97 protein-coding genes are annotated in these 102,266 nt (G+C 67.3%); 34 read left to right on the top strand and 63 right to left on the bottom strand.

The genetic code is table 11. From position 1 onward, the window contains the following. Positions 1-57: 57 nt before the first annotated feature. The 8 genes from gshB to ACSQ9E_RS30955 form a co-directional block, all read right to left on the bottom strand. Positions 58-1,017, bottom strand: a complete 960-nt coding sequence (gene gshB / locus ACSQ9E_RS30990) for a glutathione synthase (protein WP_436220023.1) — start codon at positions 1,015-1,017, stop codon at positions 58-60. A 74-nt stretch (positions 1,018-1,091) separates the two neighbouring features. Further along, complete coding sequence (locus tag ACSQ9E_RS30985) at positions 1,092-2,279, bottom strand: benzoate/H(+) symporter BenE family transporter (protein WP_436220022.1); 1,188 nt, start codon at positions 2,277-2,279, stop codon at positions 1,092-1,094. 201 nt (positions 2,280-2,480) lie between these two features. Beyond that, complete coding sequence (locus tag ACSQ9E_RS30980) at positions 2,481-4,349, bottom strand: potassium transporter Kup (protein ID WP_057267254.1); 1,869 nt, start codon at positions 4,347-4,349, stop codon at positions 2,481-2,483. Between the two features lie 297 nt (positions 4,350-4,646). Then, positions 4,647-5,942 carry a glutamate--cysteine ligase gene (gene gshA, locus ACSQ9E_RS30975; RefSeq protein ID WP_057205271.1) on the bottom strand — a complete coding sequence of 432 codons (1,296 nt, stop codon included), beginning with the start codon at positions 5,940-5,942 and terminating at the stop codon, positions 4,647-4,649. Positions 5,943-6,031: 89 nt separating this feature from the next. After that, positions 6,032-7,498, bottom strand: coding sequence for a TrkH family potassium uptake protein (locus ACSQ9E_RS30970; RefSeq protein ID WP_057267253.1), 1,467 nt, complete (start codon positions 7,496-7,498; stop codon positions 6,032-6,034). 6 nt (positions 7,499-7,504) lie between these two features. Beyond that, positions 7,505-8,959 carry a Trk system potassium transporter TrkA gene (trkA, locus tag ACSQ9E_RS30965; RefSeq protein ID WP_057205277.1) on the bottom strand — a complete coding sequence of 485 codons (1,455 nt, stop codon included), beginning with the start codon at positions 8,957-8,959 and terminating at the stop codon, positions 7,505-7,507. Between the two features lie 69 nt (positions 8,960-9,028). Further along, a complete protein-coding gene (locus tag ACSQ9E_RS30960) occupies positions 9,029-10,309 on the bottom strand; it encodes a glutamate-5-semialdehyde dehydrogenase (RefSeq protein WP_436220021.1) in 1,281 nt (426 codons plus the stop codon). A 115-nt stretch (positions 10,310-10,424) separates the two neighbouring features. Beyond that, positions 10,425-11,984 (bottom strand): RCC1 domain-containing protein, encoded by a 1,560-nt coding sequence (locus ACSQ9E_RS30955; protein ID WP_436220020.1) that lies wholly within the window; start codon positions 11,982-11,984, stop codon positions 10,425-10,427. Between the two features lie 282 nt (positions 11,985-12,266). On the opposite strand from ACSQ9E_RS30955, the gene ACSQ9E_RS30950 reads away from it, so the two are divergent. After that, positions 12,267-12,548, top strand: coding sequence for a hypothetical protein (locus ACSQ9E_RS30950; protein WP_057267251.1), 282 nt, complete (start codon positions 12,267-12,269; stop codon positions 12,546-12,548). Positions 12,549-12,566: 18 nt separating this feature from the next. Here the strand turns inward: ACSQ9E_RS30950 and holA are convergent, their stop codons facing one another. Further along, positions 12,567-13,622: a DNA polymerase III subunit delta gene (gene holA / locus ACSQ9E_RS30945; protein WP_057267250.1), complete on the bottom strand. Its 1,056-nt coding sequence runs from the start codon at positions 13,620-13,622 to the stop codon at positions 12,567-12,569. 237 nt (positions 13,623-13,859) lie between these two features. Between holA and rocF the strand changes: the two genes are divergently transcribed. Continuing rightward, on the top strand, positions 13,860-14,813 hold the full coding sequence (rocF, locus tag ACSQ9E_RS30940; RefSeq protein ID WP_436220019.1) for an arginase: 954 nt from the start codon (positions 13,860-13,862) through the stop codon (positions 14,811-14,813). 2 nt (positions 14,814-14,815) lie between these two features. On the opposite strand, the gene ACSQ9E_RS30935 is transcribed toward rocF, so the two are convergent. The 6 genes from ACSQ9E_RS30935 to ACSQ9E_RS30910 all read right to left on the bottom strand — a co-directional run bounded on the left by ACSQ9E_RS30935 (position 14,816) and on the right by ACSQ9E_RS30910 (position 20,775). Further along, positions 14,816-15,313, bottom strand: a complete 498-nt coding sequence (locus tag ACSQ9E_RS30935; RefSeq protein WP_057200846.1) for an LPS-assembly lipoprotein LptE — start codon at positions 15,311-15,313, stop codon at positions 14,816-14,818. A 5-nt stretch (positions 15,314-15,318) separates the two neighbouring features. Then, the gene (gene leuS / locus ACSQ9E_RS30930) at positions 15,319-18,030 is read right to left on the bottom strand and encodes a leucine--tRNA ligase (protein WP_436180050.1); all 2,712 of its coding nucleotides are present in this window, start codon (positions 18,028-18,030) and stop codon (positions 15,319-15,321) included. 100 nt (positions 18,031-18,130) lie between these two features. Next, positions 18,131-18,571, bottom strand: a complete 441-nt coding sequence (locus ACSQ9E_RS30925) for an ExbD/TolR family protein (protein ID WP_057200776.1) — start codon at positions 18,569-18,571, stop codon at positions 18,131-18,133. Next, positions 18,568-19,269: a MotA/TolQ/ExbB proton channel family protein gene (locus ACSQ9E_RS30920; RefSeq protein WP_057200775.1), complete on the bottom strand. Its 702-nt coding sequence runs from the start codon at positions 19,267-19,269 to the stop codon at positions 18,568-18,570. The genes ACSQ9E_RS30925 and ACSQ9E_RS30920 overlap by 4 nt, the downstream gene beginning before the upstream one ends. Before the next feature lie 21 nt (positions 19,270-19,290). Then, positions 19,291-20,121 (bottom strand): 4-hydroxy-tetrahydrodipicolinate reductase, encoded by an 831-nt coding sequence (gene dapB, locus ACSQ9E_RS30915; protein ID WP_082608066.1) that lies wholly within the window; start codon positions 20,119-20,121, stop codon positions 19,291-19,293. Between the two features lie 81 nt (positions 20,122-20,202). Beyond that, entirely contained in the window at positions 20,203-20,775 is a 573-nt protein-coding gene (locus tag ACSQ9E_RS30910; protein ID WP_057267248.1) for an outer membrane protein assembly factor BamE, read from the bottom strand. 85 nt (positions 20,776-20,860) lie between these two features. Between ACSQ9E_RS30910 and fur the strand changes: the two genes are divergently transcribed. Then, complete coding sequence (gene fur, locus ACSQ9E_RS30905; RefSeq protein WP_057200773.1) at positions 20,861-21,283, top strand: ferric iron uptake transcriptional regulator; 423 nt, start codon at positions 20,861-20,863, stop codon at positions 21,281-21,283. A 30-nt stretch (positions 21,284-21,313) separates the two neighbouring features. On the opposite strand, the gene hprK is transcribed toward fur, so the two are convergent. The 4 genes from hprK to ACSQ9E_RS30885 all read right to left on the bottom strand — a co-directional run bounded on the left by hprK (position 21,314) and on the right by ACSQ9E_RS30885 (position 24,681). Continuing rightward, positions 21,314-22,270, bottom strand: coding sequence for an HPr(Ser) kinase/phosphatase (gene hprK / locus ACSQ9E_RS30900; RefSeq protein WP_057200772.1), 957 nt, complete (start codon positions 22,268-22,270; stop codon positions 21,314-21,316). A 32-nt stretch (positions 22,271-22,302) separates the two neighbouring features. After that, entirely contained in the window at positions 22,303-22,770 is a 468-nt protein-coding gene (locus ACSQ9E_RS30895) for a PTS sugar transporter subunit IIA (RefSeq protein ID WP_007857534.1), read from the bottom strand. A 108-nt stretch (positions 22,771-22,878) separates the two neighbouring features. Next, complete coding sequence (hpf, locus tag ACSQ9E_RS30890; RefSeq protein WP_007857535.1) at positions 22,879-23,214, bottom strand: ribosome hibernation-promoting factor, HPF/YfiA family; 336 nt, start codon at positions 23,212-23,214, stop codon at positions 22,879-22,881. Between the two features lie 231 nt (positions 23,215-23,445). Continuing rightward, on the bottom strand, positions 23,446-24,681 hold the full coding sequence (locus tag ACSQ9E_RS30885; RefSeq protein ID WP_057200770.1) for an MFS transporter: 1,236 nt from the start codon (positions 24,679-24,681) through the stop codon (positions 23,446-23,448). A gap of 204 nt (positions 24,682-24,885) precedes the next feature. Between ACSQ9E_RS30885 and ACSQ9E_RS30880 the strand changes: the two genes are divergently transcribed. Then, complete coding sequence (locus ACSQ9E_RS30880) at positions 24,886-25,806, top strand: phosphoribosylaminoimidazolesuccinocarboxamide synthase (RefSeq protein ID WP_007857537.1); 921 nt, start codon at positions 24,886-24,888, stop codon at positions 25,804-25,806. 62 nt (positions 25,807-25,868) lie between these two features. Here ACSQ9E_RS30880 and trxA read toward each other — a convergent pair whose 3' ends face one another. Then, positions 25,869-26,774: a thioredoxin gene (gene trxA, locus ACSQ9E_RS30875; protein ID WP_057200769.1), complete on the bottom strand. Its 906-nt coding sequence runs from the start codon at positions 26,772-26,774 to the stop codon at positions 25,869-25,871. Between the two features lie 154 nt (positions 26,775-26,928). On the opposite strand from trxA, the gene purE reads away from it, so the two are divergent. From purE to ACSQ9E_RS30855, 4 genes are all read left to right on the top strand, one after another. Further along, positions 26,929-27,426 carry a 5-(carboxyamino)imidazole ribonucleotide mutase gene (gene purE, locus ACSQ9E_RS30870; protein ID WP_057200768.1) on the top strand — a complete coding sequence of 166 codons (498 nt, stop codon included), beginning with the start codon at positions 26,929-26,931 and terminating at the stop codon, positions 27,424-27,426. Next, positions 27,423-28,592: a 5-(carboxyamino)imidazole ribonucleotide synthase gene (locus ACSQ9E_RS30865; protein ID WP_436180051.1), complete on the top strand. Its 1,170-nt coding sequence runs from the start codon at positions 27,423-27,425 to the stop codon at positions 28,590-28,592. The genes purE and ACSQ9E_RS30865 overlap by 4 nt, the downstream gene beginning before the upstream one ends. Positions 28,593-28,611: 19 nt before the next feature. Next, a complete protein-coding gene (locus ACSQ9E_RS30860) occupies positions 28,612-29,628 on the top strand; it encodes an L-threonylcarbamoyladenylate synthase (protein ID WP_436180052.1) in 1,017 nt (338 codons plus the stop codon). Between the two features lie 85 nt (positions 29,629-29,713). Further along, entirely contained in the window at positions 29,714-30,670 is a 957-nt protein-coding gene (locus tag ACSQ9E_RS30855; RefSeq protein WP_436180053.1) for an SGNH/GDSL hydrolase family protein, read from the top strand. Between the two features lie 71 nt (positions 30,671-30,741). Here ACSQ9E_RS30855 and ACSQ9E_RS30850 read toward each other — a convergent pair whose 3' ends face one another. The 4 genes from ACSQ9E_RS30850 to dacB form a co-directional block, all read right to left on the bottom strand. Further along, on the bottom strand, positions 30,742-31,413 hold the full coding sequence (locus ACSQ9E_RS30850; RefSeq protein WP_436180054.1) for an OmpW/AlkL family protein: 672 nt from the start codon (positions 31,411-31,413) through the stop codon (positions 30,742-30,744). 35 nt (positions 31,414-31,448) lie between these two features. After that, positions 31,449-32,594, bottom strand: coding sequence for an SGNH/GDSL hydrolase family protein (locus tag ACSQ9E_RS30845; RefSeq protein ID WP_436180055.1), 1,146 nt, complete (start codon positions 32,592-32,594; stop codon positions 31,449-31,451). A gap of 166 nt (positions 32,595-32,760) precedes the next feature. Next, positions 32,761-34,065: a lipase family protein gene (locus tag ACSQ9E_RS30840; protein ID WP_057200762.1), complete on the bottom strand. Its 1,305-nt coding sequence runs from the start codon at positions 34,063-34,065 to the stop codon at positions 32,761-32,763. A 142-nt stretch (positions 34,066-34,207) separates the two neighbouring features. Further along, a complete protein-coding gene (dacB, locus tag ACSQ9E_RS30835) occupies positions 34,208-35,686 on the bottom strand; it encodes a D-alanyl-D-alanine carboxypeptidase/D-alanyl-D-alanine endopeptidase (RefSeq protein ID WP_436220018.1) in 1,479 nt (492 codons plus the stop codon). Positions 35,687-35,746: 60 nt separating this feature from the next. Here dacB and ACSQ9E_RS30830 point away from each other — a divergent pair, with 60 nt between their 5' ends. From ACSQ9E_RS30830 to corA, 5 genes are all read left to right on the top strand, one after another. Further along, complete coding sequence (locus ACSQ9E_RS30830) at positions 35,747-36,739, top strand: DMT family transporter (RefSeq protein ID WP_057200760.1); 993 nt, start codon at positions 35,747-35,749, stop codon at positions 36,737-36,739. 20 nt (positions 36,740-36,759) lie between these two features. Then, a complete protein-coding gene (gene tsaB, locus ACSQ9E_RS30825; RefSeq protein ID WP_057200844.1) occupies positions 36,760-37,479 on the top strand; it encodes a tRNA (adenosine(37)-N6)-threonylcarbamoyltransferase complex dimerization subunit type 1 TsaB in 720 nt (239 codons plus the stop codon). Between the two features lie 16 nt (positions 37,480-37,495). Then, a complete protein-coding gene (gene rimI / locus ACSQ9E_RS30820) occupies positions 37,496-37,975 on the top strand; it encodes a ribosomal protein S18-alanine N-acetyltransferase (protein WP_436220017.1) in 480 nt (159 codons plus the stop codon). Between the two features lie 10 nt (positions 37,976-37,985). Continuing rightward, positions 37,986-38,786 carry a uracil-DNA glycosylase family protein gene (locus ACSQ9E_RS30815; RefSeq protein ID WP_436220016.1) on the top strand — a complete coding sequence of 267 codons (801 nt, stop codon included), beginning with the start codon at positions 37,986-37,988 and terminating at the stop codon, positions 38,784-38,786. Between the two features lie 204 nt (positions 38,787-38,990). Continuing rightward, the gene (corA, locus tag ACSQ9E_RS30810; RefSeq protein ID WP_057200757.1) at positions 38,991-39,977 is read left to right on the top strand and encodes a magnesium/cobalt transporter CorA; all 987 of its coding nucleotides are present in this window, start codon (positions 38,991-38,993) and stop codon (positions 39,975-39,977) included. Positions 39,978-40,141: 164 nt separating this feature from the next. Here corA and ACSQ9E_RS30805 read toward each other — a convergent pair whose 3' ends face one another. The 10 genes from ACSQ9E_RS30805 to ACSQ9E_RS30760 all read right to left on the bottom strand — a co-directional run bounded on the left by ACSQ9E_RS30805 (position 40,142) and on the right by ACSQ9E_RS30760 (position 50,463). Beyond that, positions 40,142-40,885 (bottom strand): 5'-methylthioadenosine/adenosylhomocysteine nucleosidase, encoded by a 744-nt coding sequence (locus tag ACSQ9E_RS30805; protein ID WP_436220015.1) that lies wholly within the window; start codon positions 40,883-40,885, stop codon positions 40,142-40,144. A 116-nt stretch (positions 40,886-41,001) separates the two neighbouring features. After that, a complete protein-coding gene (locus ACSQ9E_RS30800; RefSeq protein ID WP_436180062.1) occupies positions 41,002-42,681 on the bottom strand; it encodes a long-chain-fatty-acid--CoA ligase in 1,680 nt (559 codons plus the stop codon). A gap of 153 nt (positions 42,682-42,834) precedes the next feature. Continuing rightward, a complete protein-coding gene (locus ACSQ9E_RS30795; RefSeq protein WP_436220014.1) occupies positions 42,835-44,259 on the bottom strand; it encodes an NAD(P)(+) transhydrogenase (Re/Si-specific) subunit beta in 1,425 nt (474 codons plus the stop codon). Beyond that, positions 44,256-44,582 carry an NAD(P) transhydrogenase subunit alpha gene (locus ACSQ9E_RS30790; protein ID WP_057200753.1) on the bottom strand — a complete coding sequence of 109 codons (327 nt, stop codon included), beginning with the start codon at positions 44,580-44,582 and terminating at the stop codon, positions 44,256-44,258. The genes ACSQ9E_RS30795 and ACSQ9E_RS30790 overlap by 4 nt, the downstream gene beginning before the upstream one ends. A gap of 23 nt (positions 44,583-44,605) precedes the next feature. Then, positions 44,606-45,151: a phenylacetic acid degradation protein gene (locus ACSQ9E_RS30785; protein WP_436220013.1), complete on the bottom strand. Its 546-nt coding sequence runs from the start codon at positions 45,149-45,151 to the stop codon at positions 44,606-44,608. A 23-nt stretch (positions 45,152-45,174) separates the two neighbouring features. Then, on the bottom strand, positions 45,175-45,888 hold the full coding sequence (locus ACSQ9E_RS30780) for a hypothetical protein (protein WP_436220012.1): 714 nt from the start codon (positions 45,886-45,888) through the stop codon (positions 45,175-45,177). Next, complete coding sequence (locus ACSQ9E_RS30775) at positions 45,885-47,000, bottom strand: Re/Si-specific NAD(P)(+) transhydrogenase subunit alpha (protein ID WP_436220011.1); 1,116 nt, start codon at positions 46,998-47,000, stop codon at positions 45,885-45,887. Before ACSQ9E_RS30775 ends, ACSQ9E_RS30780 begins: the two co-directional genes overlap by 4 nt. 189 nt (positions 47,001-47,189) lie before the next feature. Then, positions 47,190-48,254, bottom strand: coding sequence for a class II fructose-bisphosphate aldolase (gene fba / locus ACSQ9E_RS30770; RefSeq protein ID WP_057200749.1), 1,065 nt, complete (start codon positions 48,252-48,254; stop codon positions 47,190-47,192). Between the two features lie 80 nt (positions 48,255-48,334). After that, positions 48,335-49,696: a histidine kinase dimerization/phospho-acceptor domain-containing protein gene (locus ACSQ9E_RS30765; RefSeq protein ID WP_057200843.1), complete on the bottom strand. Its 1,362-nt coding sequence runs from the start codon at positions 49,694-49,696 to the stop codon at positions 48,335-48,337. A 65-nt stretch (positions 49,697-49,761) separates the two neighbouring features. After that, on the bottom strand, positions 49,762-50,463 hold the full coding sequence (locus tag ACSQ9E_RS30760) for a response regulator transcription factor (protein WP_057200842.1): 702 nt from the start codon (positions 50,461-50,463) through the stop codon (positions 49,762-49,764). A 139-nt stretch (positions 50,464-50,602) separates the two neighbouring features. Here ACSQ9E_RS30760 and ACSQ9E_RS30755 point away from each other — a divergent pair, with 139 nt between their 5' ends. Then, a complete protein-coding gene (locus ACSQ9E_RS30755; protein ID WP_436220010.1) occupies positions 50,603-51,292 on the top strand; it encodes a phosphatase PAP2 family protein in 690 nt (229 codons plus the stop codon). Then, entirely contained in the window at positions 51,279-51,890 is a 612-nt protein-coding gene (locus ACSQ9E_RS30750; RefSeq protein WP_436220009.1) for a phosphatase PAP2 family protein, read from the top strand. Before ACSQ9E_RS30755 ends, ACSQ9E_RS30750 begins: the two co-directional genes overlap by 14 nt. Before the next feature lie 40 nt (positions 51,891-51,930). On the opposite strand, the gene pyk is transcribed toward ACSQ9E_RS30750, so the two are convergent. Continuing rightward, positions 51,931-53,367: a pyruvate kinase gene (gene pyk / locus ACSQ9E_RS30745; protein ID WP_057200747.1), complete on the bottom strand. Its 1,437-nt coding sequence runs from the start codon at positions 53,365-53,367 to the stop codon at positions 51,931-51,933. Between the two features lie 312 nt (positions 53,368-53,679). On the opposite strand from pyk, the gene ACSQ9E_RS30740 reads away from it, so the two are divergent. Together ACSQ9E_RS30740 and ACSQ9E_RS30735 are read left to right on the top strand one after the other, a co-directional pair. Beyond that, positions 53,680-53,973 (top strand): DUF4148 domain-containing protein, encoded by a 294-nt coding sequence (locus tag ACSQ9E_RS30740; RefSeq protein ID WP_436220281.1) that lies wholly within the window; start codon positions 53,680-53,682, stop codon positions 53,971-53,973. A 57-nt stretch (positions 53,974-54,030) separates the two neighbouring features. Then, positions 54,031-54,324 (top strand): DUF4148 domain-containing protein, encoded by a 294-nt coding sequence (locus ACSQ9E_RS30735; protein ID WP_428003190.1) that lies wholly within the window; start codon positions 54,031-54,033, stop codon positions 54,322-54,324. A gap of 103 nt (positions 54,325-54,427) precedes the next feature. Here ACSQ9E_RS30735 and ACSQ9E_RS30730 read toward each other — a convergent pair whose 3' ends face one another. Next, positions 54,428-55,825, bottom strand: coding sequence for an aminopeptidase P N-terminal domain-containing protein (locus ACSQ9E_RS30730; protein WP_436220008.1), 1,398 nt, complete (start codon positions 55,823-55,825; stop codon positions 54,428-54,430). A 148-nt stretch (positions 55,826-55,973) separates the two neighbouring features. On the opposite strand from ACSQ9E_RS30730, the gene ACSQ9E_RS30725 reads away from it, so the two are divergent. From ACSQ9E_RS30725 to ACSQ9E_RS30705, 5 genes are all read left to right on the top strand, one after another. Next, positions 55,974-56,483: a hypothetical protein gene (locus ACSQ9E_RS30725; protein WP_057200840.1), complete on the top strand. Its 510-nt coding sequence runs from the start codon at positions 55,974-55,976 to the stop codon at positions 56,481-56,483. Position 56,484: 1 nt separating this feature from the next. Next, positions 56,485-57,159 carry a PspA/IM30 family protein gene (locus ACSQ9E_RS30720; RefSeq protein ID WP_436220007.1) on the top strand — a complete coding sequence of 225 codons (675 nt, stop codon included), beginning with the start codon at positions 56,485-56,487 and terminating at the stop codon, positions 57,157-57,159. Then, the gene (locus ACSQ9E_RS30715) at positions 57,156-57,788 is read left to right on the top strand and encodes a YqiJ family protein (protein ID WP_057267231.1); all 633 of its coding nucleotides are present in this window, start codon (positions 57,156-57,158) and stop codon (positions 57,786-57,788) included. The genes ACSQ9E_RS30720 and ACSQ9E_RS30715 overlap by 4 nt, the downstream gene beginning before the upstream one ends. A 50-nt stretch (positions 57,789-57,838) precedes the next feature. Then, a complete protein-coding gene (locus ACSQ9E_RS30710; protein ID WP_057200743.1) occupies positions 57,839-59,551 on the top strand; it encodes a flotillin family protein in 1,713 nt (570 codons plus the stop codon). Positions 59,552-59,662: 111 nt separating this feature from the next. Continuing rightward, positions 59,663-60,421, top strand: coding sequence for a hypothetical protein (locus tag ACSQ9E_RS30705; protein WP_057200839.1), 759 nt, complete (start codon positions 59,663-59,665; stop codon positions 60,419-60,421). A gap of 9 nt (positions 60,422-60,430) precedes the next feature. Here the strand turns inward: ACSQ9E_RS30705 and ACSQ9E_RS30700 are convergent, their stop codons facing one another. Then, positions 60,431-61,189, bottom strand: coding sequence for a nucleotidyltransferase family protein (locus ACSQ9E_RS30700; protein WP_057200742.1), 759 nt, complete (start codon positions 61,187-61,189; stop codon positions 60,431-60,433). After that, complete coding sequence (locus tag ACSQ9E_RS30695) at positions 61,186-61,587, bottom strand: S-adenosylmethionine decarboxylase family protein (protein WP_057200741.1); 402 nt, start codon at positions 61,585-61,587, stop codon at positions 61,186-61,188. Before ACSQ9E_RS30695 ends, ACSQ9E_RS30700 begins: the two co-directional genes overlap by 4 nt. 136 nt (positions 61,588-61,723) lie before the next feature. On the opposite strand from ACSQ9E_RS30695, the gene tkt reads away from it, so the two are divergent. From tkt to gap, 3 genes are all read left to right on the top strand, one after another. Continuing rightward, complete coding sequence (gene tkt, locus ACSQ9E_RS30690; protein WP_057200740.1) at positions 61,724-63,781, top strand: transketolase; 2,058 nt, start codon at positions 61,724-61,726, stop codon at positions 63,779-63,781. Positions 63,782-63,938: 157 nt separating this feature from the next. Continuing rightward, positions 63,939-64,643 (top strand): hypothetical protein, encoded by a 705-nt coding sequence (locus ACSQ9E_RS30685; RefSeq protein WP_057200739.1) that lies wholly within the window; start codon positions 63,939-63,941, stop codon positions 64,641-64,643. Positions 64,644-64,670: 27 nt separating this feature from the next. Next, the gene (gene gap, locus ACSQ9E_RS30680; protein ID WP_057200738.1) at positions 64,671-65,669 is read left to right on the top strand and encodes a type I glyceraldehyde-3-phosphate dehydrogenase; all 999 of its coding nucleotides are present in this window, start codon (positions 64,671-64,673) and stop codon (positions 65,667-65,669) included. A 69-nt stretch (positions 65,670-65,738) separates the two neighbouring features. Here gap and ACSQ9E_RS30675 read toward each other — a convergent pair whose 3' ends face one another. From ACSQ9E_RS30675 to ACSQ9E_RS30650, 6 genes are all read right to left on the bottom strand, one after another. After that, positions 65,739-67,043, bottom strand: coding sequence for a four-carbon acid sugar kinase family protein (locus tag ACSQ9E_RS30675; RefSeq protein ID WP_436220006.1), 1,305 nt, complete (start codon positions 67,041-67,043; stop codon positions 65,739-65,741). Between the two features lie 16 nt (positions 67,044-67,059). Beyond that, positions 67,060-68,346: a ribulose-bisphosphate carboxylase large subunit family protein gene (locus tag ACSQ9E_RS30670; RefSeq protein WP_057200736.1), complete on the bottom strand. Its 1,287-nt coding sequence runs from the start codon at positions 68,344-68,346 to the stop codon at positions 67,060-67,062. A 4-nt stretch (positions 68,347-68,350) separates the two neighbouring features. Further along, positions 68,351-68,902, bottom strand: coding sequence for a VOC family protein (locus ACSQ9E_RS30665; protein ID WP_436220005.1), 552 nt, complete (start codon positions 68,900-68,902; stop codon positions 68,351-68,353). A 75-nt stretch (positions 68,903-68,977) separates the two neighbouring features. Continuing rightward, positions 68,978-70,849, bottom strand: coding sequence for a TRAP transporter large permease (locus ACSQ9E_RS30660; protein ID WP_436220004.1), 1,872 nt, complete (start codon positions 70,847-70,849; stop codon positions 68,978-68,980). Continuing rightward, on the bottom strand, positions 70,849-71,886 hold the full coding sequence (locus ACSQ9E_RS30655; protein ID WP_057200733.1) for a TRAP transporter substrate-binding protein: 1,038 nt from the start codon (positions 71,884-71,886) through the stop codon (positions 70,849-70,851). The genes ACSQ9E_RS30660 and ACSQ9E_RS30655 overlap by 1 nt, the downstream gene beginning before the upstream one ends. A gap of 132 nt (positions 71,887-72,018) precedes the next feature. Further along, a complete protein-coding gene (locus ACSQ9E_RS30650; RefSeq protein ID WP_057200732.1) occupies positions 72,019-72,822 on the bottom strand; it encodes an SDR family NAD(P)-dependent oxidoreductase in 804 nt (267 codons plus the stop codon). Between the two features lie 130 nt (positions 72,823-72,952). On the opposite strand from ACSQ9E_RS30650, the gene ACSQ9E_RS30645 reads away from it, so the two are divergent. The 4 genes from ACSQ9E_RS30645 (at position 72,953) to ACSQ9E_RS30630 (ending at position 76,338) form a co-directional block, all read left to right on the top strand. After that, positions 72,953-73,972 (top strand): LacI family DNA-binding transcriptional regulator, encoded by a 1,020-nt coding sequence (locus ACSQ9E_RS30645; RefSeq protein WP_057200838.1) that lies wholly within the window; start codon positions 72,953-72,955, stop codon positions 73,970-73,972. Positions 73,973-74,200: 228 nt separating this feature from the next. Beyond that, on the top strand, positions 74,201-74,584 hold the full coding sequence (locus ACSQ9E_RS30640; RefSeq protein ID WP_057200731.1) for a DUF4398 domain-containing protein: 384 nt from the start codon (positions 74,201-74,203) through the stop codon (positions 74,582-74,584). 65 nt (positions 74,585-74,649) lie between these two features. Further along, positions 74,650-75,591, top strand: a complete 942-nt coding sequence (locus tag ACSQ9E_RS30635; protein ID WP_436220003.1) for an OmpA family protein — start codon at positions 74,650-74,652, stop codon at positions 75,589-75,591. 366 nt (positions 75,592-75,957) lie between these two features. Beyond that, positions 75,958-76,338 (top strand): DUF4398 domain-containing protein, encoded by a 381-nt coding sequence (locus tag ACSQ9E_RS30630; RefSeq protein WP_436220002.1) that lies wholly within the window; start codon positions 75,958-75,960, stop codon positions 76,336-76,338. 38 nt (positions 76,339-76,376) lie between these two features. Here the strand turns inward: ACSQ9E_RS30630 and ACSQ9E_RS30625 are convergent, their stop codons facing one another. The 9 genes from ACSQ9E_RS30625 to ACSQ9E_RS30585 form a co-directional block, all read right to left on the bottom strand. Next, complete coding sequence (locus ACSQ9E_RS30625) at positions 76,377-77,384, bottom strand: aldo/keto reductase (RefSeq protein ID WP_436220001.1); 1,008 nt, start codon at positions 77,382-77,384, stop codon at positions 76,377-76,379. Positions 77,385-77,458: 74 nt separating this feature from the next. Beyond that, positions 77,459-78,418, bottom strand: coding sequence for a Gfo/Idh/MocA family oxidoreductase (locus ACSQ9E_RS30620; RefSeq protein WP_057200728.1), 960 nt, complete (start codon positions 78,416-78,418; stop codon positions 77,459-77,461). 1 nt (position 78,419) lies between these two features. Continuing rightward, a complete protein-coding gene (locus ACSQ9E_RS30615; RefSeq protein WP_057267213.1) occupies positions 78,420-79,286 on the bottom strand; it encodes a class III extradiol dioxygenase subunit beta in 867 nt (288 codons plus the stop codon). A gap of 2 nt (positions 79,287-79,288) precedes the next feature. Further along, the gene (gene ligA, locus ACSQ9E_RS30610) at positions 79,289-79,729 is read right to left on the bottom strand and encodes a protocatechuate 4,5-dioxygenase subunit alpha (protein ID WP_057200726.1); all 441 of its coding nucleotides are present in this window, start codon (positions 79,727-79,729) and stop codon (positions 79,289-79,291) included. A 4-nt stretch (positions 79,730-79,733) separates the two neighbouring features. After that, a complete protein-coding gene (locus tag ACSQ9E_RS30605; protein ID WP_057200725.1) occupies positions 79,734-80,657 on the bottom strand; it encodes an amidohydrolase family protein in 924 nt (307 codons plus the stop codon). Positions 80,658-80,676: 19 nt separating this feature from the next. After that, entirely contained in the window at positions 80,677-81,675 is a 999-nt protein-coding gene (locus ACSQ9E_RS30600) for a Bug family tripartite tricarboxylate transporter substrate binding protein (protein ID WP_057267211.1), read from the bottom strand. A gap of 101 nt (positions 81,676-81,776) precedes the next feature. After that, the gene (gene ligK, locus ACSQ9E_RS30595; RefSeq protein ID WP_428003174.1) at positions 81,777-82,460 is read right to left on the bottom strand and encodes a 4-carboxy-4-hydroxy-2-oxoadipate aldolase/oxaloacetate decarboxylase; all 684 of its coding nucleotides are present in this window, start codon (positions 82,458-82,460) and stop codon (positions 81,777-81,779) included. 1 nt (position 82,461) lies between these two features. Continuing rightward, entirely contained in the window at positions 82,462-83,496 is a 1,035-nt protein-coding gene (locus ACSQ9E_RS30590) for an amidohydrolase family protein (protein ID WP_436220000.1), read from the bottom strand. A gap of 33 nt (positions 83,497-83,529) precedes the next feature. Then, positions 83,530-84,189, bottom strand: coding sequence for a substrate-binding domain-containing protein (locus ACSQ9E_RS30585; RefSeq protein WP_436219999.1), 660 nt, complete (start codon positions 84,187-84,189; stop codon positions 83,530-83,532). 173 nt (positions 84,190-84,362) lie between these two features. Here ACSQ9E_RS30585 and ACSQ9E_RS30580 point away from each other — a divergent pair, with 173 nt between their 5' ends. Next, positions 84,363-85,295, top strand: a complete 933-nt coding sequence (locus tag ACSQ9E_RS30580) for a LysR substrate-binding domain-containing protein (protein ID WP_436176043.1) — start codon at positions 84,363-84,365, stop codon at positions 85,293-85,295. Here ACSQ9E_RS30580 and ACSQ9E_RS30575 read toward each other — a convergent pair. The 7 genes from ACSQ9E_RS30575 to ACSQ9E_RS30545 all read right to left on the bottom strand — a co-directional run bounded on the left by ACSQ9E_RS30575 (position 85,280) and on the right by ACSQ9E_RS30545 (position 91,852). Next, positions 85,280-86,206: a DUF1932 domain-containing protein gene (locus ACSQ9E_RS30575; protein ID WP_436219998.1), complete on the bottom strand. Its 927-nt coding sequence runs from the start codon at positions 86,204-86,206 to the stop codon at positions 85,280-85,282. The genes ACSQ9E_RS30580 and ACSQ9E_RS30575 overlap by 16 nt on opposite strands. A 28-nt stretch (positions 86,207-86,234) precedes the next feature. Next, complete coding sequence (locus tag ACSQ9E_RS30570; protein WP_436219997.1) at positions 86,235-86,960, bottom strand: ABC transporter ATP-binding protein; 726 nt, start codon at positions 86,958-86,960, stop codon at positions 86,235-86,237. Beyond that, a complete protein-coding gene (locus ACSQ9E_RS30565) occupies positions 86,953-87,735 on the bottom strand; it encodes an ABC transporter ATP-binding protein (protein ID WP_436219996.1) in 783 nt (260 codons plus the stop codon). The genes ACSQ9E_RS30570 and ACSQ9E_RS30565 overlap by 8 nt, the downstream gene beginning before the upstream one ends. Next, positions 87,732-88,700, bottom strand: a complete 969-nt coding sequence (locus ACSQ9E_RS30560; RefSeq protein WP_436219995.1) for a branched-chain amino acid ABC transporter permease — start codon at positions 88,698-88,700, stop codon at positions 87,732-87,734. Before ACSQ9E_RS30560 ends, ACSQ9E_RS30565 begins: the two co-directional genes overlap by 4 nt. Further along, positions 88,700-89,572 carry a branched-chain amino acid ABC transporter permease gene (locus ACSQ9E_RS30555; protein ID WP_305744455.1) on the bottom strand — a complete coding sequence of 291 codons (873 nt, stop codon included), beginning with the start codon at positions 89,570-89,572 and terminating at the stop codon, positions 88,700-88,702. Before ACSQ9E_RS30555 ends, ACSQ9E_RS30560 begins: the two co-directional genes overlap by 1 nt. A gap of 171 nt (positions 89,573-89,743) precedes the next feature. Beyond that, entirely contained in the window at positions 89,744-90,928 is a 1,185-nt protein-coding gene (locus tag ACSQ9E_RS30550; protein WP_436219994.1) for an ABC transporter substrate-binding protein, read from the bottom strand. A 147-nt stretch (positions 90,929-91,075) separates the two neighbouring features. After that, entirely contained in the window at positions 91,076-91,852 is a 777-nt protein-coding gene (locus tag ACSQ9E_RS30545) for a GntR family transcriptional regulator (RefSeq protein ID WP_428003167.1), read from the bottom strand. A 263-nt stretch (positions 91,853-92,115) separates the two neighbouring features. On the opposite strand from ACSQ9E_RS30545, the gene ACSQ9E_RS30540 reads away from it, so the two are divergent. Both ACSQ9E_RS30540 and ACSQ9E_RS30535 read left to right on the top strand, forming a co-directional pair. Further along, complete coding sequence (locus ACSQ9E_RS30540; RefSeq protein WP_436219993.1) at positions 92,116-93,147, top strand: Rieske 2Fe-2S domain-containing protein; 1,032 nt, start codon at positions 92,116-92,118, stop codon at positions 93,145-93,147. After that, positions 93,144-94,112 carry a PDR/VanB family oxidoreductase gene (locus ACSQ9E_RS30535; RefSeq protein ID WP_428003165.1) on the top strand — a complete coding sequence of 323 codons (969 nt, stop codon included), beginning with the start codon at positions 93,144-93,146 and terminating at the stop codon, positions 94,110-94,112. Before ACSQ9E_RS30540 ends, ACSQ9E_RS30535 begins: the two co-directional genes overlap by 4 nt. Positions 94,113-94,115: 3 nt before the next feature. Here the strand turns inward: ACSQ9E_RS30535 and ACSQ9E_RS30530 are convergent, their stop codons facing one another. The 3 genes from ACSQ9E_RS30530 to ACSQ9E_RS30520 all read right to left on the bottom strand — a co-directional run bounded on the left by ACSQ9E_RS30530 (position 94,116) and on the right by ACSQ9E_RS30520 (position 100,169). Continuing rightward, positions 94,116-94,466: an HPF/RaiA family ribosome-associated protein gene (locus tag ACSQ9E_RS30530; RefSeq protein ID WP_057200711.1), complete on the bottom strand. Its 351-nt coding sequence runs from the start codon at positions 94,464-94,466 to the stop codon at positions 94,116-94,118. A gap of 125 nt (positions 94,467-94,591) precedes the next feature. Continuing rightward, positions 94,592-96,571, bottom strand: coding sequence for a CHASE2 domain-containing protein (locus ACSQ9E_RS30525; protein WP_436219992.1), 1,980 nt, complete (start codon positions 96,569-96,571; stop codon positions 94,592-94,594). Further along, a complete protein-coding gene (locus tag ACSQ9E_RS30520; protein ID WP_436219991.1) occupies positions 96,552-100,169 on the bottom strand; it encodes a TonB-dependent receptor domain-containing protein in 3,618 nt (1,205 codons plus the stop codon). Before ACSQ9E_RS30520 ends, ACSQ9E_RS30525 begins: the two co-directional genes overlap by 20 nt. A gap of 306 nt (positions 100,170-100,475) precedes the next feature. Between ACSQ9E_RS30520 and ACSQ9E_RS30515 the strand changes: the two genes are divergently transcribed. Both ACSQ9E_RS30515 and ACSQ9E_RS30510 read left to right on the top strand, forming a co-directional pair. Continuing rightward, the gene (locus tag ACSQ9E_RS30515; RefSeq protein WP_157412373.1) at positions 100,476-101,363 is read left to right on the top strand and encodes a gamma-glutamyl-gamma-aminobutyrate hydrolase family protein; all 888 of its coding nucleotides are present in this window, start codon (positions 100,476-100,478) and stop codon (positions 101,361-101,363) included. Positions 101,364-101,654: 291 nt separating this feature from the next. Next, a complete protein-coding gene (locus ACSQ9E_RS30510) occupies positions 101,655-102,080 on the top strand; it encodes a response regulator (protein WP_235514307.1) in 426 nt (141 codons plus the stop codon). Positions 102,081-102,266: the final 186 nt, after the last annotated feature.

Raw genomic sequence — 102,266 nt, 5'->3', positions numbered from 1 at the left:
GGTAGCGAAGCCCTCGACTATAGCATGAGTTTTCGGGCTGCCGCCAAAGTTGGCCACTTATCGCGCGTTCAAGGCAGCCAGCGCCGCCTCCAGCGCATCGACGAACAGCGCCGCCACGTCGCAGCCGGTCTGGTCGAAGATCTCCTGGAAGCACGTAGGGCTGGTGACGTTGATCTCGGTGACGCAGTCACCGATCACGTCCACGCCGGCCAGCAGCAGGCCGCGCTCCTGCAGGATGGGGCCCAGGGCGTTGCCGATCTCCCAGTCGCGCTCGGACAGGGGGCGTGCCACGCCCTTGCCGCCGGCCGCCAGGTTGCCACGCACTTCGGTGCCTTGGGGAATGCGCGCCAGGCAGAACGGCACGGGCTTGCCGCCGATGACCAGCACGCGCTTGTCGCCTTCGGAGATCTGGGGCAGGAATTTCTGCACCATCACGCTCTCGCTGCCGTCCTTGTTCAGCGTCTCGATGATGCTGCCCAGGTTCATGCCGTCCGGCCCCACGCGGAAGATGCCCATGCCGCCCATGCCGTCCAGGGGCTTCAGAATGATGTCCTTGTGCTCGGCATGGAAGCTGCGGATGTCCGCCGGGTCGCGCGTGACCAGGGTGGGGCCGATGAACTGCGGAAACTCCATGATCGCCAGCTTCTCGGGGTGGTCGCGCAGCGCCCGGGGCTTGTTGAACACGCGGGCGCCGTCGCGCTCGGCCTGCTCCAGCATGTGGGTGGCATAGAAGTATTCGCTGTCGAACGGCGGGTCCTTGCGCATCAGCACCGCGCCGAAGTCGGCCAGCACCGCGCTGCGCACGGGCTGCTCGGTGTACCAGTCTTGCGGGTGGCCGGTGAGCACGATGTCGCGCACGCGCGCCGTCACCTTGCCACCACGCACCCAGCTCACGTCCTGCGGGCCGCACACCGTGATGGTGTGGCCCCGGCGTTGGGCCTCGCGCATCATGGCGAAGGTGGTGTCCTTGTAGATCTTGAAACTGGCCAGCGGGTCGGCGATGAAGAGGATTTGCATGGGCGGGTGGTGGATGGGTGTGAAGAAGGCGTGCGTCCCCAGGGCGGGGACGGACTCCATATAAGAGGGAGCCGTTAGCCGCCTTGGATGCGCGAACGCCCGTACTGTTGCACAAATAGCGCAAGGCTGCCTGCGACCACCCCCCAGAAGGCCGACCCCACACCCGCCACCACCACGCCGCTGAGCGTGACCAGGAAGGTGATGAGCGCCGCTTCGCGGTGCCCCTCTTCGCGCAACGCCGTCGCCAGCCCATTGCCGATGGTGCCCAGCAAGGCCAGCCCGGCGATGGCCACCACCAGTTCTGGGGGAAAGGCGGTGAGCAGCCCGGTGATGACCGCGCCGAACAGCCCGATCACCACATAGAGGGCGCCGCAGGACACGGCGGCCGTATAGCGGCGCGCGCGGTCTTCATGCGCTTCGGGGCCCATGCACATGGCCGCGGTGATGGCGCTGAAATTCAGGGCAAAAGCACCAAACGGCGCGAGCACCAATGTGCCCAGCCCTGTGAGCGTGAGCAGGCGCGAGATCGGCAGCGGGTAGCCCGATGCACGGATGACCGCCACGCCCGGCAGGTTCTGCGAGGCCATGGTCACCACGAACAGCGGAATGGCCAGGCTCACGGTGGCCGCCAGGCTGAACTCTGGCGTGGTCCACACCGGCGCGGCCAGCGAAAGGTGCACGGCGGACCAGGCCATCTGCCCGCGCAAGGCCACCCAGGAAATGCCCACAGCCAGCGTGAGGACCACGGCATAGCGCGGCAGCAGGCGCCGGCCCAGCAGGTAGGTGGCCAGCATCAGCAGCACCAGGGGCAGCGCCGTCTGCGCCGCAGTGAAGGCCTGGATGCCGAAACGCGCCAGCACGCCGGCCAGCAGCCCGGCCGCGATCTCCATAGGGATGCGGTTCATGATGCGCTCGAACCAGCCGGTGACGCCGCACAGCGTGATCAGCGCGGCGCTGACCATGAAGGCGCCGATGGCCTCGCCCATGCTGAAGCCACCGGCCAGCCCTGCCGTAGCCAGCACGGCAGCGCCAGGCGTGGACCACGCGATCATGACCGGCATGCGCAGCACCAGTGAGGGCACCAGGGAGCACAGCCCCATGCCCAGGCCCAGTGCCCACATCCAGGAGGTGATCTGCCCCGGCGTGGCATGAAAGGCCTGCGCGGCCTGGAAGACGATGGCCACCGAACTCGTGAAGCCCACCAGCACGGCCACGAAGCCTGCCGTGAACGACGACAGGCTCAGGTCTTTGAAAAATTGCATGGGCTGGATTCTGCCCGTTGCACCGATGCGGTGCACAACTGCACTGATCGTTGCCCCCTGCCCTGCGCTATACAAAGGCGATTCCATCGCCCACGATCCCTGCAACTGGCGCGTCCCAGGCCAGGGCCACCGTGCAAGGGTCGCCCCGCCGCACCGGTGGCGTCCCCCTCAGGGGGAAGCCGCGAAGCGGCTCAGGGGGAGTCAAATTTCGATCTTCGACCCGAGCTCCACGACAGCGTTGTTGGGCAGGTGCAGGAAGTCCGCCGCACCGCTGGCGTTGTGGTGCATCTGGGCAAAGAGCTTCTCGCGCCAGGGGGCCATGCCGCTGCCGATGGTGGGGACGACGGTGTCGCGCGAGAGGAAATAGCTCGTGGTCATGGGCTCCATGCCGCAGCCGCGGCCACGCAGTTGCTCCAGGGCACGGGGCAGGTCGGGGTCGTTCTTGAAGCCGTAGTGCACCACCACCTGCCAGCAATCGTGGCCCAGGGCATCCACCTGCAGGCGCTTGTCCATGCCAATCCAGGGCACCTCATGGCTCTTGACCGTCACGAACAGGTTCTGCTCGTGCAGTACCTTGTTGTGCTTGAGGTTGTGCAGCAGCGCATTGGGCACGACGCCCGTCTCGGCGGTGAGAAACACGGCCGTGCCTTCCACGCGCGTGGGCGGACTGATGAACACCGACTCCAGGAAATCCTTGAGGTCGATGGCATCGGCGCGCAGCTTGTCGTTGACCAGATGGCGCCCTTCCTTCCAGGTCATCATCAGCGTGAAGACGATGCCGCCGATCATCAGCGGGAACCAGCCGCCCGCGAACAGCTTGAGCAGGTTGGAGGCGAAGAAGGCCAGGTCCACCACGAAGAAGCAGCCCGTGGCAGCAACGCACAGCGCCAACGGGTAACCCCAGCCATAGCGGATCACGAAGAAGGTCAGCGTGGTGGTGATCAGCATGTCCAGCGTCACGGCGATGCCGTAGGCCGCAGCCAGGTTGCTCGACGAGCGGAACATCACCACGGCCAGCACGATGGCCACGAACAGGCCCCAGTTCACCAGCGGGATGTAGATCTGCCCCGTGTCACGCACGCTGGTGTGCTGGATATTCAGGCGCGGCAGGTAGCCGAGCTGGATGGCCTGCTTGGTCACGCTGAAGGCGCCGGTGATCAGCGCCTGCGAGGCGATCACGGTGGCCAGGGTCGCCAGCACCACCAGGGGCAACAGCGCCCAGTCGGGCGCCATCATGAAGAATGGGTTCTTCACCGCCTCGGGCTGGGCCAGCAGCAGCGCGCCCTGACCGAAGTAGTTGAGCGTGAGCGCCGGCATGGCCACGCCGAACCAGGCCAGGCGGATGGGGCGCTTGCCGAAGTGCCCCAGGTCGGCGTACAGGGCCTCGGCCCCGGTCACGCACAGCACCACGGCGCCCAGGATGATGAAGCTGGTGCCCGGGTTCGCGAACATGAAGCCCAAGGCATAGTGCGGGCTCATGGCCCACAGGATCTCGGGGTGGGTGACGATGTGGGACACGCCCAGGACCGCCAGGGTGGCAAACCAGACCAGCGTGATCGGCCCGAAGAACTTGCCGATGCCGCTCGTGCCCCGCTTTTGCACCATGAACAGGCAGAACAGCACCACCAGGGTCAGCGGAATCACGTACTGCTTGAAGTGCGGCGAGACCACTTCCAGGCCCTCGACCGCCGACAGCACCGAGATGGCGGGGGTGATGACCCCGTCGCCATAGAACAGCGAGGTGCCGAAGATACCCACGCCGAGCAGCACCCTGCGCAGGCGGGGTTTGTCCTTCACGGCTTGGGAGGCCAGGGCCAGCATGGCGATCAGCCCGCCTTCGCCATTGTTGTCGGCGCGCAGCACCAGCACCACGTACTTCAGGGAGACGATGACCGTCAGGGTCCAGAAGAGGATGGACAGGATGCCGTAAATGTTGTCCTGGGTAAAGGGCACATGGCCGGACCCGAACACCTCCTTGAGCGCATACAGCACGCTGGTGCCGATATCACCGTAGACAACACCGATGGCGCCCAGCGTGAGCGCTGCGAGCGAGGATTTGGAGCTTTGCACTGACCGCGCCCGGCACACGTGGCTGCCGGGGTTCCGTTACTTTTGGGAACGCTATTGTGCTCCTGCGCTGGTGCAGCGGCGCACCAGCCCGGGGCATGTTGCAGCGCAGCAACTTCCCTCTGGCGCGCCTGTGGCAGACGTGGCAGGCGGCCCTCAAGCCTCTTTCCAGTTCTTTCTTTAGAGAGCTGACCCCATACGGTTTTGCATTCAGCCGGATAGCCAGGCGGGGAGACGCAGACAGTGCTGTAGCACGGCAAGGCTCCTCAACGACGCTAGCCGGTTGAAGGCAAAGCCGTATCAGTCGTAGACCTCGGCATCGGGGTTGGTGGCTTCCAGCTCGTAACTGGCCGCCAGCATCGCCAAACGCGCGACCACGCCGTACATGTAAAAGCGGTTCGGCGCGCTCACCCCGGGGCGCATGCCCGGCTGGGGCATGTGCGTGCTGTGCTCGAAGGCCAGGGGCACGAAGCTCGCGCCCGGCGCGTTCAGGTTCTCGTCGATGCCGCGCTCGGCATGCATGCGGTAGAAACCGCCGACCACGTAGCGGTCCATCATGTAGACCACGGGCTCGGCCACGGCATCGTTCACCCGCTCCTGGGTGAGCACGCCTTCCTGGATGATCACGTCGTTGACCACCTGGCCGTCCTTGATGACCGCCATCTTGTTGCGCGTCTTGCGGTTGATCGCGTCCAGCTCCTTGGCGTCGCGCACGGTCATGATGCCCATGCCGTAGGTGCCGTTGTTGGCCTTGACGATCACGAAGGGCTTTTCGTTGATGCCGTATTCCTTGTACTTGCGGCGCACCTTGGTCAGCAGCGCATCCACATGGGTCTGCAGGTTCTCCATGCCGGCACCCTCGGAGAAGTCCACGTCCCCGCACTGGCTGAACATGGGGTTCACCAGCCAGGGGTCGATGCCCAGCATCTTGCCAAAGCGCTTGGCCACCTCTTCGTAGTTCTTGAAGTGGGTGCTCTTCTTGCGCACGCTCCAGCCGGCATGCAAAGGCGGCAGCAGGTACTGCTCGTGGATGTCTTCCAGGATGCCTGGCGCACCAGCCGTGAGGTCATTGTTCAGCAGGATGGTGCAGGGGTCGAAGTCCTTGAGCCCCAGGCGGCGCTTGGTGCGCACCACCGGCTCCAGGGTCACCGTGTCGCCATTGGGCAGCTCGATCAAGGTGGGCTTCTTGATCTCGGGGCTGATGGAACCCACGCGCACGTTGAGGCCGGCCATGTTGAAGATGCGCTGCAGCTGCACCACGTTCGACAGATAGAAGGTGTTGCGCGTGTGGTTCTCGGGAATGATCAGCAGGTTGCGCGCCTCGGGGCAGATCTTCTCGATGGCGGCCATGGCCGCCTGCACGGCCAGTGGCAGCATCTCCTTGGTCAGGTTGTTCCAGCCGCCGGGAAACAGGTTGGTATCGACCGGGGCCAGCTTGAAGCCGGCATTGCGGATGTCCACCGAGGTGTAGAACGGCGGGGTGTGCTCCATCCACTCCAGCCGGAACCAGCGCTCGATGGCGGGCATGGAGTCGAGCACACGCTGCTCGAGTTCGTTGATCGGCCCGGTGAGGGCCGTGATGAGATGCGGAACCATGGGGAGCCCTCAGAGGAGACGGTAACGATTGCAATCCATTGTAGGGTTGGGGCGTGACCGGTTCTTCGCAAGCCCGGGGCCGCTTTCTTTCAGCGCCGCCAGAACGAGGGAGTGAGCAGCGCCAGAAAGCTCAGGATCTCCAGCCGCCCGAGCAGCATGGCAAAAGTGCAGACCCAGATCTGGAAGTCGGTGAGCACCGCAAAATTCCCTGCCGGCCCCACGCCGCCCAGACCCGGCCCCGCGCAGTTGACACTGGCCAGCACCGCCGAAAACGCGGTCACCGGGTCCAGGTCGGTCAGCAGCAGCAGCATGCTCAGCCCGAAGACCGTGCCACCGTACACCAGCATGAAGGCCAGCACGGAGAAGATCACGCGGTTGTCCACCACGCCGCCGCCCAGGCACACCGGCTGCACGGCACGCGGGTGCACCAAACGGTTCATCTCGCGGCGCGCCTGCTTGACCAGGATCAGCATGCGCACCATCTTGATCCCGCCGCCGGTCGAGCCGGCGCTGGTGGCCACACCCGACAGCAGCAGCATGGACACGGGCGCGAACACCGGCCAGGCCAGGTAGTCCACCGTGGCGTAGCCGGTGGTGGTGGCCAGCGAGATGGTGTTGAACATGCCATGGCGCAGGGCATCGAGCGGCGCGTACACCCCCTTGGCCCAGAGCAGCAGTGACACCACCAGCCCGCCGCCGATCAGCGCGAACAGCGTGGCACGCAGCTCCGGATCTGCCCAGAAGCCGCGCCAGTGCCCCTTGCGAAAGGCCACGAAGTACAGCGCAAAGTTGCAGCTGGCAACCAGCATGAAAAAGATGCAGATGGCTTCGAGCAGCGGCGACTGGAAGTGCCCGAAGCTGGCATCGTAAGAAGACAGGCCGCCCAGGCTCACCGTGGTGAACATGTGCATCAGCGCGTCCAGCGGCGCCATGCCGGCGAGCCAGTAGGCCAGACCGCAGGACACGGAGAACAGCGCATACACCCCCCACAGGCCCTTGGCCGTGCCGGTCATGCGCGGCGTGAGCTTGGCATCCTTGAGCGGGCCGGCGGCCTCGGCCTTGAAAAGCTGGCTGCCGCCTACGCCCAGCAGGGGCAGCACGGCCACCGCCAGGATCAGGATGCCCATGCCCCCCACCCACTGCAGGAAGGTGCGCCACACGTTGACCGACACCGGCAGCGTGTCGAGCCCGCTGAGCACCGTGGAGCCGCTCGTGGTCAGGCCCGACACGGCCTCGAAATAGGCGTGCGTGAACGACATGGGGCGCCCGATATAGTGCCCCGCCAGCATCAGCGGCAGGGCTGCGGCCAGTGGCAGCAGCATCCAGACCAGCGACACCAGCATGACCCCGTGGCGCGGCTGCAGCTCATGGCGAAAGTGGCGCAGGCGCCACCAGAGCCAGGCACCGGCCATGAAGGTGGCGCCCATGGCCTGTGGGTACACCTGCCAGATGCCATCGCGCATCCACAGCGAGACCGCCAGCGGCAGCCCCATGGTCAGCGAGAAGATCATGGCCAGGATGCCCAGCACGCGCAGGACGGGAAACAGGTCCACCATGGCGCGTCAGAAAAAGGTGGCGCTCACACGGAACAGCTTTTCCACCTCGCGCACCAATCGCTTGTGTGGCAGGAAGAACACCACGTGGTCGTTGCTCTCGATCACCGTGGAGCTGCGCGGGATGATGACCTGGGGCTCGCGCAGGTCCTCGGGCGAGACACCGGGCGAATCGGGCAGGCCGCGCACGATGAGGCCCATGTGCACCTCGCCGGGCAACTGCAGTTCGCCGACCATGCGGCCCACCACGCGCGAGCTCTTGCGGTCGCCACGCGCGACGATCTCCAGCGCCTCGGCCACACCCCGGCGCAGGCTGTGCACGGCCTGCACATCGCCTTGGCGCACATAGGCCAGCAACTCGCCGAGCATGGCCTGCGCGGGCGACAGCGCAATGTCGATCTGCGTGCCATGCATCAGGTCGGCGTAGCTGCGCCGGTTGATCAGCGCCAGTACCCGGCGCGCACCCATGCGCTTGGCCAGCAGGCAGGACATGATGTTGTTTTCGTCATCGTCGGTGAGCGCCAGGAAGAGGTCAATCTCTTCGATGTTCTCGTCGCCCAGCAGGTCCTCATCGGTGGCGTCGCCCTGCAGCACCAGCGTGTCCGAAGGCAGCAGGGACGCCAGCTCGGTGCAGCGCGGCATGTCGCCTTCGACAATTTTCACGCGAAAGCGCCCGGCCTGTTTCGCCAGCTGGCGCGCCAGGCGCAGGCCCACGCGCCCGCCGCCGGCGATCATGATGCGGCGCACAGGCTGCACGGCCGTCGCCCCACGCCGGTGCAATGCGGCGAGCACGTACGCGATGTGCTCGCTGGCTGCGAGCACGAACACCTCGTCGCCCGGCTCGATGCGCGTGTTGCCGTCGCAGGCCACGAAGCGGTCGGGCTCGTCGGGAAAGCGCCGGTAGATGGCCACAATGCGCACCGCCACGTCGGGTGCGCCGGCACGCAGTTCGGCAATGGTGTGGCCCACCATGGGAGCCCCGGTCCGCGCGCGCACCGAGGCCAGGCAGGCCCGACCGCCCGCGAACTCGCGCACCTGCATGGCCTCGGGGTACTCGATGAGCTTGCCGATGTAGCGGGTGAGCGATTCTTCGGGGCAGATGATGCGGTCCACCGCAAAGCCTTCGGGGCCCACCAGCCGCTCGTCGTTGTCGAACCCCGAGGAGCGCACGCGCGCGATGCGCGTGGGGATGTTGAACACGATCTGCGCGATCTTGCAGCACACCAGGTTGGTCTCGTCCTGCGCGGCACAGGCGATCAGCAGGTCGGTGTCGTGCGCGCCGGCCTCGGCCAGCACGGCCGGGTCGATGCCGTTGCCCACCACGCCGCGCAGGTCAAAGCGCGACTCCAGGTCACGCAGGCGCTCGGCGTCGGTGTCGATGACGGTGATGTCGTTGCGTTCCGACACCAGGCTCTCGGCCACGCTGTGGCCGACACGGCCGGCACCCAGGATGATGATTTTCACGGGAGGATGATGGGTACAGGCGACAGGCGCGTCAAGCCAGCTGCCGCAAGCGGCAGTCAAAGCCGAGCATCAACTGCGCACCTCGCCCTCGCCCAGTACAACGTACTTGAGCGAAGTCAGGCCTTCGATGCCCACGGGACCACGGGCATGGAACTTGTCGGTGCTGATGCCGATCTCGGCACCCAGCCCGAACTCGAACCCATCGGCAAAGCGGGTGCTGGTGTTGACCATCACACTGGCCGAGTCCACCTCGCGCAGGAAGCGCTGGGCGTGGACGTGATTAGTGGTCAGGATGGCGTCGGTATGGTGCGACGAATAGTGGTTGATGTGCGCGATCGCTTCGTCCACACCCTCCACCACCTTGATGCTGATGATCGGCGCCAGGTACTCCTCGGACCAGTCCTGCTCGGTGGCATCGACCAGCTTGGCGCCGGCCACCGAGGCCAGCAGGGTGCGGCTCTCGGGGCAGACGCGCATCTCCACACCCTTGGCGGCGTACACAGCGCCAATCAACGGCAGGAACTCGGGCGCCACGCCGCGCGCGACCAGCAGGCCTTCGCTGGCATTGCAGGGGCTGTATTTCTGCGTCTTGGCGTTGTCGGCCACCTTGACGGCCATGGCCACGTCGCAGGGGTCGTCCACGTAGGTGTGGCAATTGCCGTCCAGGTGCTTGATGACGGGCACCTTGGCATCGCGGCTGATGCGCTCGATCAGGCCCTTGCCACCGCGCGGGATGATCACGTCCACGAACTGCGGCATGGTGATGAGCTGGCCCACGGCCTCGCGGTCGGTGGTCTGCACCAGCTGCACCGCGTCCTGCGGCAGGCCGGCCTCGGCCAGCGCCAGCTGCACCAGGCGCGCCAGCGCCTTGTTGGAATCGATGGCTTCCGAGCCGCCGCGCAGGATGCAGGCGTTGCCGCTCTTGATGGAGAGGCTGGCGGCCTCGATGGTCACGTTGGGACGGCTCTCGTAGATCATGCCGAACACGCCGATGGGCACGCGCATCTGGCCCACGCGGATGCCGCTGGGCTGCTGCTTCATGCCGATGATCTCGCCGATCACGTCGGCCATGGCGGCCAGCTGTTCGCAGCCTTCGGCGCAGGTGTCGAGCACCTTGGGCGTGAGTGTGAGGCGGTCGACCAGGGGTTCGGCCAGGCCCGCGGCGCGGGCGCGCTCCAGGTCGCGGGCGTTGTCCACCTGCAGTGCGGCGGTGTGCTCGCGCAGCAGGCGTGCCAGGGACCGCAGGGCCTTGTTCTTGACGGCCGCAGGCGCGCGCGCCATGAGGGCGGAGGCGGCCTTGGCCTGGGATCCGAGGGTGTGCGTGTATTCAGCCACGTTGAGCGCGTTCATGGCCCCGATTCTCGCAGAAGCGCCCTGCCCCTGCGCACCCAGGGGCAGGGCATGCGGGCCATGCTCCCGGGCGGTTGCCGCGCCCCGCGCCGACACCCGCACCGGCTCAAGGGGGTCAGTTCAGCGTATGGACGACCTGGTAGCGGCCCGCACGGACCATCTCCGCTGCGGCCGTGGCATCGTCACCCACACCGTAACCCACCACCAGCTGCACACCCTCCAGCCCGCTGAAGTTCAGGCCCGAGGCAATGCGCACAGGGACCGTGCGCGGCAGCGCACCCGACAAGTAGGCAGGAAAGGCTCCGCCGGTGTAGGGCGCCCAGCCATTGGGGCCCAGGAACAGCACGGTCGATCCCGCCAGCGCTGCCACGTAGACGCGGCCCGTCTTGCCGCGGTGCAGTGTCGAGACCGTGGCGCCCACATCCACCGTCACATTGCTCAGGGGGCCGGTCTGCCCGCCGGAGAAGGTGCCGGTGGCGTCCCCCACCCGGCCCGCATCGAACGCCGCCCCGTTGGCCTGCATCACCCGCACGGGGGCGGTAGTTTTGTCGGTGCCGCCCAGGTTGGTGCCTTTGCCCCAGATCCAGACGCTGCCGTCCGTTCCAATCACGCCAGAGATCGCAGACCCCGCCGCTGCTGCAACCACGGGCGGCAGGCCCGCAATGTGCGCGATCTTGGGTACTTCGGTCGAGGGGTTCACCAGGGTGCCATCGCCAAGCTGGCCGGCGCTGTTGACGCCGCAGGCATGCACGGCGCCATCGGCATCGACGAACAGGGTGTGGCCGTCGCCGGGCTCGATCTGCTGGATGCGCGCCAGACCCTGGATGGGCGAGATGTCGATCAGCGCATAGCCTCCATTTTGGATGCCCTTCTGGCCGCAGTAGGGGGCGTTGGTCGATGCCTGGCCCCAGACGGCGACGGTGCCGTCGCTCTTGAGGGCGTAGTACTGACCGGCGATGTTGATGGAGGTCGAGGCCACGGCCTGCACGGAGCCCAGGGCGTCGATCACGACCGGGGCCGTGGCGGTCCCGGCAACAGGGGCCAGTGCCTTGTTGCCGTTGGATCCCCAGGCGACCACCTTGCCGTCCTGGCGCAGCGCGAGCACGGCTGCGTCCGATGCGCTCACCGCCACAGCGCCGTGCGCGCCGGCCACCAGGCGGGGCACGGGGTTGCCGCCGCCACTGGTCTGGCCCGTTCCCAGTTGCGCCGTGCTGTTGCTCCCCCACGCAAAGACCTGGCCAGACACGTCGGTTGCAAAGGCCGCCGCCGTGTTGGTCCCGGCATTGATGCTGACGATGTTCGACAGGCCGTTGATCTGCACCGGCACACTGGTGCCACTGCCGCCGGTGCGGCCACCGGAGTTGTCGCCCCAGGCCCAGACGGTGCCATCGGCCTTGAGCGCCATCGAGAACGAGCCCCGAGCCACCACCTGGACCACGTTCTGCAGCGTGGGGATCTGCGTGGGCACCGTGCGGGTGCTGGAATTGCCAAGGCCCAGTTGCCCGCCGCCGTTGTAGCCCCAGGCCCAGACCGTGCCATCCGCACGCAGGACCAGGGCATGGTCATAGCCCATGGAAATGGCAGGCTGCACGGCCTGGGCGGAGGTCATCACGAAAGCGGAGCACAGCGCGGCAGCACCCAGGGCAGCGGCAGTGCGCAAAGACTTCTTCGTCATCAGATACTTCATCGGTTCCCTCGATAAGAATAAAAAAGAAAATGGAATCACCGTTCAGAGCCTGCAAGGGCTCCATGAACCAGCGGTGTTGCAGCCATTCCATCCCCGAGATGCCGGGCTGCGACCCGCCTGGCTGCGAGTCTGCCGACGGCCGGCTTTGCAAACAATGGTGTACGGAACAGGCCGGCGGGGCAGGCGTGAACTTGTGCACGAACCCTGTACGGAAAAACGCACGGTCGTGCCGGCGCCGGGTCGCCAGGTCCTTTCGCCGATACTTGGGGCATGGCTGCAGAACACGATCAACTCACCACATTGCAAGGCGCCCTGGCGCGTTTCAGCGAGGGCGCGGCCAGTGCAGCGTCCTTGAGCGACCTGGCGCGCGGACAGGCGCAATTGCTGGCGGCGCTGCCGCCGCGCTACAGCGAGGTGCTGCTGAACCTGCTGGACCGGCTCGAATCGAGCGCGCTGTTCTCCGAAGAGAGCTGCTCATTCAGCCAGAAGGACCTGGTGGCCAATCTGCAGATGTGGGTGGACAAGGCGCGAGTCACGCTGGACGCGCGCTGAGCCCCGCTGATCAACCTGTCAGCGGGCCGCGCTGGTGAGCTTGCACAGCTGCAGCGCCAGGCGCTGCAGGGCCTGCCAGCCATCGGTGGGCCAGTCGGGCGACTTCAGGCCCTTGACGATGCCGTCCACGGTGTGGGCCGATTGCAGCAGGCGTGCCAGCGCCGCATCGCTGGCCTTGGGCAGGATGCGCTCGAACAGGCGCTCCTTGGGGCCCCAGATGCGGTTCTCGCGCAGGGCCATGGGCAGGGGGCGGCCGGCGTTCATCGCATCTTTCACACGCTTGAGGGCGCGGATGTCTTCGGCCAGGGCCCAGTGCACCAGCACCTCGGCCTCGCCTTCGGCCTGCAGGCCGTCGAGCATGCGCTGCACGCGCCCGGTGTGCCCGGCCAGCACCGATTCGGACAGCTTGAACACGTCGTAGCGCGCCACGTTGAGCACGGCGGCCTCCACCTGCGCCTGCGTGAGCTCGCCAGGCGGGTGCAGCAGCGCCAGCTTCTGGATCTCCTGGTGCGCGGCGAGCAGGTTGCCCTCGACCCGGTCGGCAAAGAACTGCAGCGTGCGCTGGCCTTCTTCGCCCGCCACCACGCGCTGGCCCTGGGTGGCCAGGCGCTGGGCGATCCACTGCGGCAGCACGCCGCGCTCGATGGGGTCGATCTGGATCGAGGTGCCGTTGCCCTCCAGCGCGGCGAACCAGGCGCCGGTGCGGGTGGCCTTGTCCAGGCGCGGCAGCATCACCAGCGTGAGCGTGCTGTCGTTGCCCTTGGCGGCCTCGGCAATCTGCTGCAGCGCCACGCTGCCATCCTTGCCAGGCTTGCCCGAGGGCACGCGGATCTCCACGATCTGCTTGTCGGCAAACAGGCTCAGCGAGCCGCCCGCAGCCAGCACGGCGCTCCAGTCAAAGTGGGCACCCGCTACCGTGTAGGAGCTGCGCTCGGTGTAGCCCTGGGTGCGCGCCGTGGCGCGGATGGCGTCAGCCGCCTCCTGTTGCAGCAGGGCCTCGTCGCCATGCAGGACATACAGTGGCGACAAGGCCCGTTGGAGGTGGGTGGAGAGTTGGGCCAGGGCGACTTGCATGGGGCAAAGTCTATCGCTCCCGGAGTGCGCGCCGCACCTTCCCATGAAGGGATGCACCCATCACACTACGCAAACTGCCAGTAGGCACCTGCAAATTGAGCGGTTTACTGCAAGAATTGCGCAGGCCTCTGGCTTTCCATTGCGCGTACTCAGACCCACAATAACGGTCCGCAATGCTGCGGCGCTATCCGTGCCGCAATGGCTTGCCTGATCACCACCCCACAAAGGCCTTTTCGCATGACCATCTCCCCTGCCCCGCACCTTGCAGCCAGCCTGATCGGCGCCCCCACCGACATCGGTGCCGGCGCACGAGGTGCCTCCATGGGCCCCGAAGCCTTGCGCGTGGCAGGCCTGCAGGCTGCCCTGGAACGGCACGATCTGCAGGTGGTGGACCGCGGCAACCTGAACGGCCCGGCCAACCCCTGGCAGCCGCCAGTGGATGGCTACCGCCACCTGCCCGAGGTGGTGCAGTGGAACCGGTTGGTGTTCGACGCGGTGTATGCCGAGTTGCAGCAGGGACGCCTGCCGATTCTGCTGGGTGGCGACCATTGCCTGGGCCTGGGCAGCATCAGTGCGGTGGCACGCCACTGCGCCGACACAGGCAAGACGCTGCGCGTGCTCTGGCTCGACGCCCATGCCGACTTCAACACCAGCGCCCTGACCCCGAGCGGCAATGTGCACGGCATGCCCGTGGCCTGCCTGTGCGGTCTGGGCCCGCCCGAGCTCACCGGCCTGGCCGACATGCCCGGCGGCGGCCCGGCCCTGCGGCCGCAGCAGGTGCGCCAGATCGGCATCCGCAGTGTCGACGCCGGTGAAAAGCGCCTGGTGCACGAACAGGGGCTGGAGGTGTTCGACATGCGCGCCATCGACGAGATCGGCATGCGCCAGGCCATGCAGCAGGCCCTGGCCGGCATGGACGACCAGTCCCACCTGCACGTGAGCTTCGACGTGGACTTCCTGGACCCGGCCATCGCCCCCGGCGTGGGCACCACCGTGCCCGGCGGCCCGACCTACCGCGAGGCCCAGCTGTGCATGGAGATGATCGCCGACAGCGGCCGCCTGGCCTCGCTGGACATCATGGAACTGAACCCGGCCCTGGATGTGCGCAACCAGACGGCGGAGGCGGCCGTGGACCTGGTCGAATCACTGTTCGGCAAGAGCACGCTGATGCGCGTGCCCCCGCTGAAATAACTTCAGCGCTTGACGACTGCGAGCCGGCGCAGCAACTGCTGCACGATGTCGGTCTGCATGTTGCGATACAGCAGCGCCTCTTCGGCCTCCTTGGCCAGGGCGATGGTTTCGTTGTAGCTGATGTCGCGCTGTTGCAGCAGCTCGGTCTCGGGCAGGAGTTCGGCGCCGGTGGAGCTGCGCACGCGAAACTTCACGCGCAGCCGCAGCTGCAGCTCGCGCACCTGGCCCGAGGCGTTCTGCCCCACGACCACGCGCTCGCGCTGCTCGGACAACAACTCCAGCCCGACCTGGGCCTTGGGCAGGTCGGCCATGTCGCGCAGCACCGTGAGCTTGGAGCCGGACCCATCCAGCGTACGCTGCAGTTCGCGCGCCAGCGTCGAGCTGGGAGGCGCGGCGATGAACAGCGTATCGAATGTGAACTCGGGCACACCGCGCAGGCGGAAGCCGCAGGCCGTGAGCAAGGCGGCAGGTGCCAGCAGGAGCAGGGTGCGCTTGTTCATCATGGTCATACCACCACGTTCACCAGGCGCCCCGGCACCACGATCACGCGCTTGGGCGCGGCACCGGCGGCCTGGGCGATGAAGGCCTCGCTGGCCAGCGCCAGGCGTTCGATCTCGGCCTTGTCGGCCTGGGCCGGCACGAGGATGGAGCCACGCAGCTTGCCGTTGACCTGGAGCATGAGCTCGATCTCGTCCTGCACCAGCGCACTGGCATCCACCTGGGGCCAGGGCGCATCGAGCAGCTCGCCGAGCGCACCGGCATAGCCCAGCGTGGTCCACAGCGTGTGAGCGATGTGGGGCGTGGCGGGGTACAGGCTGCGCAGCAGGATGCCGAAGCCCTCAATCAATGCCACCTGGGCGCCGGCCGAGTCGGTGGCCTTGAAGTCCTCCAGCGCGTTGATCATCTTCATCGCGCCCGAGACCACCGTGTTGTACTGCATGCGCTGGTAGTCGTAGTCCACCTGCTTGAGCACGCTGTGGATCTCCAGGCGCAGGGCCTTGGCCTCCTTGCCGAACTGCACGTCGGCCAGGCTGCTGGCACCGGCCACGCTGGCCAGTGCCGCATCGCGGTCGATGGCGGCGAGCTTGAAGCCAAAGTTCCACACCCGGCGCAGGAAGCGGTAGCTGCCTTCCACGGCGGCATCGTTCCACTCCAGCGTGGCTTCGGGCGGGGCCGTGAACATGGTGTACAGGCGGGCCGTGTCGGCGCCGTACTTCTCGATCAGGTCCTGCGGATCGACACCGTTGTTCTTGGACTTGGACATGGTGCCCACGCCCTCGTAGTCGATGGCCGTGCCCACGGGCAGGTCGCCCACGGCATTCACCAGCTTCGCGCCGATGATCTTGCCTGCCTCGTCGTGCAGGTGCTCGACGTCGTGCGGCCAGAAATACTCCTTGCCGCCCTTGTCGGTGCGGCGCGAGTAGATGTGGTTGAGCACCATGCCTTGCGTGAGCAGCTTGGTGAAGGGCTCGTCGACCGTCACCAGCCCCAGGTCGCGCATGACCTTGGTCCAGAAGCGCGCGTAGAGCAAGTGCAGGATGGCGTGCTCGATGCCGCCGATGTACTGGTCCATGCCGCTGCCACCGGTGGCAACCTGCTGGTCGCGCATCCAGTAGGCCGTGCCGTCGGCCACCATGGCGTCGGCATTCTTCGGGTCGCAGTAGCGCATGAAGTACCACGAGCTGTCCACGAAGGTGTCCATGGTGTCGGTCTCGCGCCGCGCGGCCTTGCCGCAGACGGGGCAGACCACGCCGGCATGAAAGCCCTCGTGCTTGTGCAGCGGGTTGCCCGAGCCGTCGGGCACGCAGTCGGTGGGCAGCACCACCGGCAGGTCCTTCTCGGGCACGGGCACGGCGCCATGCTCTTCGCAATGGATGATGGGGATGGGCGTGCCCCAGTAGCGCTGGCGCGAAACGCCCCAGTCGCGCAGGCGCCAGGTGGTCTTGGTCTCGCCCAGGCCCTTGGCATGCAGGGCGTGGGCCACGGCGGCCACAGCCTCCTTGTAGCCCATGCCGCTGAAGCTGTCGGAGTTGATGGTCACGCCGCGCTGCTTGTCGCCGTACCAGTCGTTCCACTGGTGGTAGTCGAAGTGCTCGCCGTCCACCAGCACCACCTGCTTGATTTCCAGGTCGTACTTGAGGGCGAAGGCGAAGTCGCGCTCGTCGTGCGCGGGCACGCCCATCACGGCACCGTCGCCATAGCCCATGAGCACGTAGTTGCCCACCCACACCGGAATCTGCTCGTCGGTGATGGGGTGGGTCACGAACAGGCCGGTGGGCTGGCCCTTCTTTTCCTGCGTGGCCAGCTCGGCCTCGGTGGTGCCGCCGCTCTTGCATTCCTCGATGAAGGCTGCGAGCGTGGGGTTGTTGCGCGCCGCATGGGCCGCCAGCGGGTGCTCGGGCGCCACGGCGCAGAAGCTCACGCCCATGATGGTGTCGGCACGCGTGGTGAAGACGTACATGCGGCCATCGCCGATCAGCGCGCCGTCGTCACCGCGGATGTCGTGCGGGAAGGCGAAGCGCACGCCTTCGCTCTTGCCGATCCAGTTCTCCTGCATGAGCTTGACGCGCTCGGGCCAGCCAGGCAGCTTGTCGCCGGTCACGAAGTCCAGCAGTTCTTCGGCGTAGTCGGTGATCTTGAGGTAGTAGCCGGGGATCTCGCGCTTTTCCACCGTGGCGCCGGTGCGCCAGCCCTTGCCGTCGATGACCTGCTCGTTGGCCAGCACGGTCTGGTCCACCGGGTCCCAGTTCACGACCTGGGTCTTGCGGTAGGCAATGCCCTTGTCCAGCATCTTCAGGAACAGCCACTGGTTCCAGCGGTAGTACTCGGGGTCGCAGGTGGCGACCTCGCGCGACCAGTCGATGGCCAGGCCCATGGCCTGCATCTGCTTTTTCATGTACGCGATGTTCTCGTACGTCCACTTGGCGGGCGGCACGCCGTTCTTGAGCGCCGCGTTCTCGGCCGGCAGGCCGAAGGCGTCCCAGCCCATGGGCATGAGCACGTTGTGGCCGTTCATGCGCAGGTAGCGCGTGAGCATGTCGTTGATGGTGTAGTTGCGCACATGGCCCATGTGCAGCTTGCCGCTGGGGTAGGGCAGCATCGAGCAGGCGTAGAACTTCTTCTTGTTCGCGTCTTCCGTCACGCGGTAGGCATCGCGGGCGGTCCAGTGGTCTTGCGCGGCGCGCTCAACCTCTTGGGGAGAGTATTTGTCTTGCATGGAGGCTCGGGTCAGAATGGGGTGCAGCCACAGGACTGCGCTGCGCGGATTTTAGGCTGTCGGGCGCACCACCCTGCGCGCATGCCCTGCCAGCCGGCTTTCAGGGGTTTTTCGGGGCCGTGGCAGCCGCCTGTGGATCGGCCACGAAGCCGATGCGCTGCAGGCCGGCCGCATGGGCCGCCCCCATGATCTCGACGATGCGGCCATAGGGCACGGCGGTGTCGGCGCGCAGCTGTACTTCGGTGTCGGGCTCTGCAGCGCCGATGCGCTGCAGGCGCTCGGCCAGCGCGGCCTGCGCCAGCGGCTGGTCATCGAGGTAGGCCTGGCCGGTGCGGTCCACCACCAGCGTGAGGGCCCTGGCGGGGGCGCCCGGCGCGGCGCCATCGGCGCGCGGCAGGTCCAGGCGGATGGCGCTGGCCATGAGCGGCGCGGTGAGGATGAAGATCACCACCAGCACCAGCATCACATCGACCAGCGGGGTCATGTTGATGTCACTCATGGGCGCCGAGCCCTGGCTGCGCTCCAACCGGCCGAAGCTCATTCCCCGCCTCCCGGACGGAAAAGCCCGCCCTGCGGGGTGCCACCGGCTGCGGTATCGATGCGCAGCTCGCGCAGGTCGCGCGCTAAGCCTTCGAGGTCGGCTTCGATGCGCCCGATCAGGCGCCCACAGACGTTGTAGGCCAACACGGCCGGAATGGCCACGGCCAGGCCGGCGGCGGTCATGACCAGGGCTTCACCCACCGGACCGGCCACGCGGTCGATGGTGATCTGCCCGGCGCCGGCCATGGCCGAGAGTGCATGGTAGATGCCCCACACCGTACCCAGCAAGCCCACGAACGGCGCGGTGGAGCCCACGGTGGCCAGCAGCACCTGGCCGAACTGCAGGCGGCCCAACACCGCGTGCAGTGCGTCGCGCAGCACGCGCGTCAGGCGCTGGGACAGGCTGCCCATGGAAGCCAGCGCTGCCGGGGATGCCTGGTCGGCCACGGTGTTCACGGCCTGCACCATGGGCAGCACCAGGGCCAGCCGGTCGAAAGTCTGCAGGCGCAGCGCGGCGTCCTGCAGCGAGGGGGCCTGCCAGACCGCAGCCACGCAGCGCGCCACGTCGGCACTGGCGCGGCGCAGCAGGCGCAGCTTCCAGACGATCACCACCCAGCTGGCGACGGACATGCACAGCAGCACCAGGGCGGTGGCCTGCGTGACCGCATCGCCCTGGCGCCACCAATGGAGTGCATCCATGCGCTTGAACAGCCTGTTTGTTTACTTCAGGTTGAGCACGTCGAACATGTCGTGCAACCCGGTCTTGTGCGCGGCCAGGTAGCGCACGGCGCGCAGGCTGCCCTGGGCATAGGTGGTGCGGCTGGACGATTTGTGCGTGATCTCGATGCGCTCGCCGATGCCGGCGAACAGCACGGTGTGGTCGCCCACGATGTCGCCGCCACGGATGGCGGCAAAGCCGATGGAGGAAGGATCGCGCTCGCCGGTGATGCCTTCGCGGGCGTAGACGGCGCATTCCTTGAGGTCCCGGCCCATGGCTTCGGCGATGACCTCGCCCATCTTGAGCGCGGTGCCCGAGGGCGCATCCACCTTGTGGCGGTGGTGGGCTTCGATGATCTCGATGTCGTAGCCGATGGCCATGGCCTTGGCGGCCATCTCCAGCAGCTTGAGCGTGACGTTGACGCCGACGCTCATGTTGGGCGCCATGACCACGGCCGTGCGCTGCGCCAGGGCCGCGATCTCGACCTTCTGCTCGTCGGAGAAACCGGTGGTCCCGATGACCATCTTCACGCCCAGTTCGGCGCACGCGGCCAGATGGGCCAAGGTGCCTTCGGGGCGGGTGAAGTCGATCAGGACGTCGGCGTTCTGCAGGCCCACCCGCAGGTCGGAGGTGATGGCCACGCCGCTGGCATGGCCGAGGAAGGCGGTGGCGTCCGAGCCGATGCCGGGACTGGCGGCCACGTCCAGTGCGCCGGCGAGCACGCAGTCATCGGTGGCACGCAGGGCCTCGATGAGCATGCGGCCCATGCGGCCCGAAGCGCCGGCCACGGCCACGCGCACGGGGGTGGAGGCAGTCGATGTGTTCCCTGGCATGTGTTTCCTGGTATCGCAAAAAAGGGGGTCCGCAGACCCATGTCAATCCATCAAAAAGCCCGCAGGGGGCTGGCTGGACGCTCAGCGCCCAGGCGCCTCAAGGGGCGGGTAGCGCGCCGGCGCGAGTTCCTGCGGTGCTGCGTCGGCAGCCTTTTCGGCAGGGGTTTCGGCTTTGCGCGCGGGATAGCGCGACAGCTGGTCCGGCGTGGCTTCCAGCACCGGCACCTTGCCCTTGCCGGTGCGGCCGCCGTCCAGCGAAGCGACGAATTCAGCCTCCGACGGCATCTCGTCGCCTTCCGAGCGGGCCAGCACGTCGCCCTCGAAGAACACCGTGAGCTTGCGGGTCTGCAGCTCGGCCGATGGTTTCTTCAGGGTGAAGACATACTCCCAGCGGTTGGAATGGAACAGGCTGGTCACCAGGGGCGTGCCCAGGATTTCACGCACCTGCTGGCGGCTCATGCCGGGCTTCAAGGCCTCGACCTGTTCGCGCGAGACGAAATTGCCCTGCACGACGTCGATCTTGTACGGCGTGACCACGGTGGCCAGGCGGCGGCTGGCGCCGTCCAGGCTGCCGCACCCTGCCAGGGTACCGACAGCGGCACCCACCAACAGGATCCAGCCCAGGCGGGCATTGATACGGGCTTTGACTGGCATGAGGGAAAGAGCAGAGGATATGATCAAACCATTGTAGCGGCAGCCTCTCTCCCCTTCCCGGGCCACCGGCAACCAGGACCAATCCATGACCAACATCGACGAACTCAAAAGCACCGGCCTCAAGGCAACCCTGCCCCGCCTGAAGATCATGGAGATCTTCCAGAAAGGCGCACAGCGCCACATGACGGCGGAAGACGTGTTCCGCGTGCTGCTGGAAGAGCGCTCGGACATCGGCCTGGCCACCGTGTACCGCGTGCTCACGCAGTTCGAGCAGGCGGGCATCCTGATCCGCAGCAACTTCGAGAGCGGCAAGGCGGTGTATGAGCTCAACGAGGGACAGCACCACGACCATTTCGTGTGCACGTCCTGCGGCAAGGTGGAAGAGTTCTACGACCCCGAGATCGAAAAGCGCCAGCAGATCGTGGCCAAGGCCAAGGGCTGGCTGGTGCAGGACCACACCATGGCGCTGTACGGCCAGTGCGCCGCCTGCGCCAGCAAGAACGCCTGAAGTCCGCAGCCCTGCGGGCCGCGCCTGGCTTCAGCCTCCGGTATCGCGCTCCATGGCGCGGCGATGGCGCTCCACGAATTCCTGGTAGGTATCGATCCCGCGCAACTGCAGGATGGTGTTGCGCACGGCGGCTTCCACCAGCACGGCGATGTTGCGGCCGGCCACCACCTGGATCACCACCTTGAGCACAGGCACGCCAAGCACGTCCTGGGTGAGTGGCTCGTAGGGCAGACGCTCGTAGTCGCGCTCCAGCGTCTCCTTGCGCACCAGGTGCACGATGAGTTTGAGGCGCATCTTGCGGCGCACGGCCGTCTCGCCAAAGATGGCGCGGATGTCCAGGAGGCCGATGCCGCGCACTTCGAGCAGGTTCTGCAGCAGCTCGGGGCACTTGCCCTCGATGGTGGTCTGGTTGATGCGAAACAGGTCCACCGCATCGTCGGCCACCAGGCCGTTGCCGCGCGAGATCAGCTCCAGGCCGAGTTCGCTCTTGCCCAGGCCCGACTCACCCGTGATCATCACGCCCAGGCCCAGGATGTCCATGAACACGCCGTGCATCGTGGTGCGGTCGGCAAAGTGCTTGGACAGGTAGGCCCGCAGCACGTCGATCACGAAGGCCGAGGACTCGTGCGTGGAGAACATCGGGATCTGCGCACGTTCGCACATCGATACCAGCGCATCGGGCGCGGTCTGGCTATCGGCCAGCACCAGCACCGGCGGCTCCAGCGTCACGATGCGGGCGATGCGGCGCTTGCAGTCGTCGGGCGAGGCGCTGCTCAGGTACGCGATTTCGCGCTCACCGAGGATCTGTACCCGGTAGGGGTGGATGTAATTGAGGTAGCCGACCAGGTCGGCGCCCGAGCGCGCAGAGCGCACGGCGACTTCGTCAAAGCGGCGTTCTGAAGCGCCGAGGCCCGCGACCCATTCCCATTTCAGGGGGCCGCGGAATTCCTCGAACAGGACATCGGCGCTGACAACATTGGGCTTCACGGCAGAAGGCGGGTGCGCGATGCCGGCTCGGCTCAGGCGGCCTGGGTGGACTGCCAGCCGGCAATCATGCCGTGCAGTTCGGCCGCATCGGTGCTGGCCTTGAGCTTTTCGCGCAGGACCGAGTCGCTGAGCAGTTCGGCGATCTCCGAGAGGATTTCCAGGTGCTTCTGGGTCGCCGCCTCGGGTACCAGCAGAAAGATCAGCAGCGCCACCGGCATTTCGTCGGGGGCGTCGAAGCCGATGGGATGGGCCAGCTGGAACACGGCGGCCATCGGGGCCTTGAGGCCCTTGATGCGGCCGTGCGGGATGGCCACACCGTGGCCCAGGCCCGTGGAGCCCAGGCGCTCGCGCGCAAACAGGCTGTCGGTGATCAGGGCACGCGAGAGCCCGTGCTGGCTCTCGAACAGCAGACCCGCCTCTTCAAAAGCACGCTTCTTGCTGGTGGAGTCCACGCTCACGAGCACTTGGGCGGGAGGCAGGATGGAGGCGAGTCGGTTCATGGTCAGAGGTAACAATTATGCACATATTGGCAAAAACCCTGAGCAATTTACAAGGGGCCACAAAAAAACCGCCTCCAAGGGCGGTTGCTGTGGCCCGCAATGCAACGCTCAGGCGTGCATTTCGCGCTTGGCAGCTTCGTGGTGGTGGTCCTGCAAGCGGTCCTTGTGGCGCACCACCTGGCGGTCCATCTTGTCGACCAGCTCATCGACCGCAGCATACAGGTCGGAGTGGGAGCTTTCGGCAAACAGGTCGTTGCCCTTCACATGGATATTGCATTCCGCTCGCTGGCGCTTTTCCTTTTCCTTTTGCTTCTCTACTGTCAGCAGCACCTTGACATCTACTACCTGGTCGAAATGGCGATTGATCCGGTCCAGCTTAGTGGTCACATAACTGCGCAGGGCTGGGGTAACTTCGAGGTGGTGACCGCTGATCGTCAAGTTCATAAATAAGTCTCCTGTGGCTCTCGGTGGAACAAATGCCGCCCTGGATCAGAGGTGCGGCCCGGCGAACTTGGATGCATCCATTGACGGGTTCACTATGCCCCTGCTGTCATCGAAATGCAATCCCATACCGCCCCTGCCCGCTGGGTTATGCCGGCCAAGGTGCCAGCGGCCCGAAAAGGGCGCACAATGGCTGAGTTGGCGGGGGAGCACCTCCCCCTTTCGCCTCGCGACTCAAGCCTTGGCTGCAGTCACCGGCGCTGCGCCATGCAGCACCAGCCGCCCCACCACCATGATCGACAGCACGCTGGCAACGGTGCCCACCACAGCGGCCATCCAGTAGCCCTGCACCAGCCCCTGGGCATCGCGGCTGATCAGCACACCCCCCACCAGTGACGCCACCCCCATGGCAGCAGACTGCACCGAGGCATTGAGCGTCATGAATGTGCCGCGCAGTTGCGGATTGGCGGCCGAGGTGATGATGGCCATGCCCGGAATCATGCGCCCGCTCATGAAGGCAAACATCAGCGTGGACACGATCAGCACGGTCCACAGCGGCACCCCGTGCACCAGCGTGATGCCCAGCAGGCAGGGCCCGACCGCCAGGGCCAGCCAGCGGAAGGTGGCCACCTTGCCGCGCGCATCCGTCAGGCGCCCGAACAGGCGTGCCGTGAACAGCGTCACCACCCCGCCGCACAGGTAGATCAATGGCACCTGGTCGGTGCGCACGCCGGCATTGGCCTGCATGTAGATAGTGATGTAGGGGATCACCGTGAAGCCCGTGAACATCAGCAGGCCCGAGAACACGAAGGCCCGCCGGTGGTTGGCGTCCCGCAGCACCTCGGCGATGCCGCCCAGCGCCGTGCGCTGCTGGCCTGCGGCCAGATGGGCGTTCATGGTGGGCAGCGTACGCGCGGCAAACACCAGCAGCAGCAGGCACATGGCGGCGATGGCGAAGAAGGGCATGTGCCAGCCTCCGTACTCGGCGAACACCAGCCCCAGCGGCACCCCGGCCACCGTGGACACCGAGAACGAGGTCATCACGATGCCCATCGCCCGCCCGCGCCGTTCGAAGGGAACGACATCGGCCACGACAGTCTGGCACAGGGCCGAGAGCACGCCGCCGAACATGCCGGCCAGCACGCGCGCCACCATCAGCGTGGCGTAGGTGGGCGCCAGGCCGCAGGCCAGCGTGGCCAGGCCGAACAGCGCGTACAGCGCCAGCAGCAGCCGCTTGCGGCCAAAGCGGTCGATGTAGGTGGAGGCCAACAGCCCCGAGACACCGGCCGACAGCGTGTACGCCGATACCAGCAGGCCGAACTGCGCGTCGCTGATGGAAAAAATGCGCGTGAGCTGCGGGCCCAGCGGCATCATGATCATGAAATCCAGGATGTGGGTGAACTGCACGCCCGCCAGGGTCAGCAGCAGCCACAGTTCGCGGCGGGGAGTGAGGGGATGGGAAGTGGGCACAGGGGGTGGCCGGCAAGGGCATGGTGAAAGCAAGCCCGGCAGTGTGCCGCCCCTCGGGGACCCCCACAAGCCCCTGCCCGGCCGCAGCACCCGCCCCGGCGCGTAAAATCGGCTTGTTGTACAGAGAACGTGGCCGCGCGGGTGCGCGCCCTCCCCTTCCCCAGGCCTGACTGCAGCGGACACCGACTGCCCCATACCGACACCATGACCCAGCCCAGCTCCAACGCCCTGCACACCTCTGCCCTGACCTCGCTGCCCCTGCTCGCACGCGGCAAGGTGCGCGACAACTACGCCGTGGGCGACGACCGCATCCTGATGGTGGCCAGCGACCGCCTCTCGGCCTTCGACGTGATCATGGGCGAACCCATCCCCGGCAAGGGCGAGCTGCTCACGCAGATGGCGCTGTTCTGGTTCGACAAGCTCGGCCACATCTGCCCCAACCACCTGACCGGCGACGCCCCCGAGAGCGTGGTCACCCCGGCCGAGGCGCCGCAGATCCGCGGCCGCTCGATGCTGGTGCAGCGCCTGCAACCCATTCCGGTCGAGGCGGTGGTGCGCGGCTACCTGGCCGGCAGTGGCTGGAAGGAATACCAGGAGTCGCGCTCGGTCTGTGGCGTGCCTCTGCCAGAAGGCCTGACCAACGCGGCCAAGCTGCCCGCGCCCATCTACACCCCGGCCGCCAAGGCCGCAGCGGGCGAGCACGATGAGAACATCACCTTCGAGCGCACCGTGGAGATGATCGGCCTGCCCCTGGCCACGCAGATCCGCGACCTGAGCATCGCCATCTACCAGGCCGCCGCCGAGATCGCGCTCACCAAGGGCATGATCATTGCCGACACGAAATTCGAATTCGGCCTCGCGCCCGACGGCACCTTGGTGCTGATGGACGAGGTGCTCACGCCCGACAGCTCGCGTTACTGGCCCGTGGAAGGCTATGAAGCGGCGCTCGCAGCTGGCCAGAACCCGCCGAGCTACGACAAGCAGTTCGTGCGCGACTGGCTGGAACAGGCCCAGGTCAACGGCAAGCCCTGGGACAAGACCCCACCCTCGCCGCGCCTGCCGCGCGAAGTGATTGAAAAGACCGCGGCCAAGTACCGCGAGGCGCTGGAACGCCTGGTCGGCTGATTCCCTGGTCACGGCAACGAAAAAGGCTCCCGAGGGAGCCTTTTTGCATGGGGGGGCGCTGGTCAGCTGAGCACGACGCTCGACAGGCGGCGGCGGTAGGTGGCCACCACCGGATCGTCCGGCGGGATCTGGCCATCGGCCACCTTGGCCTTGGGCTGCTCGATGATCTCCAGGATGGCGACGTAGGTCTTGCGCGCCACCTCCTCGCCCCAGGCCTTGTCGCGCATGAGGATCTCCAGCAGTTCGTCCATGGCGTCGGTCCAGCGCTGCTCGGTGATGAGCCAGCGCGCCTGTGCCAGGCGGGCATCGAAGTCGCGCTTGTTGGCGGCAATCTTCGCGTCGAACGCGGCAGTGTCGCCCGCGCCTTCGCTGGTCAGCACCGCATCGATGGCATCCATCCAGACCTTGAGCGCGGCGATCTTGCGCGAATTGGGGGCCTTGGCGATCACCGGAGCAAAGGCCACCTTGGCGTCGTCGTCACGGCCCAGTTGCAGCAGCAGCTTGACGTAGTCGAAGCGGGCGTCGTCGTTGCCCGGGTCGGTGGCCACCGCGTGCTGCAGCTTCTCCAGCGCCGTGTCGGTGTCGCCTTCGGCCAGGGCGTCCAGGGCTTCTTCCTCCTGCTCCTCGGCTTCCAGGACTTCGGCGGTGGGCAGGTGCTTGTCGAGGAACTCGCGCACCTGGCCCTCGGGCAGGGCCCCCATGAAGCCGTCCACGGGCTGGCCGTTCATGAGCAGCACGCAGGTGGGAATGCTGCGAATGCCGAACATGCCAGCCAGTTGCTGCTCCTGGTCGGAGTCGATCTTGGCCAGCTTGAAGCGGCCGTCGTACTCGGTCTCCAGCTTCTCCAGCACCGGACCCAGCGACTTGCAGGGGCCACACCAGGGCGCCCAGAAATCCACCAGCACAGGCACTTCCATCGAGGCGGCAATCACCTCGGCTTCAAAATTTTCTACGGTGACATCAATCATGGTCGGGGGCCCAGGGCCGGTGAAGCAAGTTGGCGCTATTTTGGCGCATTGAAACAACCCCATGGCAGGGGGGCCATCGCAAATCGTAAAATCGGGGGTTCCACCTACAGCGCCGAAGCAGACCCGAGTCCGCCGCAGCGCCCCCACACACACCATGAAACCCATCCAGATCGGCGTGGTCATGGGCTCCAGCAGCGACTGGGAGACCATGCAGCATGCAGTGCAGATTCTTGAGCAATTCGGCATTTCCCACGAGGCACGCGTGGTGTCGGCGCACCGCATGCCCGACGACATGTTCGCCTATGCCGAAGCCGCCGTCGGCCGGGGCCTCAAGGCCATCATCGCCGGTGCCGGGGGTGCCGCCCACCTGCCCGGCATGATCGCCGCCAAGACCACCGTGCCCGTGCTGGGCGTGCCGGTGGCCAGCCGCCACCTGCAGGGCGTGGACTCGTTGCACAGTATCGTGCAGATGCCCAAGGGCATCCCCGTGGCGACCTTCGCCATCGGCACGGCCGGCGCCGCCAACGCGGCCCTGTTCGCGGTGGCCCTGCTGGCCAGCGAGAGCCCCGAACTGCGCCAGCGCCTGGAAGCCTTCCGTGCCGAGCAGACCGAAGTGGCGCGCAACATGACCCTGCCCCCCGCTACTGCATGACCACGCTGTCTGCCCCCCTCCTTCCAGGATCGACCCTGGGCGTCCTTGGCGGCGGCCAACTCGGCCGCATGTTCGTGCACACGGCCCAGGCCATGGGCTACTTCACCGCCGTGCTCGATGCCGACCCCACCAGCCCCGCCGGGCTGGTGAGCCACCACCACATTGAAACGGGTTACGAAGACGCGGCTGGCCTGGCCGAGCTGGCCCGCGTGGCCGATGCGGTGACCACCGAATTCGAGAACGTGCCCGCCACCGCCCTTGCGGCCCTGGGCGCGCTGCGCCCCGTGTCGCCCGCTGCGGGTGCCGTGGCCGTGGCGCAGGACCGCGCACAGGAAAAGGCCCATTTCGTGCGCTGCGGCGTGCCGTGCGCGCCCTATGCGGTGATCGAGACGGCCGCGCAACTGGCGGCCGTCCAAGCCGACCTGTTGCCCGGAATCCTCAAGACCGCGCGCATGGGCTACGACGGCAAGGGCCAGGTGCGGGTGAAGACTGCGGCCGAACTCGCGGCCGCCTGGGATTCCGTGGGCCAGGTGGCCTGCGTGCTCGAAAAGATGCTGCCGCTGGCGCTCGAATGCTCGGTCATCGTCGCGCGCGGGGCCGACGGCGCCTGCGTGCACCTGCCGGTGCAGCGCAACCTGCACCGCGACGGCATCCTGGCCGTGACCGAGGTGCATGCCGGCAACCTGCCCGACGACCTGGCACGCCAGGCCATCGCGGGCGCCATCTCGATTGCCACCGGCCTGTCGTACGTGGGCGTGCTGTGCGTGGAGTTCTTCGTGCTGCAGGACGGCGCTCTGGTGGTCAACGAGATCGCCCCGCGCCCGCACAACAGCGGCCACTACAGCCAGAACGCCTGCGATGTCTCGCAGTTCGAATTGCAGGTGCGCACGATGGCCGGCCTGCCGCTCACGCAGCCGCGCCAGCACAGCCCGGCGGTCATGCTCAACCTGCTGGGCGACCTGTGGTTTGCCGCCGACGGCAGCGGGCAGACCCCGCCCTGGGCCGAGGTGCTGGCCCTGCCCGGCACCCACCTGCACCTGTACGGCAAGCGCGAAGCCAAGCCCGGGCGCAAGATGGGGCACCTGAACATCACGGCAGACAGTGCCGATGCGGCACGCGCCACCGCCCTCAAGGCTGCGGCCCTGCTGGGCATTGCGCCCTTCTGACCCGGTCGGACCGCATTCCATGATCCTCGACGGCACTCAGCCCGAATCCATTGCCGCCGCCGCCCGTACGGTGCGCAGCGGCGCCCTGCTGGGCCTGCCCACCGAGACGGTGTACGGCCTGGCAGCCGATGCCAGCAGCGATGCGGCCGTGGCGCAGATCTTCGCGGCCAAGGGCCGGCCCAGCGACCACCCGCTGATCGTGCATGTGGCCGATGCCTCGGGCATCGACCATTTCGCGAGCGAAGTGCCGGCCTTTGCACAGGCCCTGGTACAGGCATTCTGGCCCGGGCCCCTGACCCTGATCCTGCCGCGCCGCGACGGCGTGGCCACAGCCGCCACCGGCGGCCAGGACAGCGTGGGCCTGCGCTGCCCGGCCCACCCTGTCGCCCACGCCCTGCTGGCCGCCTGCGCCGCATCGGGCGACGACAGTGACCTGGGTGGTCCGCCGGTGTGGGGGGTGGCCGCCCCCAGCGCCAACCGCTTTGGCCGCGTGAGCCCTACCACCGCCCAGCATGTCGCCGACGAGTTGGGCGAGGACCTGCTGGTGCTCGATGGCGGCCCTTGCCCCGTGGGCATCGAATCGACCATTGTCGACTGCACGCGCGGCACGCCGGTGCTGCTGCGCCCGGGGGCCATCACGCGCGCGCAGATCACCCGCGCCTGCGGCATCGCTCCGCTGTCCAAGGAAGACCTGCCTGAGCACACCCCGCGCGCCTCGGGCACGCTGGAGGCCCACTACGCCCCGAACGCCAAGGTGCGCCTGATGGACGCCAAGGCCCTGCAGACGGGCCTGGACCTGCTGGGTGCCGATGCGGCCCACATGGCCATCTATGCCCGCGCGGCGCTGCGCACCCGCTCGTCCAAACTGGTCATGCGCCGCATGCCCGATGACGCGACGGCCACAGCCCAGCAGCTTTTTGCGGTTCTGCGCGGCTTCGACGACGAGGGTGTCAAACTGATCTGGATCGAGACCCCGCCCGCCACCCCGGAGTGGGAAGGCGTGCGGGACCGCTTGCAGCGTGCAGCAGCCGCCTGAATACCAATATGCCCGCAGTGTGACAATGCTTTACATGCCTTGACATGGCGTCGTTAAACTAACCCCCCATTTTCTGGAGAAATACATGGCAGCAAATTGGATGCGCCGCACCGTACTGGTGGCCGCATGCGCGTCGGCCGCATTGCTTGCGGCCTGCGGTTCGAGCACGACGGAGTCGGCTTTCAACCCCGAGCGCCTGGTGGCCTTCGGCGACGCCTACAGCGATGTGGGCCAAAAGGGCACGCGCTACACGGTCAACGATGGCAGCGTGAACAACTGGACGCTGCAGATCGCCTCGCGCTACGGCAAGACGCTGGCCGCATCGTCCGCGGCGGGCGGCCGCAGCTATGCCGTGGGCAATGCGCGCGTGGCGATCAAGCCCGACGCCGCAGGCGTCGCGACCACCGCCACCGTGACCGAGCAGATCGACGCCTTTCTGGCCGCCGGCGGCGTTGCCGCGAACGACCTGATCGTCATGAACGGCGGCCCGAGCGATGTGATCGCCGGCATGGCCGCCGTGACGGCCGGCACCCAGAGCACCACCGACATGGTGGCCGCTGCGCGCAAGGCTGGACAGGACTTGGCCACCCAGGTACGCCGCCTGGTCGCTGCGGGCGCCAAGAACGTGGTCGTCACCGGTACCTATGACCTGGGCAAGACGCCCTGGGCCAAGGCCATCAACCGCGAAGCCCTGCTGAGCGATGCCAGCAGCCGTTTCAACGAAGGCCTGCTGGTGAGCATCGTCGACCTGGGCGCCAACGTGCTGTATGTGGACTCAGCCTACTACGTGAACCTGTACGTCGGCACCCCCGCCAACTACGGCTTCAACAACGCCACCACGCCGGTGTGCACCTCGCTGGACACCACCAACGGCATCGGCATCGGTGCCGGCCAGGTCAACTCGGCCCTGTGCACTACCTCGACCCTGGTGGCCAGTGCCAACCAGGATTCCTACGTGTTCGCCGACAGCGTCTACCTGACGCCCAACGCCCACCGCCAGTTCGGCAACTACGCCTACGACCGCCTGCGCGCTCGCTGGTAAGCAAGCCCTGCGGCACCGGCCCATGAAAAAGCCGACCCTTTTGGGGTCGGCTTTTTTTTGGCGGGCCTGGGTCAGAACCTGTACGCGACGCCGATGGCGATCACGTCGGGGTTCAACCGCTTGCTGATCGACTGGCCCGAAGACAGGTGCGTCGTGGTCTTGAGGAAGCTCTTGTAGTAGGCAGCATCCAGCGACCAGCGCTCATTGAAGTTCCACACAAAGCCGACCTGGGGAGTCAGCCCCCACTTGTTGTCCACCGACGCCGTCGTGGGGCGTGAAGGCGTGCCACCGGTCAGGCCGCTCAAGGTGGCCGTGGTGCGGGTCTTGAAGAAGCGGCTGTAGGTCAGGCCCAGGCCCACATAGGGGCGAAAGCGCGCCTCGGGCTCGGCAAAACGGTACTGGGCGAACACGGTGACCGGCAGGACCTTGGTCTCGCCGAGCTTGCCCACGCCCGCGATGGCGCCATCGCCCTCGATCTCGTGCTTGAACGGCAGCGCCAGGGGGACATCCACGGCCCAGTGGTTGGTCAGCATGTAGTTCACGCCGCCTGACAGCGAGGTGGCATTGCCCACGTCGACCTTGGTGCCCGGAAAGCTCGGAGCGCTCAGGTCGCCGCTCCTGACCTGCGGGGCAATGTGCGTGAATCCGGCGCGCACGCTGAACGTGCCCGCCACCTGGGCCGAGGCGCTGGCACCCAGCAAGAGTGCCGCGACAGCCAGACCGGCCTTGGAAAATTGGTGCATGAAAGACTCCTTCGAAGGGATGGAGCAAAGCCGGCTCACAGCCAGCCCGCCCGGGACAGCGAACGCGACACCAGCTGCCCGACCAGTTGGTGGCCATAGGGCGTGGGGTGGAAGCTGTCGGAGAAGCCATAGCTCTTCCACCAGTCCGCACCGCCGGGGGCACCCGCAGGTGGCGCCATGGCCGAGAGGGCTGCGGCCGTGCAGGTGGGGAAGCTGTAGGTCGGCAGGCCATCGCTGCCCACGCCCGTGGCCGGGCAGGCTGGCGTGGTGGCGTTGGTGAGCTGGTACTGGGCCGGGTTGGTCGACTGGTCCTTGAAAGAAGTGTAGAAGTCCACCACCACGATGCGCTCGTCACCGGCCAGGCTGGTGGCCAGTTGCGCGTTGAAGGCCTGGACCCAGCCGTCGAACAGGGCCTCGGCCTGCTTGGCGGCCTCGGCACCGCGCTGGGCGGAGATCGAGGCCAGCACCATCAGGAAGCGGGGAGTGCGGGTGATACCGGGGGCATTCAACACGGCCACGCGGGGAGCGCCCTTGGCGACCGTGTTGGCCTTGATGGTGGCCGCGAACTGCTGTGCCAGCGCCTGCATGTAGGCGCCACCCACCTGGGCCTGGCCTGCGGCACCACCCGCCAGGGCGGCGTTGACCGTGGCCGCAGGCAGCACCGAGCCCAGCACGGCTGCATAGGCCTGGCCATTGTCGGTAGCCGCCCGGAGGTAGGCGCCTACCAGGTCCGCCGCATCGTTGCCGCCCCCGTCGACCAGCACCAGGTCCGAGGCGGTGTAGCCGCCGTTGCCCAGGTCCTTGAGCTGCTGGGTGATGGACACGGGCGAGGTGGGCGCCGTGAAGTTGTTGATCCGCCCGCCGCCCACGGCATAGTTCGAGCAGGCGGCATTGGCGGAAAACGCCGTGCCGTTGAAGACGTAGTGTGCGCACAGCGACTGGCCATAGCTGGTGGCCACGCGCTCGGGCCAGATCGGCGTTGATCCGGCGCCGGTGGCGGCCGTGCCCTGCACGGTGAATTTGTAGCCGAAGGTGCCGCTGTCGGCCAGGCTGTCGCCAGCCACTTTCACCGAGGTCACGGGCGCCGCAGGGGCGGTGTCCGAGCCTCCACCACCGCATGCTGCGAGCAGGCAGGCCGTTGCCAGCACCGAAAGGGCGGTCTTGCATTGTCTTGTGTTCAAGGGAGTTCTCCAGGAAAGAAGATTACAAAAAGCACGACCGTGCTTTTTTGCAACAACCATCCTAACTCCGCATGCGCTTCTTGCCCGCCCGGGAAACTACCAAGCCATGCACCATGAAAAAAGCCGACCCGGAGGTCGGCTTTGGCCCTTGGCGAGACTGCGTCGCTTACTTCACGATGATGTCGAAGGCGGCGCGTGCCTGGGCATGGCAGAACGGTGGCTCATAGGTGCCATGGTAGGCGCCGTAGTAGGTGGCAAAGGCTGCAGAAGTCGGGTCGGTAGGCGCTGCGCCGCCGGGGCCGAAGGTGGCCTGGATGGGCCCGTCCACATCCACCGAGATCACGTTGGTCACGCCGCGGGCCGCGAAATCGGCGGCCATCACGCGCTGGTGCACGGCAGGCGGCACCGTGGGGTCGCCCGAGCCACCGCACAGCAGCACGCGCGACTTGGGCGTCCAGCCCAGGAGGTCGTTCTTCTGGGCGGCCAGGTAGAGCGGGTCGTTCACGTTCGTCTGGCTGCTGGCGAGGAAGGCCGGCTGGAACAGCGCATCGCGTGCCTGGTTGGGCGTGCCGCCCGGCAGCGTGCCCGAGGTCACCAGCGTGGTGTAGTTCATCGTCGGGTTGGGCAGCAGCGTCTCGATATAGTTGGAGTACGGTGCCTTGAAGGCCTGCTTCACATCGGAATAGATGTTGCCGTAGACCTTCTGCCAGGCCGTCACGAGGTAGGGCACGAAGAACTGCACGCCCGCGATCGCGTCTGGAATGCGCAGCGAGCCCGACAGGTTGTAGGGCCCTGCCAAGTGGGCGCCGGCCGCCACATCGAATTCGTTGCCGTAGTCGCGCTCGGCGGCACGGTGCGCGGCCATCGAGGCATGTCCGCCCTGCGAATAGCCGGTGAACAGAATGCGGCCCGACAGGTTGGCCCCCACCGAGCCGGCGACCTTGCGTGCGGCACGCACCGAATCGATCACCGAGGTGGCTTCCGAATCGGCGTGCAGGTAGGGGTGGTAGCTGTAGCCCGACTTGGCAAACCCGAGGTAGTCGGTGGCGACCACGGCATAGCCCTGCGAGGCGTACATGGCGGCCAGCAGGAAGGTCTCGCTGTCCTGCGGGTTGGCCAGGGTGCGGGGCTTCTGCACATCGGTACCCTTGGCATAGGCCAGCAGGGCAGCCTTCTCGCCGTTGCAGCTGCCTGCGGGCACCAGCATCACGCCCGAGGCATTGGTGAGTTCGCCGGCCTTGGCGCCTGCCGTGTAGTAGTTGAGCGCCACGACCTTCACGTCGCACCGTGCCTTGCCGGCAAGGGCCCTGAGGCCGCTGGACGTGGTGCCCGCATCGATCTGGTCGGCCGTCAACGTGGTCAGGGTGACGGGGAGCTCCACTAGGTCGCCGCGTCCGGCGTCGTCGGAGCCTCCGCAAGCGGCGAGCAGTGCCGCTACGGCGGCGATACAGGTCAGGCGAAAGTACTTCATGGTCGCAATCCTCTCTCTATGTGGGCTATGTCGGCGGATGGTAACGCAGCATCGTGCGCGCACCTGCGCCCTAGCGACCATTAGGGAATACGAGTGCCCCAGGACGCCTGGGCGACAGCTGCCTGCCGCGCGCGCCTGCGCCCTACTGGTCGCGCGCGGCCCAGTCGGTCAGCGCATCGAGCACCGGGCGGGCGGCCGCGGCGTTGGCGTGGTTGACCATGGCCACCAGCACGTAGCGCCGGCCACTGGCGCCATCCACGTAGCCGGCAATGGCCATCACGTCGCGCAGGCTGCCGGTCTTGAGGTGGGCCGCGCCACGGGCCTGGCTGCGGCGCAGGGTGCCGTCCACCCCGGCGATGGGCAGGGAGGACACCAGCTCGGGCATCACCGGCGAGGCCCAGGCCGATTGCAGCATGCGCCCCAGGCCCTGCGCGGTGATGCGCGCATCGCGGGAGAGGCCGGCGCCGTTGTCGGCCACGGGCTGATCGGTATCGCCAAAGCGCAGTTGCCACCAGCGGCGCAAGGCGTCGCGTGCACCATCGAACGTGGCAGGCGCGCCCTTGTTCCCCAGCGCCAGCGTGAGGAACACCTGCTGCGCCATGACGTTGTTGCTGTACTTGTTGACGTCGCGCACCACCTCGGCCAGCGCGGGCGAGGTGGCCATGAAGGCGGGTTTGAGCCCGGCCGGCACCTTGCCGTCGCGCACGCTGCCCGTGAGCTTGCCGCCCAACTCGCGCCACATGCCCTCCACCGCGCGCGCCGCAAAGCCGCGCGGATCGGCCGGCGCGATGGGCCACAGGCGCTCGCCGCAGTTGGCCGGGAACACGCCCTGGAAGGCAATGCGCGCCGGGTCGGAAAGCTCAGCGCGCAGGGCGCCGCGCCAGTCGCCGCAGTCCGCCCCGGGGGCGGCCAGCGCCACGGAAGCCTGGCGCTGCACGCCGGCCATCGGCGGGTCGTACTGGATGCGAGCCAGGCCTGCGGCCACGTCCGGCACGAAGGTCATCACCTGCGACTTGTAGTTCACCAGCAGTGCATCGGGCGAGGCGTTGTAGGGCCGCAGGGGCTCGTTGTCAAAGCTGCCGGGGTCCTGCTCGGGCACGTCGAAGGCGGTGCGGTCGAGCACGATGTCGCCCACGATGACCTGGATGCCCTGGCCCTGCAGGCGGCGCAGCAGCAGCCACAGCCGTTCCATCACCAGCTTGGGATCGCCCTGGCCCTGGATGTAGACGTTGCCGCGCAGGCTGCCGTCCTGCACCGTGCCCTGCACGTAGACGGGGGTGTTCCAGGCATAGGCCGGGCCGAGCTGGTCGAGCGCCGCATAGGTGGTGACCAGCTTCATCACCGAGGCCGGGTTCATGGGCACCTGGGCGCGGTGCGCCAGCCGAGGCGCCTGCCGCGCACCGCCCTGGGCGTCGACCACCAGCACCGAGAGCGCCTCGCGCGGCAGGCGCGCACGGGAGAGCGCGGCCTCCACCTCGGGCGGCAGGGGCGAGGGGGTGGGCGCCTGGGCATGGGCGCCGGGAAGCGCCAGGCACCACAGCACGGCCAGCGGGGCGGCAAGGCGCCGCGAAGGCGCGAAGGATGGCTGGGGCAGACAGGTCAACAGGCGTACGGACAACATGGGCAGGGAGTCTATCGCCCACCACCGGCACGGCCTGCCCGGCCCGCCGATAATCCCCCGATGCGCTTCTCTCCCCGGGCCATGGGCCTGCTGGCGGCCCTGGTCACCGTCACCCTCTGGACCAGCTTCATCGTGATCGCCCGCGCCTCGGCGCAGCGCACCCTCACCCCCCTGGACATCACGCTGCTGCGCATTGTGGGAGCCAGCCTGGTGCTGGTGCCCTGGGGCTGGTGGCTGGTGCGCCGGCGCCGTGCGCTGCTGGGTGCCAGCGCCCCCGCCTCCAGCCTGGCCGGCATCTCGCCGTTGCCGCTGACCACCACGGCTTTGCTGGGCATCTTCGGCGGGGTGCTGTACGCGGTGCTGGCCTACGCCGGCTTTTTTCACGCCCCGGCCACCCACGCCGCCGTGCTCATGCCCGGCAGCCTGCCCCTGTGGACAGCCTTGCTGGCGGTGGTCGTGCTGCACGACCGCATCACGCCCCTGCGCGCGATGGGCCTGGCGCTCATCGTGACCGGCGACCTGCTGGTGGGCGGGCGCAGCCTGCTGGCCGGCTTTGCGGGCGGTGATGTGTGGAAGGGGGACGTGCTCTTCATGCTGGCCGCCGCCAGCTGGGCCGCCTACAGCGTGCAGGCACGGCGCCTCGCCGTGGATGCGGTGCAGGCCACCATCGCCATCACGGCCTTTGCGCTGCTGGTGTACGCGCCGGTCTATGGGGTGCTGGTGGCGCTGGGCACGGTCTCCAGCCACCTGGGGCAGGCACCGTGGCGCGAGATCCTGTTCCAGTTGGTCTTCCAGGGCGGTGGCTCGGTGGTCATCTCGGGCATTGCCTTCACGCGCATGATCCAGCACTACGGCCCCGTGCGCAGCACCATGATCACGGCGCTGGTGCCCGGGCTGTCGGCCATCGGTGCGGTACTTCTGCTGGGCGAACCCCTGCACTGGAACCTGGTCGCGGGCCTGGCGCTCGTGACCACGGGTATCCTGCTGGGCGTGCTGCGCAAGAGCCCCGCGCCCGCCGCCCTGCCGCCCTCTTCGCCAAAATCCGCAGCCTGATGTCCCCGCCCGCCACTGCCATGAACCTGCTTGCCTTCGATACCAGCACCGATATCCTGTCCATTTCCGTGCAGCACGGGGACGTGGTGCGCGAGCACACGGGCCCTGGCGGCTCCCAGGCCTCGGCCACGCTGATTCCGGCCATCAACCGCCTGCTGGCAGAGGCCGGCTTGTCGTTCGCCACGCTGGACGCTATCGTGTTCGGCCGCGGCCCTGGTTCGTTCACAGGGTTGCGCACGGCCTGCGCCGTGGCCCAGGGCCTGGCCTTCGGGGCGCGCGGCGGCGCTGGTGTGCCCGTGCTGCCGGTGGACACCTTGCTGGCCGTGGCCGAAGAGGCGCGCCACCAGCATGGCTGCAGCCAGGTGGTGGCCGTGCTCGATGCACGCATGGACGAGGTCTACAGCGCCCGCTGCGAATGGCTGCCCACCGAGAACCGCTGGCTGGCCGATGCGGACTTCGGCCTGGGAGCGCCCGAGACCGTGCAAGTGCCTGCCGGCTGGAGCGTGGCCGGCAATGCGCACGCCCCCTATGGCGAGCGCCTGGCGCCTCTGGCCACGCATGTGCGGGCCCTGCCCACGGCCACCGCGCTGCTGCGCCTGGCGCCGGCCCTGCTGGCCGCAGGGGGGGCTGTGCCCGCCAGCGATGCGCTGCCGCGCTATATCCGCGATAAAGTGGCGAAAACCACGGCCGAGCGGGACGCGTTGCGCGCTGCCCAGGCGGCGGCTCCGATCAACCCCTGAACCAACGACTTCCGCCATGAGCGCCGTACCCACCCCGTCTGCGGATGCCCCCGAGGCGCGCCTGCAAGCCCTCACGCTGTCACAGCTCGATGCCGTGCTGGAGGTGGAGCAGCGCGCCTACACCCACCCCTGGACGCGGGGCAACTTCATCGATGCCATGGCCTCGCGCTACGAGTGCCAGTTGCTGATGGGCGGCGACCAGTTGCTGTGCTACTTCGTGGCCATGATGGGGGTGGACGAGGTGCACCTGCTGAACCTCACCGTCGCCCCTGAATTCCAGCGCCAGGGCTGGGCCCGCGTGCTGCTGGACGCACTCGCCCTGTGGTCGCGCGGCAAGGGCGCCCAGTGGCTGTGGCTGGAGGTGCGCGTGAGCAACCTGCGCGCCCAGCAGATCTATGAAACCCATGGCTTTCGCCGCGTGGGCGAGCGCAAGCGCTACTACCCGGCCTACCATGGCCAGCGCGAGGACGCGGTGGTCATGAGCCTGCCATTGTGAGAACCACCCCATGAGCCTTTCCCTCGATGCGCGCCAGCGCGCCATGCTGCAGGAGATGGGGGTGACCGTGTGGGCCCCCGGCGAGGCCACTGCGGCCCCGCCCGCCGCGGCCCTCGTGGCTGCGCCGGCCGCCCGTGCCGTGCCCGTGCACGATGGCGCAGTGGCCACGGCAGCAAGCCCCGCCCCGCAGGCACCTGCCGAACCCCAGCCAACGCAGGCGAACATCTCCGCACCGGCAGCGCCACGTGCACCCGCAGCCAGCACACCGGTGCCCCCGGCCGCTGCGGCAGCGGCCACCGGCCTCTCGCTCCACGCGCCCCAGGCGCTGTACCCCACGGCAGACCCGGCGCGCACGCCGGCAGGCCTGGGCAGCGGCTGGCTCATCGTGGCCGAAATCCCCCACCCCGCAGAGCCGCTGTCGGGTGATGCCGGCAAGCTGCTGGACAACATGCTGCGTGCCATGCAACTGCACCGCCACCCCCGGGTGTTCCTCGCGGCACTGCAGCGCGCGGCACCCGGTGGCCAGGATGGCAGTGGCAGCGATGCCGACGTGGCGGGGCAACTGGCCGAGGCCGTCGCCACGCTGCGCCCGGCCATGGTGCTGGTGCTCGGCCATGTGGCCGCCCGGGCCGCACTGGCCAGCACCGAGCCCCTGGGCCGCATGCGCGCAGGGCCGCACACCCTGGCGGGCTGCCCGGCCGTGGTCACCTACGACCCGGCTTTCCTGCTGCGCTCGCAGGACAACAAGGCCGCCGCCTGGGCCGACCTCTGCCGGGCACTGGCCACCGTGCGGGCGGCTGCCACCCCCTGAAGCCGAGGTGGCGGGCCCACCCGCAGGCCCTGTCACAGACACACCGGTTGCCCGGTGCGATAATCCGGCGCTTGCATTTTTTAACGGAGAAAGCTCCTTGGAAACCTACCCGAGTTGGTAGCTTTCAGCTCCCCGGCCTGCCGTGGGGTTGAAAGCAACCCCTGAACCCCCACCGCAGACGCCAATTACCAAGGGAGTGAGCCCATGCTCAACATCTTTACGCTTGCCAATGGCCGGCTGTTCCAGGAAGAGATCGAATCTCTGGAAGAGCTCGCCAGGTTCCAGCCGATCTGGGTGGACCTGGAAGCCCCCACGCTCGAAGAGAAGCGCTGGATCAAGCAGCACTATGGCCTGTCCATCCCCGAGGATGCGATGGACGAGGACATCGAGGAGTCCGCCCGCTTCTACGAGGAAGACAACGGCGAGCTGCACATCCGCAGCGACTTCCTGATCGACGACGACGAGAACCCACGCTCGGTGCGCGTGGCCTTCATCCTGAACCAGCACAACGCCAACCTCAAGAGCCGGGGCGTGCTGTTCTCCATCCACGACGAGGACGTGCCCGTCTTTCGCCTGCTGCGCATGCGCGCGCGCCGCGCGCCGGGCCTCATCGAGGACGCCAAGGAGGTGCTGCTCAAGCTGTTCGACGCGGATGCCGAATACTCGGCCGACACGCTGGAGAACATCTACGACGAGCTCGAAGCGGTGAGCAAGCAGGTGCTGGCCGGCGATGTGACCGATACCCGTGCCGGCGAGGTGCTGGCCGCCATCGCACGCCAGGAAGACTTGAACGGCCGCATCCGCCGCAACGTGATGGACACCCGCCGGGCGGTGAGCTTCATGATGCGCAGCAAGATGCTCAACTCCGAGCAGTTCGAGGAGGCGCGCCAGATCCTGCGCGACATCGAGTCGCTGGACAACCACACGGCTTTCCTGTTCGACAAGATCAACTTCTTGATGGACGCCACGGTCGGCTTCATCAATATCAACCAGAACAAGATCATCAAGATCTTCTCGGTGGCCAGCGTGGCGCTGCTGCCGCCCACGCTGATCGCCAGCGTCTACGGCATGAACTTCCAATTCATGCCCGAACTTACGTGGACCTACGGCTATGCCTATGGCATTGCACTGATGGTGGCGAGCGCGGTGGTGCCCATGTGGTATTTCCGCAGGCGGGGCTGGTTGAAGTAGCCCCCCTGTGGCGCTGCGCGCCTTCCCCCCCGAGGGGGGACGCCTCCGGTGGCCCGGCAAAGCCGGATCCACGGTGGCGCTGGTGTGGGGTGTGCCAGTATCGGCGGCTTGCGGTTCGCACCTCAGGCGCTACGCGCCTTCGTGCCAGTTAAGCCGAAATCCTCTCACAACGTTTGCATGAGCCCCCGCACCATGTGCTCCGCGTAGCGGCTGGCGACGGTCTGGACGAAGTGGGCGAAGTCGACGTGGGCGGTGTCGTCGGCGCGGTCGGAGATGGTGCGGATGGCGGCGAAGGGGATCGCGTAGTCCAGGCAGACCTGGGCCACGGCGGCGCCTTCCATTTCGACGGCGAGTGCGTTGTGGCCAGCCGGGCCCAGGCCTTCGCGCAATTGCCGGGCTTCCTGGGCGCTGGAGACGAAGCGGTCGCCGCTGGCGACCAGGCCCTGGTGCACGCGGTGCGCCCCATCGTCCAGACCCGGCAGGCGGCCGGCGCCGGACAGGCAGTTGCGGGCCGCGTCCCGCAGCAGGGTGGACAGGTGCGCATCGCAGTCCAGCCGCGTGCGCGCATAGCCAGGCAGCTCCCAACGCGGGAACAGCGGCGAGGCGTCCATGTCGTGCTGCACAAAGGTCTCTGCCACCACCACATCGCCCACGTTCACACCATCCCCCAGGCCGCCGGCCACGCCGGTGAAGACGATGCGCGCCACGCCGAAATGCTCGATGAGGGCAGTGGCCGTGGTCGCAGCGGCCACCTTGCCGATGCCCGAGAGCGCCAGCACCACGGGCCGGTCGCACATCTCGCCCCGCCAGAAGGAGCGGCCGGCATGGGTGAGGCGCTGCGCGCGCTCGAGCCGGGCGACGAGGCTGGCCTGCTCTTCGGGCAAGGCACTGAGGATGGCTGTGGTCATGGAACTTCGGGCAAAAAGGAAAAAGGCCTGCGGCTGGTGCGATTATTCCAGCCACGGGCCCTTTTGGAACCACTCGCTCCAGGTACCGGATCGCGGCACCCGAAGGTGGTTGCCTGCTACTTCTTGTCGCGCAGCTCGCGGCGCAGGATCTTGCCCACGGGGGTCTTGGGCAGCTCGGTGCGGAACTCGATCACGCGCGGCTGCTTGTAGCCCGTGAGGTTGGCCTTGCAGTACTCCTTGACCTGGGCCTCGGTGAGCGACGGGTCCTTCTTCACGATGACCAGCTTGACGGCCTCGCCGGTCTTCTCGTCGGGCACGCCGACGACGGCGCATTCGAGCACGCCGGGGCAGTTGGCGACCACTTCCTCGACCTCGTTGGGGTAGACGTTGAAGCCGCTGACCAGCACCATGTCCTTCTTGCGGTCCACGATCTTGAAGTAGCCGCGCTCATCCATGATGCCGATGTCGCCGGACTTGAAGTAGCCGTCGTCCGTCATGACCTTGGCGGTCTCGTCGGGGCGCTGCCAGTAACCGGCCATGACCTGCGGGCCCTTGATGGCGATCTCGCCGGGCTGGCCCAGTGTGGTGACCTCGTTGCCTTCGTCGTCCAGCAGCTTCATCGACGTGCCGGGAATCGGCACGCCAATGGTGCCGGTGTATTCCTTGGCCGTCACGGGGTTGCAGCTGGCCGAGGGGCTGGTTTCCGACAGGCCGTAGCCCTCGCAGATGGGGCAGCCGGTCTTTTCAAGCCACAGCTTGGCCACGGCGCCCTGTACCGCCATGCCACCGCCCACCGAGACCTTGAGGTTCTTCCAGTTGACGGTATTGAAGTCGGGGTGGTTGGCCAGGCCATTGAACAGCGTGTTCACGGCCGGGAAGCTGTGGAAGGTGTGCTTGGACAGTTCCTTGAGCACGGCGGGCAGGTCGCGCGGATTGGGGATCAGGATGGTCTTGCCGCCCGTGCGCATGGACAGCATCATGTTCACGGTGAACGCGAAGATGTGGTACAGCGGCAGTGCGCAGACGCTGGTGGGCTGCTCGCCCGAGGGCACCTTGGCCATCACGGGTGCGTTCCAGGCCTCGGACTGCAGCACGTTGGCGAGCACGTTGCGGTGCAGCAGCACGGCGCCCTTGCTCACGCCGGTGGTGCCGCCGGTGTACTGCAAGAGGGCGATGTCGTCGGGGCGGATGTCGGGCTTCTTGAAGCTGCCGCGCGTACCGCGGGCCACCGCGTCGTTGAAGCGCACGGCGCCGGGCAGGTCATAGGTGGGCACCATCTTCTTGACGTTGCGCACCACGTAGTTCACCAGCGTGCCCTTGAGCAGGCCCAGCTGGTCGCCCATGGCCGCCAGCACCACGTGCTTGACGGGGGTGTTGGCGATGCACTGCTGCAGCGTGCTGGCAAAGTTCTCGATGATGACGATGGCCTTGGCGCCCGAGTCCTTGAGCTGGTGTTCCAGTTCGCGCGGGGTGTACAGCGGGTTCACGTTGACCACCACGAAGCCGGCACGCAGGATAGCCGCTACCGTCACGGGATACTGCGGCACATTGGGCATCATGATGGCGACGCGGTCGCCCTTGACCAGGCCCAGGCCCTGCAGGTAGGCCGCAAAGGCCGCGCTCAGCGAGTCGGTCTGGGCGTAGCTCACGTCCTTGCCCATGAAGCTGTAGGCCACACGGCTGGCGTACTTGCTGAACGCCTCGTCCATCAGCGCGACGAGCGAGGGGTACTGCGTGGTATCGATATCGGCGGGAACGCCTTGCGGATAGGCGGCCAGCCAGGGGCGGTCGGTCATGGTGCGTGTCTCTCCAAACTTCTCATTGCAATGGAACCCCGGCATTGTCTCTGCCGGTGCGGGTTCCGTGGGTGGTTAGTTTCCCCTAGGCAGCAGGGCTTTTGCCGTAGCACCCGAAGGGTCTTTCGCCGCGGGGAGGACTGCTCGATGGGCTTACTCGATGGCCTTGCCGATGTCCTCGACGACCTTCTTGGCATCGCCGAAGACCATCATGGTCTTGTCCATGTAGAACAGCTCGTTGTCCAGGCCGGCATAGCCTGCGGCCATGGAGCGCTTGTTCACGATCACGGTCTTGGCCTTGTAGGCCTCCAGGATGGGCATGCCGTAGATCGGGCTGCCCTTGGTGTGGGCGGCGGGGTTCACCACGTCGTTGGCACCGAGGATGATGGCCACGTCGGCCTGGCCGAACTCGCCATTGATGTCCTCCATCTCGAACACCTGGTCGTAGGGCACCTCGGCCTCGGCCAGCAGCACGTTCATGTGGCCGGGCATGCGTCCGGCCACGGGGTGGATGGCGTACTTCACCGTCACACCCCTCTCGGTGAGCTTGGCGGCCAGTTCCTTGACCGCATGCTGGGCACGCGCCACGGCCAGGCCATAGCCGGGCACGATGACCACGGTCTCGGCATTGCCCAGTACGAAAGCCGCGTCGTCGGCGCTGCCGCTCTTGACCGGGCGCTGCTCCTTGGCTCCGCCCGCTGCAGTGGCGGTGTCGCCGCCAAAGCCGCCCAGGATCACGTTGAAGAACGAGCGGTTCATGGCCTTGCACATGATGTAGCTCAAGATCGCGCCTGAGCTGCCCACCAGCGAGCCGGCAATGATCAGCATCGAGTTGTTGAGCGAAAAGCCAATGCCCGCTGCCGCCCAGCCCGAGTAGCTGTTGAGCATGGAGACCACCACCGGCATGTCGGCACCGCCAATGGGGATGATGATCAGCACGCCCAGGATGAAGCCGAGCGCGATCACCAGCACGATGTCGAGCCAGCTTTGCGAGTGCCAGAAGCCGAAGCAGAAGAACAGCACGGCCAGGCCCAGCATCAGGTTGAGCTTGTGCTGCCCCGGGAACTGCACCGGCGCGCCCTGGAACAGGCGGAACTTGTACTTGCCCGAGAGCTTGCCGAAGGCGATCACCGAACCGCTGAAGGTGACCGCGCCGATGAAGGCCCCCAGGGCCAGCTCGATGCGGTTGCCGCCGGGGATGGGCGCATCCTTGGGCACGATGGAGAAAGCCCAGGGCTCGGCCACCACGGCCACCGCGATGCACACCGCTGCCAGGCCGATCATGCTGTGCATGAAGGCAACGAGCTCGGGCATCTTGGTCATCTCGACCCGGTTGGCCATGATGGCGCCGGCCGCGCCGCCGACCACCAGGGCGCCGAGCACATAGACCATGCCTTGCGCCTTGCCGCCCGACAGCTCCACGATGAGCGCGGCGGTGGTGAGCACGGCAATCGCCATGCCCGTCATGCCGAAGACATTGCCGCGGATCGAGGTCGTCGGGTGCGACAGCCCCTTGAGCGCCTGGATGAAGCAGACGCTGGCCACCAGGTAGAGCAGCGTGACGAGGTTCATGCTCATGCCTGGCCTCCTTCAGCCTTGGGGGCGGCTTTCTTTTCCTTCTTCTTGAACATCTCGAGCATGCGGCGCGTCACGAGGAAGCCGCCGAACACGTTGACCGCGGCCAGCGCCACGGCCAGCACGCCCATGCTCTTGCCCAACGTGGTCTCGGTGAGTGCAGCGGCCAGCATGGCGCCCACGATGACGATGGCGGAGATGGCGTTGGTCACCGCCATCAGGGGCGTGTGCAGCGCGGGCGTCACCGTCCAGACCACGTGGTAGCCCACGTAGATGGCCAGCACGAAGATGATGAGGTTGATGAGTGTGGGAGAGACGGCATCCATGGAAATGTGTCCTTCAATTGGCGTTAGGTTCCGGCAGACCAGGGGCCTTTGGCGGCATTCTTCTTGGCGAAATAGGCATCCACAGCGTCGATCAGCTGCTGCTGGGCCGCGTTGATGGGCGGCTCGATCAGAGCTGCCGATCGCATCACGGTCTTGAGCGTTTGCACGTGGTAATCGGTGAACTTGTCGGCGCTGCGCGCCAGCACCTCGGGCAGCTCGGAGAGCGCCAGGGCGCGGTTGCGCAGCAGGTGCGCGCTGGCCACCCAGAGGTTGCCGGCATCACCATCGGTCAGCGCCAGATGATCGCGCAGCAGCACCTGCACACCGGTCTTTTGCTGCACGGTGATGGCGCCGGTGGTCTGCACGGTGGCCAGGGCCAGCACGGCGACCACGTCGACCGGGTGGTCGAGCGCGTAGAGCGGCGGCGTGGTGACCTTTTTCCGCCAGGCACGCCGGTGGAAGAAGGTCAGCGGGTTGAGCCAGCCCACGTCGATGCCGAAGCGCCGCAGGGCCTCCATGGCCATCGTGAAGGTGATGACCAGGCCCAGGATTTGCAGAATGATCCCCATGTTCCGTGCCTCCCTTGGCTTTTTTATTGGGGCAGTGCGGCGGGGAAAGGCGGCACGGCCAGGAATCCATCCATCATGCCGACGCTCACGCGTGCGGCGCGGGCCATCTGCTGGCTCCATGCCTCGGCCGGCATGCCAGCGCGCAGGTAATCGGGCGTGTTGCCTGCCGGCAGCTTCAGCAGGCGCAAGTCCACCAGGGCATTCACCTCGATGTAGGCGCCGCCCTCGGTGGCGTAGCGGTAGTTCAGGTGCGAGTAGGGCTGCGCCAGCGCAGCGCCCCGCTCATTCACCCAGCGGACCAGGCCAGGGTGGGCCTTTTCCATGAAGTGGTCGCTGGTGTGGGCCCAGCGCTTGAAGCGCAGGCAGTCCACGCGCACGGGGCTGCCCGCAGCGGCGTCCTGCACCCACAGGCCCTGCTCCTGGCTGCAGGAAGCCGTCCACAGGGTGCGGTCGCGCGGGTCGCTGCGCTGGTGGGATTGCACCAGCATCACCGCCAGCACTTCGTTGCGGGTGCCGCGCAGTGCCACGGCACGGGTCTGCAAGGGCACGTGGGCGGGCGGCGGCAGTGCCAGGAGGGTCTCGTCGAAGCTGCCCAGGTCTTCCCAGGCCGAGGAGGGCAGCACCACGCGCGTACGCCCGGCGCTGAACTCGGCCGGGCCGGCGGGCATGGGGGCACAGGCGGAAAGAACGGCCAGCGCCAGCGCGGCAGCCAGCAGGCGGGACAACAGGTGCCTCATGCGCGCTTCACCGTGCCTTCGTGGGCCATCAGGCAGGCGGCCACGATGTCGTCCTGCAGGTCCATGTGCAGGGCGCCTTCCTTGTTGATGATGAGCTTGAGGAAGTCGAACACATTGCGTGCGTACAGCGACGAGGCATCGGCCGCCACCAGGGCCGGCAGATTGGTCTCGCCCACCAGCGTCACGCCGTGCTTGACCACTGTCTTGCCAGGCTCGGTGAGCGGGCAATTGCCACCCTGGGGTGCGGCGATGTCGACGATCACCGAGCCGGCCTTCATGGATTGGACCATCTCCTCGGTCACCAGCACGGGGGCTGCGCGCCCGGGGATCAGGGCGGTGGTGATGACCACGTCGGCCTGGGCCACGCGCTTGGCCACCTCGGCCTTCTGGCGGTCGAGCCAGCTTTGCGGCATGGGGCGGGCATAGCCGCCCACGCCTTCGGCGGCGTCCTTTTCTTCCTGGGTCTCGTAGGGCACGTCGATGAACTTGCCACCCAGCGATTCGACCTGCTCCTTGACGCTGGGGCGCACGTCCGACGCCTCGATCACGGCGCCCAGGCGCTTGGCCGTGGCAATGGCCTGCAGGCCCGCCACGCCCACGCCCAGGATCACCACGCGCGCGGCCTTCACGGTGCCGGCGGCGGTCATGAGCATGGGGAAGAAGCGCTGGTAGCGGTCGGCGGCGATCATCACGGCCTTGTAGCCGGCGATGTTGGCCTGCGAGGACAGCACGTCCATGCTCTGGGCACGCGTGGTGCGCGGTGCGGCTTCGAGCGCATAGGCCGTCACGCCGGCCGTGGCCAGCCGCTGCAGGCCGGCGGCATCGAAGGGGTTGAGCATGCCCACCACGGTGGTGCCAGCACGCAGGCGCGGTGCTTCGGCCTCGGACGGGCAGCGCACCTTGAGCAGCAGGTCGGCGCCCCAGGCGCCAGCGGCATCGGTGATCTCGGCACCGGCGGCCTCGTAGGCTGCGTCGGTGACGCTGGCGGCAATGCCGGCACCGGCCTCGATGCGCAGGGTATGGCCCTGGGCCTTGAGTTTCTTGACCGTCTCGGGCGTCACCGCGACCCGGGTCTCTCCGGCCATGGACTCTGCAGGCACACCAATCAGCATGTCGTCTCCTTGCTCAGGGGTAAGGTCAGTGGAATTACTTACTTGCTGACCATGAGCTTACATGAAGAAACTTTGATGCCCGCCGCTTTCGCCTGATGTAGAGAGACTCCCCATCGCAAAGGAGACACTTCGGGCAAGAAAAAAGCCCGCGAGCGCATGGCTGGCGGGCTTTGCGGGGGCGGAACCGGGTCAGTGCACGACCTGGGCCAGTGTGCCGGCGGCGTACTGCCGGGCCACCTGCTGCAGGCTCAGGCCCTTGATCTTGGAACCCTGGCCTTCGCAGCCGAATTCGAGGTAGCGGGCCTTGCAGACCTGCTTGGCGGCTTCGCGTGCGGGCTTGAGCCATTCGCGCGCGTCGAACTTGTCGGGGTTTTCGGCCAGGAACTTGCGCACCGCACCGGTCATGGCCAGGCGGATGTCGGTGTCGATGTTGATCTTGCGCACGCCGTACTTGATGGCCTCCTGGATCTCCTCGACCGGCACGCCGTAGGTCTCCTTCATCTTGCCGCCGTACTGGTTGATGATGGCCAACAGCTCGGCAGGCACCGAGGAGGAGCCGTGCATCACCAGGTGGGTGTTGGGAATGCGCTTGTGGATTTCCTTGACGCGGCTGATGGCCAGGATGTCGCCCGTGGGCTTGCGGCTGAACTTGTAGGCGCCATGGCTGGTGCCGATGGCAATGGCCAGCGCGTCAAGCTGCGTGGCCTTCACGAACACGGCGGCTTCCTCGGGGTCGGTCAGCATCTGGCTGTGGTCGAGCTTGCCTTCGGCGCCGATGCCATCTTCCTCTCCGGCTTCACCGGTTTCCAGGTTGCCCAGGCAGCCCAGTTCGCCTTCCACGGTGACGCCGACCTTGTGCGCCATGTCGACCACCTTGCGGGTTACTTCCATGTTGTATTCAAAAGACGAGGGGGTCTTGCCGTCTTCCATCAGCGAGCCGTCCATCATCACCGAGCCGAATCCCAGGTCGATGGCGCCCGCGCAGATCTTGGGCGAGGTGCCGTGGTCCTGGTGCATCACCAGGGGAATGTGCGGGAAGGCTTCGACGGCGGCCTGGATCAGGTGCTTGATGAAGGGCTCGCCGGCGTACTTGCGCGCGCCTGCGCTGGCCTGCAGGATCACTGGTGCACCCACCTCGTCGGCGGCCGCCATCACGGCCTGGACCTGTTCCAGGTTGTTGACGTTGAAGGCGGGGATGCCGTAGCTGTTGGCAGCGGCGTGGTCGAGCAGTTCGCGCATCGAGACGAGGGGCATGGTCGTGAGGTCCGTTCAGGGTTGATGGGGCGCCATGGATACAGGCAGTTGGCGGTGGTAACCGCTTGGTAACCCTGATTTTACCCGGCCGTCGCCACCGGCGTTGCGGCGAATTCCAGCCGGTAGCAGGTGGTAAAGGGCGCAGGAGCCGGTGCAGGCCCGAAATGCGCGCCGTGTGCTTCAGCCACCCGGCGTACGATCTCGTGCCCCAGGTGCAGGCTGTCCGCCGGTCGCACAGCACGCTGAGACCCTGGGCCGCTGGCACCGTCGTCACAGACCTGGAACCATGCGGCGCCGGAATCGGTAAACCCCATCTGCACAGCGATGCGTGTGCCCTCGGGGGTGTGCTTGAGGGCGTTCTCCAGCAGGTTGCGCAGCGCCAGGTCGAGCAGCACGGAATGGCCCAGCACGGCCACCTGCTCCGGCCCGGCCAGTGCGATCTCGTCGCCCCGCTGCCAGGCGGCCTGGGCGTAGTCGGCGCACACCGCCCGGCCAATGGCGGCCAGATCCAGCGGCGCCTTGGCGTCGTGCAGTTCGGCCCGGCTGGCACGTGCCAGTGCCAGCAACTGATTGAGCACATGGCCGGCGCGCAGGGCGTCCTGCCCGATGCGCGCCACGGCCTGCGCCTGTCCGTCCGCGTCGAGTCCCTTGCCGAGGGCGCCGGCCTGCAGCGCAATCGACGACAGGGGCGTGCGCAGCTCATGCGCCACCTCGTTGGCCAAGCGGCGCTCGCGCGCCAGCATGGCCTGCTGGCGTTCCAGCAAGGTGTTGATGGAGGCCACCACCGACTCGAACTCGCTCCATGCATGGCGCGTGGTCAGGCGCCCGGCACTCGCGGGGTCGAGCACCGCGACATCCCGCGAGAGGTCGTACAACGGCCGCAGGCCCCTGCGGATCGCCAGCCCCAGCGCAATGGCCACGACCGGCAACAACCACAGCCCTGGCTCGACCATTTGCTCGGCAATGTCCTGCGCCAGTTCGTCCCGCTCGCGCAATTCCAGCAGCACCATGATCTTCCGATCCTTGGCCGCATCCCACTGTGAAAAACTGCGCCACATGGACCCCTTGGCTCCCAGGGTGAGATTGGCAAAACCCTCGCTGGCGCTGAAGGGGGGCTCGGGCGCGCTACCGCTCAAGGCCAGCAGCCGCCCCTGCGCGTCCCACTGCACGACGCTGATCGACTGCTGGTAGTCATGGGCCTTGAGCCACGGCGTGGCCGTCCGCTCGGTCATCTGAGGCCCGGCCACGGCCTCGGTGGCGCGCAGGTTGAGCAACAGCGCCGCCACGCTGGCCAGGTGGCCGTCGGTCAGCTCATCGGCTTCGTGGACACCGGTCTGGTAGCCCAGATACACGAAGCTGCCCCACACCAGCGCCAGAGCACCCAGCGACCACAGCAACAACTGCCGTGTCAACGAGGACCGCCTGGACCTTGGCCCCTGGATCAGGGCAGGGGTCACTGCACCGCGCAACGCGGTACCTGCTGGCTCTGCGCGGCCCGGCGCGCCGCTCATGGCTCCTCCTGGGGCATGAAGTAACCGACCCCCCGCATGGTCTGGATGCAATCACTGCCCAGCTTGCGGCGCAGGTGGTGGATATGGACCTCCACCGCATTGCTCTCGATCGCCGCATCCCAGCCATACAGCCGCTCTTCGATTTGCTGGCGCGACAGGACGCGCCCCTTGGCGTCCAGCAGCACCTGCAGCACCGAAAACGCCCTGGGCGATACGTCCACCGGCTTGCCCGACTGGCGGATCGTGCGGGCAGCCGGATCGAGCTCGATGTCACCATACCGGACGGTCGGCGACGCCCTGCCCGCTGCACGGCGCAACAAGGCGCGCAGGCGCGCATCCAGCTCATCCACGTCGAAGGGCTTGACCAAGTAGTCGTCCGCACCCTGGTCCAGCCCTGCGATGCGCTGGTAGATCTGGTCGCGTGCGGTGACGATGAGCACCGGCGTGGCCGGGTCCGGAAGTACAGGGGTAGAGGACGCACCAGGCGCCGGACTCAGGCGCAGGCGGCGCAGCAGATCGCTGCCATCGCCATCGGCAAGCCCCAGGTCCAGGAGCACCGCATCAAAACGCTCCGCACGCAGCGCCGCCCAGGCTCCGGCCACACCATCGCACACGTCCACTGCATAGCCGCGCTGCAGCAGGTTGGTGCGCAGGCCACTGGCAATGCCGGCATCGTCTTCGACCACGAGTATTCGCATGGGCCCATTGTCGCCGGGCCAGGCGGCCACCGCCAGGGCATTAAGACGGGGTTAAGTGCCGGCTTTTATGTTCCACGCCATGCAAGCCGCCCCCACCCCATCCCATCGCACCGCCTCCTCGCTTCAGCGCAACGCATTCATGTGGACTCTTGCCCTGCTGGTTGGCGTGGCCGCATGGGATGTGCTGGGGCAGGATCTCACGCTGGCGCATGCCTTTGGCGACTCCACAGGTTTCCCCTGGCGCGACCAGTGGTTCTTCGTGCACGTGCTCCATGAAGGCGCACGCCGCCTGGGCTGGGTGCTGGTGCTGCTGCTGGCGTTGAGTGTGTGGTGGCCCAGGGGCGTACTGCGGCGCATCGACGCAAGTGAGCGGCTGCAGATGGCCCTCAGTGCACTGCTGGCACTGGCAGTGGTCAGCATCGCCAAGAACCTCAGCGCCACGAGCTGCCCCTGGGATCTGTCCGAGTTCGGCGGTGTCGCGCGCTATGCATCGCACTGGGCCTGGGGCGTACTCGACGGGGGCGGTGGCCGTTGCTTTCCCGCCGGCCACGCTTCCGCCGGGTTTGCATTCGTCGGCGGCTACTTTGCGCTGCGCCGCAAGCAACCCACCGCCGCACGCTGGTGGCTGGCCGGTTCACTGCTGGCGGGCCTGATTCTGGGTTTGGCCCAGCAGGTCAGAGGCGCTCATTTCATGAGCCACACCCTTTGGACGGGCTGGCTGTGCTGGACCACCGGTTGGCTGTGCGACCTGGCAATGTCCCGCTTGCGCCCTCGCCTGCAGTTCTCTCACTCATTGCCCGCAGAGGAGTCCTCCCATGCTGCCTCTTGAGCTCGACTTGTTCCAGTCGCTGAATGCCAGCGTGGATACCCCTGCGGGCGTGGTGGCGGCTGCCCGCTGGATATCCCAATCACTGCCACTGGCCATGGCTGCGTGGCTTGCGGCCATCGTGGCCCTGGGGACAGGCCGGCAGCGGCGCGCCGTATTGAGTGCATTTGCAGGCATGGCGCTGGCGTGGGTGGGCGCACAAGCGCTGCGCCATGGCGTTCAGGCCCCGCGACCAGCCCAGTTGGGACTGGGCATGCAATGGATCGATCACGCCGCCCGGGCGGGTTTTCCGAGCCTGCATGCAGCAGGCGCTTTTGCACTGGCTGCGGCCCTGTCACTGGGCCGGATGCCATGGGCGGCTGGCGTGGCATGGACCGCCGCGCTGGCCATCGCCTGGAGCCGCGTCTGCCTGGGCGTGCATTTCCCGTCCGACGTGCTGGCGGGTGCACTCACCGGAATGCTGGGCGCCTGGGCCGCCCATCGCGCAGGGCTGGCACTGGACGGCTTTCGGACAGAGGCCATCGGCAGCACAGCCCTGCTGCAGCAAGGGCCGCTCTTGCCGCGAGTGCCGGCCGCGGAACGCCACGAGAGCGAACGGTGAAGCGCAGCGGCAGGCCTGGAGGCCTGCCGCCAGGACCTGCTCAACTCGCGCGGCAGATCTTCAGCATGTTGGTGCCACCCGGCGCCCCCATGGGCTCGCCGCAGGTAATGGCGTAGACGTCGCCCTTCTGCACGATATTGCGCGTCTTGAGGTGGCCTTCGGCCTGCTCCAGCGCGGTGTCGCGGTCAGCGCTGGTATCCATCAGCAGCGGGCGCACATTGCGGTACATGGCCATCTTGCGCTGCGTGGCCACCTTGGGCGTGAGGGCGTAGATGGGGATGTGGATGCGGTGGCGGCTCATCCACAGCGCCGTGGCGCCACTGTCGGTCATGGCCACAATGGCCTTGGCGCCCAGGTGATGGGCCGTGAACAGCGCGCCCATGGCAATGGACTGGTCGATGCGGCCAAAGGTCTGGCCGGTGAAGTCGGCGTCCAGCGGGTGGTCTTCGGCGGCTTCGGCGGCGGCGCAGATGGTGGCCATCTCCATCACCGTTTCCAGCGGGTACTTGCCAGCCGCAGTCTCGGCGCTGAGCATCACGGCATCGGTACCATCGAGCACGGCGTTGGCCACGTCGCTGACCTCGGCGCGCGTGGGCACGGGGTTGGTGATCATGCTCTCCATCATCTGCGTGGCGGTGATCACGACCTTGTCCAGGTCGCGCGCCATGCGGATCATCTTCTTTTGCAGCGCTGGCACGGCCGCATTGCCCACTTCCACGGCCAGGTCACCGCGCGCGACCATGATGCCGTCGCTCACGCGCAGGATGGCTTCCAGGTGCGGGATGGCCTCGGCGCGCTCGATCTTGGCGATCAGGCCCGGCTTGTGGCGGTACTCGGAGGCCGCCACGTTGCACAGTTGGCGCGCCATCTCCATGTCGGTCGCGTTCTTGGGAAAGCTCACGGCCACGTAGTCGGCCTGGAAGCTCATCGCGGTGCGGATATCCTCCATGTCCTTGGCCGTGAGGGCCGGCGCCGTGAGGCCGCCGCCCTGCTTGTTGATGCCCTTGTTGTTGGACAGCTCGCCACCGATCTTCACGGTGGTGAGCACCTCTTCGCCGCGCACGGCATCGACGGTGAGCACGATCAGGCCGTCGTTGAGCAGCAGCACGTCACCGGCCTTCACGTCGCGCGGCAGCTCCTTGTAGTCGAGCCCCACGCCATCGTTGTCACCGGGCTCGGTGCGCGAGGCATCGAGCACGAACGGGGCGCCCGACACCAGCTGCACCTTGCCCTCGGCAAACTTGCCGACGCGGATCTTGGGGCCCTGCAGGTCGGCCATGATGGCCACCTCGCGCCCCGCACGCTGGGCAGCGGCGCGCACGGTGGTGGCCCGGTCGATGTGGTCCTGCGCCTTGCCATGGCTGAAGTTCAGGCGCACCACATTGACGCCCGCACGGATCATCGCCTCCAGCAGTTGCGGATCGCTCGATGCGGGGCCCAGGGTGGCAACGATCTTGGTGGCGCGGCGGGTTTGCATGGGCTTGTCTCTTTCGTCGGTTATGTAATCGAATTTCAATTTTCACACGAAAGCGGTTACATGCCCATTACCAGCCGGCTGGCCGGGCCAATCGACTGGGCGCTGCGCAGGGATGCTGGGCTGCCGAACACGCCCGACTGTTTCCAAAACTGCAACAGTCAGTTCGCGACTGGGTGGTTTTTCTTTGATCACCTGCGGCGTACAGTTCAACCCATCGATGAGCCGAACCCGCAAGGCGATTCACCGAACCCGGTTCAGAGTTGTTTTTGCTCCGGTTTTTTTGAGTCACTTTTTTCTTCCAAGGATTACATCATGAACACGACCGCACGCTTCCTCTCCATCGCCGCTGTTGCCGCTTTCGCTTCTTTCGGTGCTTACGCCGATGAAGCCGATGCTTCGCAATTCGCCACCAAGTTCGAAACCAACCGCACCCGCGCCGAAGTGGCCGCTGAAGCCGCTACCGTGGCACAGACCCGCAGCATCGAGCCCGCTGGTTCGCGTGTCGTGAACTACAAGTCCACCGCCGACCGCGCTGCCGTGCGTGCCCAGGCTGCCGATGCCGTGCGCACCGGCCAGATCTCTTCCGGCGAAATCGGCGCTCTGTAAGCCGCCCCGGATTGAACTGACCCCCTACCCCCAATCAAATCAAGAATCGAGATCACCATGAACAAGACCGCACGTTTCCTCTCCCTGGCCGCTGTTGCCGCTTTCGTTTCCTTCGGTGCACAGGCTGACGAAGCCGATGCTTCGCAGTTCGCCACCAAGTTCGAAACCCAACGCACCCGTGCCGAAGTGGCTGCTGAAGCCGCTACCGTGGCACAGACCCGCAGCACCGAACCCGCTGGTTCGCGTGTGGTGACCTACAAGTCGACGGCTGACCGTGCTGCTGTGCGTGCCGCCGCCGCTGATGCCGTGCGCACCGGCCAGATTTCTTCGGGCGAAATCGGCTCGATGTAAATTCACGGTCAGGCACAAGCCTTCTCGCAAAGGCATGTGCATCCAATACAAACGGGCTCCCTGGGGAGCCCGTTTGTATTGTTTTGTACTAGTACAAATAGCATCAAGCGCGCATCAGCGCCTCGATCTCGTCCGCATCCACCGGCACGCCGCGCGTGATCAGCTCACAACCGGTGGCAGTGACGATGGCATCGTCCTCGATGCGGATGCCGATGCCGTGGAACTGCGCGGGCACGCCCTCGGCCGCGCGCACGTACAGGCCCGGCTCGATGGTCAGCACCATGCCGGGCTGCAGCACGCGGCTCGGGCGATTGAGGATGGTTTCGCCCGAGAGCGGGTCCTTGCGCTCGGTGGTTTTTTCGGCCTCGCCGGGCTCCACATAGCTGCCGCAATCGTGCACGTCCATGCCCAGCCAATGGCTGGTGCGGTGCATGTAGAACGGGAAGTAGGCGCGTTTGTCGATCACGTCCTGCACCGTGCCCACCTTGTTGGCGTCGAGCAGGCCCAGGTCCAGCAAGCCCTGCGCCAGCACGGTGATCGTGGCGTCGTGCGGGTCGTTGAAGCGGGCGCCGGCACGGGTGGCGTCCACGGCCGCGACCTGGCTGGCCAACACCAGGTCGTACAGCGCGCGCTGCGGCCCGGTGAAGCGGCCATTGGCCGGAAAGGTGCGCGTGATGTCGCTGGCATAACCGTCGAGCTCGCAGCCGGCATCGATCAGCACCAGCTCGCCGTCGCGCACGGGAGCGGCATCGGCGCGGTAGTGCAGCACGCAGGCGTTGGCACCGGCCGCCACGATGGAGCCGTAGGCCGGATACTGCGAACCGCCATCGCGGAAGGCATGCAGCAGCTCGGCGTCGAGGTGGTATTCGCGCACGTCCTCGCCGGCACGCAGCATGCGGGCCGAGCGCTGCATGGCGCGGATGTGGCCCTGGGCGCTGATCTCGCTGGCGCGGCGCATGATGTCCTGCTCGTGCGCGTCCTTGATGAGGCGCATCTCGTCGAGCGGCCCGCACAGGTCCTGCTGCACGGCTGGGCACTGCGCGCCGTAGCGCACCCGCGCCCGCACGGCATTGAGCCAGCCTTCCACGCGCGCGGCCAGGCCGTTGTGGATGGCGTGCGGGTACCACACGCTCTGGCGGTTCTCGAGCAGGCGGGGCAGTTGTGCATCGAGCACAGCGCTGGAATGGGCTGCGTCCATCCCGAGCACACCAGGCGCCGCCTCCGGGCCCAGGCGGTAGCCGTCCCAGATCTCGCGCTCCAGGTCTTTGGGGCGGCAGAACAGCGTGCTCTGCCCCTCGGCCGTGATCACCAGGCAAGCCCCCGCTTCGGCAAACCCGGTCAGGTAGTAGAAGTAGCTGTCGTGGCGGTACAGGAAGTCGGTGTCACGGTTGCGCGGGTACTCAGGGGCCGTGGGGACGATGGCGATGCCCCCCGCACCCAGCTGGGCAGCAAGGCGCGCGCGGCGCTGGGCATAGAGGGAATGCGAGGACGGTGAGTTCATCCGCTATTTTTATCGCGAATCCGCTGCCCCTCCTGTCCTCACGCCATCCACCTTGCAAACAATTCCAAAAACCCAACAGCGCATCTCGCTGTTGACAAACGTATTCATATGAATACCATCGCATTCAAACCACTTCCGGATGGACGCCATGGTCACCACCTCCACCACGATGGAGCCCCTCTCCGCACGGATACCGAGCGACCTCTACCTCTGGCTGGCGCAGCTGCAGGTGGAGGGCGCCACCACCAACAGCGACAAGCTGCGGGTGCTGCTGGGCCAGCTCAAGCGCCACCACGACGGTGCGCTGGACTACGTGGCCGCCCATGCCTGGGCGCGCGACACCACGGGCCGGTTGCGCGACTCCCTGGTGCGCACCGAGGGCCAGACGGGCCGGCATTCGGACGTACTCAACGCCATGCTGGACCATGTCACGACCTGCCTGGCCATCGTCGTGAGCAACGCCCCGGCCTCGGAGCAGGAGGCCGCGCGGCTCGAAGACCTGCTGGTGCGCCGGGGCTTTGCGCTCAGTGAGATGCTGCTGCGCCAGGCAACCACCGCGCAGGCCAGCGCGTACGATCCAGGCGTTGTACAGCGCCATGCCGCCGCGACCCTGGAGCTGGCCCAGACCATTCAATCCCCTCTTTCGAAAGGAGCCTGAGATGGCAGATTCGCTCAAGACACGTGTCGGCCGCATCATCGCCGGCAGCGTGCATGCGCTGGTGGACCACCTGGAGAACCATGCCCCGTTGGCGGTGATGGAGCAATCGCTGCGCGAGGCCGACACCGTGATCGGCGAAGTGCGCCATGAGCTCGGCCGCACCAGTGCCAACCGCCACCTGGCCCAGCAGCAGCATGCCCACCTCAACGGACAGCACGGCAAGCTCGCCGAGCAGATCGACCAGGCACTGGCGGCCGGCCGCGAAGACCTGGCGCGCGCTGCGGTGGCGCGCCAGCTCGACATCGAGGCGCAGATCCCGGTGCTGGAGACCACCCTGGCCGACTTCGCCCGGCAGGAGAGCGAACTCACGGGCTATGTGGCCGCCCTGCAGGCCAAGCAGCGCGAGATGTCCGATGCCCTCGAAGGCTTTCGCCAAAGCCGTGCCAGTGCGGCGCCAGCCCCCGCTGCAGCAGCACCGGGCAGCGCCAGCCCTGCCAGCCGCATGGACGCCGTCACCGGCGCCTTCGACCGCCTGTATGCGCGCCAGACCGGCCTGTCGGGCACCGACCGAAGCCACACGCTGGACCAGGCCGCCAAGCTCAAGGAGCTCCATGACCTGGTGCGCGACCACAAGATCGCCGAGCGCATGGCACGTTTGAAGACGGGCCAGCCGTGATCGTCGGCCTGTTCACCGCTCCGGAGACCTGGCCCTTCGGCGTGGCCTTTGCGCTCATCGTCGGCATCGCGCTGATCGAAGGCCTGGGCATGCTGGTCTCGCTGAGCCCGAGCAACTGGCTCGACGACCTGCTGCCCGACATCGACGGTGACACCGGACTGGACCGGGTGCTGGGCTGGCTGTACATCGGCAAGGTGCCCTCGCTGGTGCTGCTGGTGCTGTTCCTCATGGGCTATGCCATCTTCGGCTACAGCCTGCAGAAGGTGGCCCATGGCCTGCTGGGCGGCTACCTGCCCGTGTGGCTGGCGGGCCTGGTGGCCGTGGCGCCCGGCATGGCCACTGTGCGCAGCCTGGGCGCGCTGATCGCGCACATCATTCCGCGCGACGAGACCTCGGCCGTGAGCGAGATGTCGCTGATCGGGCGGCACGGCGTTGTCTCCGCCGGGGCGGCACGCCGTGGCCTGGCGGCCCAGGCGCGCGTGCGCGACGCCCATGGCCGCACCCACTACCTGATGGTGGAGCCCGACCTGGACGACGAGGTCTTCGACGAAGGCGCGCAGATCCTCATCGTGCGCAAGGCCGGGGCCTTCTACCGCTGCATCGCCAACCCGCACCCGGGCTTGATGTAGCCGCACATTCCCAGCACCATACCAACACCAACCGAGGGAGCCACCGAGAAATGACCAACCTGTTCGAACTGGGCGTAATCGCCGCCATTGCCCTGCTGGCGCTGCTGACCATCGGCATCGTCTTTGCGCGCCTGTACAAGCGCTCCACCAAGGAAACCGCCTTCGTGCGCACCGGCCTGGGTGGCCAGAAGGTCATCATGGACGGCGGCGCCATCCTGCTGCCGGTGTTCCACGAGCGCGTGCTGGTGAACATGAACACCCTGAAGCTCGAAGTGGTGCGCCGCGCCAAGGAAAGCCTGATCACCAAGGACCGCATGCGCGTGGACGTGACGGCGGCCTTCTTCGTGCGCGTCAAGCAGACCGAGGAAGCCGTGAGCATCGCCGCCCAGACCCTGGGCGCGCGCACCATGAGCCCCGAGGAACTCAAGGCGCTGGTGGAAGACAAGTTCGTGGACTCGCTGCGCGCCACGGCTGCCACGATGACCATCCAGGAGCTGCAGGACAAGCGCCGCGACTTCGTGCAGGCCGTGCAGAACGCCGTGGCCGAAGACCTGGAGAAGAACGGGCTGGAGCTCGAATCCGTGTCGCTGACCAGCCTGGACCAGACCGACAAGCAGTTCTTCAACCCCAACAACGCCTTTGACGCCGAGGGCCTGACGCGCCTGACCGAACAGACCGAAGCCCGCCGCAAGCAACGCAACGACGTGGAGCAGGACACCGAGGTGCAGGTGCGCACCAAGGACCTGGAGGCCACGCGCCAGAAGCTCACCATCGAGAAGGACCAGGAGTTCGCCTCGCTGTCGCAAAAGCGCGAAATCGAGAACACCCGCGCCGAGCAGGCCGCGCTGATCGCCACGCAGCAAGCCGAGCGCAGCCGTGAAGCCGAGGCCGCCAAGATCGAGGCCGAGCGCCAGGTGAGCCAAAAGCGCATCGAGGCCGAGCGCGAGATCAAGGCCGCCGAGATCGAGAAGAACCTGGTGATCCAGACGCGCGAGATCGAACTGGAGCGCCACACCGAGACCAAGCGCGCCGAACAACGCAAGCAGGTGGAGATCGCGCGCCAGGACACGCAGATCGCGATTGCCAACAAGTCGCGCGAACAGTCCGATGCCGACGCCGCCGCCAACCTGGCGCGCGCCGAGGCCGTGAAGGCCGAGGAAGCCGTGAACACCGCGCGCCAGGTGGCCGTGGCCGAACGCGACAAGAACATCCAGCTGATCGAGGCATCCAAGGACGCCGAGCAGAGCGCCATCTCGGTCAAGGTCTCGGCATCGGCCGAGAAGGAGGCCGCCCTGGACCGTGCCGAGGCCATCACCATCGAGGCCCGCGCGCGCCAGGCGGCAGCCCTGGCCGAAGCCGAAGGCAAGCGCGCGCTGAACGAGGCGCTCAACACCCTGTCGGCCGCGCAGGTGGACCTGCAGGTGCGCAGCCTGCTGCTGCAGCAGTTGCCGCTGATCATCCAGCAGGCCGTGCGCCCGATGGAGAAGATCGACTCGATTCGCATCGTGCAGGTGGGCGGTCTGCCCGGCGGCTCGGGAGGCCATGGTACGGGGCAAGGCGGCAGTGGGGCACAGGGCACCTTTCCCGAGCAGGTCATGAACTCGGCCCTGCAGTACCAGATCGCCAAGCCCATCGTGGACGCGGTGATGAAGGACGCGGGCCTGTCCAACGAAGGCATCACCGGCCTGGCGCACAGCCTGGCCGGCATGCTGGGCAACCCGCCGCAGACCGCGCCGGCGCCTGCCAGCCACGCCGCCGAGTGATCCGGTAGCCCGGCTTGGCCGGGCTCGGCGCACAGCCCCGCGTGGCTTGTGCGCCACGCAAAGCCCTGCAGCCAGGCGGCCCAGCCCATGGGCGTGGCAGACTCAAGCACCATGCTCAACCTGCTTGCGTCCCTGCTGAATTTCATCCTGACCATGCTGCTGCCCTTGCTGGGCCTGGTCTTGACCGCAGCCCTGCTGGCCTACGGCGTCTACGCACGCTGGATCAACGTCCCGCACAAGTGGCTGCTCACCCGGCGCGCACTCCAGGTGCTGTGTGCCGTGGCCGTCCTCTGCAATGCCCTGATCGTGCTGCAGTGGTACCTGGCGAACAGCGCCCGGCAGGCACGGCTGGACGGAGCCGTCGTTCGTGCCAGCAGGGAGCGGTTCGTGCTGCCGCAGGACTTCCAGTACGGCGAACTGCTGATCCCGGCGGGCAGCCTCGTCAACCGCACCGATCCGTTCGACAAGGGCGAGCCTGGCAAGCCGGTTGCATTGCATGGACTGGAATCGGTGCGCTTTGCGCAGCCCGTGGAGATTGCCGGTGCCTGGGCGAGCGCACTGCAGATCACCCCCATGCGCCTGGAACTGGCACAGGACCAGACCCTGGGCCCGGTCTACCGGTTCGACAGCAACACCCAGGGTTGGGTGGTGCACAAGCTGGTGCCGGCACTGGCCTGCCGCAAGGGACAGGTGGCCGTGTTCCAGGTACCGCCTATCCCCTACGACGTGCAGGCGGAAGTCGGCAAGCCTGCGCCCGATGGGCCCGAGGCGCGCTTTCGGCCCAGCGAATGGCTGCTGCGTGCCTGCGAGAACGGCCCGGCCATCACCGTGCAACCCGCCCATGCGGGAACCCCCAGCCCGGGGCAGTGAGCCTCTGGTTCAGCGGTTGAGTTCTGCCAGACGCTCGGGGGTACCCACGTCGGTCCAGCGGCCGTTGTAGAGCGAGGCGCCCACGCGGCCCGCGTCCATGGCCCGGCGCAGCAGCGGCGCCAGAGCCGCCTTCTCACCCCCGGGGTTTCCGACCGGAATGTCGCACCAAGGCGTGAAAAACAACTCGGCATGCAGCAGCGCGATGGTGCTGTAGGTGTAGCGCAGCGCCGGGTCATCGGCCGGCAGGTTCAGCGCCAGCCCCTCGGGCGACATGCCGAAATCGCCGCGTGGATGGTGCTCCGGGTTGGGCACCAGCCACAGGTGGGCCAGCTGCCTGCTGGCCTTGAAGGCTTGCACTGCCTTCGCATCGAACACGAAGTCCGGCACGTACACGTCCCCGGCCGCGAGCCAGAACACGTCCGACTCCACCAGCGGCAGCGCGCGCGCAATGCCACCCGCCGTCTCCAGCGCGCCGCCGAAGTCGCGGCCCTCGCGGGAGTAGGCGATCTCGATCCGGTGGTTGCCCCGGCGTGAGTGGTGCGTGCCGAAGGCGGTGCCACAGTGGGCTTCGATCTGCTCGCCCAGCCAGGCGGTGTTGATCACCACCTCGCCCACGCCGGCCTCGGCCAGGGCCTGCAGGTGCCATACCAGCAGCGGCTGGCCCTGCACCGGCAGCAGGGGCTTGGGGGTGGTGTCGGTCAGCGGGCGCATGCGCTCGCCGCGGCCGGCGGCCAGCAGCAGGGCCGGGACCTGGGCTGCGGCGCTCATGCCGAGGCATCCATCGCCGCGACACCCACGGCACCGCGCTGCAGCTCGTGGCGCTGCACGCTGGCGGGCTCGAACAGGGCCAGCAGCGCATCCATGAGCGCGCGCGCCTTGCCCGAATGGTCGGCGCCAAAATTGCAGACGTAGACGTCCAGCGTCACGGCGCGCTGCTCGGGCCAGGTGTGCACGCACAGGTGCGATTCGGCCAGCAGCACCGTGGCGGTGACCCCGCCCGGCCCCTGCTCCGTGGCGGGAAACCCATGGAACAACTGGCCCACGGGCTGCAGGCCCGCAGCGCGCACGGCGTCCGTGCAGGCACGGCCCAGGGCGGCGGCGTCCAGCAGCCATTCGGGGGCGCAGAGGCAGCCATGGAGATCGGCGGTGAGGTGCAGTCCTTGCATGGCTTGCACTGTAGTGCATTGGCGCTTGCCGTGGCCGGTTGGCGGGGCTTCGCGGGGCCTGCCGGCGGGCCCCGGGGCGCGCACCGGTAAAATGCCGGGTTTCCCCTGAACCTCCCCCACCCGGAGCCGCCCTTCCATGGCCAACACCCTGCAAAACCAACCAATGGCAAACGCGATCCGCGCGCTGGCCATGGACGCCGTACAACAAGCCAACTCAGGCCACCCCGGCGCCCCGATGGGCATGGCCGACATGGCCGTGGCCCTGTGGGGTCGCCACCTCAAGCACAACCCGACCAACCCCCAATGGTTCGACCGCGACCGCTTCGTGCTGAGCAATGGCCACGGCTCCATGCTGCTGTACGCGCTGCTGCACCTCACGGGCTACGACCTGCCCATCGGCGAGCTCAAGAACTTCCGCCAACTGCACAGCAAGACCGCCGGCCATCCCGAAGTAGGCATCACGCCCGGCGTGGAAACCACCACCGGCCCGCTGGGCCAGGGCATCACCAACGCCGTGGGCTTTGCCCTGGCCGAGAAACTGCTGGCCTCCGAGTTCAACCGCGAAGGCCATGCCGTCGTGGACCACAACACCTACGTCTTCCTGGGTGACGGCTGCCTGATGGAAGGCATCAGCCATGAGGCCGTGTCGCTGGCCGGCGCCTGGAAGCTCAACAAGCTGATCGCGCTGTACGACGACAACGGCATCAGCATCGACGGCCAGGTCGCCCCCTGGTTCGCCGACAACACGCCCCTGCGCTTCGTGGCCAGCGGCTGGAACGTGATCGGCCCCATCGACGGCCACGACGCCGAAAAGGTCACCGCCGCCATCGCCGAAGCCAAGAAACAGGGCGAGCGCCCCACCCTGATCGTCTGCAAGACGCACATCGGCAAGGGCAGCCCGAACCGCGCCAACACCGCCAAGGCCCACGGAGAGCCTCTGGGCGCCGAGGAAATCGCGCTGACCCGCGAAGCCCTGGGCTGGAGCCACGAACCCTTCAGCATCCCTGACGACGTGTACGCCGCCTGGAACGCCAAGGACACCGGCCAGGCCGCTGAAGCGACCTGGAACGAGCGCTTTGCCGCCTACACCGCCGCCTTCCCCGAGCTGGCTGCCGAGCTCACACGCCGCATGCAGGGCCAGTTGCCCGCCAACTTCGCCCAGGTGGCCGTGGACACCGTGATCGCCGCCCATACCAAGGGCGAGACCGTGGCCAGCCGCAAGGCCAGCCAATTGGCACTGGAAGCCTTCACCGCCGCCCTGCCCGAGCTGCTCGGCGGCAGCGCCGACCTGACCGGCTCCAACCTCACCAACACCAAGAGCACGCCCAACCTGCGTTTCGACATGCAGGGCAACGTGGTGCAGACCGAAGTGGCCGAAGGCAAGAAGATCGGCGGGCGCCACATCAACTACGGCGTGCGCGAATTCGGCATGGCCGCGATCATGAACGGCATTGCGCTGCACGGCGGCTTCATTCCGTACGGCGGCACCTTCCTGACCTTCAGCGACTACAGCCGCAACGCCATCCGCATGGCCGCGCTGATGAAGCAGCGCGTGATCCACGTGTTCACGCACGACTCCATCGGCCTGGGCGAGGACGGCCCGACCCACCAGTCGGTGGAGCATGCCGCCAGCCTGCGCCTGATCCCCAACCTGGACGTGTGGCGCCCGGGCGATACGGCCGAAACCGCCGTGGCCTGGAGCGTGGCGCTGACAAACAAGGACAAGCCGACTGCACTGCTGCTGTCGCGCCAGAACCTGCCCTACGCACCCAAGCGCGACCTGGGCGACATCAGCCGCGGCGCCTATGTGCTCAGCGAGCCGACCGATGTGGGCCTCAAGAAGAAGGCCGTGGCGGTGATCATCGCCACCGGCTCCGAAGTGCAGCTGGCGCTGAAGGCCCAGCGCCTGCTGGCCGACCGCAAGATCGCCGTGCGCGTGGTCTCCATGCCGAGCAACACGACCTTCGACCGCGAGGACGCCAAGTACAAGAAGTCTGTGCTGCCCGCGGGCATCCCCCGCGTGGCGGTGGAAATGGGCGTGACCGATGGCTGGTGGAAGTATGGCTGCGCCGCCGTCGTGGGTCTCGATACCTACGGCGAATCGGCTCCGGCACCGGTGCTGTTCAAGCACTTCGGTTTCACCGAAGAGAACGTGGCTGCCACCGTGCAGGCCGTGCTCAAGGGCGGCCGCTGACAGGGCGCGGCGGGGCAGGAACGTAACATTGTGCAAATATGCAGAGGTTTCGCGTGACTTACAGCACGTTGCGGCCTCTTTGCATGCTTGACGCCGTTACATGTGGCCGGCACGCTAGTCGTTTTCATTGACGTCCCCCTTTTTTGAAGGAGTTGCCATGATCCCGACCCTGTTCCCCCGCAAGTCGCTGGCCGCATTGGCCGTGCTGTCGCTGGCCTGCCTGTCGGCACAGGCCCAGGTGGAGATCACCGATCCGCCAGCGGGCCACAATTTCGGCAAGGTCCCGCTCAATGCCACGTTTTCCACGCAGTACTTCTCGGTGTTCAACCGCAGCAGTGCGCCGCTGCAGCTGGGCACGTTGATTTCCAGCGGTGCGGCCCTGGCGACCTGCGCTGGCATTGGCTGCCCGGTCGTTGCGCAGGGGGACTTCCTGATCCCGGCCGGCTCGGACGGCTGCTCCAACGCCGTGCTGCAGCCCAACCAGGGCTGCTCGACTCTGGTGGCCTTCACCCCCACCGCCCCCGGGGCGCGCATTTCCCAGTTCATCGTCCAGTCGCGCGCTGGCGGGGCGCTGGCGACGTACCCGCTGCACGGCACGGGCATCTCGACGCCGCTGGACTGCGTGCTTGACTGGGCCGAGAAAAGCTTCCCGCAGCTGCTGACCACGCCCACCGGCACGGCCACCGTATCGCCTTTCCAGTTGCGCTGCTATGCCAACGGCACCATGTGCCTGGGTGCCGACACGGCCGTACCCACCTTCGACCAGCCCAGTGTCTACTTCTACCAGACGCAGCCCACCCCCTCGGTGCAGCGCCTGGGATACCTCTCGACATTCGCGCAGGCGGCGCAGTGTCAACCATGATTCCTTAACGTTTGGAGAACCTTGGAAATGACGATCAAGATTGGCATCAACGGCTTTGGCCGCATCGGCCGCAACGTGCTGCGCTCCGCCATCCAGAATTTCAGCGACATCGAAGTCGTTGCGATCAATGACCTGCTGGAGCCCGAGTACCTGGCGTACATGCTGCAGTACGACTCGGTGCACGGCCGCTTCAAGGGCGAAGTCTCGGTGGAAGGCAATACGCTGATCGTCAACGGCAAGAAGATCCGCCTGACGCAAGAGCGCGATCCCGCCAACCTGAAGTGGAACGAGGTCGGCGCGGACGTGGTGATCGAATCCACGGGCCTGTTCCTGGACAAGGTCACGGCCCAGAAGCACCTGGACGCCGGCGCGAAGAAGGTCATCCTGTCGGCGCCTTCGAAGGACGACACCCCCATGTTCGTGTACGGCGTGAACCACACGAGCTACAAGGGCGAGGCAATCGTCTCCAACGCCTCGTGTACCACCAACTGCCTGGCCCCCGTGGCCAAGGTGCTCAACGACAAGTGGGGCATCAAGCGCGGCCTGATGACCACGGTGCATGCTGCCACCGCCACGCAAAAGACGGTGGACGGCCCCTCCAACAAGGACTGGCGCGGCGGCCGCGGCATCCTGGAGAACATCATCCCTTCGAGCACCGGCGCTGCCAAGGCCGTGGGCGTGGTGATCCCTGCGCTGAACAAGAAGCTGACCGGCATGTCCTTCCGCGTGCCCACCAGCGACGTCTCCGTGGTCGACCTGACGGTGGAGTTGGAGAACCCCGCCACCTACGAAGAGATCAAGGCCGAGATGAAGGCCCAGTCCGAAGGCGCGCTCAAGGGCGTGCTGGGCTACACCGAAGACAAGGTGGTGGCTACCGACTTCCGCGGCGATACCCGCACCTCGATCTTCGATGCCGACGCCGGCATCGCGCTCGATGGCACCTTCGTGAAGATCGTCAGCTGGTACGACAACGAATGGGGCTACTCGAACAAGTGCCTGGAAATGGTGCGCGTGGTGGCCAAGTAACCCGCTTCCGCTTCTGATCAAGGCCGGCAGCCCGCAGGGGTTGCCGGCTTTTTTCATCGTCGCGCGGATTCAAGGACCGCCATGCAACAGCCGCTCGAACAGATCGCCGGGCCCCATCTGCCCACCCTTGAGCATGATCTCCATGCCATCGAGCGCCGCAAGGTCGCTGTGCAGCTGGCACAGCGCCACGCCGGGCGACAGCGAGGCCTGGTACGACAAACCCCAGGCCGCGAGCGACTGCACCGCGAGACTGGAGGTGTCGCCCCCGGCGATGCCGATGCGGCGCAGCGCCACCTGTGCCAGCACACGTGCCAGCACTCGCCCGCCGGCCTGCGCCACGGCGTGTGCCGTGGCACCGCCGGATGCGCTGCCCGCAGTCACCGCCAGCACGCTGCGGCCATCCCGCAGCAAGGCAGCCAAGCGGTCGGCCATGGCCTGTGCAGCGGCATCGCCGCCCTCGACCAGGCTTGCCACATCGACGGGTACCGTCTCGTACGAAACGGCCATGCGCACCTGCTGGGCGGTCACCGGCGACAGGCTGCCCGCCAGCACGAAGACAGGACCCTGGGCCGCCGCCAATGGCCGTGCGTCCATCGCAGCCGCTGCGCGCGGCCACTGTGTCGCCAGGGCCTGCACCACGCTGCTCGGGCCCACCGCCAGCAGGCGCGCCTGCTGCGCCCGGCGCCACACCAGTTGGCCCACGGCCTGCAGGTCCTCGGGGCGGCTGGCATCCATCAGCACGGCAGCGGGGTGCCCCGCCAGCATGGCATCGAGCGCCGCCTCCTGGTGGGCCAGCGGCTGGGCGTACAGCGGGTAATCGATTCCAGGCACCGGTTGCAGGGCCTGCTGCGCCAGGTGCAGGCGCAGGTCGCTCTCCTGCATGGGCGTGACCGGGTGGCGGCTCATGGTGGGGTGCCGATCAATGCGATGCACCGCAGGGTCGCTCCCTGCGCGGGCGAACAGGTTACCGAACACGCAGTAGCGCCCCAGGCTGGGCTGGCCGCCGACGATGGGGACGAAGCGGTTCTCCACATGCTGGCGCAGCGTGTGTACCGCCACGCCGATGCTGCCCACCTGCGGCGCGCTATCGAAGGTGGAGCAGACCTTGTAGTGCAGCACCGGCACGCGCATCTGCGCGAAGAAGCGGCCCACGGGCTCCAGTTCGGCGCGCATGGCCTCGGGGTCCATGGCGCGGGCCGCGCCGGCGATGCCGATGGCATCGAGCGGGCCTGCGCGCTGCAGTTGCACAGACGTGGGCACGCCCATGAACAGCAGGGCACGCAGCCCCGCCTGGGCGGCCGTGGCCAGGGTGTCGGTGGCCCCGGTGAAGTCGTCGCCGTACCAACCCAGCCGGGCGGTGGATGCAGCCATCATGCGCTGGTCTCCACACTCAGGCCTTGGCGCCGAAGAAACCGAGCGCGCGCTGCAGCTCGGGAGCGTGCCGGGCGAAGTGGTCGAGGGGCGTTCCCGCCGCCACCGCCTCCCAGGCCTGCTGGATGCTTGCCACCCCGGCTGCGGGGCCATCGGGGTGGGCCAGGATGCCACCGCCCGACATGAAAAGCAGGTCGGTGCTGCGCAGGCGCTCCCAGGTCAGCGGCACGGTGCCGGCCCACTGGCCGTTGGAGACGGCGGGCAGCACGGCATCGTCCAGGCCCAGCGCAAGGGGGGCCAGCGTGTCGTGGGCCGACTCGACCACCTCGTCGTCGGTCTGCGAGAACTTGCCTTGCAGGCCGTGCACATGCATGTGGTCCACTCCCGCCAGGCGCCACAGGGTCTGCCAGGCCTGGAACGAGAAGCCCAGCAGCGGGTGCCGCGACAGCGCGCCATAGCCGTTGCGGTGGCCATGCAGCGCCAGCGGCGTATGCCGGCGCAGGGTCTGCACAGCCGAGTAGCCGCACCAGTTGAGGCTGGCCATCACGCAGCTGCCGCCCTCGGCCTGCACCAGGTCGGCGTGGCGGCGCATGGCGTCCGTCTCGTCGGTGACGTTGAAGGCCACCATGACGTGCTTGCCCGTGCGGTCCTGGTGCGCTCGCACAGCGCGCATCACGGCCCTAACGCGCTCCTGCAGCGGGGCATGCACGGGGTCGGCGCAGACCTCGTCGTCCTTGATGAAGTCCACGCCCGCCGCGCACAGCCGGGCGGCCAGCGCCCCGGTCTCCTCGGCCGACAAGCCCACGTTGGGCTTGACGATGGTGCCGATGAGCGGGCGCCCCTGCACCCCCGTGAGCGCACGGGTGCCCGCGATACCCTGGCGCGGCATGTCGAAGCGTGTGCGGTATTCCGCAGGCAGGTGCAGTGATTCGAGTCGCAGACCCGTGACCTCGCCCAGGTCGAACAGGTTGCCCGACACCGTGGCCGCCAGCGTGGGCAGGTTGGCGCCCACATTGGCCACCGGAAAGCGGACCCGAATGCGCGCACGCCGGAACGGCCCAGCCAGGGGCTTGCCGGCTGAGGCACGGCGCTCCAGCCAGCCGTTGGGCAGGCTGGGGGCAGCCACGGATTCGAGCTCCTCGATGGACTCCACCATGGCGCGCGCGCGCTCACGCAGCGCATCGGTCTCGCCCTCCACACGCGTGAAGGTGCCGCACGACTGCTCCCCCGCCAGTACCTCCGCCACGTGGGCCGGGTCCAGCGGCGTCTCGATCAGGTAGGTGGCTTCGAAATGCTGGGCGTCCATGGGATCAGAGGGTGTTGAGGTCGGGGAAAGGCCGCACCGGGTCGCTGCCGTCCCAGCCCTTGGCCGCCTCGCGGATCAGCGTGAACAGCCGGCCCTTGGGCCCCGCCACTTCGGACAGCTCGATCAGCGCGCCTGGGTGCAGGCCCGGGTGCTTGCCGTCCTCGAAGTAGACGAAGCGGCCGTTCTTGCCGACCTCGCCGCTCATGCAGACCTTGAAGCCCGCTGCCTCGGCGCGCGCCAGATCGGCGTCGAAGTCCTCCGTCCAGTACGCCACATGCTGCCCACCCACGTGGCCGGCCTGCTGGAAGTCGCGGTACATGGAGGGCACGTCGTTGCGCGTCTGCAAGAGCTCGATCTGCACGCCACCCGCGTTGGCCAGGGCCACGGAGTTGTGCGGTTCATGGCGCTCGCCGCGGTAGGTGTAGTTTTGGATCGGCACGCGCGGGTTGTAGTACCAAGGCCCGACGCCCAGTACGTTGGCCCAGTAGTCCATGGCGGCCTCGATGTCGGGCACGAGGTAGGCCACCTGGCGGATCTCACCAAAGAATCGGCTCATGGTTTGCGTCTTTCAGAAAGGGAAGGAGGGCCCGGTGCACGCAGCGGCCAGACCAGGGGGACTGGATGGAATGCGTTACTTGGTCAGAAAACCGGTGGAAAACCATGGGATCGCGGCCACGATGAGCAAGCCCACGAACAGCGCCATGACGTAGCCGCCGATATGGGACAGGCCCTCGTTGGGGTGCACCTTGCTGATCGCGCAGGCGCCGTAATAGCCCACACCGAACGGCGGCGCGAAAAGGCCGATGCCCATGGCGAAGATCACCACCATGGCGTAGTGCACCTCGTGGATGCCAACGGCCTTGGCAATGGGAAATAGCAGCGGCCCTAACAGCACGATGGCCGGGATGCCTTCGAGCACGCTGCCCAGCACCACGAAGGCAATGATGGAAACCGCCATGAAGCCCCAGGCACCTCCAGGCAGCTGCTTCATCACCTCGGCCAGGTCGTGCGAGAAGCCCGACTGCGTGAGCCCCCAGGCCATGGCCGTGGCGCAGCCCACGATGAAGATGATGGCGCCGGTGAGCGAAGCGGTCTCGATGAGCATGGGCCGCAGCCGGCGCCAGTCGAACTGGCGGTGGATGAACAGGCCCACCAGCACAGCGTAGACGATGCCGATGGTGGAGACCTCGGTCGCCGTGGCAACGCCCTCGACCACGGCCGCGCGGATCACGAACGGCAGCGCGATGGCTGGCAAGGCCGTGACCAGGAAGCGCACGATCTGCGCACGGCCGAAGCGCTGCACCTGCGACAGGTCTTCACGGCGGTAGCGCCACCAGACCACAGCGCACAGGCAGGCCCCCACCACCACGGCCGGCAGCATGCCGCCCGTGAACAGCGCCGCGATGGACACGCCCGTGACCGAGCCGATGGTGATCAGCACGATGGAGGGCGGTATGGTTTCGGTCTGCGCGCCCGTGGCCGACAGCAGCGCCACCAGGTCGCCGGGCTTGGCGCCGCGCTTTTGCATCTCGGGGAACAGCACCGGCGCGATGGCCGCCATGTCGGCGATCTTGGAGCCCGAAATGCCCGAAACCAGGTACATGGCACCGATCAGCACATACGACAGCCCACCGCGCACGTGGCCCAGCAGGCTGGCCAGGAACTGGATCATGGCGCGTGCCATGCCGGTCATCTCGATCAGCGCGCCGAGGAAGATGAACAGCGGCACGGCCAGCAGCATCAGGTGCGACATGCCTTCATCGAGCCGGCCCACCAGCACCGGCATGGGTGCGCGCGTGGTGAGCGCCATATAGCCGAAGGTGGCCAGTGCGAACGAGAAAGCGATGGGCACGCCCGCGAACACGCAGGTGGCCACCACCACGACGAAGAAGATCACCAAATTGAGCTTGCCCAGCGGCGGGAACACCGGCTGCGCCAGCCAGAAGGCCAGCACCAGCGCGCCCACCGTGGCGCAAGCCGCCAGCATCACGGCCAGACCGCCCTCGCGCAGCATGCGCAGCGTGCACACCAGCAACATCAGCGCCATGCCCGCCGGCAGCGCCGAGGCGCGCCAGGCGTTGCTGATCTCCAGCGCCGGCGTGACGATCACGGCCTCTTCGGCCGCGTACTCGTACGCGTGGTGCAGGATGAGCAGCAGGAACGCGAACGACGCGGCCATGGCCAGCGCCTCCAGGTAGGCGCGCGCCGCCGGCGGCACCTTGCCCACGAAGGCCGTCATGCGCATGTGCTCGCCGCGGCGCAGTGCCACCACCGCGCCTAGCATGGACAGCCACAGGAACAGGATCGAGGCCAGCTCGTCGGACCAGACCAGGGGTGCGTGGAACACGTAGCGCGACACGACACCGCAGAACAGCAGGCAGATCTCCACCAGCACCAGCAGCGCGGCGGCGGACTCCACCACCGCGCCGATGCCCCGATCCACGGGACCGAGCGCGGCACGCCAGCCCGTGGGAACGGGGGCGGACACGGCAGCTGCGAGCATCAGGACACCTTGCCGACGGAGGCTTCCAGCAGCGCCCAGGCCTCGTCGCCGAACTTGCCCTTCCACTCGGTGTAGTAACCAGCCTTGCGCAGTTGCTCACGGAAGCTTTGCGGGTTGGCATCGTTGAAGGCCATGCCCTTGGTGGTGAGGTCGCTGCGCAGCGTCTCGTTGAGTTTGGCGAGGTCGGCGCGCTGCTGCAGCCCGGCTTCATCGAAGGCCCGGCCCAAAATCAGCTTGAGGTCGTCCGGCAGGCCGCGCCAGGCGCGTCCGTTGACGACCATGTGGTAGCCGTCCCAGCTGTGGTTGGTGACCGAGCAGAACTTCTGCACCTCGTAGAGCTTGGCGGTCTGCACGATGGCCAGCGGGTTCTCCTGCGCATCCACGACCTTGGTCTGCAGGGCCGAATACACCTCGCTGAATTGCAGGCTGGCCGGTGATGCCGACAGCGCCTTGAACATCGAGATGCCCATGGGGCTCACGGGCACGCGGATCTTCATGCCGCCCAGGTCGGCCGCACTGCTGACGGCCTTGGTGCTGGTGGTCACCTGGCGAAAGCCGTTGTCCCACATGCGCGGGAAGGTGTACAGGCCCACCTTGGCAAAGGCCGCACGGATGCTGTCGCCCAGCTTGCCATCCACCGTCTTCCACACCTGCTCGTAGTCGGCGAAGGCGAAGCCCAGGGCCGTGATGGCGCTGATGGGCGCCAGCGTGGCGATCACCATGGTGCCGGCGTTGAAGATCTCGAGGCCACCGCTGCGCACCTGCGAGAGCATGTCGGTGTCGCCGCCGAGTTGGTTGTTGGGGAACACCTTGAGTTCGAGCCGCCCTTTGCTCTCGGACAGGATGCGCGCCGCCGCCTCGTTGGCGCGCACGTTGAGCGGGTGCGACACAGGCAGGTTGTTGCCGAACTTGAAGCTGTACTCCGGCGCAGCAGCGCTCGCCAGCCCCGGCCAGGCGCCCGCGACGGATGCGGCGGGCAACGCGCACAGACCGCGCAGCAGGCTGCGGCGCGAAGATGAGTGATTCGAATGGGCCATGGTCTTTGTCTCCTGTCTTTATGGAATCGTTGGAATCGGCACGCGCGGGGCGGCTCGTTCAAGGGCAGACCTTATCGGTGGTCGGAGGCCTGCGCAAATCGAAAATCTGATGACTTTTGATGGTTGGAAGCGTCAGTTGCACCGCGCATGCATGCCACCATCGACCAGCAGCTCCACGCCGTTGATGTAGCGGGCTTCGTCGGAGGCCAGGAACACCGCGGCGTTGGCCACGTCCCAGCCATCGCCCATGCGCCCTGTGGGCGAGAGCTTGTGGCGCGCGGCCACCATCTCCTCGTGGCTGGCGTAGAAGCCCGAGATCTGGCGGTAGATGTGCGGCGTGTCCATCACGCCTGGCAGTATGCAGTTGGCGCGGATGCCCTCCCCCGCGTACTGCAGGGCCACGCTCTGGGTAAAGGAGTTCACCGCCCCCTTGGAGGCCGCGTAGGCGCAATAGGCATAGCCCGTCCAACGCACGCCACCGAGCGCACCGATGTTGACGATGGCGCCCGACTGCTGCGCCTGCATCAGCGGCAACACGGCCTTGCAGGTCAGGAACATGCTCTTGACGTTGACCGCCATCACTCGGTCCCAGGTGTCTTCGGTGGTCTCCACCGGGCCGCCCTGAGAGGTGATGCCCACGTTGTTGTGCAGGATGTCGACGCGGCCGAAAGCTTCGGTGGCCGCCTGCACGGCGGCCTGTACATCGGTCCACTGCGTGACGTCGGCCGTGACCGCAATGGCTTCGTTGCCTTCACCAAGGATGGTGTCGCGCGTCACTTCGGCGGCGGTGCCATCACGGTCCACCGCGACCACCCGGGCCCCGGCCCGCGCATAGGCGGCTGCGGCGGCCTTGCCATTGCCCCAGCCGTCGCCATCGGACCCGGCACCGAACACCAGGGCGACGCGGCCCGCGAGCCGCTTGTTGTTTGTCTCCATCATTGTTCCTTGTCTTGACCACCGCCCTCTGGCATGCGGTGGGCTCTTACGATAGCCTCGGGCCCGTGATGTACCAACCGCCAAACATGATGGGTTTTGATGGTTTCGGAGGGCCGCCGTGAGCCGCGCCATGCCCGGCGTGGTGGAGGTTGCCGCGCTGGCCGGCGTCTCCACTGCCACCGTGGACCGGGTGCTCAACCGCCGCGGCGGCGTGCGCCAGGCCACCGCGCAGCGCGTGGTGCAGGCCGCGGGCGAGCTGGGCTACCTGCCGGCGGACGGTCTGGCCGCCACGCTGGCGCCTGCGCCCCTGCGCGTGATGTTCCTGCTGCCGCGCAATACCAGCCGCTTCCTCACCATGCTGGGCGACATGGTCAGCTACTCGCAGGAGCACTGGGCGCCCTTCCACGTCAAGTGCCGCGCCGAGACGGTGGACAGCTTCAACCCCGAGGCCCTGGCCCAGGCGCTGCTGCACCATGGCAAGCGCTACGACGGCCTGGTGATGATGGCGCTGGAGCACCCCCAGGTGCGCGAGGCCGTGGCCACGCTGGCCGGGCGCGGCGTGCCCGTGGTCACGGTGATCTCGGACCTGGGCAACTCGCAGCGCGTGGGCTACGTAGGCCTGGATAACCGGGCTGCGGGCCGCACCGCAGGCTACCTGATCGGCCGCTTCATAGGTGTGCGCGATGCCAAGGTGGCCCTGGTCGCAGGCAGCCTGCGCTATGCGGCGCACCAGGAGCGCGAAGCAGGCTTCCTGCACGTGCTCGAAGAGCTGTTCCCGAAGCTCACCGTGGTCGGCCTGCGCGAGGGGCTCGACGACACCGAGAAGAACTACCGCCAGACACGCACCCTGCTCGAACGCCACCCGGACCTGGCCGGCATCTACAACATCGGCGGCGCCTCCGACGGCATCGCCCGCGCACTGCAGGAGTGCGGCGTGCAGCACAAGGTGGTGTTCATCGGCCACGGCCTGACACCCGACACGCGCGCCCAGCTCATCGACGGCAGCATGGACGCGGTGATCACCCAGAACCCCTTGAGCACCATCACCAGCTGCGTGCGCATCTTCGCCAACCTGCGCGACGGGCGTCCCGCCTTGTCCGGTGTGGAGACCACACGCAGCCAGGTGGTCTTTCGCGAGAACCTGCCCTGACCCTGGTGCCTGCGGGACCCTGGCCTGCGTCGGCCCGCTGCGGCCCCTGACACGTAAGCCGATGTAAGACCTGGCCCACAGGCGAACTGAGGCAGGGACTACGCGGCCTGAAGGTCGCTGCACGAACAATGCACCTGTACCAGCAACGTCTCCTGGTCGCCCCCTCGCCCGGCTTGCCGGCATCGGGGAGGGCAGATCCCATCCCCCTCCACAGGAGTTCAGAACACCATGCCTTCATCCGCACCTTTCCGCCTTGCCATTGCCGTTCTCGCCCTGGGCGCCCTGGCCGCCTGCTCCTCCACGCCACCGCCCACGGAACAGATGGCCGTGAGCCGCACCACGCTGACCCGCGTGTCTGCCGCACCCAGCGTGACTGCGACCGCACCCGTCGAACTGCAGCGTGCCCGCGACAAGCTCATGGCGGCCGAGAAGGCCATGGGCGCGCAGGACTACACCGCCGCCCGCCGCTTGGCCGCCGAGGCCGAAGTGGACGCCCGTGTGGCAGAAACCCGCGCCGATGCCGAGCGCAATGCCGCAAGCCTGGCCCAGGTGCAGGACGGCATCCGCGCGCTGCAGGAAGAAATCAACCGCCGCGCCGCGCCCGCCCGCTGATCGCATCAGCCCTACCGCGCCTGCCGTCACGCCCCGTGACCCCGAATCTTGAAGGAATACCCACCATGCACCCCATTCTTCGCCGTACCACTGCCCTGGCCACCAGCCTGATCGCTGCGGGCCTGCTGGCCGCCTGCGCCAGTACCGCACCTTCCGCCGCACTGGAGCAGGCCCGCACGGCAGTGAGCCGTGCCGGCACGGACCCTGCGGTGGCCCAATACGCCCCCCTGGAGCTCAAGCAGGCCAGCGATGCCCTGGCCCGTGCCGACCGTTTCTGGGCTGACAAGCACGATGAGGCCGAGACCAACCACCTGGCCTATATCGCCGCCCAGCGCGCCGAGATCGCCAACAATGCGGCGCGGGCCCGCATGCTCGATGCCAGCATCCAGAGCGCCAGTTCCGAAGCCGACCGCATCCGCCTGCAGGCGCGCACCCGCGAGGCCGATGAAGCGCGCATGCGCGCGGACGCCCAGGCGCGCAATGCCCAGATAGCCCAGGCCCAGGCCATGAGCGCAGAACAGCGCGCAGCCCAGCAGCAGGCGCAGGCCAGCGCAGCCCTGGCCCAGGCCAGCGCCGCCCAGGACCGCGTGCGCATGCTCGAAGCCCAGTTGCGCGAGATGGAGGCCCAGCAGACCGAGCGCGGCCTGCTCGTGACCCTGGGTGACGTGCTCTTCGCGTTCAACAAGGCCGAGCTGTCTGCGCAAGCCGGGCCTCGCCTGGACAAACTGGCCGATTTCCTCAAGCAGTTTCCCGAGCGCAAGCTGCTGATCGAGGGCTATACCGACAGCGTGGGTTCGGACGTGTACAACCAGGAACTGTCGGCTCGCCGTGCCGGCGCCGTGCGCGATGCGCTGGTGGCGCGGGGCGTGGACACCAGCCGCATCACGGCGCGCGGTTACGGCAAGGTCTACCCGGTGGCCGACAACGCCTCGCCCGAGGGCCGGGCAATGAACCGCCGCGTGGAGATCGTGATCGCCGACGACAAGGGCAACCTCAAGGGCCGCTGAAGCCCCCCGCCGGGCGGCGTGCCGCCCTGGTCCCCTCCCCAGACCGCGCCGCTCACGCCACGCGGTCTTTTGCATGGCTGGCGCGCCCGCACCGGCATGGCAATCGGGGAGCCGACGCCTCATCCGACAAGACGAATACGTCTAAGTGAGTATTCACACACATGTAACATCTGGGGCTTTGCCTGGGTGCATTGGATTGGTGCGTGCTCAGGACACTGGTAACGGCAATACCCCACCAGGGTAAGCCCCATGCGGGGCGGCACAGGTTTTGCTGTTCAATTTCTGCCACGGGCGGGTCATATGCATTTGTTACATATGAAGCCCATGCAGACCTGCTCACCAGAGTCCTTGAAGGAAACAGCCACCATGCATCCCATGCTTCGCAGCACCACCGTTCTCGCCATCAGCGCGATGGCCGCAGGGTTTCTTTCCGCTTGTGCCACGGCCCCGTCCATGGCGCTGGAGCGGGCCCGCACGGCCGTAGGCACCGCCAGCGCCGACCCGGCAGTCGCCCGGCACGCAGCCCTGGAACTGAAACAGGCCACCGAAGCCCTGGCACAGGCCAACAGCATCTGGAGCAAGACCAGCGACGAGGCGGAAACCAACCACATCGCCTACATGGCGGCGCTGCAGGCCGAGACCGCCACCAATGCGGCACGCGCGCGCATGCTGGCTGCCAACATCCGCACCGCCAACTCCGGCACCGCCCAGATCAGCCTGCACACCGAAGCGCAGACACGCCGCTGATGCGACCCGCCCTGCAACGGTGCAGGGCGTGCATTGTTTCAGGCAAACGTCTCGGTATCCACCTCGCTCGCGCTCTGGGCGCTGTAGCGGGGGCCCACGACGTTCTGCTGGTTGATGGCGCCATCGAGGGCGGCCATGGTCTGCGCGTCGAGTTGCACTGCGTCGGCACCCAGGTCGTCGTGCAGGTGCTCCACGCTGGTCGTGCCCGGGATGGGGATGATGTGTTCGCCCTTGTGCAGCAGCCAGGCCAGCGCCAGTTGCGCGGGGCTGCAGCCGACTTGGCGGGCTATCGCAAAGTAGCTGTCCAGTAGCGCAAGGTTGGCCGCGTAGGCCTCGGGGGCAAAGCGCGGCATCGCACGGCGGATGTCCTTGGCGTCCAGTGCGGACACATCTTTCAGATCGCCACACAGGTAACCACGCGCCACGGGGCTGAAGGCGACGAAGGCCACGCCCAGCTCACGGCAGGCTTCGAGCACCGCGATCTCGGGGTTGCGCGTCCACAGCGAATACTCGGTTTGCACGGCAGCGATGGGGTGCACCGCATGCGCGCGCCGCAGCGTAGCGGCCGACACTTCGGACAGGCCGATGCTGCGTATCTTGCCCGCGCGCACCAGGTCGGCGAGCGCGCCCACGCTGTCCTCGATAGGCACCTGCTTGTCCCAGCGGTGCAGGTAGTACAGGTCGATCACGTCGGTCTGCAGGCGGCGCAGGCTGTCCTCGCAGGTCTGGCGCAGGGTGGCGGGGCGTCCGTCGATCACGCGCACCAGTTTGCCGTCGCCGGCCACGTCCACGCCCTGCATGCCGCACTTGCTGGCCAGGGTGAAGCGCTGGCGGTGCGGCTTCATCACACGGCCCACCAGAGTCTCGTTGGCGCCAAAACCGTAGAGCGTGGCGGTGTCGAACAGGGTCACGCCTGCGTCGAGCGCGGCGAGCAGCACGCGCTCGCCCTGCTCGGGCGAGACAGGGGTGCCGTAGGCGTGGCTCAGGTTCATGCACCCGAGGCCGATGGCGCTGACTTCAAAGGGGCCAAGTTGGCGTGTCTGCATGGTGGTCATTGCTCCATGAAAAACGCCCGCAGCGTTCCATCTGCGGGCGGGCTGTGGGTGTCTGCAGGCGGATCTTACTGAAGCTGCTGCTCCAGGTCGTGCAGCACCTGGTAGCAGGCCAGCACGCTGGCCACGCTGGAGTTGGGCTCGCGGCCTTCGCGGATGGCGGCAAAGAACTCGCGGTCCTGCAGCTCGATGCCGTTCATCGACACGTCGACGTGGCTCACGTCGATCTTCTCGTCCTTGCCGTTGTACAGGTCGTCGTAGCGCGCCAGGTAGGTCGCGGTGTCGCCGATGTAGCGGAAGTAGGTGCCCAGCGGGCCATCGTTGTTGAACGAGAGCGACAGCGTGCAGATGGCGCCATTGGCAGCCTTGAGCTGGATGCTCATGTCCATGGCAATGCCCAGCACGGGGTGGATCGGGCCTTGCACGGCGTTGGCTTTCACGATAGGGCTATTGGCCTGGTAGGCGAACAGGTCCACGGTGTGCGCTGCATGGTGCCACAGCAGGTGGTCCGTCCAGCTGCGCGCCTGGCCCAGCGCATTGGTGTTGGTGCGGCGAAAGAAGTAGGTCTGCACATCCATCTGCTGGATGTTGAACTCGCCGGCCTGGATCTTCTTGTGCACGTACTGGTGGCTGGGATTGAAGCGGCGCGTGTGGCCGCACATGGCCACCAGGCCGGTCTCTTTCTGCAGCGCCACGACTTCCTGCGCACCCTTGAGGCTGTCGGCCAGGGGGATCTCCACCTGCACGTGCTTGCCGGCCTTCATGCAGGCGATGCTCTGCTCGGCATGCATCTGCGTGGGCGTGCACAGGATCACGGCGTCCACCTCGGGCAGGGCCAGGCTTTCGGCCAGGTCGGTGGTGACATGGCCAATGCCGTACCTGGCCGCCACTTCCCTGGTCTTGTCGAGGTCGCGGCTGATCAGCGAGACGACTTCGACACCGTCGATGTTCTTGATGCCGTCCAGGTGCTTGATGCCGAAGGCACCAGCGCCCGCCAGGGCGACCTTGATGGTCTTGTTCGTAGTCATGTCAGGAATTCTCCAGGATCAGGTGGCCCACGGCCGTGTTGGATGCGGGCACATGGTAGAAGCGGTGCACGAGCCTGGGCGGCTTGCCGCCGGCCACGTCGGCCATGGCGCCGCGCGCGATGAGCCACATCACGAGCTCGATGCCCTCGCTGCCCGCCTCGCGCACGTAGTCGATGTGCGGAATGCTGGCGGCGGCCTCGGGGTCGTTGATGAGTTTGTCGAGGAAGGCGTTGTCGAAGTCCTTGTTGATCAGGCCGGCGCGCGGGCCCTGCAGCTGGTGGCTCATGCCGCCCGTGCCCCAGATGTGCACGTTGAGGTCCTCGTCGTAGCTCTCCACGGCCTTGCGGATCGCCTGGCCCAGGTTGTAGCAGCGCCGGCCGCTGGGCACGGGGTACTGCACCACGTTGACCGCGAACGGTATCACCGGGCACGGCCAGGCACCGGCCACGGGATCGGGCTGGCCGCACATCAGCGACAGCGGCACCGTGAGGCCGTGGTCCACGTCCATGCGGTTGACGATGGTGAGGTCGAAGTCCTGCTGAATCACCGACTGCGCGATGTGCGAAGCCAAGTCCGGGTGGCCGATGACCTTGGGCACGGGGCGCGGGCCCCAGCCTTCGTCGGCCGGCAGGTACTCGGCCGCCGTGCCGATGGCGAAGGTCGGGATCATCTCCAGGCTGAAGGCCGTGGCATGGTCGTTGTAGACCAGGAAGACGACGTCGGGCTTGTTGTCCTTCATCCATTGCTTGGAGAAGTCATAGCCGGCAAACAGCGGCTTCCAGTAGTCCTCTTGCGTCTTGCCCAGGTCGAGCGCGGCGCCGATGGCGGGCACGTGCGAGGTGAAGACGGAGGCGGTGATACGCGCCATGTTCAGTTTCCTTTCTTTCCCGCAGCACCCTGCGGCTGGCGGTGCGCCTGGGCATCGCCGTCTTCGCCGACCACGCGGTTGCCCTGCGCCGAGCGGCCGCCGCCGATCATCATGTTGCGGTATTCGTCTTCGGTCATGCCGGTCATGGAGCCGGCCATCTGCTGGAAGCTCTTGCCATCGGTCGCGCCAATCTTCGCCAGGAAGTAGATGTTGCCGCCCAGGCGGATGCACCAGTTGAGGTCGCGCGCCAGCACGGCCAGCTTCTGCTCTTCGGTCATCGCCCACTCGTCGAGGTAGGCACGCTCGCCAGCCTTGAAGCGGGCGCGGTTGTCGGCCTTCATCAGGCTCATGCAGAACTGGTTGAGCCAGTAACCTTTTCGGCTTTGCTCTGCGTCGAAGATGGTCGTGCCGGGCACGTCCAGGTAAGGTTTGTCGAGGGACATGGCTTCAGCCTTTCACTTCCTCAGGCCAGTAGAGGCGCATGGGATTATCGACAAGGAGTTTGCGCTGCAATTGTGGCGTGACCGCGATGTGGGGAATGAAATCCACCAGCAAACCATCGTCGGGCATGTGGTCCTTGAGGTTGGGGTGCGGCCAGTCGGTGCCCCAGAGCACGCGGTCAGGGAACTCCTCGACCACGCGGCGCGCGAACGGCACCACGTCGCGGTAGGCGGCCTGCTCGCCATCGAGGGCCTTGGGGCCGGCCACGCTCAAGCGCTCGGGGCAACTGACCTTGCTCCACACGTTGGGATGCTGGCGCATGAACTTCAGGAACAGCTCGAACTCGGGCCCGTCCACGGGCTTGGTCACGTCGGGGCGGCCCATGTGGTCCACCACCACGGTGGTGGGCAGCTGCGTGAAGAAGTCCCACAGCTCGGGCAGGTCCACGGCCTCGAAGTAGATCACCACGTGCCAGCCCAGTTGGTGGATGCGCGCGGCGATCTCCATGAGCTCGTCCTTGGGCGTGAAATCCACCAGGCGCTTGACGAAGTTGAAGCGCACGCCGCGCACGCCGGCGTCGTGCATGGCCTGCAGTTCTTCATCGGTCACCGAGCGGCGCACGGTGGCCACGCCGCGCGCCTTGCCGCCCGATTGCACCAGCGCATCGACCATGGCGCGGTTGTCCGCACCGTGGCAGGTGGCCTGCACCACCACGTTGCGCGCAAAGCCCAGGTGGTCGCGCAGTGCATAGAGCTGCGCCTTGCTGGCATCGCAGGGCGTGTACTTGCGCTCGGGCGCGTAGGGGAACTCGGCACCGGGGCCGAACACGTGGCAGTGCGCATCCACGGCGCCTGCGGGCACCTGGAAGCGGGGCTTGCTCGGGCCGGCGTACCAGTCGAGCCAGCCAGGGGTCTTGGTGAATTCACTCATGCGGTGTACTCCTTGTGGTTCAGTCCAGCGAGACGTTGGCCTTCTTGATCACCTCGCCAAAGCGCTGGCTCTCGTCCTTGACGAACTGCGTGAACTGCGCACGCGTGGTCGGGAACTGCTCGTAGCCAAAGCTCTTGAACTTCTCCTGCACGTCTGCGCCGGTCAGCGCCTGCTCGATGTCCTTGCGGATCTTGTCGGTCACTGCTGCGGGCAGGCCGGGCGGCACGGCGATCGTGTTCCACCCCGTGACCTCGAAGCCCTTGGGCCCGCCCGACTCGCCCACCGTGGGCACGTCGGGGAAGCTCGTCACACGCTGGGGTGCGGCGACGGCCAGGAAGCGCAGCTTGCCAGCGCGCTGCAGCGGCCCGGCCGTGGCGGCGCTGCCCAGGGCAAAGGCCAGCTCATTGGTGGAGACGCCGGTGTAAAGCTGCGTGGTCTCCTTGTAGATCACGTGCTCCATCTGCGTGCCGGTGGCGCTCTCGAACAGCTCGGAGCCCAGGTGCACCGGGTTGCCCACCGACCAGGAGCCGTAGTTGAGCTTGCCCGGGTGGGCCTTGGCGTCGGCAATCAGGTCGCCCACGTTCTTGTACTTGCTGTCGCCGGCCACGGTGAAGAAGAAGTAGGTCTTGAACAGCGGCAGCAGCGCGTCGAAGTCCTTCACCGGGTCGTAGGGCAGCTTCTTGAACAGGCTGGGGTAGGCGGCCAGGTGCACGTTGTCCAGCACGATCAGGTCATGCCCGTCCTTTGCGCCGCGCTTGAAGGCGTCGATGGCGATGAAGCCGTTGCCGCCGGGGCGGTTCTCGACCACCACGGGCTGGTTCCATGCGCGGCCGAGCTTCTCGGCCACGAGGCGGGCCACGCCGTCCGGGCCGCCGCCCACCGGGAAGGGCGTGATGATGCGCACGGGCTTGGTGGGGAACTGCTGGGCCGCAGCCAATTGCGGCGCCAGGCCGGCAGCGGCGGCCACACCCAGGGCCAAGGCGGCGCGGCGGGAGAGGGAAGAGGAAAGAAGGCGCATGGTAGGTCTCGTCAATATCAAAACAGGTGCTGCGCCGTGCGCAGCGGTGCGACATCCGCCACACGGCAGACGTCACTGGAGCGGTTACCGCGTGGTGGCGGTCAGTCGATGTACCTGAGCCCGGCCTTCTCAAGCCCGGGGCGCATGTTGTACATGTCCAGGCCGAGCACGCCCGAGGCGAGCTTGGCGCGCTTTTCGCCCTCGAAGCTCTCGCGCTTTTGCGCGGCTTCGAGCGTTTCCACGGCGCGTGCGGCAGGCACGCAGACCACGCCATCGTCGTCGGCAACGATCACGTCGCCGGGCGTGACCCACATGCCGGCGCAGACCACGGGGATGTTGACCGAGCCCAGCGTGGCCTTGATGGTGCCCTTGCTCGATATGGCGCGGCTCCAGACCGGAAAGTTCATCTCCTGCAGCGTCTTCACGTCCCGCACGCCGGCGTCGATGATGAGCGCCCGCGCACCGCGCGACTGGAACGAGGTGGCCAGCAGGTCGCCGAAGTAGCCATCGGTGCATTCCGAGGTGACGGCCGCCACCACCACGTCGCCGGGCTGGATCTGCTCGGCAGCTACGTGCATCATCCAGTTGTCGCCGGGCTGCAGCAGCACGGTGACCGCCGTACCAGACACCTGCTGGCCGGGGTAGATGGGGCGCATATAGGGCTTGAGCAGGCCCACGCGGCCCATGGCCTCGTGTACCGTGGCCGAACCCAGTGCTGCCAGGCCGTCGGCGGCTGCGCGGTCTGCGCGGGTGATGTTGCGGTGGACAACGCCTAGTTCGTACATGTCAGAGCCCCTTTGCCTTCAGGCGTGAATCGAGTCGGGAGAACACGCGGCGCACGTTGCCTTCGTAGATCTGGTGCTTGTCGTCGCCGCTCAGGATCTTGCTGGCCTCGATGTAGCGCTTGGTGTCGTCGTAGTAGTTGCCGGTGGTGGGGTCGATGCCGCGCACGGCGCCGATCATTTCCGAGGCGAAGAGCACGTTCTTCACCGGGATCACGGTGTTGAGCAGGTCGATGCCAGGCTGGTGGTACACGCAGGTGTCGAAGAAGACGTTGTTCAGCAGGTGGTCTTCGAGCAGGGGCTTCTTCATCTCCTGCGCCAGGCCCCGGAAGCGGCCCCAGTGGTAGGGCACGGCACCGCCGCCATGCGGGATCAGGAACTTGAGCGTGGGGAAGTCCTTGAACAGGTCGCCCTGGATGCACTGCATGAAGGCCGTGGTGTCGGCGTTCAGGTAGTGCGCGCCCGTGGTGTGGAAGCACGCATTGCAGCTGGTGCTCACGTGGATCATGGCGGGCAGGTCGTACTCCACCATCTTTTCGTAGATGGGGTACCAGTGGCGGTCGGTCAGCGGCGGACTGGTCCAGTGGCCACCGGAGGGATCGGGGTTCAGGTTGATGCCCACGGCACCGTATTCCTTGACGCACTTTTCGAGCTCGGGGATGCAGGTCGCGGGGTCCACGCCGGGGCTTTGCGGCAGCATGGCCACAGGCACGAAATGCTCGGGAAACAGCGTGGAGACGCGGTGGCACAGCTCGTTGCAGATGGCCGCCCAGGTGCTGGAGACGTTGAAGTCACCGATGTGGTGGGCCATGAAGCTCGCGCGCGGCGAGAACAGGGTGATGTCGCTGCCGCGCTCCTTCATCAGGCGCAGCTGGTTGGTCTCGATGGATTCGCGCAGTTCGTCGTCGCTGATCACGAGGTCCGCCACCTTGGGCATGGCGGCCGGGTCCTTGATGCCGGCGATCTGCTGGTTGCGCCAGTTCTCCAGCGCCTTGGGTGCCGTGGTGTAGTGGCCATGGCAGTCGATGATGAGGCTCATTGCTTTGTGCTCCTTGGATCTTGGTATGCGGGATCAGGCGGGGTCCATGCCCTGGCGTTGCTTGGCCTCGGTGGCAGCCGAGGAGGCCAAAAAGTCGAGCAGCGCCTTTGCAGCCACGGGTTGCTTGCTGGCAGTGCCCACGCCCGACGAGAAGATGGTGGTGATCTGGATGGCCGGCGGCAGCGGGCCCACCACGGTGATACCCTCCACGTTCAGCAGTTCGCTCAGTTGCTGGAAGCCGAGTTCCACGTCGCCACGCGCCACCAGCGAGCCCACGGGCACCCCGGGCGGCGCCTGCACCATGCGGCCGGCCACCTCGTCTGCAATGCCCCAGCGCTCGAACAGCCTGGCCAGCGCCACGCCGCTCGGGCCGGTGGAGTAGCTGATGCTGCGTGCGGCCAGCACGGCGCTGCGCACCGCGTCTTCAGAGCCGATGTCGGGCAGCACTGCACCGGCGCGCACGGCCACGGCCACGCCGGAACGCACCCAGTCGGTCTTGCTCGCGGCATCGATGGTGCCTGCGGCAATGAGCTTGTCGATGGCGTCGGAGGCCAGCACCACCACATCGAAGGCCTCGCCGGCCTGCACGCGCTTGGCGGCGTCCACGCCGCCCACGGCTTCGATGACCGCGCGCTGGCCGGTCTGCTGCTCGTAGGCGGCCAGCAGTTCGGCCAGCACCTGGCGCGTGGCCATGGAGGAGATTCCACGAAGGGTGGGCGCACTCATGGGGAGGTGGCAGTCGCTGTATACATGCCGCCGATTGTGGGCAGTGCCGGGCCCGACATAAAGCCGGCACGGGCACTACCAGATATATCATTCTTCTATTGTTGAATTGGAGCTATTGCAAATAGCGGAGAGCACACCCCATGGACCTCAAGCAGATCGAGTACTTTGTGCGCGTGGCCGAACTGGGCAGTTTCACCCGCGCCTCGGTGGTGCTGGACATCGCCCAGCCGGCCCTGAGCCGCCAGGTGCGTCTGCTGGAGGTGGAGCTGCGCCAGAACCTGCTGGTGCGCAATGGCCGCGGGGCCATACCGACCGAGGCCGGCAAGCTGCTGCTGGAGCACGGGCGCGGCATCCTGCACCAGGTAGAAAGGGCCCGCGAGGAGCTTGGGCGTGTGCGGGGCGCGCTGGCCGGGCGCGTGGCCATCGGCCTGCCGCCGACCATGGCCAAGGTGCTCACGGTGCCGCTCACCCGCGCCTTTCGCGTGCAGATGCCCGATGCGGCCCTGGCCATCAGCGAAGGCCTGACGGTGGCCATGCGCGAATCGCTGACCACGGGGTTGCTGGACATCGCTCTGCTCTACAACACGCCCGCTTCGCCGGGCATCGAGATCACGCCCTTGCTGGAGGAAGACCTGTTCCTCGTGCAGCGCCGCCCCGTGGGGCAAAGCGACACCGAAACCGACGCCCAGGCACGGCAGCCCATCGGGCTGGAGGAGCTCACGCGCTTTGCGCTGGTGATCCCCACCCGGCCCAACTCCATCCGCATGCTGGTGGAGTCGGAATTGGCGGCCTTGGGCCTGCGCCCGCAGATCAGCCTGGAGATCGACGGCGTGGCCGCCATCCTGGACCTGGTGGCCGATGGCGCGGGCAGCGCGGTGCTGCCCATGAATGCGGTCACCACCTCGGGCAAGCCCGAGGTGTTCGGCACCCGGCCCATCGGCCAGGCGGGCGAGCCGCGGCTGCGCAGCAAGCTGTCGATGGCTGTGAGTTCGCAGCGCCCGGCCACGCTGACCCAGCAGGCCATGGCGGAGCTGATCCGCAGCACGCTGCAGACGATCTACAAGGCGCCCTGATCCCTCTTCGGTGCAGCATCCAGGTGCGCCAGCAACCGGTCGGCATAGTCCTGCCAGGGCGCATCCTTGGGCAGGCCCGCGAACACGCCCTCGCGCGCCATGGCCGCCACCGCCGACTGCTTGTGCGCAATGGCGCTGGCCATCAACGGCTCCACGCCGGCCTCGCGCACGGTGCGCGCGGCCTCGTGCATTTCTTCGGAGCGGCGCTGGCCGTGCTGCACCACGCGGCTGAAGAAGTAACTGCCCTGCCTTTTCCAGTCGATGGAGGGAAAGGTCTCGGCCAGCGTGGGCAGCACATGTGCCTCCACACCGTACTGCCGAGCGGTGGCATAGCTTTCGATCACCAGGGCTTCGAGCCCCTTGATCATCACGCTGCGGCACATTTTGATGGCGCTGGCCACGCCCAGCTGTTCGCTGACCGGCTTGGCATCCATGCCCCAGGCCTGCAGCACGGCGGCCAGCGCCTGGGCCTGTGCACCACCCAGCAGCATGGGCACGCGGATGCCATAGGGCGGCACCGAGGTCATGACACCCGCCTCCACATAGTGCGCGCCGCGCGCCTCGATCAGCGCGGCGGCCTGCTGCTTGGTGCCGGGCGAGGCCGAATTGAGGTCCAGGAACACGGTGCCAGGGCGCAAGTGGGCAACTGCTTGCTGCGCCACCTCCAGCGTGTGCGATGCGGTGACGGCCGAGATGATCAGGTCGCTGGCCAAGCACAGCGCTTGCACCGAAGCATGGGCCGTGACCCCGTGCTGCGCGGCATGCGCCCGCTCGGCATCGCGCGTGGCAGCCTGCGCGAACTTCAGGTCCCACGCCCCGACATCGGCCACGCCGGGCTGCGACTGCAGCCCCAGGGCAAAGGTCTTGCCGACTTCGCCATAGCCGATCAGGCCGATGTGCTGCAGGTCCATGGTGAGCCTCGGTGGTGGGGATCGCTGGCTACCGGGCCACACCCAGCAGCCGGTCCAGCAGCTCGGGCTGCGCACTCAGATCCGCCGCAGTGCCGGTGTGCACCACCGTGCCCCGGTCGAGCACGGCGGCATGGTCCGAGATCGCCAGGATGGCTTGCGGGTGCTGCTCGACGATGATGGCCGACAACCCCTCCTCGCGCGTGATGCGGCGAATGGCGCGCAGCAACTCTTCCACGATGATCGGGGCCAGTCCCTCCAGCGGCTCGTCGAGCAACAGCAGGCGCGGGTTGAGCACCAGTGCCCGGCCCACGGCCAGCATCTGCTGCTCGCCACCCGACAGCTGCGTGCCCAGGTTGGTCTTGCGCTCGGCCAGGCGCGGGAACATGGCGTACACCTTGTCCGGGGTCCACGGGGCCGCCGCAGCGCCCTTGCGGCCGGGCCGCGCCACGGCGGTCAGGTTCTCGTGCACGGTGAGCGACTTGAAGATGTTGCGCTCCTGCGGCACCCAGCCGATGCCGGCGGCTGCGCGTTCATGCGAGGGCAGGCGGTGCAGCGCCACGGCGCCCAGTGCCACCGTGCCCGCATGCTGGCGTGTGGCGCCTGCCAGGGTGTTGATCAGCGTGGTCTTGCCGGTGCCATTGCGGCCCAACAAGGCCAGGGTCTCGCCCTCGGCCAACGACAGGGACACGCCCTGCAGCACCACGGCTTCGCCGTAGCCAGCGCTCAGGCCCTCGATCTTCAGCAGCTCAGACATGCGCGTCTTCTCCATGGCCCAAGTACACCGCCTTGACCTGCGGGTCGTTGGCGATGGTGTCGGGGTCCCCCTCGGTGAGCACGGTGCCGTTGACCAGCACCGTCATGCGGTTGGCAAAGCTGAAAACCAGATCCATATCGTGTTCAATCAACAGCACCGAGACATCGGCGGGCAGCGCCGCCACGGTCTGCAGCAGCTCTTCGCGTTCCCCGGCCGGCACGCCGGCCACGGGCTCGTCGAGCAGCAGCACGCGCGGCTCGCAGGCCAGGGCGATGGCGATCTCCAGCAGGCGGCGCTTGCCGTAGGCCAGCACCTTCGTCGGCTCGGCCATCACCGCCGTCAGGTGGAATTGCTCCAGCAACTGCTCGCAGCGCTCGTTCACCGCGCGCTGCGCACCCAGCGGCTGCCACCACTTGCCGCCAAAGCCGCGCTGCTGCGAGACCGTGAGCGCCAGCGTCTCCAGCGGCGTGAGCGAGTCGAACAACTGGTTGATCTGGAAGGTGCGCACCATGCCGCGCTGCACGCGCTGGTGCGGTGCCAGGCGCGTGATGTCCCGGCCTTCGAGCACGATGGAACCCTCGGTGGGCTCCAGCACGCCCGTGAGCAGGTTGATCAGCGTGGTCTTGCCCGCGCCGTTGGGGCCGATCAGCGCATGGCGTGCGCCCTGGCGCAGGTTCAGCGTGACGTTGTTGGTCGCGGTGATGCCGCCGAAGCGCTTGACCAGGCCCTGCGCGGCCAGCACCACTGGCGCGTCGTTGACGGTGGTGGTGTTCATGCCTTGCGCCCTCCGAACCAGGTCCAGGGGCGGATCAGGCGATCGCGCCCCACCAGCACCAGCACCACCAGGAACAGGCCGATCCAGAAGGTCCAGTACTGTGGCGTCACGGCCGAGATCACATCCTGCAGCAGCTTGAAGCCGATGGCACCGACCACGCCGCCATAGAGCCAGCCCACGCCGCCGATCACCAGGATCAACATCACGTCGGCCGAGCGGTGGAATTCGAACAGGTCCAGCGAGGCAAAGCCCGTGGTCTGCGTGAGCAGGGCACCCGCCGCCCCCGCAAGTGCGGCCGCCAGCGTGTAGACCTGCGCCAGCTTGGCCGTCACCGGGATGCCGATGGCCATGGCGCGCAGCCGGTTGTCGCGGATGGCCTTGAGCGTGGCACCAAAAGGCGACTGCACTACGCGCCGCGCGAGCAGGAACAGCACCAGCAGCACGCTCATCGAGTACCAGGCCGCCGTGCGCCCGAACAGGTCGAACTCGAACTTGCCAAGCACCGGGCCCATGACCACGCCCTGCAGCCCGTCGGCACCGCCGGTCAGCCAGTCGAGCTTGTTGGCCAGCTCCAGCATGATCAGGCCCACGCCCAGCGTGACCATGAGGCGCGTGAGATCGGTGCCGCGCATGACGGTGAACGAGGCCACCGCGCCCAGCAACGTGGCAGCAGCGATGCCCACCGCCAGGCCGACCAGCGGGTCGGGCATCACGTGCTTGGCGAACAGCGCGGCCGCGTAACCGCCCATGCCGAAGAAGGCCGCATGGCCGAGCGAGACGATGCCGGTGTAGCCCAGGATCAGGTCCAGCGAGAGGGCGAACAGCGCCACGATGGCGATCTCGTTGATGATGAGCGCATGGCCGGGCAGCGCCAGCGGCGCGGCAAAGGCCAGCAGCCACAACACAGGCTCCCAGGGCCGCATGCGGCGGCTGCGCAGCAGGACGTTGGTGGACGATGCATCCATCACTTGCCCCCCTTGCGCACGAACAGGCCCTGGGGCCGCCAGATCAGGATCAGGATCATGAGGCTGTAGACGATGAAGGCTCCGAGCTTGGGGATGTAGTACTTGCCCGCCACGTCGGCAATGCCGAGCAGCAGCGCGGCCAGCAGGGGCCCGGTGATGGAGGAGGTGCCACCCACCGCCACGACGATCAGGAAGTAGATCATGAACTTGAGCGGAAAGCTCGGGTCCAGCCCCAGCACCTCGGCCCCGAGCGCACCGCCCAGGCCCGCCAGGCCCGAGCCGAAGGCGAAGGTGGACAGGAACACGATGTTCACGTTGATGCCCATGCCGGCGGCCACGCGCTGGTCATCCACCGAGGCGCGCAGCCGGCTGCCAAAGCGCGTGCGCGTGAGCACGTACTGCAGGCCGACGGTAAGGGCCGCGCACACCGCGATGATGAACAGCCGGTAGTGCCCCATGCCCAGCATGAAGGCCCCGCTGCCCAGCTCCGTGCGGCCCTTGAGCCAGGCGGGTAGCTGGATGATCTGGCCCGTGGAACCCACGAAATAGTCCACCGTGGCCACGGCCATGAACACCAGGCCGATGGAGAACAGCACCTGGTCCAGATGGGCCTTGTGGTACAGCGGGCGGTACAGCGTGCGCTCGAGCACCGCCCCCAGCAGCGCCGTGCCCACGAAGGCCAGCGGCAGGCACCACAGAAAGGGCACGTTCAGCCGCTGCATCAGCAGCACGGTGATGTAGCCGCCGGCCATGGCAAAGGCCCCGTGCGCGAGGTTGATGAAGTTCATCAGCCCCATGGTCACGGCCAGCCCCACCGCCAGGATGAACAGCAGCATGCCGTAGGCAACGCCGTCGAAAAGAATGGTCAGCATGCAATCACTTCAATAGAACACAGCACGGGCACGGCGCCGTCCGCTGGCCAGAGGAACACCCATCTTCGATACTGGCGTGCCCGACGCCAGCGCCACCGTGGAACTGGCTTCGCCAGGCCAGGGGTGACGTCCCCCTGTAGGGGGATGGCGCGAAGCGACTCAGGGGGTTACCTATTTCGTCTTGCCGGGATCTTTCACGTCCTTGATCACGTCGAACTCCACGTTGTAGAGCTGGCCGTTGACGCGCTCCACCTTGCGCAGGTACACGTTCTGCACGATGTCACGGGTCTGCGCGTCGATGAACACCGGGCCGCGCGGGCTCTCGAAGACCTGGCCCTTCATGGCGGCCAGCAGGGCGTCGCCGCCGCCCGCGCCCTTGGTGGTCTTGAGCGCTTCGTAGATCACGCGCATGCCGTCGTAGCCGCCCACGGCCATGAAGTTGGGGCGCAGGCCCTTGTTGGCCTTCTCGAAGGCTTCCACGAATTTCTTGTTCAGCGGCGAGGGGTGTGCGGCCGAGTAGTGGTGCGAGGTGACCACGCCCAGCGCGCCGTCGCCCATGTCGTTGAGCTGGTCGTCATCGGTCACGTCGCCAGTGGCGATGAGCTTGATGCCGGCCTTGTCCATGCCGCGCTCCAGGAACTGCTTCATCACCGCAGCGCCTGCGCCCGAAGGCACGAAGACGAACAGCGCATCGGGCTTGGCATCGCGCACCTTCTGCAGGAAGGGGGCGAAGTCGGGGTTGCGCAGCGGCACGCGCAGTGCCTCGGTGACCTGGCCGCCATTGAAGCTCAAACGCTGGTTGAAGAATTTCTCGGCGTCGATGCCCGGGCCGTAGTCGCTGACCAGCGTCACGACCTTCTTGATGCCATTCTTGGGCGCCCAGTCGGCCAGGGCCACCGACACCTGGGGCAAGGTGAAGCTGGTCCGCACCACGTAGGGCGATGCTTCCGTGATGCTCGAGGTGGCCGCAGCCATCACCACCAGCGGGGTCTTGGCCTGCGTGGCCAGCGGCGCCGTGGCCATGGCCGAAGGTGTGATGCCCATGCCGGCGAGCACATTGACCTTGTCGTTCACCACCAGCTCCTGGGCCAGGCGGCGCGTCACGTCGGGCAGGCTGGTGTCGTCCTTGACGATCAGCTGCACCTTCTTGCCACCGACCGTGTCACCGTTCTGGGCCATGTACAGGCGCGCGGCTGCCTCGATCTGGCGGCCGGTGGTCGCCTGCTGCCCCGTCATGGGCAGAACCAGGCCGATCTTGAAGACGTTGTCCTGGGCTGCGGCCGGCAGGGCCGCCAGGCCGCCGACCAGGGTCAGGGCGGCAGCGGCCGAGGCGCGCAGAAGGTGGCGTTTGTGCATGGTGCTATGTCTCCTGTGGAATGTCGTTGTGAATGTCGTTGTATACAGCGAGTGCTGGCCGGAGTCTGGTACGGCGAAGGGCAACGCACAAGCGGGATTTCGGACTTTTAGATATCGCCGATTGTGATAACTTGCAACAGTTATAGGTCAGGCGCTTTCCCTGATGAGCTGCACCCCGGGCAAACCCTGACCCTGTGATGCCTGCACGGCTGCGAGCAGGTTGCGCCGCGTGATGCGCGAGTGCTCGCGCATGATGGCCTCGGCCCGCGCGCCCTCGCGCCGATCTATGGCATCGAGCACCTGGCGGTGCTGGTCTTGCGCCACCACCAGCATGTCACGCGCGGCGGGCGAATGCGTCTGCACCACCACGAAGGCCGAGGGCGAAGCGAACGGCAGGCCCTTGACCCGGTCGAGCTCGCGCACGATGACACCGCTGCCCACCATGCGGCTGAGCAGGTGGTGAAAGCGCGCGTTGAGCGCCACATAGGCCGAAAAGCCCTCATCGTCGAGCGAGCGCGGCGCCAGCACGGCGTCGATCTCGTCCAGGCACTGCACGGTATCGGCCATCACACCTGCCTCCACCCCGCGCTCGGCCGCCAGCCGCGCGGCCAGCCCTTCCATGGTGCCGCGCAGTTCGATGGCGTCGGCCACATCGGTCTCCGAAAAGGTGCGCACCGCATAGCCGCCGCCCGGCAGGCGGTGCAGCAGCCCCTCCTGCTCCAGCCGCATCAGCGCGGCTCTTATAGGGGTGCGCGAGACGCCGAGCAGCTCCACCAGCGGCAGCTCGGCAATGCGCGCGCCACCGGCGAGTTCGCCGGCCAGGATCATCTCGCGCAGCCGCAACTGGGCCTTGACCGACTGCGATGCGCCGGCTTCGGACGCATCGCCAAGGGCGGCAAGGGCCTGGGGTTCGGGGTGGTTCATGGTCGGTGCGAAGCGGGAGTTCTGGCGTAAGGCCGAATGTATACAGAAATCCGCAAAACCTCCATTGCACTTCGACGTCGACCTATACAAAACAACACCTTATGGGATATGCCAGTGCGCGATAGCTGGTTTATGGCTTTTTTATGTATACAGAAACCGGACTTTTTCGCACAATCCATTCACGAACACAGCGATCCGCAGGCTGCCTGTATACCAAGCCTGTGGCGCGACACATCCTTCCCCCACGGAGAGAGACAAGCACCATGTTCCCCAAGAATGCCTGGTACGTCGCCTGCACCCCCGACGAGATTGCCGACAAGCCCCTGGGCCGCACCATCTGCGGCGAGAAGATGGTCTTCTACCGCCCGGCACCCGACCAGGTCGCGGCGCTCGACGACTTCTGCCCCCACCGCGGCGCGCCCCTGTCGCTGGGCACGGTCTGCGATGGCCAATTGATGTGCGGCTACCACGGCCTGCGCGTGGGCTGCGACGGCAAGGCCGTTTCGATGCCGGGCCAGCGCGTGCAGGGCTTTCCACGCACGCGCAGCTTTCCGGTGGTCGAGCGCTACGGCTTCATCTGGGTCTGGCCCGGCGATGCCGCGCAGGCCGACCCCGCCAAGATCCACCACCTCGCGTGGGCCGAGAACCCCGAGTGGGCCTATGGCGGCGGGCTGTACCACATTGCCTGCGACTACCGGCTGATGGTCGACAACCTGATGGACCTGACGCACGAGACCTATGTGCACTCCAACAGCATCGGCCAGAAGGAGATCGACGAGGTGCCGTGCAAGACCCGCGTCGAGGGCGACGAGGTCATCACCAGCCGTTTCATGGAAGGTATCCAGGCGCCCCCGTTCTGGCAGATGGCGCTGCGCATGAACGGCCTGCCCGACGACCAGCCCGTGGACCGCTGGCAGATCTGCCACTTCACACCACCGAGCCACGTGCTGATCGAGGTGGGCGTGGCGCTCGCCGGCCACGGCGGCTACGAAGCCCCGGCCGATAAGAAGGCGTCGAGCATCGTCGTGGACTTCATCACGCCCGAGACCGAGACCTCGATCCACTACTTCTGGGGCATGGCGCGCCACTTCAAACCCGACGATCCGGCCCTCACCGCGCAGATCCGCGAAGGCCAGGGCAAGATCTTTTCCGAAGACCGCGAAATGCTGGAGCTGCAGCAGCTGAACCTGCTGCGCCACCCCGAGCGCAAGCTGCTCATGCTCAACATTGACGCAGGCGGCGTACAGTCGCGCAAGGTGATCGACCGCACCCTGGCGGCGGAGCAGGCAGCATGACGACCGCGCAGGAAACCCTGCAGGTGCGCGTGGTGCGCAAGCAGGCCGAGGCCGAGGGCATCGCCAGCTTCGAACTGGCCCGCACCGATGGTGCGCCGCTGCCGGCCTTCAGCGCCGGCTCGCACATCGACGTGCACATCCCCGGCGGCCTCACACGCCAGTATTCGCTGTGCAACAGTGCAGGCGAGCAGCACCGCTACCGCATCGCCGTGCTGCGCGACGCAGCCTCGCGCGGCGGTTCCGCCGGCATGCACGATGCCGTGCACGAAGGTGACATGATCACCATCAGCACGCCGCGCAACCATTTCGAACTGCACCCGGCGCAGCGCACGCTGCTGCTGGCGGGTGGCATCGGTGTGACACCGCTCTTGTGCATGGCAGAACGCCTGGCCCACACCGCCGCCGACTTCACGCTGCACTACTGCACGCGTTCATTGGCACGCACGGCGTTCACCGAGGAGATTGCAGCATCCGCCATGGCGCCCCACGTGCAGGTGCACACCGACGAGGGCGGGCCCGAGCAGAAGCTCGACCTCATGGCCGTGCTGGCGGACGTCGCACCGGACGCGCGCCTCTACGTCTGCGGCCCCGCCGGCTTCATCGACCATGTGGTGAACACCGCCAAGAACCTGGGCTGGCCGGCGGACCGCATTCACCTCGAATACTTCGGTGCACCGGCACAAGACACCTCGGGCGACGGCGAGTTCGAGGTGCGCATCGCCAGCACCGGCAGCACCTACACCATACCGGCCGATATCTCCATCGTCGATGCGCTGCGCCCCCAGGGCGTGGACATCATGACCTCGTGCGAACAGGGTGTGTGCGGCACCTGCCTCACGCGCGTGCTCGAAGGCGAGGTGGACCACCGCGACATGTACCTCACCGACGAGGAGAAGGCGTCGAACGAGCAGTGCATGCCCTGCTGCTCACGGGCCAAGGGCAAGCTGCTGGTGCTGGATCTCTAGAAGCTACTCAGCTTCGGCCGTGCGGATGGTGTCGCGGCCATGGCGGTCCTTGGCCCGTCCCAGATCGGTGTCGAGCGCGCGCGCCAGCTTGTCGGTGGCGCCGATGAAGGCGTTGGCCATCTTGTCGGCCTCGTCCGTCACCGTGACGGGTTGGCGGCCCGTGACGCGAGCCTCGATACGGCAGCGCTTGTCCTTGGCGCCGGACTTGCCGGCATCGACATCGGACAGGAATACCTCCAGCCGCGTCACATGGTCCTGGAAGCGCGCCAAGCGGGTCTTGGCTTCGTCTGTCACCCATTGGGCCAGGGATTCGCTGCCGTTGATGTGGTCGTCGGTGTTGACTTGTACTTGCATGCGGGGCTCCTTGGGGTGGTTGCGAGAAAAAGGCGGCGGCGACAGGCCGCAGCCATGGCCCCATGGTGGCACCAAAGGCGCTATAGCGCGAATCGGCCGGGTAAGAACCTGTTAAACACAGGTTCTTACAACTTATCCAGCGCAACGGCGGTTGGCCAGGGTGCGCCCGCAGGCAGTGCCGCCGCTTCGGTCACGCGGGTCCGCAGGCGCAGGGCAGCCGGGTCGCCGGGGCAGCGCTGCAGCAGTTGGTCGAGATGTGCCGCAGCCGCAAACGCATCACCCGCCTGGAAGGCATCCAGGGCCGCTGCGGACAATGTGCAGGCCTCGCTGTCGGCACAGAGCGTGAAGACGCGAACCGGTTCGGCCCGCCCCTTGACGATGACCTCGTCCAGCACGCGCACGGGCAGGAAGGCCGGCAGTTGCCGCGCCGTGGCCTGCGACAGCAGGATGCCCGTGCCGAAGGCCTTGTTCGCGCCCTCCAGGCGCGCCGCAAGGTTCACCGCATCGCCGATCACCGTGTACGAAAAACGCTGCTGCGAGCCCACGTTGCCCACCACCACCCGACCGGTGTGCAAGCCGATGCGCATTTGCAGCGGCGGCAGGCCGCGCGCGCGCAGGGCGGCCACCAGCGGTTCCATGGCCTTTTGCATGTCCAGCGCCGCATGCACCGCATGCTCGGCGTGCCGGGCATCGTCGAGCGGCGCGCCCCAGAAGGCCATCACGGCATCGCCGATGAACTTGTCCACCGTGCCGCCGCTGGCGTGGATGATGGGCGTCATGGCGTCGAAGTAGCCGGAGAGCAGTTCCACCGTCTGCTCGGCGCTGAGCTGCTCGGACAGGGTGGTGAAATTGGCCAGGTCGGTGAACATGATGGTCACCTCGCGCACCTCGCCGCCAAGCCGCATCAGCCCGGGCTCGGCCACCAGGCGTGCCACCACGGCGGGCGGCACGTACTGGGCGAACATGGCGCGGGTCTGCTGGGCTCTTTGGCGCACGGTGGCGTAAATGACCAGCGCGGTAGCGCTCGTCAACCCCATGGCCGCAGCCATGGGCATCAACGGCGGCCACCACAGCCGTGCGTAGGCGAACAACAGCCACGAAGCGAGCCCCATGGCCGCCACCAAGGCCGCCATCAGCACGATCGCCCAGCCCGTGTGCAGGCGTCGACCGGCCAATACCACCAGAGGGATCATCAGGAGCACCAGCACGGGCGTCCAATGGCCAGGTGCGCTGCGCAGGCCATCGCCCGCAAGCAGGTTGTCCAGCTGCGTGGCCTGCAGTTCCACGCCGGGAAAAAGGCGGTCGCCCCCGACAGAACCGAAGGGTGAATTGAACAGGTCCGCGCGCGCATTTTCAAGCTCCGAAGCGCTCAGCGCGGACCGCCCGACCAGCACGATCTTGCCCTTGAAAAAGCCAGGCGGCAGCAGCCCGGGCTCCAGCGCCTGGTAGTACGAGCGCGTGTCGAAGGTGCCGCGCGGGCCCCGGTAGGCCAACCACTCGGCGGTCCGCAGGTCGTTGACCCCAGAGCCCGCCACCCGGCGCGCCAACTGCATGGCCAGGCTGTCGGACTCGCCGAAGGCGCGGCGCACCACGAAGTCGTCGTCAGGCTGCACCAGCGCGCTGCCCGCCCGGCCGCCCGCAGCCAGCAACCGCTGCAGTGGCGGCACATCGGTCCACAGCGTGGCATTGCCACTGTCGATCTTCTCGCGCGCCGAAGCCAGGGCCACGGGTGCGGCAACGGCCACGGCGCGCTCCAGCGCCGCGTCCTCCTCTTCGCTGGTCGGGTCGGCAAACACCACGTCCATGCCGATCGCGGCAGCCCCGTCAGCGTGCACACGCTCGATCAGGCGTGCGTGCAGGCTGCGTGGAAAGGGCCAGTGCTGCTGCAGCTCCTGGAAGGTGGGCTCATCGATCGCGAGGATCACCACGGGATAGGTGCCCCGCTGGGGCGCCGAAAGCGCCGTGAGCACGTCGAAGGTCTTGAACTCCAGCGCATGCCAGGGCCGGGTGAACGTGGCAGCCCAGGCGAGCAGCAGCACCAGCGCGCTGGCGGCGAGCGCCAGGGCCGCTTCGCGCCATGCGCCCCTAGAAACGGTAGCGCGCATCGATCACGTACCGCACGGACTGGCGGTCGGAACGGTCTCCGAACAGGTTCAGCACCCCCGCGCCCACCACCCAGTGCTTGTCCTGCGTTTCCCAGTAGCCCGCGATGTCCAGGTTCCAGCCCGGCGGGCGGCGTGTGAGGTTCTGCTTGTCCTCGAAACGCTCGGACCGGTAGACCGCCCGGGCGCTCAGGTACACGCGCTGCGCGCTGGCCCAGGTAGCCCCGATCACCGCCGTGTGGCGCGGTATGTAGGGGATGCGCAGGTCGCGCACCAGGCTGTTGCTGGTGCTGTCCAGGTACTGGCTGCGGCTGTGCTGGAACAGGTACTTGGCATAGCCCGACCACTGGCGGCTGAACATGCGGTTCACGCCCGCGCCCAGGGCCTGCAGGCTGCCCTCCTCGAATCCCGGGGTGCCTTCAAGCACGTCGGTGGTCGACAGGTTGATCATCTGCGCGCTGCGCATCTCCTCCAGGAAAGGCATGCTGGGCGTGCGCAGGTCCACGCCGATCACGCCGGGATTGCGCACGCGCAAATGGTCGGCGCGCAGACTCACGAAGGTGCGCTCGTCGACCTCCATGCCCAGCTGCGCAACCGTGCGCCGATGGCGGCCACCGGCCTCCACCAGGCGGTCTTCGACCGGAATGCCGGCCGTCTCCACGCTGGTGAGCGTGGACGCACTCAGCGGGCGCAGCCAGTCCTGGTAGGCCATGCGCAGCGTGCTGCCCGCCGCCGGGGTGAACACCAGGCCCACGCGCGGGGTGGCCATCCGCTCCGTGTCCGCGCGGCGCGCCTGACTCGATTCGCTGACGTCCCGCACCAACAGGCCCACCGCATTGCCCCCGCGCACCCGGTGGCGGATCTGCTGCAGCCCCAGCGCACCATCGAGCAGCAGGTCCGGCGTGAACTGCTGGCTGCCGGCCAGGGTCAGGCCGGTGTAGCGCCGGTCGATCTCGTTGACGCCGGCAAACACCATGATGTCGGGGGCCACGGCGCTGTCCCGGCGGATCAGGGGGCCGTAGCCGCTGACTTCACTGGATTGTTTTTCCGCCACATGCTCCAGCGTCACGCTCAGGCGCTGGCCGGGCTCCAGGTCCACCGTGTGGCGCAGTTGCAGATCGGTGAAGGCCTTGTCGGGCGAGGCCTTGAGGCCCATGAGGGCCGCCAGCGGCTGGAACAGGAACAGGGTGGGGTAGTTCTCGGAGCGCGTGTGCTCCGTGCTGCGCCCCAGCTTGAGCCAGGTCTGCTGCACCGGGCTCCAGCGGTAGGACAGCCCCGCCATCCCCAGGCGCACCCGGCTGCTTCCCGTGGTCTGCAGCACGTCGGACCCATCGCCCCAGAGGTCCAGCCGGTTGCGCCCCTGCAGCGACACGTCGAACTGGTTGGCATACACGAACAGGCTCAGGCGCTCGGTGGGCTGCATGCCCAGGCCCAGCGTCAGCACGTCGGCCCCCACGTCGGCGCCTCCCGTGGAGTCGTGAAACGCCGGTACGTTGAACACCCCCACGTCGATCGGAAAGCGCTTGCCGTGGGCGTTCTGCGCCTTGAAGAACCAGGACACCGGCACCTGGCTGTTGTCCATGCCATTGAGCGTGAGCGAGGGCGCGCGCATGCGGTAGAACTCGCGGTCCAGCATCATGCCCAGCGCCCCATGGCTGCCCGGCCGCTGCAGCAGCGAGGAATGCAGCTGGCTGGCGCCAAAAGCCATGGGGTCGGTCAGAAAGCCCTGGAACAGGGCCGAGTTCTTGTTGAACTCGCCACGGTAGCGGTCTGCCAGGAACAGGTGGCTGCCGCCCCAGTACGGCGAAAAGCTCTTTTGCGCCAGCTCTAGCGCCCAGTCCTCCATGCCGAAGAAGGCCAGCGAGGCGCCCAGGTTGGCGCTGCCCTTCTGGTCATTGGCCACCTGGTTGAGCGACTTGAGGTAGGGCATGCGCTGCACGGCCGCGCGGGCGGACTCGACGGCATCGCCGGGCTGGAACAGATCGGTCTGGATCTGCGCCAGCAGCAGGTAGGGCAAGGGGTCCTTGTCGTCGAGGGCACTGGCCTGGCGCAGCGTGGCCAGCGCATCGGGCGTGCGTCCGAGCTGGTAGTAAGCCACCGCCGTCCAGACCTTGGCACGCGCATAGCGCGGCTCCATCACGCCGGCGCGCAGGAAGTCGCCGAGCGCGGCCTGCGGCCGGCCCTGCTTGAGGTGCATCAGCCCCTGCCCGGTGAGCGCCACATAGTCGGCAGGGTTGTCGCGCAGGGCGACTTCAAACGCCTGCCCTGCCTCGGTGAACTGGTTGACAAAGGTTTCGAGCGTGCCCCGCTCGCCCTGCGCCCCCGGCGTCTGCGCATCGAGTGCCAGCGCCTGGCCCAGTGCCTTGCGTGCAGGGCCGGTCTCCTCGCGCTCCACATGTGCGCTGCCCAGACCCTGCCAGACCCGTGCGTCGCCGGGCATGCGCGCCGTGGCCTCGGTGTAGGCCGCAATGGCCGCCGGCCCATTGCCCTGGCGGCGGGCCAGCTCGGCGCGCACCAGCGCCAGGCCCCCGTCGCTTGCGTCGCTGGTTTCCGCCAGCGTGGCCTGCGCCTCTTCGACCCTGTCAGTGAGCAATTGCACGCGCGCCAACTGGGCCACCAGGGCCGGATGGGCAGGCCAATGCTGCGTGAGCGCCGTGCGCAGGGTGTTCACGGCCGCAGGTCCATCGCCGTCGAGCAGTTGCAGATCCGACTGCATGAGCCAGGCGGCCAGCACGGGCGGCTGGCCCGCGCCGTCGACCTGCTGCGCAAGCCGGGCGCGGGCGGTCTGCAGGTCACCCGCCTGCAGCGCCACGGCGGACTCCATGGCGGCTGCCCAGACGGCGGGCACCTGGCTGCGCACCTGGGCCAATGCGGCGGCTGCAGCGGCCGCATCGCGGGCAGCCAGTGCGCGCCGCACCGGGTCCAGCGCGGCAGGCATGCCACCATCGGTATGGCCCTGCGCCGCGAGCGAAGGCAGCGGATCGGCGCGCAGCGCATTCACCCACTGGATGCGGTCGCGCGGCTGGCTCAGCACCATCTTCACCGGGGCCTGGCCCACATCGGCGTAGGCGGCCTCGTTGGCGGCCACCGACACCTGACCCTGGGCGTTGCCGAACTCCACCGTGCCCGAGAGCACGGTGATCAGCGTGCGACCATCGCCAGCGACCTCGATGTCCCAGTCTGTGCCACGGATCGCGGCCGTGGCGGCGGGCGTTTCCAGCGTGAGGCGGCTGCCGTCGGCGCGGCGCGTCTGCGTCCAGGCCCGGCCGGCGCTGAGCATCAGCGTGGTCATGGGCTGCGCAGGCGTGGCCACCGCCTTGACCTGCAGCACCGTGTTCTGGTGCAGGCGCAACTGGGTGTCGTCGGCAAACAGCAGGGCCATGCGTGCGGCTTCGCGCGTGCGCACGAAGTCGCCGGGCGCCAGCGCCTGGGCCTGGCGTGCCGGCTTCCAATCCGGCGTGGCCGCAGCGCGCTGGTCGCCCGGGCCTTGCAGGCCCACGATCTCGGCCGCCGCACCCGGCGGCACGGCGGCATGGCTCGGGGGCCAGGCCAGGGCCAGGAACATGGTGAGCGCGGAAAGCTGCATCGAGGGGTGGCGCATGGAGGTGCCTTGTTTTCCTATGGGGCGGGCAGCGGCCGACGCAGGTGCGGCCACGAACGGGCAGGCCGCAGCCCGTCACACCCGGTTACCGAAATTATCGGGAACGCGGACGGGCCGCAGCACACCAGGCACCAACGGCAACCCGCCATTTCATGAAGAAAGCCACATTTCATAGCACCGGGTGGCGCAGCCACAGGCGTGCACGGCCCTTTCCTACAGACGGCGCAGGGTGCGGGTGCTACAACGTAAATACCTATTGCCTTGCATGCGCAGCCTCTGGTGCACATGCCTATGGAGCCCCCACCCATGCCCGCCGCCCCCCGCCTCAAGATTGGCCTGTCCGCCTGTTTCCAGCATGCCGACCCCACCCGTTCCCTGTTCACCAACAAGACCCTGCAGTATGTGGAGCAGTCCATCGCGCACTGGCTGATGTCGGCCGGGGCCATGGTGGTGATGGTGCCCTGCCCCACGGGCGAAACAGCACGCGGCGACGTGACGCTGGCCCACTATGCCGACTGGCTCGATGGCGTGGTGATGCACGGCGGCGCGGACGTGTGGCCGGGCAACTACGGCGAGGAGCCGCTGCGGGAAGAATGGGTGGGCGACCGCGTGCGCGACCTGTACGATCTGGCCGTGGTCAAGGCGTTTGCCGAAGTGCGCAAGCCCATCTTCGGCGTCTGCCGGGGCCTGCAATTGATCAACGTGGCCTTCGGCGGTGCGCTGTACCAGGACATCGAGTTCCAGCACCCCGGCGCCCAGCAGCACCGCAACGCCACCACCTACGACCAGCATTTCCACGACATCGAAATCGTGCCCGGCACGCGCCTGGCGCAGCTCTATCCAGAAAAGCCCCGGGCACGCGTCAACAGTATCCACCACCAGGGCATCAAGCGCGTGGCGCCGGACTTCGAGGTGGAGGCCCTGAGCGAACCGGATGGCGTGCCCGAAGCCATTCGCCTCAAGCCTGCCCCCGGGCGCGGCTACATCGCCGCCACGCAATGGCACCCCGAGTTCCACAAGGTGGGCTCCGATACGCTGGACGACACCGCCATCCTCGAGGATTTTCTCACTGCATGCACCAAGGCCAAGGCGCAAGCGCCGGCGGAGCCCCATGCCTCGCCCTTGCGTGACCGCGCCACCCGGCTGCTGCGGCGGGCGCTGCGCAAGGACCGGCAGAAGGCCGGGGAGCAATGATGGCGGGGCTGCGCCACTGGCCGCTAAAAAAATAGCAAAAGCGCCCAATTGTTCTCACCTGGCGATGCCTGCGGACCGCCGGCATCTTCTGCCGCAGCCCAACATCCTGGATACTTGGCGCCTGTTGAGCCCCTATCCAGCGAGAAGCGAGCCCGCACCATGAGTATCTTCGACCGCCTTCTGGGCGGTATGCGCAAGACGACGGACCGTCCAGACGCCCCCCCCGCACGTGCCGCAGACCCCCTGGAGCGGCGCAAGCACAGGCGTGTCAACGCGCGAAAAGGCACCAGGGTGCTGATCATCGACGACTCGCCGACCGTGGTCGCCGTCCTGCGCAAGACGCTGCTCTCGGCAGGCTATGAAACGCGCGAGGCGCTGGATGCAGAGAAGGGCCTGGCCCTGATCGCCGAGGAACCACCCGACCTGGTCTTTCTCGACATCATCCTCCCGGGCATGAACGGGTTCAATGCACTGCGCACCATTCGCAGGCTGCCTGCCTCGCAGCACATCCCGGTGATCATGATCAGCGGCAACGAGCACGCCACCGAGCAGTTCTATGCCAATCGGATCGGCGCTGACGATTTCATGAAAAAGCCGTTCTCGCGCCATGAGATCTTCGCCCGCATCGAGGCCTTGCTTGACGCGCAGCTCATTCCCCGGCGCAGTGGTGGCGCGCCGGGCGGTGCCGCCACAGACGTGCCGCCCGCCCCGTTCTGATCCCCCAGCAGCCCTGAGCGACCCCGCTTTGCTCTGACCGTTCTGACAGCCGCCGCAGCCGACCCACAACCCCAGGCTGATCAACGCCCACACATCACACGTTCGCCGCCCTTCGAGGAACAGCAGCGCGTGCGCCTCCAAAGTGCCTTCGCACCCACCTGGGTAAAAAAAAGCTGGACGCTCGGC

The organism is Acidovorax sp. LjRoot118 (assembly GCF_964253575.1).
Taxonomy (GTDB): Bacteria; Pseudomonadota; Gammaproteobacteria; order Burkholderiales; family Burkholderiaceae_C; genus Acidovorax.
The sequence above is the reverse complement of the archived record's forward strand: the minus strand, read 5'-3'. Positions and strand labels throughout refer to the sequence as shown.

What these genes read in the sequence shown, in the direction of transcription:
- gshA (WP_057205271.1), bottom strand. Translation starts at nt 5,942, where the DNA reads ATGGTTCCGCATCTCATCACGGCCCTCACCGGGCCGATCAACGAACTC.
- ACSQ9E_RS30790 (WP_057200753.1), bottom strand. Translation starts at nt 44,582, where the DNA reads ATGGATGCCGTCTCTCCCACACTCATCAACCTCATCATCTTCGTGCTG.
- ACSQ9E_RS30645 (WP_057200838.1), top strand. Translation starts at nt 72,953, where the DNA reads ATGCCCGGCGTGGTGGAGGTTGCCGCGCTGGCCGGCGTCTCCACTGCC.
- ACSQ9E_RS30850 (WP_436180054.1), bottom strand. Translation starts at nt 31,413, where the DNA reads ATGCACCAATTTTCCAAGGCCGGTCTGGCTGTCGCGGCACTCTTGCTG.
- dapB (WP_082608066.1), bottom strand. Translation starts at nt 20,121, where the DNA reads ATGCCAGGGAACACATCGACTGCCTCCACCCCCGTGCGCGTGGCCGTG.
- ACSQ9E_RS30530 (WP_057200711.1), bottom strand. Translation starts at nt 94,466, where the DNA reads ATGCAAGTACAAGTCAACACCGACGACCACATCAACGGCAGCGAATCC.
- leuS (WP_436180050.1), bottom strand. Translation starts at nt 18,030, where the DNA reads ATGCAAGACAAATACTCTCCCCAAGAGGTTGAGCGCGCCGCGCAAGAC.
- ACSQ9E_RS30935 (WP_057200846.1), bottom strand. Translation starts at nt 15,313, where the DNA reads ATGAACAAGCGCACCCTGCTCCTGCTGGCACCTGCCGCCTTGCTCACG.
- ACSQ9E_RS30675 (WP_436220006.1), bottom strand. Translation starts at nt 67,043, where the DNA reads ATGATGGCTGCATCCACCGCCCGGCTGGGTTGGTACGGCGACGACTTC.
- rimI (WP_436220017.1), top strand. Translation starts at nt 37,496, where the DNA reads ATGAGCGCCGTACCCACCCCGTCTGCGGATGCCCCCGAGGCGCGCCTG.
- ACSQ9E_RS30630 (WP_436220002.1), top strand. Translation starts at nt 75,958, where the DNA reads ATGCATCCCATGCTTCGCAGCACCACCGTTCTCGCCATCAGCGCGATG.
- ACSQ9E_RS30635 (WP_436220003.1), top strand. Translation starts at nt 74,650, where the DNA reads ATGCACCCCATTCTTCGCCGTACCACTGCCCTGGCCACCAGCCTGATC.
- ACSQ9E_RS30660 (WP_436220004.1), bottom strand. Translation starts at nt 70,849, where the DNA reads ATGCTCGCAGCTGCCGTGTCCGCCCCCGTTCCCACGGGCTGGCGTGCC.
- tkt (WP_057200740.1), top strand. Translation starts at nt 61,724, where the DNA reads ATGGCCAACACCCTGCAAAACCAACCAATGGCAAACGCGATCCGCGCG.
- ACSQ9E_RS30540 (WP_436219993.1), top strand. Translation starts at nt 92,116, where the DNA reads ATGTTCCCCAAGAATGCCTGGTACGTCGCCTGCACCCCCGACGAGATT.
- ACSQ9E_RS30590 (WP_436220000.1), bottom strand. Translation starts at nt 83,496, where the DNA reads ATGAGCCTCATCATCGACTGCCATGGCCACTACACCACGGCACCCAAG.
- ACSQ9E_RS30570 (WP_436219997.1), bottom strand. Translation starts at nt 86,960, where the DNA reads ATGTCTGAGCTGCTGAAGATCGAGGGCCTGAGCGCTGGCTACGGCGAA.
- ACSQ9E_RS30550 (WP_436219994.1), bottom strand. Translation starts at nt 90,928, where the DNA reads ATGCACAAACGCCACCTTCTGCGCGCCTCGGCCGCTGCCGCCCTGACC.
- pyk (WP_057200747.1), bottom strand. Translation starts at nt 53,367, where the DNA reads ATGCAAACCCGCCGCGCCACCAAGATCGTTGCCACCCTGGGCCCCGCA.
- ACSQ9E_RS30970 (WP_057267253.1), bottom strand. Translation starts at nt 7,498, where the DNA reads ATGGTGGACCTGTTTCCCGTCCTGCGCGTGCTGGGCATCCTGGCCATG.
- ligK (WP_428003174.1), bottom strand. Translation starts at nt 82,460, where the DNA reads ATGTACGAACTAGGCGTTGTCCACCGCAACATCACCCGCGCAGACCGC.
- ACSQ9E_RS30670 (WP_057200736.1), bottom strand. Translation starts at nt 68,346, where the DNA reads ATGGACGCCCAGCATTTCGAAGCCACCTACCTGATCGAGACGCCGCTG.
- ACSQ9E_RS30785 (WP_436220013.1), bottom strand. Translation starts at nt 45,151, where the DNA reads ATGGGGATCATTCTGCAAATCCTGGGCCTGGTCATCACCTTCACGATG.
- gshB (WP_436220023.1), bottom strand. Translation starts at nt 1,017, where the DNA reads ATGCAAATCCTCTTCATCGCCGACCCGCTGGCCAGTTTCAAGATCTAC.
- ACSQ9E_RS30760 (WP_057200842.1), bottom strand. Translation starts at nt 50,463, where the DNA reads ATGCGAATACTCGTGGTCGAAGACGATGCCGGCATTGCCAGTGGCCTG.
- ACSQ9E_RS30735 (WP_428003190.1), top strand. Translation starts at nt 54,031, where the DNA reads ATGAACAAGACCGCACGTTTCCTCTCCCTGGCCGCTGTTGCCGCTTTC.
- ACSQ9E_RS30555 (WP_305744455.1), bottom strand. Translation starts at nt 89,572, where the DNA reads ATGCTGACCATTCTTTTCGACGGCGTTGCCTACGGCATGCTGCTGTTC.
- fba (WP_057200749.1), bottom strand. Translation starts at nt 48,254, where the DNA reads ATGCCCCTCGTCTCGATGCGCGAACTGCTCGACCACGCCGCTGCCAAC.
- ACSQ9E_RS30575 (WP_436219998.1), bottom strand. Translation starts at nt 86,206, where the DNA reads ATGGACCTGCAGCACATCGGCCTGATCGGCTATGGCGAAGTCGGCAAG.
- corA (WP_057200757.1), top strand. Translation starts at nt 38,991, where the DNA reads ATGCTCAACATCTTTACGCTTGCCAATGGCCGGCTGTTCCAGGAAGAG.
- ACSQ9E_RS30520 (WP_436219991.1), bottom strand. Translation starts at nt 100,169, where the DNA reads ATGCGCCACCCCTCGATGCAGCTTTCCGCGCTCACCATGTTCCTGGCC.
- ACSQ9E_RS30695 (WP_057200741.1), bottom strand. Translation starts at nt 61,587, where the DNA reads ATGCAAGGACTGCACCTCACCGCCGATCTCCATGGCTGCCTCTGCGCC.
- ACSQ9E_RS30605 (WP_057200725.1), bottom strand. Translation starts at nt 80,657, where the DNA reads ATGAGTGAATTCACCAAGACCCCTGGCTGGCTCGACTGGTACGCCGGC.
- ACSQ9E_RS30615 (WP_057267213.1), bottom strand. Translation starts at nt 79,286, where the DNA reads ATGGCGCGTATCACCGCCTCCGTCTTCACCTCGCACGTGCCCGCCATC.
- ACSQ9E_RS30985 (WP_436220022.1), bottom strand. Translation starts at nt 2,279, where the DNA reads ATGCAATTTTTCAAAGACCTGAGCCTGTCGTCGTTCACGGCAGGCTTC.
- ACSQ9E_RS30925 (WP_057200776.1), bottom strand. Translation starts at nt 18,571, where the DNA reads ATGAGCTTCGGCCGGTTGGAGCGCAGCCAGGGCTCGGCGCCCATGAGT.
- ACSQ9E_RS30725 (WP_057200840.1), top strand. Translation starts at nt 55,974, where the DNA reads ATGGTCACCACCTCCACCACGATGGAGCCCCTCTCCGCACGGATACCG.
- ACSQ9E_RS30920 (WP_057200775.1), bottom strand. Translation starts at nt 19,269, where the DNA reads ATGGATGCACTCCATTGGTGGCGCCAGGGCGATGCGGTCACGCAGGCC.
- ACSQ9E_RS30535 (WP_428003165.1), top strand. Translation starts at nt 93,144, where the DNA reads ATGACGACCGCGCAGGAAACCCTGCAGGTGCGCGTGGTGCGCAAGCAG.
- ACSQ9E_RS30710 (WP_057200743.1), top strand. Translation starts at nt 57,839, where the DNA reads ATGACCAACCTGTTCGAACTGGGCGTAATCGCCGCCATTGCCCTGCTG.
- ACSQ9E_RS30860 (WP_436180052.1), top strand. Translation starts at nt 28,612, where the DNA reads ATGATCCTCGACGGCACTCAGCCCGAATCCATTGCCGCCGCCGCCCGT.
- ACSQ9E_RS30960 (WP_436220021.1), bottom strand. Translation starts at nt 10,309, where the DNA reads ATGAACGCGCTCAACGTGGCTGAATACACGCACACCCTCGGATCCCAG.
- ACSQ9E_RS30865 (WP_436180051.1), top strand. Translation starts at nt 27,423, where the DNA reads ATGACCACGCTGTCTGCCCCCCTCCTTCCAGGATCGACCCTGGGCGTC.
- ACSQ9E_RS30955 (WP_436220020.1), bottom strand. Translation starts at nt 11,984, where the DNA reads ATGACGAAGAAGTCTTTGCGCACTGCCGCTGCCCTGGGTGCTGCCGCG.
- ACSQ9E_RS30650 (WP_057200732.1), bottom strand. Translation starts at nt 72,822, where the DNA reads ATGGAGACAAACAACAAGCGGCTCGCGGGCCGCGTCGCCCTGGTGTTC.
- ACSQ9E_RS30545 (WP_428003167.1), bottom strand. Translation starts at nt 91,852, where the DNA reads ATGAACCACCCCGAACCCCAGGCCCTTGCCGCCCTTGGCGATGCGTCC.
- tsaB (WP_057200844.1), top strand. Translation starts at nt 36,760, where the DNA reads ATGAACCTGCTTGCCTTCGATACCAGCACCGATATCCTGTCCATTTCC.
- holA (WP_057267250.1), bottom strand. Translation starts at nt 13,622, where the DNA reads ATGCAAGTCGCCCTGGCCCAACTCTCCACCCACCTCCAACGGGCCTTG.
- purE (WP_057200768.1), top strand. Translation starts at nt 26,929, where the DNA reads ATGAAACCCATCCAGATCGGCGTGGTCATGGGCTCCAGCAGCGACTGG.
- ACSQ9E_RS30525 (WP_436219992.1), bottom strand. Translation starts at nt 96,571, where the DNA reads ATGCGCGCTACCGTTTCTAGGGGCGCATGGCGCGAAGCGGCCCTGGCG.
- ACSQ9E_RS30730 (WP_436220008.1), bottom strand. Translation starts at nt 55,825, where the DNA reads ATGAACTCACCGTCCTCGCATTCCCTCTATGCCCAGCGCCGCGCGCGC.
- ACSQ9E_RS30640 (WP_057200731.1), top strand. Translation starts at nt 74,201, where the DNA reads ATGCCTTCATCCGCACCTTTCCGCCTTGCCATTGCCGTTCTCGCCCTG.
- ligA (WP_057200726.1), bottom strand. Translation starts at nt 79,729, where the DNA reads ATGTCCCTCGACAAACCTTACCTGGACGTGCCCGGCACGACCATCTTC.
- ACSQ9E_RS30895 (WP_007857534.1), bottom strand. Translation starts at nt 22,770, where the DNA reads ATGAACCGACTCGCCTCCATCCTGCCTCCCGCCCAAGTGCTCGTGAGC.
- ACSQ9E_RS30855 (WP_436180053.1), top strand. Translation starts at nt 29,714, where the DNA reads ATGGCAGCAAATTGGATGCGCCGCACCGTACTGGTGGCCGCATGCGCG.
- ACSQ9E_RS30580 (WP_436176043.1), top strand. Translation starts at nt 84,363, where the DNA reads ATGGACCTCAAGCAGATCGAGTACTTTGTGCGCGTGGCCGAACTGGGC.
- ACSQ9E_RS30625 (WP_436220001.1), bottom strand. Translation starts at nt 77,384, where the DNA reads ATGCAGACACGCCAACTTGGCCCCTTTGAAGTCAGCGCCATCGGCCTC.
- hpf (WP_007857535.1), bottom strand. Translation starts at nt 23,214, where the DNA reads ATGAACTTGACGATCAGCGGTCACCACCTCGAAGTTACCCCAGCCCTG.
- ACSQ9E_RS30655 (WP_057200733.1), bottom strand. Translation starts at nt 71,886, where the DNA reads ATGGCCCATTCGAATCACTCATCTTCGCGCCGCAGCCTGCTGCGCGGT.
- ACSQ9E_RS30755 (WP_436220010.1), top strand. Translation starts at nt 50,603, where the DNA reads ATGTGGACTCTTGCCCTGCTGGTTGGCGTGGCCGCATGGGATGTGCTG.
- gap (WP_057200738.1), top strand. Translation starts at nt 64,671, where the DNA reads ATGACGATCAAGATTGGCATCAACGGCTTTGGCCGCATCGGCCGCAAC.
- ACSQ9E_RS30795 (WP_436220014.1), bottom strand. Translation starts at nt 44,259, where the DNA reads ATGAGCATGAACCTCGTCACGCTGCTCTACCTGGTGGCCAGCGTCTGC.
- ACSQ9E_RS30840 (WP_057200762.1), bottom strand. Translation starts at nt 34,065, where the DNA reads ATGAAGTACTTTCGCCTGACCTGTATCGCCGCCGTAGCGGCACTGCTC.
- ACSQ9E_RS30815 (WP_436220016.1), top strand. Translation starts at nt 37,986, where the DNA reads ATGAGCCTTTCCCTCGATGCGCGCCAGCGCGCCATGCTGCAGGAGATG.
- ACSQ9E_RS30775 (WP_436220011.1), bottom strand. Translation starts at nt 47,000, where the DNA reads ATGCTGATTGGTGTGCCTGCAGAGTCCATGGCCGGAGAGACCCGGGTC.
- ACSQ9E_RS30830 (WP_057200760.1), top strand. Translation starts at nt 35,747, where the DNA reads ATGCGCTTCTCTCCCCGGGCCATGGGCCTGCTGGCGGCCCTGGTCACC.
- ACSQ9E_RS30515 (WP_157412373.1), top strand. Translation starts at nt 100,476, where the DNA reads ATGCCCGCCGCCCCCCGCCTCAAGATTGGCCTGTCCGCCTGTTTCCAG.
- ACSQ9E_RS30620 (WP_057200728.1), bottom strand. Translation starts at nt 78,418, where the DNA reads ATGACTACGAACAAGACCATCAAGGTCGCCCTGGCGGGCGCTGGTGCC.
- trxA (WP_057200769.1), bottom strand. Translation starts at nt 26,774, where the DNA reads ATGATTGATGTCACCGTAGAAAATTTTGAAGCCGAGGTGATTGCCGCC.
- ACSQ9E_RS30880 (WP_007857537.1), top strand. Translation starts at nt 24,886, where the DNA reads ATGACCCAGCCCAGCTCCAACGCCCTGCACACCTCTGCCCTGACCTCG.
- ACSQ9E_RS30950 (WP_057267251.1), top strand. Translation starts at nt 12,267, where the DNA reads ATGGCTGCAGAACACGATCAACTCACCACATTGCAAGGCGCCCTGGCG.
- ACSQ9E_RS30560 (WP_436219995.1), bottom strand. Translation starts at nt 88,700, where the DNA reads ATGGATGCATCGTCCACCAACGTCCTGCTGCGCAGCCGCCGCATGCGG.
- ACSQ9E_RS30910 (WP_057267248.1), bottom strand. Translation starts at nt 20,775, where the DNA reads ATGCCAGTCAAAGCCCGTATCAATGCCCGCCTGGGCTGGATCCTGTTG.
- rocF (WP_436220019.1), top strand. Translation starts at nt 13,860, where the DNA reads ATGACCATCTCCCCTGCCCCGCACCTTGCAGCCAGCCTGATCGGCGCC.
- ACSQ9E_RS30720 (WP_436220007.1), top strand. Translation starts at nt 56,485, where the DNA reads ATGGCAGATTCGCTCAAGACACGTGTCGGCCGCATCATCGCCGGCAGC.
- ACSQ9E_RS30805 (WP_436220015.1), bottom strand. Translation starts at nt 40,885, where the DNA reads ATGACCACAGCCATCCTCAGTGCCTTGCCCGAAGAGCAGGCCAGCCTC.
- ACSQ9E_RS30780 (WP_436220012.1), bottom strand. Translation starts at nt 45,888, where the DNA reads ATGAGGCACCTGTTGTCCCGCCTGCTGGCTGCCGCGCTGGCGCTGGCC.
- ACSQ9E_RS30700 (WP_057200742.1), bottom strand. Translation starts at nt 61,189, where the DNA reads ATGAGCGCCGCAGCCCAGGTCCCGGCCCTGCTGCTGGCCGCCGGCCGC.
- fur (WP_057200773.1), top strand. Translation starts at nt 20,861, where the DNA reads ATGACCAACATCGACGAACTCAAAAGCACCGGCCTCAAGGCAACCCTG.
- ACSQ9E_RS30600 (WP_057267211.1), bottom strand. Translation starts at nt 81,675, where the DNA reads ATGCGCCTTCTTTCCTCTTCCCTCTCCCGCCGCGCCGCCTTGGCCCTG.
- ACSQ9E_RS30685 (WP_057200739.1), top strand. Translation starts at nt 63,939, where the DNA reads ATGATCCCGACCCTGTTCCCCCGCAAGTCGCTGGCCGCATTGGCCGTG.
- ACSQ9E_RS30740 (WP_436220281.1), top strand. Translation starts at nt 53,680, where the DNA reads ATGAACACGACCGCACGCTTCCTCTCCATCGCCGCTGTTGCCGCTTTC.
- ACSQ9E_RS30565 (WP_436219996.1), bottom strand. Translation starts at nt 87,735, where the DNA reads ATGAACACCACCACCGTCAACGACGCGCCAGTGGTGCTGGCCGCGCAG.
- ACSQ9E_RS30800 (WP_436180062.1), bottom strand. Translation starts at nt 42,681, where the DNA reads ATGACCGACCGCCCCTGGCTGGCCGCCTATCCGCAAGGCGTTCCCGCC.
- dacB (WP_436220018.1), bottom strand. Translation starts at nt 35,686, where the DNA reads ATGTTGTCCGTACGCCTGTTGACCTGTCTGCCCCAGCCATCCTTCGCG.
- ACSQ9E_RS30665 (WP_436220005.1), bottom strand. Translation starts at nt 68,902, where the DNA reads ATGAGCCGATTCTTTGGTGAGATCCGCCAGGTGGCCTACCTCGTGCCC.
- ACSQ9E_RS30750 (WP_436220009.1), top strand. Translation starts at nt 51,279, where the DNA reads ATGCTGCCTCTTGAGCTCGACTTGTTCCAGTCGCTGAATGCCAGCGTG.
- ACSQ9E_RS30705 (WP_057200839.1), top strand. Translation starts at nt 59,663, where the DNA reads ATGCTCAACCTGCTTGCGTCCCTGCTGAATTTCATCCTGACCATGCTG.
- ACSQ9E_RS30585 (WP_436219999.1), bottom strand. Translation starts at nt 84,189, where the DNA reads ATGGCCACGCGCCAGGTGCTGGCCGAACTGCTGGCCGCCTACGAGCAG.